This window comes from Nocardia sp. NRRL WC-3656, from assembly GCF_000720265.1.
Lineage (GTDB): Bacteria > Actinomycetota > Actinomycetes > Mycobacteriales > Mycobacteriaceae > Nocardia > Nocardia nova.
The window spans coordinates 112,782-226,559 of record NZ_JOJF01000010.1 but is presented as its reverse complement, the minus strand read 5'-3'; the positions used below and the strand labels follow the sequence as shown (position 1 = coordinate 226,559).

Below are 113,778 nucleotides of genomic sequence, written 5' to 3'. Positions count from 1 at the left end.
GCCGGCCGCCACCGTAGGTGGGGCAGATCAGCACATAGGGCGTGTCGACGCGCAGCGAATCGGCGGTGTGGAGCGGAATGCGAACGGCCGGCAAACCCAGCCGTTCGACGAAGCGGTGCGTGTTCTCCGACGCGCTCGAGAAGTAGACCAGAGCGGGCGTCGATTGGGTTCCTTCCCCGGACAACCCAGCCATCCCACTCCCCCTTACTCTGCTCGTCGGACGAACGGTGACCGGAGCGGATCAGGCCGCGGCGGTCACCAGGGACTTGATGCGGTCCGGACGGAAACCGGACCAGTGCTCGTCGCCGGCGACGACGACGGGGGCCTGCAGATATCCCAGCGCCATCACATAGTCGCGGGCCTCGGGGTTCTCGGAGATATCGACGACCTCGTACTCCACACCGGCCTTGTCGAGCGCGCGGTAGGTGGCGTTGCACTGGACACAAGCGGGCTTGGTGTAGACCGTGATACTCATGGGTGACCCTCTCTCCTTGCCTTATCCGATGCAGCCTTGAATCGGTACGCCATCTGCTGTGAGCATCCGTACTGAGCACGATCCATCTGGTACTGCGCAAACCCCTGGAAGTAGGGGCACCACCGGTGATCACAATGCTGTGATCGGCTCGGAATCCGTCTCCCCTTCCAGTGCCGTAGACACTACACCTAGTGGCCGACAGATTCATACAACACGACATGTTGCGAACCACAAAGATGAAATTCGACGGCCGTAAGTACCAGGACAGTCGATTCGCAACCCGACACGACAGTGGCGCAGATCACGATTTCATGTCGCAGCTCTCTCCCAGCAAACCCAATACCACCTCTGGTCACATCGGTCACAGGGATCTCAACAGGCCCGCTTCGGCACATCCGAAACGACCGAATGCCGCGCCCGTTCCGGGGAACGAACGCGGCATTCGGCGGCTACTTCGGCGTGTCGCAGCCGAGCCGGATCAGCCCTGGCGGGCCTTGAACCGCGACTCCTTCTTGTTGATCACATAGGTCTTGCCACGGCGTCGCACCAACTGAGCGCCCGGCTTGCCCTTCAGCGAACGCAGTGAATTCCGGACCTTCATGACGACCTCCTACTGGAAATGGTTTTCATATCCTATAGAGGTGCGCGGCGGGAGCGTTAGGACGCCGGTCACGTCGCCGCCCCTCTCTGCCTGGCCCCCGACGCCACCGAGGGGCCACACCATCGGGTGCGGCCCCTCGGAACGGCCCGAGCCGGTTACCGTCTCAGGCTCAGGCGTTGACCGATTCCCGCGCGGCGACCAGTTCGGTGACCGCGGCGGCGAGCTGGGTCAGAGCCTCGGCGTCGTCGCGCGGATGCGCCTCGCCGAAGCGCTGGCCGATGGTGCCGAAGTGCAGGTGCGCGCTCTCCACGACGGTGCCGCCGGCGACACCGACCGCCTTCACCGTGTCGCCGTGCGCCCACTTCGCGGCGTTCTGGCTGATCGAGGCGCTGATCACGGCGACCGGCTTGTCCTTGATCGAACCGGCGCCGTAGGGCCGCGAGGCCCAGTCGATCGCATTCTTCAGCACGGCCGGGATCGTTCCGTTGTATTCGGGGACGAACAGCACCAGGGCGTCGGCGGCGGTGACGGCGTCACGCAGCGCCTGCGCCGGTGCCGGCACCTGACCCGGTACGTCGATGTCCTCGTTGTAGAACGGAACATTTCCGAGACCGTCGTAGATATCGACCTCGACACCTTCCGGTGCGATCTGGGCGGCAGCCTCGGCCAGCTGCCGGTTGATCGAACCGGCGCGCAAGCTGCCGACGAGAGCCAGGATGCGAGTCTGTGACATGATCACTCCTTGTGCGGTGGGGCGGCGGTGGCTTCCGCTGTCACGACACGATAACCGGACTACGGTCCGCTTTCATTCCCGGGTCATGGGGTAAACGAACTGTGAACTGCGACACTCCCGATTCGACGCCGTCGAATTCGTCCCATTCGTCCGATCCGCGCGCCACGGATCCGGCCTTCGCCGCCGCGCCGCGTCCGGGCGTGCTGCCACTCGAGGCTGTGGCCGTCGACCTCCCGCCGACCGCGCTCACCACCGCGCTGCCGGTAGCCGAACACTCCGAGCGCAGCGATGCCGTACGCAACCGGCAGCTGCTGCTCGACGCCGCCGAGGAACTGGTCCGCGAATTCGGCGCCGACGGCGTCACGATGGACGCGGTCGCCAAGCGCGCGGGCGTCGGCAAGGGCACCGTATTCCGCCGGTTCGGCAACCGGGCCGGTCTCATGCTGGCGCTGCTCGACCAGTCCGAGCAGAAACTGCAGGCGGCGTTCATGTTCGGGCCGCCGCCGCTGGGCCCGGGCGCCCCGCCGCTGCAGCGGCTGATCGCCTACGGTCGCGCCCGTTTGGCCGGGATCGAGGTGGAGGGCGAAATGCGCCGCGCCGCCGACGAATCCGGCCGCTACGCCAGCGCGCCGTACAACATCTCGAAAACCCATGTGTCGCTGTTGCTTCGGCAGCTCGACATGAACGGCGATATCGCGCTGACGGCGGATACGCTGCTGGCGATCCTCGACGCCGGCCTGGTGCTGCATCAGCTGCGGGTCCTCGGTTATCGGCCCGAACAGATCGCCGACCACTGGGAAAACGTGGTGCGCGCACTGGTGGCACCCGCCCAGTAGAGTGGCCCGCATGGGGAACCTGCGCGAACAGATCATCGCCGAATTGGGTGTCGCGGCCGAGATCGAGCCGAAGGTCGAGGTGCGGCGCCGCGTCGAATTCCTGGCCGACTATCTGAGTTCCACGCCGGCAACGGGTTTCGTTCTCGGCATCAGCGGTGGTCAGGACAGTTCGCTCACCGGCAAACTGTGCCAGCTGGCCGTGGACGAGTTGCGCGCCCGGGGACAGGAGGCGACGTTCGTCGCGGTCCGGCTTCCCTACGGTGCACAGGCCGATGCCGACGACGCGCGGCGGGCGCTGGATTTCATCGGCCCGGACCATGTGGTCGAGGTCAATGTGAAGCCCGGCGCCGACGCGGTGGCGGCCGCGACCGCCGAGGGCGTGCGCGAACTGCTCGGACACGAGACCGAGCTGCGTGATTTCGTTCGCGGCAACATCAAAGCGCGCGAACGGATGATCATCCAGTACGCGATCGCGGGGCAGTTGAATCTCGTGGTCGTCGGCACCGACCATGCGGCGGAGGCGGTCACCGGATTCTTCACCAAGCACGGCGACGGCGGGGTCGACATCACTCCGCTGACCGGACTGACCAAGCGCCAGGGTGCGGCATTGCTGCAGGAATTGGGCGCTCCGCCGAGCCTGTGGGAGAAGGTGCCCACCGCCGACCTCGAAGACGATCGCCCGGCGCTGCCGGACGAGGAGGCGCTCGGCCTGAAGTATGCCCAGATCGACGATTATCTCGAGGGCAAGGACGTGGCGCCGGAGGTGGCCGAGCGCGTCGAAACGATCTACTGCAACACCCGGCACAAGCGGACGGTGCCGGTGTCGCCGCTCGACTCCTGGTGGAAGAACTGAGGGGCCGAGCCCACCGCTCGAGAAACGGGCGCTGATCAGCCGCCCGCGAACGGCGGTAGTACGTCGACGCGGACGGTGAGGGGGGTGCTGTCGTCGCGGGTGAGTTCCTCGCCCACCAGATAGGCGCAGACCTTGAGCATCGGATCGAGATCGGCGCCGTAGGCCGCCCGCAATGCCGTCCGCAGGTCACCGACCGTTGCCGTATCCGGCAGGTCCAGATTTTCGCTGGATTTGCCGACCGCGTCGGCGATCGCGGCGAAATATCTGACCTCAACCACCGATGGCTCCCATCGTGCGTTCCGGGGGGACGAAATCGGCGGCGTCGATGCCGTGCCCGGCCCATTTGTTCCACATCGCGCCGCGCCACAGCTGTGCCACTTCGTCGTCGCTCGCGCCGGCGCGCAGCAGGGAGCGCAGATCGAATTCCTGGTCGCTGAACAGGCAGGACCGGACCATGCCGTCGGCGGTCAGGCGGGTGCGGTCGCAGTCGCCGCAGAATTGGCGGGTGACCGAGGCGATGATGCCGACCGTGGCGGGACCGCCGTTCACCAGCCAGGTCTCCGCCGGGGCGGAGGGGTCGGCACGCCCGGTCTCGGTGAGGGTGAAGGCCGCGCCGAGAACGTCGAGAAGTTCGGCCGCGGTGACCATATTGGTGCGGGCCCATTCGTGGTCGGCGTCGAGCGGCATCTCCTCGATGAACCGCAGTTCGCATCCCTCGTTCAGGCACCACCGCAGCAGATCGACCGCACCGGAAAGGGTTTCGCGCATCAGCACGGCGTTCACCTTGACCGGGTAGAGACCGGCGGCATGGGCGGCGCGGATGCCGGTCAGCACCGAGCCGAGCCGGTCCCGGCGGGTGAGCCGCGCGAATCCGGCGGGGTCGACCGTATCGAGGGAGACGTTCACCCGGCCGAGCCCCGCGGCCGCCAGCCCGCGCGCGCGATGTTCCAGCCCGATGCCGTTGCTGGTCATCGCCAGCGGCGTGTCGGGAACGGCGGCATGGCATCCGGCGACGATCTGCTCGAGATCGCGCCGCATCAGCGGCTCGCCGCCGGTGAACCGCACCTCGCGGATGCCCAGGCGCCGCACCGCGAGTTCCACCAACCGCACGATCTCCGCGGCCGAGAGCAATTCGTCCGCGGGGATGGCCGGCAACCCCTCCTCCGGCATGCAATAGGTGCACCGCAACGAGCACTTCTCGGTGATCGACACTCGCAGATCCCGGGCCGTGCGCCCGAATTTGTCGACGAGCAGCTCCGTATCGGGCCGTCCGTCCAGCGAGGGCCGCCCGCCCCGGACGGCGGGAATCCCCATGAGAACGACGGTCACTCCTCCATTATGGGGGCCGCCCCCACCTCACGTCCCGCAAGTCACCACCTGTGAGGTAACCGAGCACCGCGCCCGAGACCCCGCCGCAGCGAAGCGGAGGCCAATAACACAGCTAGGCTGACGTCTATGAGTCAGCCTGCCAAGACTGTGGCTCGGTCCGTCGAGGATCATCGGGAGCGGATCGAACAGCTGCTGCGACCGCTGGCAGTGCGGCAGGTGGAGCAGTTGGCCTTGCACGGGGTGCGGGGCCGGATGCTGGCCGAGGATGTGCGGTCGCCGCTGGATCTGCCGGTGTTCCGCAATTCGGGGATGGACGGATACGCGGTACGGGCGGAGTCGGTCGCGGTGACGCCCGTGACGCTGCCGGTGGCCGGTGTGGTGGCCGCCGGTCAGGGTGGCCCGGAGCGGTTGCCGGACGGGGCGGCGGTCAAGGTGATGACGGGCGCGCCGATCCCGCCGGGCGCCGATTGTGTGGTGCCGGTGGAGGACACCCGCGCCGTCGACGGCGGCGTGTCGATCGAACGCGGCCGCAACGCAGGCGATTTCGTGCGCGAGGCGGGAACCGATATTCGGCGCGGTGAGCTGCTGGTGGCGGCCGGGTCGTTGTTGTCACCGCATCGGATCGCGGCGCTGGCGGCGGTGGGCATCAGCTCGGTGGCGGTGGCGCGGCGGATCCGGGCGGCGGTTCTGACGACGGGCGACGAGCTGGTATCGGCCGGTGTCGCGTTGCGCCCGGGGCAGATCTACAACTCGAACGGGATCGCGCTGGCTGCTGCGTTGGGCGCCAACGGGATCGATGTGGTGGATGTCTCGCACAGCCGCGACGATCCGGGCGAGTTCCGCCGCAAGTTGTCGATCGCGACGGCGGCCGCGGATGTGGTGTTCACTTCGGGTGGGGTGTCGCAGGGCGATTTCGAAGTGGTCAAGGAGGTGCTGGCCGAAGTCGGCGGCGAGTTCGGTTCGGTGGCCGTGCAGCCCGGTGGCCCGCAGGGCATCAGTGTGGTCGACGGGGTTCCGGTTTTGAGCTTCCCAGGTAATCCGGTGAGCACGATGGTGTCGTTCGAGGTGTTCGCCCGGCCGATCCTGCGGCAGCTGAGCGGGTTGGCTCCGGTGCCGAATTACGAGGTGGCGCTGCTGGATCCGGTGCGTTCCCCGGCGGGCCGGCGGCAGTTCCTGCGGGGCCGGCGCGAAGGTGCGGGGGTCCGCTCGGCGTCGGGACCCGGGTCGCATCTCGTGGCTGCGATGGCGCAGGCAGATGTTCTGATCGAAATTCCGGCCGACGTCACGACGGTGGCGGCCGGTTCGCTGGTGAGGGTGCGCGAACTGTGAACGAACTGTCCCATGCCGAATCCGGCGCCGTACCGAAAGACGACGCTGTACCGAAAGACGACGCCGGCACCTTGTCGCACGTCGATGCCGAAGGCCGGGCGCGCATGGTCGATGTGAGCGCCAAGGCCGAGACGACACGGGTGGCGGTCGCGGCCGGCCTGCTGCGGACCACGGCCGAGGTGGTCGCGCTGGTGCGCGCGGACGACCTGCCGAAGGCCGATGTGCTGTCGACGGCTCGCATCGCCGGTATCTCGGGGGCGAAGAAGACCTCGGAGCTGATTCCGCTGTGCCATCAGCTGGCGCTGTCCTCGGTGGATGTGCGCTTCGGTTTCGCCGAGGCCGCCATCACCATCGAGGCGCGAGCGAAGACGAAGGGCCCCACCGGCGTCGAGATGGAGGCGCTCACCGCGGTCGCGATCGCCGGCCTCACGCTGCACGACATGGTGAAGGCGGTGGATCCGGCGGCCGTCCTGGACGGTGTGCGCCTGTTGACGAAAGACGGTGGTAAGCGCGGCCATTGGGAGCGGCCCGATATCGCATCGTCCGACGATGTTGCGCTGTCGGCTGAGGCGCCCGCGACCGCACACTCCCCCACCGGCCGGCGCCGCAGCGATGCGGTACACCACGCGACGCACGCCGGCGAGGGCTCCCGGACCGCGGTCGTGGTCGTGGCCTCGACCGGCGTCGCGGCCGGTACCCGGGTCGACAAGACCGGTCCCGTGCTGGCGGACTGGCTTGCGGGACTGGGCTTTTCGGTGCGCGGACCGCTGGTCTACGCCGATGCCGATATCGCGGCCGGTCTGCGCGACGCGCTCGACGGCACGCCGGGACTCGTGATCACCACCGGCGGCACCGGCGCCTCGCCCTCCGATGCCACTCCGGAAGCGACGCTGGCGGTGCTGGATCGGGAATTGCCTGGCGTCGCCGAGTCGATCCGTCAGCGCGGTACAGCCGCGTTTCCGTTGGCGGCCTTGAGCCGTGGCGTCGCGGGCCTGTCCGGCACTACGGTGGTCGTGAATCTGCCCGGTTCGCCGGGCGGGGTCCGCGACGGAATCGCGGTCCTGGAACCGTTGCTGGATCATCTGCTGGCCCAGGTCGCCGGAGGAGGCCGCCATGAGTGAGTACACGCCGCTCACCCGCATCAGCGATCAGCCGCTGCAGCCCGAGGAGGTCGAGCGCGCGGTCACCGGCCCCGAATACGGCGCGGTCGTCGTCTTCACCGGTAAGGTTCGCAATCACGATGGCGGACAGGCGGTTTCGGCCCTGGAGTATTCGGCTCACCCCGAGGCGGAGAAGTTCTTGACCCGGGTGTGCGCCGAGGTCGGGAAATCCGCCGGCCTACCGGTCGCCGCGGTTCACCGGGTGGGCGAGCTGACGGTCGGCGATCTGGCGATCACGGTGGCCGTCGCCGCTCCGCACCGCCGCGAGGCCTTCGAGACCTGCGCGGAATTGGTGGACCGCATCAAGCACGAGGTCCCGATCTGGAAGCGCCAACTGTTCGCCGACGGCATGTCCGAGTGGGTCAACGCCTGCGGCTAGGCCACGACGTCAGCGTGGTTCGGGGCCGGGATTCGCCTCGGCCGCCGGTGTGGACTCGGTGAGATTCGCCTCGATGCGGCGCAGCGCCCGGAAGAGTGCGGCGCGTTCGGCCGCGCTGAACGAGGTCAGCGCCCGTTCGGTCAATCGCGCGCTCTCGGCTTCGATCTCGTGCTCCAGATCCCGCCCGCGTGCGGTCAGGTGCAGGCGGACCAGTCGGCGGTCGGTCGGATGCGGTTCACGCCGGACCAGCCCGGCCGCTTCCATCCGGGTGGTCGCCCGGGTGACGGTGGGCGTCGCCAGGCCGAGCCGTTTGGCCACCTGACCGGGCGTCAGACCGTCCTCCTGCCAGAGCTGACGCAGGATGAACTGCTGGCCTTCATACACGCCGTGCCGGGCGTAGGCGGCCGCCGCCGCCACCGCGAGGGCGTGTTTGGTGGACCAGAACGCGGTCTGGAAGTCGTCGTCGGTCATGGTGTGTTCAGCGTAGAGGTATTGTATTCGTTAGCCGACTCACGTTATAGTCATTGTCCGGCTAATAACTTTGAACGGGAGATCTACGTGAAAATCGGCATCGCACTCACCGACTTCTCCTGGCCCGTCCCGAACGGCGAAATCGGTTCGGCGGTCACGGAACTCGCGCAAACAGCCGACGCATCGGGTATCGACAGCCTCTGGGTGATGGACCACTTCTTCCAGATCGGCATCAGCGGACATCCGCCGGAGTCGCCGATGCTCGAGGCCTACGCCGCGCTGGGATTTCTCGCCGGAATCACCGACCGTATCCGGCTCGGCACGCTGGTCACGGCGGTGCCGTATCGCCATCCCGGCGTGCTGATCAAATCCGCGACCACCCTCGACGTCCTCAGCGGCGGCCGCCTGATCTTCGGCGTCGGCGCCGGCGCGCCCTTCGATCCGGAACCGATGGGCCCGAGCACCACATTCGAGGCCGAGGGCCTGGGAATTCCGTTCCCGCGACTGCCCCGGCGCTTCGAACAACTGGAGGAATTGCTGCAGATCGCACACCACATGTGGAGCGAGGACGAGACGCCCTATCGGGGAAAGCATTACGAGCTGGCGCGGCCGCTCAATTCACCGAACTCGATCCAGCGCCCGCATCCGCCGATCCTGATCGGCGGCAGTGGCGAACGCAAAACCCTGCCGCTGGTGGCCCGATATGCCGACGCCTGCAATCTGTTCGACCTTCCCGGCAGCGGCTACGCCGACAACCTCGCGCACAAACTCGCGGTGCTGCGACGCCGGTGCGACGAGATCGGCCGCGACTATTCCACGATCGAGAAGACCGTCACCACGGCCCTGGATATCGATTCGGGTCCCGGACCGGTGCTGGACCACTTGAAGACCCTCGCCGCCACGGGCATAGACCACGCGATTCTCGGACCGGACGGGCCGTGGACGCCGCCGCGCCTGCGACGGCTCATCGAAATGGCACCGGAGATTCACGTGCTCTGATCCGAGTCGTCCCTCGGCACGTACCGCCACACCGGCAGCAATGCCTGCTCGTCCAGCGGTTCGGGTCCGGTGTGAGCGGTGGCGTGCAGCCGGGCCGCCGCGGAGTCCGCGTCCAGACCGGATCCGATGAGCACCAGCCGGGTTTCGCGGGTCTCACCGCGCGACCATACGGCCGGCTCGAAGACCACATGCCGGCCGACCATGTGCAGCAGGAACTTCCGGTTCTCACCGCGCACGCCGAACACGGTGGCACCCTTGGCGCGGAACAGGCCCGACGGCGGATCCTCCAGGAATCCGACCAGGCGGCGTGGGTCGAGATCGGTTGCGGTGGTGAACGATACGCTGTCGTAGCCGTCGTGCAGATGGCGATGTCCGGGCGCGTCGTGGTCGTGATCGTCGAGCAGTTCGTCGAACGACAACTGCCGCGCGTCCGTCGATTCGCCGCGTTCGGGAACGTCGAACAGCAGCGGCGGATCGATGCGGCCGTGCGCGGTGGCATAGACCGGCACCCCCGCGGCGATTCCCTCGATCTCCGCGCGCAGGTCGTCCAGCCGCACGGCCGGCACCCGGTCGGCCTTGTTCAGCACGATCAGGTCGGCGAGGCGCAGATGCGTGGTCAGTTCGGGATGGCGGGCGCGGCTGTCGTCGAAATGCTCGGCGTCCACGACCTCGATCAATCCGCCGTAGCGAATGCGCGGATTGTCGCCTCCGATGACCATGCGGATCAGGTTGCGAGGTTCGGCGAGGCCGCTGGCCTCCACCACGATCACATCGATGCCGTGGCGCGGCTCGGCGAGCCGGGCGAACATCTCGTCGAGTTCGGTCACGTCCACCGCACAGCACACACAGCCGTTGCCCAGCGAGACCATGGCGTCCACCTGGCCCGCGACCAGCATGGCGTCGATATTCACCGCACCGAAATCGTTGACCACGACGCCGATCCGGGCCTCGCGTCGCCGCAGCAGATGGTTCAGCAGCGTGGTCTTACCGGCTCCCAGAAATCCCGCGACCACCAGAACAGGTATGCGCCGATCCATTCGGCCGAGCTTACCCAGGCCCGGACGAGGACGTGCCCGCCCCTTCGTGCGGAGGGGCGGGCACGAACGGGGCCGATTACTTACTCTGCCCCAGGAGGGTGGAGACCAGGGTGTAGGCCAGATTCACCAGTTCGGAATCGAGCGCATCGTTGCCCAAGCCGAGCGATTTCGCCAGCGGCAGCAGCAGCTGCATGGCGGTGGTGGCGAGATTACCGGCGCCGGAACCGGATTGCGGTTTCTGGGTGCCGCTGGTTCCGGGTGTGGTCGAGGTCTGCGGTGAGACCCCGGACGTGCCCGGATCGGTGTTCGAATAGGTTCCCGGCGCCGTGCGATAGGTGCCGGCCGGATTCGAGCCCGGTTGCGTCGTGGCCGGAGCCGACGGCGCGGTGGACGTCGGCGCGGACTGCGTGGTGGCGGGTGTCGAGTTCGGCCCGCCACGCAACGCGTCCGTTGCCGAATTCTGTTGCGGTGCTGCCGGATTCTGCGTCCCCGAGTTCTGGGTCCCCGAGTTCTGAGTCCCCGAGTTCTGGGCGCCGGAATTCGGTGTCGCCGATCCCTGCGGAGACGCACTCTCCGGCGCGGCATTCTGCGGCGCCGGACTTTGCGGGGTGGCACTCGGCGACGTGGTGCTCTGTGACGTACCGGTCTGCGGCGCGCTCGCGGGACTGTCGGCGGGCGACGCGGCCGGCGAGGCACCACCCGGAGCCACTCCGATCAGGTAACTCACCAGCCCGGTCGTGATCGCGATGGCATGCTCGAGCTGCCCCTCGGGCGATTCGAGCTTTTTCGCGTCGTCGACATTCGCGCCGTTGCCCATTTCGATGAAGACGTCGGGCACCTCGGTCAGCGCCGGGCCCGCGATATCGGACCGGGTTTGCAGACCGTCGACCGCGCCCGCGTAATCAGCGGGCGTGAACCCGGCCTTTTTGTACGCGTCGCGCATGGCATTCGTGGCGACCTGACCAGGACCCGATTGTGCTTCGTTCGCCTTGGCATCGGGAACCGGCAGCTGCGGCACGATCAGATGGAATCCGTGATCCTGTTCCGGTGCGCCGTCGGCGTGGATGCTGACGGCCACCGCGGCGCCGGAGCTGTTGGCCGCCGCGGCGCGTTCGTCGACACATCCGCCCCAGCCGGTGTCGTCCTGGCGGCTCATCACGACGTGCGCGCCGAGCGCCTCGAGCGACTGCCGGACCAGCTGTGCCACATTCCAGTTGATGGTGTGCTCGGGCACGCCGTTGCGGGTGGTCATCCCCGTGGTCTGGCACTCCTTGGTGCCACCACGGCCGTTGTTCACTTGACGATTGAGGTCTTCGTTGTGGTTGCTGCCCTGATGGCCCGGGTCCAGAAATACCGTCTTACCCACCAATTTGGTCGACATATCGGGATCTGCGGGCGCGGCCGGCGCGGCGAGAGCGGCGGCGGGCGCCAGCACACCGGCCGTGGTGACCGCGGCGACGGCGAGCCTGACTCCGGTCTTGATGATGTGTGGATGGTTCATGTTCGGACGGCGCACCCGGAGGCGGGCACACCCCTCCCTTCCCACTAGTAACATCAAACCCAGTGGTTCACTGTTGCAACGCCAGCATCACCTACGCAAGCTCAGTTACCGAACCGTTACCCACATTAGAGCCGAAGTGGCACGTCATTTCCGCAGACACGCCGGTCGTACGGCTGATTCGGCGGTAGCCGACCCGAGAAACGGACATCTCAGAGCTATCTCACCGCGGCCACACTCGCCGAATGCACGGAACAACCGGCAGGTTTGTGTCGCTGACCACATCGGGGCGAAATCCGAGGGAATGAACATCATTGCCCGAATGTCGCTGCGGCCGGGCGAATCCGCACGATCCGCCGATATCCAGGCACGCGGCCGAAAATGCCGAAATGCTGAACCCGGATGATTCGCCAGAGTAATTTAATTCTGAAATACCGCTGTGTTGCACGGGTCGCCGGCGCTGCAGTACGTTCCCATCTCGCACCTCGGCGGTCGAATCGCACGCCGGTGCCGTCCCCGTGGGCGCGAGGGGATCCCGCGGGGACGTTCAGCGACGGCATTTCGCGGCCGTCTGCCCACCGCCCACCGGGCGTTGTCGAATCTCCAGATATTTCTCCGATCCGGTCCGCGCCTATCGCAATTCTGATAGACCAAGGCCCCGGAAGATGCGGGGATCTTCTCCGGCCGCCCGATAGTCGACGGCCGTCTGCGAGATCGAGGAGGACCGCCGTGCGTGGACGCACGTTTGTGATCGCCGGGGCCGTCGCGTCCACGGTGACGATGCTCGGATCCGGCACCGCTGCCGCCGATCCGGCGACGAACATTCCCGGGGACGGGATGTACCGGGTCGGGGTCGATATCGCTCCCGGCATCTATCAGTCCGCGGGGCCGGCGGACCCGGCGCACGACTGTTCCTGGGAGCGCCTGTGGAAGATTCCCGAACCCGGTGATCCGCCGGACCCGAACGCCGCCATCGTCGCCAGCGACCGCACTCACACCACTCCGGTGCGGGTGCTGATCAAACCGTCCGATGTCGCGTTCGCCTCGGCCAACTGCGGCGGCTGGGTGATGATGCCGGCGCCGCCGCCGACCGGCTCCTACGGGCCGGGCGGGTTGTTCGGCAGCGAGTACTGAGCGAGGCCGGTCCGGCGCGGTGTATCCGCCGCGCCGGATCCGGCACCCGCCGCCTGTCGCGGCCGCGATGTTAGTGTCCCGCTGAGATCCGGTGGATCGAGCGGAGGGATGCGATGGCGCGGCCGAGTCCGGTGATGAGTCGTCGGTCGCTGGCCGACAGCCGCGAGATCATCTACTTCGACAGCGAGCCGGTGCCGCGCACCGCCGCCGACACCCGGGATCTGCCCCGGACCAGTACACATTCCCAGGCGCGTTTCGATCCGCTGCTCGGCGAGTGGGTGGTGATCGCCTCGCACCGCCAGAGCCGGACCTTCCTGCCCCCGGCGGATCTGTGCCCGCTGTGCCCGTCGCGGCCCGGCCATCCCACCGAGGTCCCCGAGGCCGACTATCAGGTGGTGGTGTTCGAGAATCGCTTTCCGTCGCTGTCGACCGGCCGCGCCGAACTTCCCGACCGCGTCGAAGGGTCGCCGGAGACGTTGCTGCGCAACGGTTTCGGCCGCTGCGAGGTCGTGTGCTTCACCAGCGACCACAACAGTTCGTTCGCCGGGCTCGATCCGGGCCGGGCGCGCCTGGTGGTGGACGCGTGGGCCCAGCGCAGCGCCGAACTCGGGGCGCTCGACGGCGTGGCCCAGGTGTTCTGCTTCGAGAATCACGGCGAGGAGATCGGCGTCACGCTGTCGCATCCGCACGGCCAGATCTACGCCTACCCCTTCCCCACCCCGCGCACCGCGACGATGGTGGCCAATGCGGCCCGGCATCGAAAAGCCCACGGCAGCAATTTGTTCGGTGATCTGCTGGGCGCCGAACGGGCCGCCGGCATCCGGGTGGTCGCGGCGAACGAGGAGTGGACCGCCTTCGTACCGCCGTTCGCCCGCTGGCCCTACGAAGTTCAGCTCTATCCGCACCGCCGGGTAGCCGATATCCCCGATCTCGACGATGCCCAGCGCGACGGTTTCGCGCATCTGTACCTGGATGTGCAGCAACGCTTCGCGCGCCGATTCGACACGCCCATGCCGTACGTCGCGGCATGGAATCAAGCGCCGAAATCCGGTGTGCCGGGCGATGACTGGTGGCTGCACCTGCAGCTGTTCTCGATCCGGCGGACGGCGCACAAGTTGAAGTATCTGGCCGGTTCGGAATCGGGGATGAACGTCTTCATCAGCGACACCACCCCCGAGACCGTGGCCGCCGAACTGCGGGAGGTGCGGTGAGCGCGGCACCCCGGCGCGGCGTATGGGTCGCGCCCGGCCGGGTCAACATCATCGGCGAGCACACCGACTACAACGACGGATACGCGCTGCCGATCGCGTTGCCCCAGGTCGTGACCTGCACCGCCGAAGCCACGACGGACGGCACGGTGCGGGTGAGTTCGAAACAGCACGCCGGGCAGGTGCGCGAATCGCTCGACGGGCTCGCCGATTCCGCCGTCACCGGCTGGGCCCGCTATCCGCTGGGCGTGGTGCACGAATATCGGCGCCGCGGGCACGAACTGTCCGGGGTGGTGCTGGAGATCGACGGGGCGGTACCGGTGGGAGCCGGGCTGTCGTCCTCTGCGGCGCTGGAATGCGCTGTGGCACTGGCGATTCGCGATCTGTTCGAAATCGATGCCGGCAGCGCCGAGCTGATCGACATCGGCCGGGCCGCGGAGAACTCCTATGTCGGCGCGGCGACGGGGACCCTGGACCAGTCCGCCTCGTTGCTCTGCACGGCGGGTCACGCCCTGTTCTTGGACTTCGCCACCGGGGAATTCGCGCAGGTTCCCTTCGATCTCGCCGCGGCCGGACTGCAATTGCTGGTAGCCGACACCGACACCCCGCACCGGCTGGCCGACGGCGGTTACGGCCGGCGCCGGCGCGAATGTGAGCAGGCCGCGCACGCTCTGGGCGTGCATTCCCTGCGGGCCGTCACCGATCCGGCGGAAACGCAGCGGCTGGCGGACCCGGTGCTGCGGCGGCGCGCCCGCCACGTCGTCACCGAGAACGCCCGGGTGCTGACCGTGGTGGAACTGCTGCGCGACGGGTGTGATCCGCGCGCGATCGGGCCGCTGCTCACCAGCGGACACGCCTCGTTGCGCGACGATTTCGAGGTCTCCACGCCGGAGCTGGATGCGGCGGTGGCGGCCGCGCTCGACGCCGGGGCCCACGGTGCGCGCATGGTGGGCGGCGGATTCGGCGGCAGCATCATCGCGGTGACCGATATCGAGCGGACCGATTCGATCGCGGCCGCGATCCGGCGGCGGTTTCGCGACGACGGTTTCTCCCCACCGCGATTCTTCGTGGCGGTGCCCGCCGCCGGAGCCCGCCGGATTTCCTGATCAGGCGGCCGGGCGGCACTAGGGTGGGTTGCCATGACCAGGCGCAGAATTCTCATCACCGGAGCGAGTGCGGGCCTGGGGGCCGAGATGGCTCGGCAGTTCGCGGCGCGCGGGCGCGATCTCGCGCTGTGCGCGCGCCGCATGGAGAACCTGCGGTCGCTGCGCGAGCAATTGCGGACGGCCCATCCCGATATCCGGGTTTCGCTGCGGACCCTCGATGTGGACGACTACGAGGCGGTCCCGCGCGTATTCGGGGAATTCCGCGACGAATTCGGCGGACTGGATCGCGTGATCGTCAACGCCGGCCTGGGCAAGGGCGCGGCGCTGGGCACCGGGCGTGCGGATGCGAATATCGCGACGGCCACAACGAATTTCGTGAGTGCGCTGGCCCAGGCCGAGGCCGCACTGGAGATCTTTCGCGACCAGAACGCCGGGCATCTGGTGCTGATCTCGTCGATGAGCGCGGTGCGCGGGCTGCCCGGTAAGAAGGCCGCTTATGCGGCGAGCAAGGCCGGATTGTCCGCGCTCGGTGAGGGTTTGGCGATCGAACTGCGCCGCAGCCCGATCGCCGTGACCACGGTGCAGCCGGGCTTCATCGCCACCGAGATGTCGGCGCGCGCCGACGACGCCCGGCTGGTCGCACCGCTCGAAGGCGGTGTGGCCGCGATGGTCGCCGCCATCGAGTCCGAGCCGGTGCGCGCCTGTGTGCCGCAATGGCCTTGGCGCGCACTGAACCTCGTGCTGCCACGGCTGCCGAGGGCGGTCATGGCACGGCTGGGCTGATCCGGCTCGGACGGCCCTACGCTCGGTGAGGTCTCTCACAATCGACCGCCCCGATCGATGTGAAGTTTCACCACGAATCCGGCACTCTGCAAGTTAGCGGACTCCCGGATCCACTTCGCGAATCGACAGAAGCATCGATGTAGCGGCGATATTCATCGATTGCCGAGTAGTTACTACTTGCTGCGACGCGCTGTCACAAATACATCGCATTCACCGCTACCCGATCGAAGCGTCGAGATGCGGATCAAGAATGCGCTAGTTACTCTCGGGTAGCATCACGTCACGAACAAATTCCGCAAGCATTCGTCATGCCAATTCAGGAGGCGGCGTGCCGCATTCTCGTTTCGAAGCGATCGGCGCATATCTACCCGAAAAAAGGGTCACCACGGAGGAATTGATATCGCGCCTCGCTGTACCGCCGGCCTTCGATCTCGAAAAGATCACAGGCGTGCGCGAACGCCGCGTTCACGACACCCGACCGGAATCCTACGAAGACTCGTTCGTCCTGGCCGGTAAGGCGCTGGACGAGTGTCTGTCCAGGTCACAGTACTCCGGGTCGGAGATCGAGGTGGTCATCTCCACCTCGATCACCCGCAGCAAGGACGCTGGCAAAATATATATGGAGCCGTCCTTCGCGTCGGCTCTGGCACAACGCATCGGTGCGCGGAACGCCATTACCTTCGACCTTTCCAATGCCTGCGCGGGAATGCTCAGCGGAACCTACATTCTCGATCGGATGATTCGATCCGGAATGGTGCGCAACGGCATCGTGGTGAGCGGTGAGGCGATTACTCCGATCGCCGATACCGCGGTGCGCGAAATTTCCGACAAATACGATCTGCAATTCGCGTCGCTCACCGTGGGCGATTCCGCGGCCGCGGTGGTGCTCGATCGTTCCGTCGACGAGGCCGACCGTATCGACTACATCGAGCTGGTCACGGCCTCGGAGTTCTCGCACCTGTGCCTGGGCATGCCCAGTGACAAGACCCCGGGCGTGGCGCTCTACACCGACAACCGCAAGATGCACAACGAGTCCCGTTTCCTGTTGTGGACCGACACCCAGCGCATGTTCTACGAGAAGCGCGGCACCACGTTCGCCGAGGAGAACTTCGACTTCGTCATCCACCACCAGTTCGGCGCGGCGGCGATCCCGTATATGAACGCCATCGCCGAACGGGAATTCGGCGCACCGATGCCGCCCGACCTCAATGTGCTGACCGAATACGGAAATACCTCCAGCACTTCACATTTCATCGTGCTGCACGACCATCTGAGCCGCGGTGAGATCCCGGCCGGCTCGAAACTGCTGATGGTTCCGGCCGCCTCCGGGGTGGTCGGCGGTTTCCTGTCCACCACGATTTCGTCTCTGAAGGTCTGAGGTACTGGTCATGGGCGTTGCCATCACATCCACCGGAATCAGTCGCGAGGGCGACACGTTCAGCATCGTCGAGCACAGTGGCCGCGCCGCGCGCCGCAGCCTCGAACGCGCCGGGGTGGCGCCGGAGCAGGTCGGGGTGCTGATCAACGCGGGAATCTTCCGCGACTCCAACACCGTGGAACCGGCGGTGTCGGCGCTGATCCAGAAGGAGGCGGGGATCGGACTGGACTACCGGTTCGGCGACCCGCGCTCGTTCTCCTTCGACCTGATGAACGGCGCCACCGGTGTGCTCAACGCGGTTCAGGTCGCGCAGTCGATTCTCGAGACCGCCGGATCGGGCCACGTCCTGATCGTCTCCGGGGACACCCATCCGTCGCTGGCCCGGTCGGCGGCCGACGACGAGTTCCCCTACGCCACCGCGGGTGCCGCGCTGCTGCTCGAGCACACCGACGAGCCGGTCGGCTTCGGCCGCGTGCACACCGTCGCGGGTTCGGGTTCTCCCGTGGTGCAGTCGTATGTCGACGTCACCACGATGGGCACGGCCGGACGCGGACTGATGACGGTGGAACGCGAACCCGGATTCGAGGATCGACTGCTGGAGATCGCCGCCGACGCCGGCCGCCGCGCCCTCGACGCCGACGGAATCGATCCCGCCGCAACCGTTCTCATCGCCTCCACGCCGAAGCCGAAGTTCCCGCGGCTGCTCGCGGACACCCTCGGTATCGGCGAGGTCCGCACCCCGGACCTGTCCGCCGGCGATCCACACACCGCGGCGTTGCCGCTGGCCTATCACCATGCGGTGGAGGAGGATTCGCTCGCCGGCTTCGACACCGTGCTGTTCGTCGCGGCGGGCGCGGGACCGTCCGCGGCGGCCGCGGTGTATCGCCTGCCGGTCGCCGCCGGTGCGGCGGCGTGAGCGGTACCTATTGGCGCGCGGTCGACCGGTTCCGCGTGGTCGCCGCCGCCGCACCCGACCGCACCGCGGTCTATTTCGCCGATGCCGACCATGCGGGCACCCCGCACTATCGGCGGCTGAGCTACGCCGATCTGGATCGCTGGTCCGACACTGTCGGTGAGCGGCTCACCGCCGCGGGCGTCGGCAGCGGAACCCGCACCATCGTGCTGGTGCTGCCGGGGCCGGAGCTCTACGCGATCATGCTGGGACTGTTGAAGATCGGCGCGGTGCCGGTGGTCATCGATCCGGGTATGGGGCTGCGCCGGATGCTGCGCTGCCTGCAGGCGGCCGACGCCGAGGCGTTCATCGGCATTCCGCAGGCGCATGCGGCGCGGGTGCTGTTCCGCCGCTACTTCCGCGGGGTGCGGGTCGCGGTCACGGTCGGACGGCGGTGGTTCTGGGGCGGAGCGACATTCGACAGCTGGGGTCGCCGCCCGTCCGGCACCGCGCCGGACCGCGCTCCGGCACCCGAGGGCGACCTGCTGATGATCGCGTTCACCACCGGGAGCACCGGACCGGCCAAGGCCGTGGAGATGACCCACGGCAATCTGTCGGCCATGGTCGAGCAGGTCCACGCCGCGCGCGGGCATGTGCCGCCGCAGACCTCGCTGATCACGTTGCCGCTGGTCGGCATTCTGGATCTGCTGCTCGGTTCGCAGTGCGTGCTGCCGCCGCTGATTCCCAGCCGGGTGGGTGCGACCGATCCGGCGCACGTGGCCGACGCGATCGGCCGGTTCGGCGTCCGCACCATGTTCGCCTCCCCCGCCGTGCTGATCCCGCTGCTGCGCCACCTCGAACAGACCGGCACCCGGCTGCCGACACTGCGCAGCATCTATTCCGGTGGCGCGCCGGTCCCGGACTGGTGTATCGCCGGCCTGCGCGCGGTGCTCGAGGAGGATGTGCTGGTCTACGCCGGATACGGGTCCACCGAGGCACTGCCGATGTCGACGATCGAATCGCGCGAGCTGCTGGACGGCCCGTCCGAACGCGCCCGCGCCGGTGCGGGCACCTGCATCGGCCGTCCGGCCGACCGGGTGCGGGCGCGAATCGTGGCGATCACCGACGACCCGGTGCCCACGTGGGCGGACGCCCGCGCCCGGGAGGATGAATTGGCGGCCACCCGCGGCATCGGCGAACTGGTGGTGGCGGGGCCGAATGTGAGCACTCGCTACTACTGGCCCGCCGCGGCCAACGCGACGGGCAAGATCGTCGACGGCGAGACCGTCTGGCATCGCACCGGTGACCTGGCGTGGATCGATGACCAGGAGCGAATCTGGTTCTGCGGGCGCAAATCCCAGCGGGTCCGCACCGCCGACGGTCCGATGTTCACGGTGCAGGTCGAGCAGATCTTCAACGCCGTCGCGGGTGTGGCGCGCACGGCACTGGTCGGGGTGGGGCCGGCGGAAGCACAGCGCCCCATGCTGTGCGTGGAACTGCGCCCGGACGCCGATCGCGACGACGTGGCCGCCGCGCTACGGGCGCGTGGCGCGGAATTCGAGCTGACCACCAGGATCTCGGAGTTCCTGTTTCATCCGGGATTTCCGGTCGATATCCGGCACAACGCCAAGATCGGGCGCGAACAGCTCGCGGTGTGGGCGGCTCGGCAGACCGCGAAGGCGTTGCGATGAAGGTGAAAGTTGTTGCGCTGCGCGCTGTTCCGATCGCGGGATGGTTGTTCCTGCTGGCCGGTCCGGCGGTCCGGAGCTCCGGCCGCCGCTGGCTGCGCGCGCTGTGGTGGATCGACGCGGTGCTCAGCATCGGCGTGCACGCCGCCCAGATTCCGGTCGCCGTGCGCGCCGCGCGGGGCAGCGGCCGGTCGCGCCTGTACACCGCCGTCATGACCCAGCTGTTCGGGCTCACCTGGTGGCGCACCGAAATTGTCCGCAGCACAGCATCTTTCGAGGAGAACGAACGGTGAAGGCACTCGTCACGGGCGCATCCGGATTTCTCGGCGGCGCGCTGGTCCGCCGCCTGGTCCGCGAGGGCGGCCACGAGGTGACCGTCCTCGCGCGGCGGACCAGCAACCTCGGCGATCTGCCCGAACTCGACGGTGTGCGGATCGCCTACGGCGACCTCACCGACGACGAATCCCTCGAACGTGCGTGCGCCGGAGTCGATGTGGTGTTCCACAGTGCCGCCCGCGTCGACGAACGCGGCACTCGCGCCCAGTTCCACACCGAGAACGTCCGCGCCACCGGAGTTCTGCTGCGCGCCGCCCGCGCCGCCGGAGCCACGCGTTTCGTATTCATCTCGAGCCCCAGCGCTCTGATGGATCGCGACGGGGGCGATCAGATCGACATCGACGAATCGGTGCCGTATCCGCGCCACTACCTGAACCTGTATTCCGAGACCAAGGCCGCCGCCGAGCGCACCGTCCTGACCGCCGACACCCCGGGTTTCACCACCTGCGCGCTACGGCCGCGCGCGATCTGGGGGGCCGGCGACCGCTCCGGCCCGATCGTGCGCCTGCTCGGCCGGACCGCACAGGGGCGCCTGCCCGATCTGTCGTCCGGCCGCTCGGTCCATGCCTCGCTGTGCCATGTGGACAACATCGTGCACGCCTGTCTGGGCGCCGCCGGCTCCGACCGGGTCGGCGGCAAGGCCTATTTCGTCGCCGATGCGGAGCGGACCGACGTCTGGGCCTTCCTGGCCGAGGTGGCGGGCGGCCTCGGCTACCCGGCTCCCAGCCGCCGGCCGGATCCGCGTGTGCTGGCGGCCGCCGTGTCGGTGATCGAAACGGTCTGGCGCATACCGGCGATCGCGCGGCGCTGGTCGCCACCGCTGTCGCGCTACGTGGTGGCGTTGCTGACCCGCACCGCCACCTACGACACCGGCGCGGCGGCACGAGATTTCGGTTACGCGCCGATCATCGACCGCGAACAGGGCCTGGCCCGGTTCCTGTCCTGGCTCGAATCCGAGGGCGGCATCGAGCAACTCACCCGCGAGCTGCGGTAACGCAGAGTCAGGAGCCGATCATGAGTACCGTCTTCCGGCGGCGGATCTCCCCGACCGAGCGCATGTACTTCCCGATGCGCGATATGGCCCCGCCGTTTCTGATGCAACTGGCGATCCCGGGAACCGGGACCCTGGACGCGGAGGCGCTGCGCCGGGCGGTCGCGGTCGCGGCCGCCGCCTGTCCGGGCGCCCGGCTGCGACGCGAGGGCAAGTACTGGGTGGACACCGGCGTGCCCCCGGCCGTGCGCGAGATTCCCGGACACGTCGTGAACTACGACCGGCTCGAGGCCGACCCGGTCCTCGCGTCGGCGATCGGCCCCACCCCGGAAACCACCTGTGAGGTGCTGCTGCTGAGCGGCGACCCGGTCACCGTGATCTTCCGGGTGTTCCACGGCGTCATGGACGGGATGGGCATGGTGCTGTGGACTCGCAACGTCCTCGCCGCGCTGCGCGGTGAACAGCCGGAAGAACTTCGCGACCCGGTCGCCGACCGGGAACTGGTGCGGCGGCTCGGCGCGCCGGGACGTCCCACCGCCATGATTCCCCGATTCCGCTCGGCGGTCGGCCACGGCCGTCAGGAGGTGGGCAGCCCCCGGCATCTGCTGCGGCACCGCAGTATCGGGGCCACCGGTCCCGGTGCGGTGGCGCGAGTGTCGGCGCTGCTGGCCGACGCCGCGGGCAGCACGCAGCGGATCATGGTGCCGGTCGATCTGCGCCGCCACGACGCGCAGCTGCGGTCGACGGCGAATCTGGCGTTGCCGCTGTTCCTCGACATCCGGCCCGGCCAGGATTGGCGACAGGTGCGCGAACACATGCGTGCGGGTCTGCGGGACCGCACCGAACTCAATCAGTTTGCCGCCGGCGCGATCGCCAACGCACCGCACGCCGTCGGCCGCACCATTCTGCGTACGACCAACGCGCTCGGCGCCCGCTTCGGGCGCAACCTCGCCTCGGCGACGGTCTCGCACATGGGCCGCTTCGATCTCGGCGAACTGGCGGTGACCGGCTGGTCGCCCACGTCGGTGCGGGTGCTGCCCCAGCACAGCGTCGCGATGCCGCTGCTGTTCGCGATGGTGGAGGCGGGCGGCCGTACCGAGCTGACGGTCTCCGCGCGCAACGGCCGCGACATCGAGGATCGGCTCGAAGCGCTGCTGGACCGCATCGCCTCCACACTGGAAAGCAAACTGCCGCAATCGGATTCGGTCCCCGCATGACGCGCTGGGCGCGGCTGGTCGGCACCCGCCCGAAACTGGTGCTGCTCGCGGCGATCGGTTTCGCGATCGTGTGCGGACTGTTCGGCGCCGACGTCCAGCAGCGGGTGAGCGCGGCCGGATTCGCCGATCCCGGAAGCGAATCCGCGCTCGTCGACCGGGTGGTCACGGCACATCTGGGCCGGCAGAACCCCGATGTGATCGCGATCTTCACCGCGCCCGACGGACAGGACCTCGCCGCACTGGGCCCGCGCGTCCAGCAGGCGGTCGACCACATCGATCCGGCGCTGCTGGCGCAGCCGGTGCAGACCTATTGGAACAATGCCCCACCGCGCCAGAATTTCCTGCGGTCGGCGGACGGACGGCAGGGGCTGGCCGTGGTATTCGCCGCCGGCGACGACAATCAGCGCATCGCCGCCTACCACGACGTCGCCGCGGCGCTGACCGTTCCCGGCGTCTCGGTGCGATTCACCGGCTACAGCGCCCTGGCCGACGAGATCGACCGGCAGTCCCGCCACGATCTGGTGCTCGCCGAATCCGTCTCGCTGCCGGTCACAGCGGTGATTCTGGTGCTGGTGTTCGGCGGGGTGGTCGCCGCCGGCCTGCCACTGCTGGTGGGTGTGCTGGCCGTCGTGGGCTCACTGGGCGCGATCGCGGTGATCGCGCATGTCACCGAGGTGAGTGTCTTCGCCGTGAACGTCGCCTCGCTGCTGGGACTCGGCCTGGCCATCGACTACGGGCTGTTCGTAGTCACCCGATTCCGCGAGGAACTCGCCGCGGGTGCCGCGGTTTCCGAGGCGGTGACCCGCACCCTGACCACCGCCGGTCGGACCGTGGGATTCTCAGCACTGCTGCTGGCCTGCGCCTTCGCCGGAACCTTCGTTTTTCCGCAGGCGGTACTGCGATCGCTGGGTTTCGGGGCCATCGCGGCGGTACTGCTGGCCGCGGGATTGTCGCTGACCGTCCTGCCCGCCGCGCTCGCCCTGCTCGGTCACCGCGTCGGCGCCTGGAGCTGGCGCCGCGACGCCTTCGACCGCGGTCGGCGCCGCGCCGAGCGATGGTGGGGCCGGGTGGTGGACGCGGTGGTGCGCCGGCCCGGCGTCGTGGCCGTCACCGTCGGCGGACTGCTGCTCGTGCTCGCCACGCCGCTCCTGGGTGTGCGGCTGGGCGATGTCGACCACACGGCCCTCCCGGCGGGCAATGCCGTGCGCGCCGGTGTCGACGAACTCGCCACGCGCTTCCCGGAGGCCGGTAGCGGCGCGACCGTCCTGCTGCGCGGTGACGGCGCCCCACCCGACTCCCGCCCCACCGCCGCCGCGATCCGGGCGCTCGGCGCGGTCCCGGGTGTGCACGACGTGCAGCGACTCGCCACGGTGGACGACGCGGTGGTGCTGCACGCGGCCCTGAACGACCCGGACCGCTCCCCCGCCGCCATCGAAACCGTCACGCGCATACGGAATCTCGAGCCGCCGGACGGCGTCGAGATCCAGGTCGGCGGCGATACCGCGGCCACCGTGGACAGCGTCGCGGCCATCACCTCCCGGATGCCGCTGATGATCGCGGTGATGGTGCTCGCCACGCTGATCCTGCTCGGTGCGGCGTTCCGCTCGGCGGTGCTGCCGGTGAAGGCGGTACTGCTGGCCTTCCTCAGCCTGGCCGCCACCTTCGGCATCCTGACCTGGATCTTCTGCCGGGGCCATCTCGCCGATCTGCTGCACGTGAGCGTGGGACCGCTCTCGGCGGGGATGATGGTGCTGATCATCGCCGTCGTCTTCGGGCTCTCGACCGACTACGAGGTCTTCCTGCTCTCGCGCATGGTCGAGGCCCGTCACGACGGTTGCGACACCGTGACCGCGGTCCGCATCGGCACGGTCCGCACCGCCCGCGTGATCACCGCCGCCGCAACGCTTCTGGTGTTCATCACCGGCGCCTTCACGCTGTCCCCGCTGACGCCGATGCGATTCCTCGGCCTCGGCATGATCCTGGCGCTGGTCATCGACGCCACGCTGGTGCGGATGCTGCTGGTGCCGGCGCTGGTGCGATTGATGGGCCCGCTGAACTGGTGGCCGATGCGGGCCGTCCGGGACCGTTACCCCGAAGGTAATGGACCTCGCGCGCGCGTCCGGGCAAGCTCGACATCATGATCGATACCGAAGGAACCCGGCTGTTCCACAGCACCATGCCGTTCACCGAGAAGCTCGGCGTCGAGGTGCTCGAGCACGGGCCGAAGCTGGTGCGCAGCCGGCTCGCCTGGGACGAGAGCCTGTGCACCCTCGGCGGCGTCCTGCACGGCGGAGTGCTGATGTCGCTGGCCGACGCCACCGGTGCGGTGTGCGCGTACCTGAATCTGCCGGAGGGCAAGCAGGGCACCACGACCGTGGAGTCGAAGACGAATTTCCTGCGGGCGATCCGGTCCGGCTACGCGGTGGCCTCGTCGACGCCGCTGCACGCGGGCCGCAGTTTCATCGTGGTGGAAACCGAAATCCACGACGACGCCGGCAAACTCGTCGGCAAGGTCACCCAGACCCAGGCGGTGTTGTGAGCGCGAGCGCGCTCATCCAGGGCCGGGTCCGGCGCTGATCGCCATCCGCCCCAGGTTGCGGCGGGTGGCGATCCGATCGACGACGGCATCCAGGTCGGTCCAGTCACGCACCTCCACGCGGGGACGTATCACCTTCTCGTCCAACAGCTTCCACAACCGCGCCCGATACTGCTCGATCAGTGCGGGTTCGGTTCGCGACAGCAGTCCCATCGAGAAGCCGGTGACCGTTTTGAGGTCACCCAGCAGCGTGGAGGTGTCGACCGCGCCACCACCGGCGCTGTAGGCGACCAGCGTGCCGTGCGGGCCCAGGCTGTCCACGCCGCGCTGCACCAGGTCACCGCCGACGCCGTCGAGCACGATGTCGACGGCACGGGGCCACGGATCGTCGTAGATCAGCACGTCATCGACGCCGCACTGCCGCACGAAATCGAATTTTCCGGTCGATCCGACGGCGGCGACCACCCGGGACGCTCCTGCGGCTCGTGCGAGCTGGAGCGCCAGATGTCCGGCTCCGGACGCGGCGGCGGTGATCAGAACCGAGGCGCCCGCAACGGTTTTCGCCGCGTGCACCACACCCATCGCGACCAGGCCGCCACGCACCACGGCCAGGGCGTCGGCCGCCGGCACATCGGCCGGTATCTCGGTCACCATCGCCGTTGCGGCACAGACGTATTCGGCGTACAACGAGGCGAACACCACCCCGCCCACCCGGGTTCCGATCCAGGATTCCGCGACGCCGGGGCCCACCGCGACCACCGTCCCGACCATCTCACCGCCCGGATTCGCCGCGGCATCGGCCCGCAGCATTCGCACCAGGCCGACACCTACACCGGTCAATTCGGTGCGAACCAGCACTTGTCCCGGTCCGGGCTCGGGACGTTCGACCTCGACGAGCCGGGAGCGGGCGAGGCGATCCGCCGCGGGAGAGAACTGAATTGCGCGCACCGACAGTGCCTTTCGTCCTGGAGCGGCAGATGGCCGCGGGCTGATGCTCGAAGTGACTCAACAGCTGTTACAGGGCAACATCCCTACCTCCTCGAATTCTTACTACCGACGTAAGATAGGCGACCGCGCCGCGGTAGGTCAAGGCGATTTTTATGTCGGTGGTAATATTTCCGGCCATGGCCAGTGCGACGCCCGGACTGCGGGAAACCAAGAAGCAGCAGACCCGCCAGGAGATTTCCGACACCGCGACCAGGCTGTTCATCGAGCGCGGATTCGAGGCGACCACCATCGCGGAGATCGCGGAGGCCGCGCGGGTGGCGAAGAAGACCGTCACCAACTACTTCCCGCGCAAGGAGGATCTGGCGCTGGACCATCACGAGCAGTTCGTCGGCGCCCTCGCCGCCGCGGTAACCGCCCGTGCCGCCGACGAATCGGCGCTCGACGCGCTACGCCGCCTGTTCCGTTGCGCGGCAGAAGATTACGCGGCCGACGTCGGATTCTCGGGACCGGAATTCAGCCGCATGCTCGCAGACAGCCCGACACTCACCGCGCGGGTGCGCGAACTGCACGAGTTGCGCGAACAGGCCCTGGCCGACGTGCTACCCGGAGACGACCTGCTGCGCCGGACGGCGGCCGCCCAATTGGCGGCGGCCTGCCGGCTGCTGTTCCAGCGCATTCAACAGCTGCAGCTGTCCGGCGCGCCGCGGCGCCGGATCGCGGACACCGTCACCGCCGAGGCCGAGCGCATCTTCGATCTGCTGGAACCGGCCTTCGGCGAGTACGGGCGTGCTCCGAGGGATGACTCCGAGTGAATGCCTCAGAGTGAGCGCAGGCGCGGCACCAGCTCCGCGGCGCGTTCGGCGTATTCGACCGGATTCCGGTCCGGCATGATGTCGAATTGCGTAATGCCCAGCGCCGCATAGCGTTCGGCGTCGGCGACGAAGGCGTCCGGATCGTCCACGACCGGGCCGATGTAGGTGGCGGTCTTGCGGATCGCGTCGTAATCGCGCCCCTCGGCCTTGCAGTGGACGCGCAGCACATCGAGTTTGCGCTTGGCGTCCTCGGGCGAGGAGGCGAACAGATTGCAGGCGTCGGCGTAGCGGGCGACCAGCAGCAGCGTCTTCTTCTCACCACCACCACCGATCAGGATCGGCGGCCGCGGACGGCTCAACGGCGCGGGTACGCACAGCGTTTCGTCGAGCTGATAATGCGCGCCCCGGTACGGGCCGTTGTCGTCGCTCCACATCTGCAGGCAGATCTGCAGCGTCTCCTCGAGCCGTTCGAAGCGCTCCCCCATCGGCACCAGCGGCACACCCAGCCCGCGCTGCTCCCGCTCGTACCAGGAGGCTCCGATGCCGAGCTGCGCCCGCCCGCCGGACAGCACATCGAGGGTGGTGACGATCTTGGCGAGCAGACCGGGATACCGGTACATCACACCGGTCACCAGCACGGCCAGGCGCATCCGCTCCGTCAGCGCGGCCACGTACCCCAGCGTCGTGTAGGCCTCGAGCATCGGCTCCTCGGCCACCCCGGTGTGTTCCATCTGGAAGTAGTGATCCATCACCGTGAATTCGGTGAAACCGGCCTCCTCGGCGATCCGCGCGGTCTCCGCGATGGCACCCGCGGTACGCGCCGGATCGGCGGGAGTCGAGAAGTTCCAGTAGTGCAGACTCAGTTCCATGACGCCTCGATTCTGCGCAGCGGTGGACAGGTGTCGATACCCGCACACAGCCTATCCATCACGCGGTCGCGACAATGCGGCCCAGCCGGGCGAGATCGGACCCGCACGACAGCGGAAACACCCGGATACGGCGCTCGCTCGCACACCGTAACTCGTTCGATACTGGTTAATTGCCCGCTATCGCATCCACTGGATTTATCCTGCCCACATGACAACCAGCAAAGAAGGAGTTTACGTGGGGCCATTGCACCAATTGGCCCGTGGCGCATGGCAATCATTGCTGGTCATCGGCCTGCTGTCGGTGATCGTCGGGATTATCGTGCTCGTCTGGCCCGGTCCGACGCTCGCCGTGGCCGGCATCCTGTTCGGCGTCTACCTGCTGATCTCGGGAATTCTGCAGTTGATCGCCGCCTTCGGCCCGCACGTCAGCACCGGCTACCGGGTGCTGACCCTCATCAGCGGCATCCTGTCGTTCATCCTCGCCTTCTTCGCCTTCCGCAGCATCGGCAACTCCCTGGTGTTGCTGGCTCTGTGGATCGGCATCAGCTGGCTGTTCCGCGGCATCGCCGCCATGGTCGCGGGAGCCGAAGCGCCGCAAGGGGTCCCGGGCCGCGGCTGGGCGATCTTCTTCGGCATTCTGCTGCTGATCGGCGGTATCGCACTGGTGGTCTGGCCCATCCACTCGATCACCGTGCTGGCACTGGTCGTCGGGTGGTGGCTGATCTTCATGGGCGTGATGGAGATGATCTACGCCATCGAGGTCCGCAGCGTGGCCAAGAAGACTCCCGCCGAGCTGTGATCGGCCGGCACGACCCCTTCGCCCCGGGCGCGAATCCGCCTGGGGCGATGTCGTGTCCGGGGCCGTGGATTCGGACCGGAATACCCGCATAGCGGCCGGTCACACACTCTTGCGCCAGTCCGGTGACTATAGGCACATGCGCCTGCGGACAGGGCCTTTCCCCTGCTACGGTCGGGTCCCCTACAGGTTGCCCGCAAGGAGATTCACCATGGGTATCATCACGATGATCATCATCGGCCTCATCGCCGGTGCGATCGCTCGCCTCCTGGTTCCCGGTAAGGAGAACTTCGGCTGGATTCTGACCATCGTGCTAGGCATCGTCGGCGGTTACGTCGGCGGGACCCTGGGCAGTCTGGTCTTCGCCCCGCACAAGTTCAGCGTTCACCCGCCCGTCCAGCACAGTTTCCTCGGCGCGATCGTCGGTGCCGTGATCATTCTGGTCATCTACAAAGCGATTCGCAGTCGCGCCTGAGCGCACGCACAACGGGCCCGGCTTCCTCGCGGAGCCGGGCCCGTTGCCGTCGCGGGTCAGGGCCGGCAGACCGCCGACTGTGCATGACCGCCGATCTGCGAAAACAGTCCGCGCGGGAACAGGATTCCGTACAGCGAGACATCGAGGGAGCACAGATACGCGGTGGCGTAGGTGCCGTCGCCGGAGAACTTGCCGACGTCGGACAGGATTCCGGGCAGATCTATCGCGGCCTGATCCAATTTCGCGCCGTTGTTGATCAGCACCGTCAGCGCGTCGCGGGTCGAGTTCTGCGCGGGAACCAGTTTCGGCTGCACCTGCTGGACCATCGCCACCAAACTCTCACTGGCGGTGGCGATCTGAGTGGTCGAGGCCAGCAGCGACTGCCCCTGGTCGTAGAGTCCGCTGATCAGCGCCCGGGTCTGGGTGATCAGGGTTTCCAGTTCGTCGCTGCGCCGGGCCAGACCCGACATCACTCCGGACAGGTTGGTGATGATGTCTTTCAGGATGGCGTCGCGACGCTCGAAGTCCGAGGCCAGTGCGGCGGCCTGGGTGATGAAGGTGGACAGTGATACGCCGTCGCCCTGCAGCGCCTGGATCAACGTCGTCGACAGGTCGTTCACCTGTTCCGGAAGCAGATTCTCGAACAGCGGCTGAAAGCCGTTGAGGAGCGCCGAGATATCGAAGGACGGTTCGGTGCGTTCCAGTGGAATCCGGCCACCGGCCGCGAGCAGGCGCGAATCCGGTGCGGTACCGGGCGCCAGCGCAAGATACCGCTGGCCGATGAGGTTCTGATAGCGGACCAGCGCCTTGGTGTCGGTGTAGAGGTGCTGATCGCGCTGCACCTCGAAGGTCACCTTCGCCAGGTGCTTGTTGGTCTGAGGATTGACGTCGAAGCCGATCTCGGTGACCTTGCCGACCCGTACACCGGCGATGCGCACGTCGTCGTTGGGCCGCAATCCGAGCACATCGCTGAAGATCGCCGAATAACGGTCGGTCGGGCCGTTCACGGTGCGCGCCAGGGTATTCCAGATGACCACCGTGACCAGAATCGAGACGATGGCGAATGCGCCGAACCCGAGTGCCTGCTTGCGGATACTCATCGGCATCCGGAACCACGGACGAGCAAAACCACGCCTCCTCGAACTTCCACACGAAACCCGAAACGCCGGCAATGATTGCGCTGACCGCAGGCACTGTAGTCGGAGGCGCCCGGTTGTGACCTACGCCACGCCGCTCGGAGACGACAACAGCCCGGCGCTCAGCGCGCCGGGCTGTTGTGCGGACGGTACGAGGGGACGTACCGGAGTATGGATCAGTCCACGATCGAGCCGTTGGACGCGCGCTGCTTCGCGGCGCGGGCCGCCTTGCGCTCGGCACGAATCTGCTCGAGCTCCTGCTCGAGGCTGTCCGCGATGCGGAACTGGCCGGTGTCGTAGGCGCTCAGCGGATCCGAGTCGTCGTCGGATGCCTCGGATTTCGGCGGCTTGCTCGCCTTGCCGTCGGCGACCGAATCGGACGCATCGGTATCGGATCGGCGACTCGACTTCTTCGGGGTAAAGATATCCGGCTCGACGATCGGATCGACCGTCTCCACGGTGCGCGCGGATTCGGTGGCGGGCGCGTCGGGTTTGGTATCGCTGACGCCCGGCAGCGCGGCCATCGGAGCCGGTCGGGTGTCGGGCGCGGCTTGCCGGATGAAGCTGACGAAGGTCGGCATGCTGCGGCGGATCTGTTCGGCCGGGTCGGGCAGGTCGCGGATCTGATCGGTGGCCTGGGTGATCGCCTGGCCGTAACGCTGGCTCGCCGCGTCGTGCACCAGCAGCGCTACACCGATCATGACCGGCGCCACTGCGTGCACGCCGACGTTGTACCAGTCGCCGCTGCGCAGGTACGGATAGGTGTTGAGGCCGACGGTCAGTGCCAGCAGGGCCAGTTCGGCGAGCGCCACCTGGCGGCGGCTCTCCAGGATTCCCCATTCGGCGACCTTGTTGGTGCCGATCATGATGATGACCAGGCAGACGCTGATCATGCCCTCGAGCAGGTAGCTGAACCAGTACAGCGGGTCGCTCGGGCCACCGGGGGCGATGTTGTGCTGCACGTTGACCGCCGACCACAGCATGCCGGCGATGACCACGCCCGCGAGAGCGCGCATCGACCAGGCACGGTGCCGATACAACGACGCCACTTTCGCGTGCGGGCTCGATTCTCGTCTCTGCGCCGCAATTGCCTTGCGGGCCATCAACAGATCTCGCATATCGGCCTTTGCGATCGCTTCGGAGGTCTGCCTGGCGCGGTCGGACGTCGATGCCGCCGCCTGTACATTTTTCCAGCGCTGCTCGCGTTCCTGCTCGCGGATCTTCTCCGCGAGATCGCGTTCGGCCTGCAGCTCGTGTTCGGAGAGGGCCTCGGTCAGCGCTGGATCGAACTGGTACGCAAGCCGCCCGCGGGCCTTCTCGACCCGTCGCGCGAGCTGCCTGACCTCATCTTCTCCGGGGTGTTCGACGGTCAACTAGACCACCGCCCGGTGAGATACGGTGGCCGGCAAGTGTTCACGAAGTGGGAACGGCACATGCCATTCATAGTCGATGAACCGCCATCTGCGAAACTGCGGATTAGCCCCAATGCCAGACTTATTCGGCGTGTCGCGCGCGGCACGCCGGTTCGGCGTGTCGCAATGGGTCTGCGAGGCACGAAGTTTCGCCCGCTTCCGGCTGTTCAGACGGAGCGGTGGGCTCGCGGCAACAGCGTCGGACTCGGGCAGCAGTCGCAGCGGGAGACTCGGAGCGAAGACGCCGCGGGACACTCGGGCACAGACGCCGCAGGCAGACTCGAGCCACAAACGCCACGGCAGACTCGAGCCACACTCCCAGCAACAGACCCGAGCCACGGCCCCAGCAACAAACACAGGCCGCCCAGCGGCAGACTCAGCTCCAGTCGAGCGGCAGGATCGAGCCGTGACAGCGGCAGGCGCACGGCACACACAGCACCAAACTCACACCCTGCCCCAAACGGCAGGCTCAGGATCCAGCCGCAGCAGCAGGCTCAACGGCCCAACCGCAGCGGCAGGTTCGCCCCCAGCCGCAGGGGCAAGCTCACCCGCAGTCCGAGCGGCTAGCTCACGCAGCACCGCAGCACCAAGCTCACGCCCCAGCCGCAGCGACCGGCTCAGGCTCCAGCCAGGCGGCGGGCTCGAGCCGTAACAGCAGCGACAGGCTCACACCACAGCGTCAACGGCAGATTCAGGCACCAGCCGCACCAGCAGGCTCACGCCGCGGCAGGCGGCGGGCTCAGGCCGCGGCGGCGCGGGCGAGCATCCGGCGCACCTCGTCCGGATCCTCCACGTCGACGACGATCCGGCTGAATTCGGTGCCGGTCAGCTCGATGCGCACGCCACGCCCGTCGAAGCGGGTATCCCAGAACTCCTTGCGGCCTTTGCCGCGGAAGACACCGGCCGCGATCACGCCCGGGAAGAAGGTTCCCGGGGCGCGCATCCACGGCGGCCGCAGATCCACCTCGGCGGGCGCGACGGCGGCGATGTGGGACAGATCGAAGCGCACCTGTTCGCACAGCGAGAGCAGCCGGTGGGTGCCACGGACATGGACCGTGACCGTCGTACCCGTGATCTCGATATCGACCATCGCACACCTCATCTCGCCGAGTGGTCCTCGGGATCCATGGTGCCGAGCGGTCCTGATCGGAATCTGTGCCGATCCTTTGAAATCTCTCAGATTTGCGAGTCCGATTACCTGCCGCGATCTGCGAGGATGCGCTGTTCCAGCCGCTGTGTCAACGACCGCACCCGCTCGTCGGCGCTCAGCTTGTGGTCGAGGGCCACGTTCACCACGCCCCGCAGCAGGGCGTACGGCTCCCATCCCGCGGGCGCCACGGTGCGCGCGGACCGGCGTTCGATGGCACCGGCGATCACCTCGGCGGCCCGCCGGGCGGTGATGCGCTGATCCAGCGGCCAGGGCAGCAGCGCGCCGAATTCGGCGCCCAGTTCGTCCTCGTCCAGAGTGTCGTGGGTCATCGCCGTCTCCACCACACCGAAATAGGCGATCCCGGCCGAGGCGCCCGTTCCGCCGAGCTCCACCCGCAGCGCGCGGCCCAGCTGTTCCACCCCGGCCTTGCTCACCATGTACGGCGAACCGCCCATTCCGGGGGCGAACGCGGCGCACGAGGAGACCACGACGACGTGGCCGTGCGCCGCGATGACGTCGTCGAGCGCGGGCTGGATGGTGTTGAAGGCGCCGGTGAGGTTGATGGCCAGCACCCGGTCGAATTCCTCGGGATCGAGCAGCCGCACGGTGGCCGGGCGCGGGACCACGCCGGCGTTGGCCACCACCACATCGATGCGCCCGAAGTTCTCCCGCACCTGTCCGACGGCCAGCCGCACCCCCTCCCGGTCGGCCACGTCGACGGTGATCGCGACCGCGCGGATGCCCAGTGCGGCCGCGCTCGCGCGCACGGCTTCGGCGTCGATATCGAACAGCGCGACGTAGGCGCCGCGGTCGTAGAGCAGCCGGGCCAGCTCGTAGCCGATGCCGGCGGCGCCGCCGGTGATGATCACGACCTTGTCGCGCACGTCGAGTCGCTCACCCCCGCCGAGCACCGGGGCCAGCAGCGTGCGCACCATATCGAACGGTCCTGTGATCATCGGATACTGCTCATCTCTGCGGTGGTCGGATCCGGTACGTGGCGCGACAGCAGGTAGGAGTCCGCGTCGAAAGTCGCCACGCGACGGCGGTATTCGAAACTCCAGTTCGGATACAGCCCGGCGTTCTCGCCCTTGTCGGTGGTGTAGTAACTGTCGCAGCCGCCGCCCAGCCACACGGTATCGCGACTGCGCTGCCGCATCTCGTCGAGGAACCGGTCCTGCGCCGAGGCACGGACCTCGACACGATCGACAGCATTGTCGCGCAGCGTTTTCAGCGCGTCGACGATATAGGCGATCTGCGATTCGATCATGAAGATCGCGGACTGGTTCCCCGCGGCGCCGAACGGGCCGAGGGTCAGGAACATATTGGGGAAACCCGCGATCGCCGCGCCCAGATAACTGCTGGGCCGGCGGCGGTAGTGGTCGGCCACGGTCAGCCCGCCGACGCCCTCGATCCGCTCGTAGAGCTTCGGTATCGCACCGAACCCGGTGCCCCAGACGATGGTGTCGACCGGATACTCCGCACCGTCGGAGGTGACGATCGATCCGGGACGGATCTCGGCGATCGACTCGGTCACCACCTCCACATTGTCGCGGGTGAGGGCCGGATAGTACGCATCGGAGAAAATCGCGCGCTTGCAGCCGATCATGTAGTCGGGGGTCAGTTTCCGCCGCAGGGCAGGATCGTGGACCTGGCGGCGCAGCTGCATCCGCGAGAGCGCCTGGAACGGATGGCGGAAGCGGCGGTCGACGAATCCGACCAGGCCGAAACTCTCGATACCCGCGTAGTAGGCGCCCCGGAGCGCGGTGCCCAGCAGCGGTAACCGGCGCAGCAGTGCGCGCTCCACGCCGAGGGTGGACCGATCCAGGCGGGAGACGATCCACGGGGCCGAGCGCTGGAACACCGTGAGCCGCCGCACCTTCGGCACGATTTCCGGAATGAACTGCACCGCGGAGGCCCCCGTGCCGATCACGGCGACCCGCTCGCCGGTCAGGTCGTGCTCGTGGTCCCAGTGCAGCGAGTGGAACTGGGCGCCGCGGAAGCTCTCGCGCCCCGGCATATCCGGAATCTTCGCCTCGCTGAACGGGCCGACCGCCGAGATCAGCACATCGGCGCTGAGCACTCCCCGGGCGGTGCGCACGAGCCACCGCCGCCGCCCTTCGTCCCACTGCGCGCGCTCCACGTCGGTGCCGAAGCGCATATGCCGCACCACATCGTGGCGTTCGGCGACGTCGCGCAGATAGCCGAGGATCTCGGGCTGGCGTCCGTACGTGCGCGACCAGTCGGGATTCGGCGCGAAAGAATAGGAGTACAGATGCGATGGCACATCGCAGGCGCACCCGGGATAGGTGTTGGCCTGCCAGGTGCCGCCCAGATCGTCGGCGCGGTCGAGAATAAGGAAGTCTTCGAACCCGGCCGCGCGCAACGACACCGCGAGGCCGATTCCGGCGACTCCGGCGCCGATCACCGCGATCGGCGTGTGTTCGGCGGGGGCGCTCTCGGATACTGCCATCGTCGAATTCCTTTCGGTGCGGGCCTCGTTGCCCGAAACAACCGGTCTCGTACTCACAGATCGAGTTCGAGGGAGTCGCCCGCCGCGCGGGAGACGCAGGTGAGCATCGTCGTCTCGCGCTCGGCGGGACTCAGCCGCCGATCTCGATGGTCGACAGCGCCCGCGTGCACGGTCACCGCGCAGGTACCGCAGAAACCCTGGCGGCACGAGTAGGCGACGTCGGGCAGGACCCGGCCGATGGCCGCCAGTGCCGATTCGTCGGCGGCCACATCCACGGTGTGACCGCTGCGCCGCAGCCGGATTCGGAACGGGCGGCCGTGCTGGACCGGCAGCGGCGAGAACCGTTCGGTGTGGACCGAAACGGTCGGCTCGTGGGCGGCGTCGGTGTTCAGCGCGGCGGCCATCAGTGGCGGCGGACCGCAAACGTAGATCGCGGTGCCGCGCGGCACGTCGGCCAGGATCAGATCGAGATCGGCGACACCGAATTCGTCGTCGGGACGGATCTCGAGCCGTCCGCCGCGGTGGGCCGACAGCTCGTCGAGGAACGGCATCGTGGCCCGGCTGCGGCCGAGATAGACCAGCCGCCAATCGATTCCGCGCCGTTCGGCGTCGGCCACCATCGGCAGCAGCGGCGTGATTCCGATACCGCCGGCCACGAAGACATAGTGCGGGGCATCGATATATCCGAAGGCGTTGCGCGGCCCGCGCACTCGCAACCGGTCCCCCACCGCCACGTCGCGATGGATCTCGTCGGATCCGCCGCCGCCGTCGGGCAGGTGGCGCACGGCGATGCGATAGGTTCCACGGTCGGCCGGGTCCCCGTTGAGCGAATACTGCCGCTGCCGCCCGGAGGGCAGAAGCACATCGATGTGCGCGCCCGGAACCCAGCTCGGCAGCCGTTCCCCGTAGGGAGCGACCAGCGTCAGCACGACCACGTCCGCGGCCCGCATCTCGCGCCGGGCCACGATCAGCTCACGCTCGAAACCGCTGCGCCGCACCGGATTCGGTCGAGACAACACCTCGATTGGCGGTTCCGTGGTGACGCCGCGCTTGTACAGGTCGAAGATCGCGCCGACCGCCCGCAGCGGTAGCGACGGCCGATACCCCGGCCGCTCGGCGGCCACCGGGTACGCCACTGCCGTCACCGCCGGCCCTCGCGCGCCGCCGGCGACTGCGCGAGATAGCGCAGCGCGTTGTCCATGCTCCCGAGCTGGGAGGGGTGGAATCCGGGCCGGAGGTACCGCGGAATCTCGGTCAGGAAGGTCGACATCCGCGGCACCACGCCGCGGGCGGAGGCGCTGAGGAATTGCAGCGGCCAGAACCGCCCCTTGCGCGGATCGGGATCCTTGCCGAACAGATAGCCGCCCGCGATCACGAACAGCACCATCAGCGACGAGCTGGCCAGCACGGCCGTGCGGGCCTTGCGCAGATATCCGCCGTCGACGTGCATATACGCGTCGTAGACCACGCTGCGGTGTTCGACCTCCTCCGCGCCGTGCCAGCGAATCAGGTCCAGCATCGCCGGATGCATGTTCTTGGCCTCGAGCACGTCGTTGGTCAGCAACCACTCGCCGATGACCGCGGTGTAGTGCTCCATCCCGGCGAACAGGCCCAGCCGCTCGCACAGCCACTCGTGTTTGGCGCGGCCGGTCAAGCCGTGATCACCGAGTAGGCGATCGACCAGCCAGGCCACCGTCTCCACCATCGGGGCCACGTCGAGCCCGAGCGCTTCCAGGTGGCGGCGCGCCTGCGCGTGCGAGCTGGCGTGCTGATTCTCCTGCCCGATGAAGCCCTGCACCTCTTCGCGCAGCCGCTCGTCGTCGATATGGGGCAGCGCTTCGGCCAGGGCCGCGGCCATCGCGCGTTCCCCCTCCGGGAGAACCAGGTGCATCACGTTGATGATGTGAGTGGCCATGACCTCGCCCGGAATGTAGTGCATGGGGACGGAGTCGAAATCGAATCGCACATCGCGAGCCCTGATCGCATGGGCTTGGTCGTCGTAGACCGAGGTGTTCATGTCGCGTCCTTGCGGGTGGTCGAAGCGATCCTCCGACGGTAATGTTGACATCACTAGATGTCAACAGCAGCCGATGTCAACAAAACGCCTTGTCGCCGCCCCCCGGTAGCATCACCGCCATGGCCGATTCGCCGCACACTCCGAAAACGGGCAGCCGCCCCTGGCGTGGACGCGAACCGGCGGACCGCATCGCCGCACGTCGCGAACGGCTGCTGCAGGCCGGTTACGAGCTCATGGCCGGCGTCGGCGCGGCCGAGACCTCGATGCGCGGAGTATGCCGACAGGCCGGGCTCACCGAACGTTATTTCTACGAGAGTTTCGCCCATCTCGACGATCTGATGACCACCGTCCTCGAGAACACCGTCGAACAGTGCCGGGATCGACTACTCGCCGCACTGGCCGAAGCACCCGAGGAGCGAGACCTGCTGTTCGGTCACGTGGTGCGCGCGTTCACCGATTTCCTCACCGAGGACCCCCGGCGCGGGCGCATCCTGTTCGTCGAATCGATCGCCACCCCGGCATTGACCCGGCGCGGCAGCGAGCTGGTCGCGGTGATCACCGGGCCGATCGCGGCGGTGATCGCCGCCGACGACACCGACACACCGGCTCCCGACGAGACCGACGCGACGCTCAACGCGATGGCCATCTTCGGCGCGCTCGCCTACTGCTACCGCCCGTATCTGATCGGCGATATCACCATCGACCGCGACCGCTTCGACAACCACGCCGCCGCGATCATCCGGCAGCTCAGCACCGTGCGCTCGGCGCCGGTCCTGCGCTGAGCACCCCTTTCCGACTTCCCCTCCCGCACGCCGCTGCGGCGCCGCTGGAACCGGTGCCGGACCTTGCCTCGTCCACCCTTCCGTAGTAGCGTCCAGACACGTGTCCATCAACGATGGATCCGGAATGCGGAAGGATTTCTCATGACGTTGGTCAAGCCGCGGCAGGTCTCCGGGGGCGAACACGAGCACGGCCACCTCGAAGAGTTCCGCACCGATCCGATCGCGCTGATGCAGCGGGTGCGCGCGGAGTGCGGCGATGTGGGTTCGTTCCGGCTGGCCGACAAGGACGTCATCCTGCTCTCCGGCGCCGAGGCGAACGAATTCTTCTTCCGCGCGGCCGACGAGGATCTCGACCAGGGCGCCGCCTACCCGTTCATGAAGCCGATCTTCGGCGACGGTGTGGTCTTCGACGCCAGCCCCGAACGCCGCAAGGAAATGCTGCACAACCAGGCCCTGCGCGGTGACTTCATGCGCGGACACGCCGAGACCATCGCGCACGAGGTGCACCGGATCCTCGAAGGCTGGGGCGACGAGGGCGAAATCGACCTGCTCGAGTTCTTCGCCGAGCTGACGATCTACACCTCCTCGGCCTGCCTGATCGGCAAGAAGTTCCGGGAGGAACTCGACGAGCGGTTCGCACACCTGTATCACGAACTCGAGCGCGGCACCGACGCGCTGTGTTACGTCGACCCTTACGCCCCCATCGAGAGCTTCCGCCGCCGCGACGAGGCGCGGGCGAAACTGGTCGAACTGGTCCAGGAGATCATGAACGGCCGCATCGCGAACCCGCCGCAGGGCAAAGAGGATCGCGACATGCTCGATGTGCTGGTCTCGATCCGCGACGAACAGGGCGAACTGCGGTTCTCCGCCAGCGAGATCACCGGCATCTTCATCTCGATGATGTTCGCCGGACACCACACCACCTCCGGTACCGCGGCGTGGACCACCATCGAGTTGCTGCGCAATCCCGAGGTGCTGGCCCGGGTCGTCGGCGAACTCGACGAGCTCTACGCCGACGGCCAGGACGTGAGTTTCCATGCGCTGCGCCAGATTCCGCAGCTCGAGGCCACGTTGAAGGAGACGCTGCGGCTGCATCCGCCGCTGATCATCCTGATGCGGGTGGCGCGCGGCGAATTCGAGGTGTGCGGGCACAGCATCGCGCCGGGCGATCTGGTCGCGACCACACCGGCGGTCTCCAACCGGATCGCGGAGGACTTCCCCGACCCCGACCGCTTCGATCCGGGCCGCTACGTCGATCCCAATCAGGCGGATCTGGTGAACCGCTGGACGTGGATCCCGTTCGGCGCCGGGCGGCACCGCTGCGTCGGCCAGGCGTTCGCGCTCATGCAGTTGAAGGCGATCTTCTCGATCCTGTTGCGGGACTGGGAATTCGAGATGGCGCAGCCCTCCGACAGCTACCGCAACGACCATTCCAAGATGGTGGTGCAGCTACAGCAGCCGTGCACGGTCCGGTACCGGCGCCGGCAGCGCGGGTGAGCCCCCGGCTGGCGGGCACGGTGGTCGCCGTCACCGGCGGCGCGCGGGGTATCGGCTATTCGATCGCCGAGCACCTGCGCGACGCGGGTGCGCGGGTGGTGCTCGGCGATATCGACGCGGCCGCCGTCGCCGCGGCCGGATCGCGGCTCGGCGCCGCGACGGCCCTGACGCTCGACGTGACCGATCCGGCCTCGTTCACGGACTTTCTCGCGGCGGTCGAGACCGAGGCCGGCCCCGTCGACGTCTTGATCAACAATGCCGGCATCATGCCCGTCGGCCGCTTCACCGACGAATCCGACGCCATCACCCGCCGCATCCTCGAGGTCAACGTGCTCGGGGTCATGAACGGCACCAAAGCCGCGCTGCCGCAGATGCTTTCGCGCGGTCGCGGCCATATCGTCAATATCGCGTCGCTGGCCGGGGAGAACCCCACGCCCGGTATGGCGACCTACTGTGCGAGTAAACAGGCCGTGCTCGGCTTCACCGAGGCCATGCGGCTGGAATGCCGCGGCAGCGGAGTGCACTTCTCGGCGGTGTTGCCGACCTTCACCCGCACCGAACTGATCGCGGGAACCAAGGCGCCGATGGGTCTGCTGGCCGAACCCGAGGATGTCGCACGAGCGGTGACGCGGCTGATCGCGCGTCCGCGGCGCCGGGTCACCGTGACCAGGCTTGCCGGGGTGGCGATGGCGTTCAACAAGCTCACTCCGCGCGCCTTCGGCGAATTCACCGCCCGCCGCATGGGCGTGCACCGAATATTCACCGACGAGGTCGATCGCGCCGCCCGCGCGGACTACGACCGGCGGGTCGGCAACACGCCGGAGGGCTGAAACCACAAATTCCGGCCGCTGCCGGATATTATCAGGAACGGCGTACGCCCTGGTCATCGCGCGGAAATCGGCGAATATTCCGGCGTGCGCCCTTCGACGTCTTTTGAGAGCCGCACCAACGGGTACCCAATCTGGGTCGGATTCAGTTGGAAGCGAGGTATCTCGAATGACACATGAACCGATCGCCCGTCGTGCCGAAACCGCCGCACGCCACGGTGCCAACAGTTATGACAACATCGAACCCTGGTTCGAGAAACTGGCCGCTCTGGACCATGCCGATCCACATCGGGAGTCGGTCCGAGCGGAAATCATCGAACTCTGCCTGCCGCTGGCCGAGCATATCGCTCGGAAATTCTCCGGCCGCGGCGAGACGTTCGACGATCTGCACCAAGTGGCGAGGCTCGGTCTCGTCCTGGCCGTCGATCGATTCGATCCGGTACGGGGAAATTCTTTTCTCTCCTTCGCCGTGCCTACCGTGATGGGCGAGGTTCGCCGTCACTTCCGCGATTACACCTGGTCGACCCGGGTACCGCGCGCCGTCAAGGAATTGTGGCTGCGCATCGGTCCGACGACCGAACATCTGGCTCACGAACTCGGGCGCATGCCCACGGCCCGCGAACTGTCCGAAGCTCTCGACGTCGACGGCCCGCAGGTGGTGCAGGCCATGATCGCCGGCAACGCCTATCAGCCGAACTCCATCGACGCGGTCGTCGACACCGACGACGGCGCGATCATGGACAAGCTCGGCGCCGAGGAACAGTGCTACCAACTGACCGAGGACGCGATGGCGGTCCGCCCGCTCATCGATGCGTTGCCCACCCGGGAACGCAGAATTCTGATCATGCGCTTCTTCGAATCCAAGACGCAGAATCAGATCGCCGAGATACTGCAGATCTCCCAGATGCACGTCTCCCGCATTCTGACCCGCACGCTGAAAAGTCTTCGGCAGCAGGCGCTCTGCGAGCCACAGCCGACATAGTGATCCATCTCACCGCCCGCACGACCGAAAGGTGTAGTCATGCCCAAGGAATGGTCTGCCAAAGAAGAACGCCAATACGAACATGTGAAGTCCTCGGCCCGGAAACGGGGTGCGAGTAAAGGTCGCGCAGAGGAAATCGGCGCACGCACGGTCAACAAGAATCGTGCGCAGGCGGGCAAAACCCGCACCGCGAGCCGCAGTTCCACCAACGATATGTCGCCACAGCGCCGCGGTGGCCAGCGGTCCGGCAAAGGTTCACAGGGACCGACCCGCGATCAGCTGTACAACGAAGCACGCCAACGCAATATCAAGGGCCGGTCGAAGATGACCAAGAAACAGCTCGCCAGCGCGCTGGGCAGATAATACCCGGCGCAACACATCTCCCGTTGCGAATCCGATTCTCACGCAACATCATATCGAACGAAGAAAGGGTGCCCGGTCACATCGGCCGGGCACCCTTTCGGTCGGTTCCGCTACTTACGTCGATCGTCAGGAGCCGCCCTTGTCCTGGAAGGCCTGTTGCCGTTTTTCCTCCACACCGGCTTCCGCACGGTGCTTCTCGGCTTCGGCTTCCTTCTGGGCGGCCTCGCGCTGCGATTCGGCGCGGCTCTGCTGAGCCTTGCCCTCCTCGCGCAGCTCGTCCTTTCCGAATACCTGACCGGCGGCCTCCTTGGCCTTACCCTTCGCGCCTTCCACGACGCCTTCGAGACCTTCGCGGCCTCCGCCCTTCTCGTGCTCCGACAAGGGATTCACCTCCAACACGTCGAAATCACTGACATCGGGCGCGATACCCGGCGACCCCGGCACGAAACGCCCGCCGACAGCTATTTCGAGCCGCTGTGGGCGCCCTCACCGCGTCTGGGCGCCGCGCCGGCGTTCCCGCCACGGATGGGCGAACCAGGTCAGGAGAAACAGCACCGCGAAGCACACACCGATGACGGTGGCGGCGACCGCACCGGCCACCGTGTCGAAGATCAGCACCGCGACCCCGGTGAGCGCGACGCCGAGCAGCGCCAGCCCGACCAGTGCGAAGGTGTGGGCGGTGCGCACCACGCTGCCCAGACGATGCTGCCGGAACAGGATGCGGTGGGCGGCGACCGGCGCGATCAGGAAGACCGTCGCCGCGATCGAGGCGGTCACGACCGCCAGGTACAGCCCGCGCATCGGGGTGGACACCGTGGTGAACCTGGCCTGGAACGGCAGCGTCAGCAGGAAGCCCGTCAGCAGCTGCACGCCCGTCTGCACCACCCGCAATTCCTGAATCAAACTGGTCAGATTGCGGTCCAGCTGTTCGGTTTCCGTCTCACCACGGACCTCGCGGTCCCATTCCCGATCGCGGTCTTCCCGGCCGCCGGCGGACTGCGCCTGCTCCATCCGACAACCCTATCCCGGGCGGATCGTCCCGAGAGATCAATAGTTTCGGCCATAATGGTGCCATGCACACCGTCGAGGCGCCCGAGGTCCGCACCTGGAATTTCCCCCGCGGGATCGCCAGCGTCGCGGTGATGATCGAATTCGCCACCGAGCACGGGGTCGACAGCGCGCGGCTGCTCGCCGGATCCGGTATCGCGCCGGCCACGCTCACCGACCCCGGCGCCCAGATTCCGGCCGAGGCCGAACTGGCGGTGGTGCGCAATCTGGTCGCCGAACTCGCCGACATCCCGGCGCTCGGCGTCGAGGTCGGGCGGCGGTACCGGCTGAGCACCTTCGGCATCTTCGGCTTCGCCTGCGTCACCAGTCCCACGCTGCGCGAGGCGATTTCGCTGGCCATGCGGTACTACCGGCTCGGATTCGCCTTCTGCACACCGATCGTCGAGTACCGGCGCGACGATGTGATCGCCTGGATCCATCACGAGCTCATCCCGCCGGATGTGCAGACCTTCCTGGTGGAGCGCGACATCGTCGCCATGCATCGGGTGATGGCCGATCTGCTCGGCCACGACTTCTCCTTCGCCCGCATGGAATTCGGCTACGACGAACCGCCCTACGCCGACCGGCTCGAGGCCGTGCTCGGCGCGCGGCCGCGCTTCGGGCGCGCGCACACCATGTTCACCGTCGCACCGGAGATCCTCGCCCAGCCGCTACCCCAGGCGAATCAGCAGACGTGGGCGGTCTGCATCGCTCAGTGCCGGGATCTGGTGCAGCGCCGCAGCGCGCGCACGGGTATCGCGGCCGAGGTCCGGGAACGACTGCTGCCCGGCAGCGGCGCGACCGGTATCACCACGCCGCCGCCGATCGAGGCGGTGGCCCGGGAGCTCAACATGAGTGTGCGGACGCTGCGCCGCCGCCTCACCGAGGCCGGGACCAGTTACCGGGCGCTGCTCGACGAGGTGCGCCGCGCGCTCGCGCAGGAAATGCTCTCGGGGACGCCGCTGACCATCGACGACATCGCCATCCGGCTCGGTTACGCGGAGGCGACGCCGTTCATCCACGCCTTCAAGCGCTGGACCGGAACGACTCCGGCCGCCTACCGGCGTGACCGGAACTATTGATTTTCTGGCCGTCGATCTCTGCGCCCACCCCCTGATCTGCCCATACGGTACGAGGGGACGATCGGGACCAGGAAAGGGCGCGGCGATGGGGTTCGACTACGACGTGGTAGTCATCGGGTCGGGATTCGGCGGCAGCGTGAGCGCGCTGCGCCTGACCGAGAAGGGCTACCGGGTCGGCGTCCTCGAGGCCGGCCGCCGCTTCGCCGACGACGAATTCGCGAAGAACTCCTGGCGGGCACGGCAATTCCTGTGGGCGCCGCGGCTGGGATGTTTCGGCATCCAGCGCCTGACCCTGTTGAAGGACACCTTCATCATGAGCGGCGCCGGTGTCGGCGGCGGCTCGCTGGTGTACGCGAACACCCTCTACGAACCGCCCGCGAAATTCTTCGCCGACTCGCAGTGGGCCCATATCACCGACTGGGGCGCCGAACTGGCACCGCACTACGACCAGGCCAAGCGCATGCTGGGCGTCACCACGAATCCGGCGACCACGGCCTCGGACCGGGTGCTGCGCGAGGTGGCCGAGGAACTGGGCGTCGGCGCCTCCTTCCGGCACACCCCGGTGGGAGTCCTGTTCGGCGGCAACGGCACTCGGGCCGGGCAGGCGGTACCCGACCCTTACTTCGGCGGTGTCGGCCCGTCCCGGCGCACCTGCACCCACTGCGGCGAATGTATGACCGGATGCCGCCACAACGCCAAGAACACGCTGGTGAAGAACTACCTGTATCTCGCCGAGAAGGCCGGGGCCACCGTGCATCCGCACACCACCGTGGTCGATGTGGTGCCGCTGCCGTCGGGCGGGTACCGCGTCGACACCGTCCGCACCGGGCGCTGGGTTCGCAAGGCGCGCCGCAGCTTCACCGCCGAACAGGTGATCTTCGCCGCGGCCGCGCTCGGTACGCAGCGGTTGCTGCACCGGCTGCGCGACCGTGGCTCGCTGCCGCACATCTCCGCGCGGCTCGGCTATCTATCGCGCACGAATTCCGAAGAGCTGCTGTCGATCCGGAGCCGGCGATCCGACACCGATTTCACCAAGGGGGTGGCCATCACCTCCTCGATCCATCCCGACGCCGACACCCATATCGAACCGGTGCGCTACGGCAAGGGCAGCAACGTGCTGTCGCTGATGACGACGGTGATGTACGACGAGGACGGCAGCACCTCGCCCGCCCGGCTGTGGTTGCGCGAGAACTGGCGGCGCCGCCGCGATCTGGCGAAGGTGCACAACCCGCGCCACTGGTCGGAGCGAATGATCGGCCTGCTGGTGATGCAGTCGGTGGACAATTCGCTCACCACCTACACCGAGCGCGGTCTGTTCGGCCGCCGGATGACCACCAAACAGGGTGAGGGACAACCGAATCCGACGTCGATCCCGGCCGGGCACGAGGTCGCCCGCCGCGTGGCCGACAAGATCGACGGCATCGCGACCGCCGGCATCACCAGCCTGTTCGGCATTCCGATGACCGGACATTTCATCGGCGGCTGCGTGATCGGCGATTCCCCGGAGACCGGTGTCGTGGATGCCTATCAGCGCATGTACGGCCATCCGGGCCTGCACATCGTCGACGGCTCGGCGATTTCGGCGAATCTCGGCGTCAATCCGTCGCTGACCATCACCGCACAGGCCGAACGAGCGCTGGCGCTGTGGCCCAACAAGGGTGAGCCGGATCAGCGGCCTGCGCTGGGTTCGCCCTATCGGCGGCTGGCCCCGGTCACCCCCAAGGCGCCCGTGGTTCCCGCCGACGCCCCGGGTGCGCTGCGGCTGCCGATCGTCGACATCACCTAGTCCGGGGCTAATCCGACCGATCCGTACTCGCCACTACCGCCTCCGACGGCAGTTCGGGCGCGAGCGGTCCCAGTCGCAGCGAGGATTCCAGCAGCATCGCGTGCACGAACGCCTGGGGCAGATTGCCGCGCAACTGCCGCTGGGTGACATCGAATTCCTCGGCGAACAGCGCAGGGGTGCCGCACGAGGAGCGGTTGCGTTCGAAGAAGCGCATCGCGGTCACCGGGCGGTCGAGCTGGGCGGCCGCCATCGCCATCGTGAAACCGCACAGCAGGAACGCGCCTTCGCTCACCTCGAGCGGGCGATCGTCGTGGCGGTAGCGGTAGACGCAGTAGTCGGTGGTCAGATCCCGCTGCACCGCGAAGAAGGTGGCGGCGTAGCGCGGATCGGAGACCGGGATCGCACCGCGGATCAACGGCAGGATCAGCGCGGCGTCCACACCGGGCTGATCGGGGGCGCGCTGCCAGCGGCCGGTCGGATGCACACCCGTGCGGGCCGCCTCGGCCACCAGCGTATCGGCCAGCGCACTGCAATAGGCGGTATCGGCGCCGGTGTCCGGGCAGGCCGCGACCGCGCGCAATCCGGCCGCGCAGATCAACCGGGAATGAGTCCACAGCCGATCCTCGATCTCCCAGATACCGGCGTCGGGGCGGTGGTAATTGGCCGCGATCGCGGAAACCGCGATATCGACCGCGCGGCGATGATCGCCGCCGAGCCGGCCGTGGCGCGCGGCCGCGGCGAACAGCAACAGCGTCTCGCCGAAGGTGTCGAGCTGGAACTGCCCGCGCACCCGGTTGCCGATCACCGGCCGGGCGCCCGGATATCCGGGGAGATCGATATCGCGCACCGGCGGCACGCTCTTCCCGTCGACGGTATAGGCCGGGGCCAGTGCGGGACCGTCGTCGAGCAGCCGGGCGGCGGTGAACCCGACCGCGTCGTCGAGCAGCGGATGCGGACCGGCGACGGCGATCGCCTGCCCGGCCAGGCATTGATCGCGGATCCAGACGTAGCGGTAGTCGTAGTTCTCGCCCTGGTCGGCGCGTTCGGGCAGGCTGGTGGTGGCGGCCGCGACCATTCCGCCGGTATCGGCGGTCATCCCGCGCAGCACCGCGAACGCGTGGGCGCTGTCGCGGGGCGCGGCGCTGGCGCCGAAATCCGGGCGGTCGCGCCGCCACGCGTTTTCCGTTGCCTCCCAACAGGTATCGGGGTCGGGCAGCTCGTCGGGCAGGCCCTGGTCGGACAGTTCCAGAATCAGATCGTGACAGCGCCCGGCCGGAATCTCGAGGTGATCGGTCCACCCGCGGTCGGGTCCTCTCGGATCGAGTTCCGCCTTCGGCGCGCCGGTCCAGCGCATCCGCAGCGCGCCCGCACGGGCGGTCCACACCCCGTCCTCGCAATGCGGCCGGCGGACCGATTCCGCGCCGAATCGCGCCATCGGCCGCAACACCACGTCGACCTCGGTGTCCTCCTGGACCGCCACGATCCGCCGCATCAGGATCGCGCGATGCCGGTCGCCGGGAAAGGCCAGCGCCTCCCGGCACTCGATCACCGCCGACCCGGACAGCCAGCGCGAGCGCCAGATCAGCGTGCCCTGCTCGTAGTAGCCGCCCCACACGAACCGGCTCGCGGGGGTGACGGCATACATTCCGGAACCACCGAGCAGGGACGCGAAGACCGCGTCGCCGTCCCAGCCGGGCAGGCACATCCACGAGATGTCACCGCGCGGCCCGACCAGGGCGCCGCGCTGGCCGTCGGCGATGAACGAGTACTCCCGCAGGACGTGGGGGGCGGCAGCGGAGTTCGCGATCATGGTCGGGAAATACCACGATCGCGGACGATTAACCGCCCGCTCGCTCCCCTCGGCCCGGGCGGCTCCCGGCCGAGGGGGCTCGCGTTCGTACGGACGGTCCGGTCAGGCCTTCCGCTGCGCGGACGACCGGGCCGGATTGCCCTGACCGGCCGCTTTCGGATCCTTCTCGTCCTGTTTCGCCCGGACGCCGGATTCCACCCGGTCGCCCAGATCCTTGTCCACATTGCGCCAGTATTCGAAGGCGCGCGCCAGGACCGGCTCGGACACACCGTTGAGGAGATGGCCGACGATGTTGTCCACCAACCGTTCTCGTGCCGCGTCGTCGAGCACCTGGCGGACCATTGTGCCCGCCTGGCCCCAATCGTCGTCGTCGCGGCGCAGCGTGTAGGCCTCGCGCACCATTTCGCCGTCGGTGTACCAGCCGGCGGTCGGACCGGCCCGGCCGGGTTCGGCGTGCGGTCCGCCCTTGGAATTCGGCACGTAGACCGGGTCGCCCGGATTGTGGTGCCGCATGTGGCCGTCCTTGGTGTAGGAGTGCGACGGCGACTTCGGCGCGTTGACCGGCAATTCCTTGTAGTTCGCGCCGATCCGGTAACGGTGGGCGTCCGGATACGAGAACCACCGGCCCAACAGCATCTTGTCCGGGCTCGGTCCCGTTCCCGGCACCGCGTTGCTCGGCTCGAAGGCGGCCTGTTCGATCTCGGTGTGATAGTCGGACGGGTTGCGGTTCAACGTCATCCGGCCGACCTCGTAGAGCGGATAATCGCCGTGTGGCCACACCTTGGTCAGATCGAACGGGTTGAACCGGTAGGTCTTGGCCGCCTCGAACGGCATGATCTGCATCTTCAGCGTCCAGCTCGGGTGGTCCCCGCGCTCGATCGCCTCCCACAGATCCCGGATGTGATAGTCGGTATCCATCGAGGCCATCTGGTCGCCCTCGTCCTGGGTGAAGAACTCCACACCCTGGTCGGTGATGAAGTGGTACTTGACCCAGTGCTTCTCGCCCTCGGCGTTGACCCACATGTAGGTGTGGCTGGAGTAGCCGTTCATGTGGCGCCAGGTGCGCGGGATACCGCGATCGCCCATCAGCCAGGTGACCTGGTGCGCCGACTCAGGCGACAGCGTCCAGAAATCCCACTGCATATCGTGGTCGCGTAAGTTGTTGTCCGCCCGGCGTTTCTGCGATCGGATGAAGTCCTGGAACTTCATCGGATCGCGGACGAAGAAGATCGGGGTGTTGTTGCCGACCAGGTCGAAATTGCCGTCCTCGGTATAGAACTTCAACGCGAATCCACGCGGATCACGCCAGGTGTCCGGGCTGCCCCGCTCACCGGCCACCGTGGAGAACCGGGCCAGCATCTCGGTCCTCGCCCCGGGCTGGAACACCTTCGCGCAGGTGTAGGCGCTCATATCCTGCGTGACCTCGAAGACGCCGAACGCGCCGCCGCCCTTGGCGTGCGGCTGACGTTCGGGTACGCGTTCGCGGTTGAACGCGGCCATCTTCTCGATCAGATACGCGTCGTTGAGCAGGATCGGGCCATCGGGGCCTATCGTCAGCGAGTCTTCGTCGCTGGCCACCGGAATTCCGGCGTCGTCGGTGGTGAAACCGCCGGCGCGAGTCTTCTCGACCATCTCTCTCCTCTTCCGGATCGGATCGGTGCGGCGGTCTCGCCTCCGCGGGCCCGCCGCGTTCACACGCTGATCAGTGCCCCTGTCGCTGGTGCGGCTCCCACTGGTCGCGCGCCTGCGTGCGCCTGCTCTCCAGCGCGATCCACGTCACGCCGCCGATGAGGCACACCGCGCACACCACGCCGGCCACGATCGCCCACCCGCCGAAGCCGTATCCGGCAGCGGTCAGCGCGAGCGCCAGCGCGACGAAGCTCAACGCACACAGGATGATGCCCGGAATGTTGTATGTGTCCTCGATTCCCTCACCGGCATGCTTGCGCGGTGCTCGCAACATCCGCCGCCGCTGCGCCTGCTCCTGCGATGTGCTTCCACGCGCCATCCGCGGGTCCGTCATCATGGCACCTCCGTTTCCCGGTTGCGGCCGCACAGGGCACACTCCTCCCTGCTTGCAGGCGTACTACCCGGGTTGGGCGGTTCGAATCAGGCAAATCCCACCGGCCGGGCCCCTTCACCCGATGGATTCGACGATCTTGACCACGACCAGCACGACGGCCACCAGCAGATATCCACGCAGGGCGAGCATGCCCGCGGTGCGCAGCGGGGTGAACGACGGACGCTCGAGGGTGTGCAGCGCCGGAGTGCGGAAGGTGTCGCGGTCCCCGGCGAGTTCGGCGCGTTCGGAGCCGCGATCCAGTTCCTGCACCTGACCGGGGTCGAGGTCGCCGAACCGGGCCGCGGTCGCCGCGGCGGAGCGGCGCCGGGTTCGCGCGTGGGCGAGCAGGGCGACCGCGCCCCCGGCCAGACCGGCGAGCACGCCCGCACCCAACCCGAACTCGAGGGTCCGGGTGCTCAGGGCCGGGAAGAACGTGGCGGCGGTGAGCGCGGCCGAGAGCAGCACCAGCGCCCAGACGATGATCGCGGCGCAGATGTTCTGCCGGAGCGTATTCACCCACGGGCCGAGTACGTCGCGGTCGTTGCACAGCAGCACCAGGAATACCGTCGCCGAGGGCAGCAGCACCCCGGCCAGCGCCTGCACACCCTGCGTGATCAGGCCCAGCACATGGTCGGGGCTGAACGAGATCGCGGCGGCGACGGCCAGCAGGGCCGCGTAACCGGCGTAGAAACCGGGCGCTTCGGACACCTTCCAATGCAGTGAATGCCGCCGCCCGAGCGTATCGCCGAGGGTGTAGGTGGTGGCCAGACCGACCGCGTTGGCGCCGATCAGCGAGGCGTCGAGCAGGACGATCGCGAAAAGCGCGCCGACCACCGGGCCCGCGTGGGCGCGCAGGCCCGCCGCGACCGCACCGGCGTCGGTGAAGCCGCCGACCGGACCGGTCCCCGACAGTCCGTAGGCGGCCGCGGCCATGATCGCGATCGCGCCGGCCATCACCACCACGATTCCCAGCCACAGATCGATGCGCTCGTAGCGGATCCAGCGCGGGGTGATGCGCTTGTCGACGATGTTGGACTGCTGAAAGAACAACTGCCACGGTGCGACGGTGGTGCCGACGATCGCCACGATGATCAGCAGCAGGGTCGACGAGAGCCCGCCCGGCAGCGACGGGATCAGCCCGTGCCCGGTGCCCGATACGCTCGGATGAACCAGCAATGCCATCGGGAACAGCACGATGTTCACCGCGATGAGCGTCATCATCAGGCTCTCCCACCGCCGGAACGACCCACCCGCGACCACGGCGAACAGCGCGACCGCCGCCAGCGGCACCGACACCGCCTTCGGCAATCCGAAATAGCTCAGAGCCATTGCCACGCCGATGAATTCGGTGACGATGGTCAGCGCGTTGACGACGAAGAGATCGCCGACGCTGAACGCGCCCCAGAACTTCCCGAATCGCGCGAAGATGAGCCGGGCATGGCCGACCCCGGCCACCGCACCGAGCCGCACCACCATTTCCTGGTTGACGTACAGCACCGGAATCAGCAGCACGAGCGTCCAGAGCAGAGCCATGCCGTAGTTCTGACCGGCCTGGGCGTAGGTGGCCACGCCGCCGGCGTCGTTGTCGCCGACCATAACGATCAGGCCGGGCCCGATCACCGCCGCCAGCATGCGCAATCGCTGCATCCGGCTGCGGCCGGCGAGGTCGTCGTGCTGCCGGATCACGCCCAGCGCGCCGACGATATCGCCGACGTGGGCGTGATCGGCGACAGCGCCGGGGGGTGCGGCCGGGGTTCGGGTGTCGTCGGAGTAGGTGGTCATCGCCGCGCTCGCTTCCTGAAACTCTGTGCTCACCAGTTGTTTTCGAGTTCCGGGCTAGTGGAGTGCGCCCGGGCGGCGTTCGAGGTGAGCGCCGAGCGCGGCGGTGTGCACGGGCGCCGAGGGACGGCAGGAACGCAGGTTGCGGCGCTCGAATTCGGTCAGGCGGCGGCCGGTGAGTCGACGGAAGACATTGCGGTACATGGGTTCTCCTCTGAGGTGAAACCCGGCTGCGGGCAGCCCGCGGCACCCCGGAACCCCACATCGGCGATGCCGATGCGGTGGATCGGGGGTGAGTTCAGGCGGACAGGCAGCGAGCCGGGGACGATACGGTTCGCGAACTCGGATACGGACTATCTCCGGATGGCATCGCCCCTCACCTCCTCGCTGCCGGGACGCACGCGCACGTCGTTGTTCTGGTGATCGGCACCACGCGAGAGGGAGACCCGCCCGAACGGCGGATACGCACCCCTCTCGTCAGAGCTTCGGCACTGTACGACGTATCCCCTTGCGGGAGAAGCCACTTCGGATCATCCCTTAATCCGGGAAGATCTGTCCTAACCCTGGGCGTCTCTCGACGTCGTCGGATCAGTGGCCTGTGTTCGTACAGGAGCCTCGCCTAGCGAGGTGCTGACTGCAAAAGAGTGAACCCGGAATTCGCGATTGTCAAATCGGTGGCCACCGGCGGGTTGCCAGGATCCGATCGGCGGTGTTTACTTCCTTCCCGGCGCCGCCGGCCGGTGCCGTTCTACGCGGGTCGTGTCCCGGAAGGAGGTGGTCGCTGTGCCCGACGACAGTCGTATACGTCGTTTTGCCAAGAATTCACTCGGCGACCATTCTCGTGTCGACGCGACCGTGCCGATGTCGCGGTAGCCGGCGCGCGCGAGTTCTCGCCCTCCATCGAAGGGTTGTCTCATGTCGACTTGGGAGATGCTGCTGCGCCTGGCCACCGGTGTCGGTCTCGGTGCGGTGATCGGTTTCGAACGGCAGTACCGGGCCCGGATGGCCGGATTGCGGACCAACGCCCTGGTCTCCGCGGGCGCGGCGTTGTTCGTGCTGCTGTCGGCGCACGGCTTTCACGGCGGCGCCGCCGATCCGACCCGGGTCGCGGCCCAAATCGTTTCCGGTATCGGCTTTCTCGGCGCGGGTGTGATCATCCGCGACGGATTGAACGTGCGGGGACTCAACACCGCCGCGACACTCTGGTGCGCGGCGGCGGTGGGCGCGCTCTCCGGCGCCGGAATGTACGGCACCGCGGCGGCGGGAACGGTCGCGGTGGTCATCGTCAACATCGCGTTGCGGGCGGCCGGGCGAGCGGTCGACCGCCAGCCGGAATCGGGTAACGAGCAGCCGGCGCACTACGCGTTCACCGCCGTCACCGACGACGCGCACGAAGCACATGTGCGCGCGCTGCTGGTCCAGGCGTTGACGCGCACGGACTTCCGGCTCATGTCGGTCGCCAGCGCCAACGCCGAGGATGCGGGCCGGGTGGAGGTGCGCGCGGATCTGGTCGGCGATCAGCGCGACGACCGGCAGATGGAATCGGCGGTCAGCCGGCTGAGTCCGGAACCGTCGCTGACCAGCGTCGGATGGCGCACGGTCGAACCGGTCGCGCCCGGGCTGTAGCTCTGACCTGCACCGATGCCTTCGGTCACTATGCTGACGCCGTGAGCAGTGTCGCCCCGATGATTCCCGTACCCGCCGATCCGGACACCGTGACCGCGGTGGGCCCCGAGGACGACCCCACCGCGGTGGGCCTGAGCCGCGGCGACGTCGAGGCGGTGTGGGAGTCGGTCCGCGCGTGGTACCGGATGGGAACCACTCCGGCGATCCAGATCTGCCTGCGCCGCCACGGCGCGATCGTGCTGAACCGGGCCATCGGCCACGGCTGGGGTAACGCCCCCGGCGACGGGCCCGACGTCGAACGCATACCGATCACCGTCGACTCTCCGTTCTGCGGTTTCTCCACCGCCAAAGGCGTCGCCGCGACGGTGACGGCGATGCTGATCGAACAGGGCGCCTTCGCGCCGGAAGACCGGGTGTGCGACTACATTCCGGAATTCGCCGCGCACGGCAAGGGCCGCATCACCATCGCCGATGTGCTCTCCCACGCCGCCGGGGTGCCGTTCATGCCGGCGGGCTACCGCGGCTTCGACGCCGTCGTCGACGAGGAGGTCGCGGTGCGGGCGCTGACCGAGTTGCGGCCGAGTTGGCCGCCCCGGCGATTTCGCGTCTATCACGCACTGACCAGTGGATTGATTCTGCGTCTGCTGGTCCAGCGCGCGACCGGCAAACGGATGCGCGACCATCTCGCCGAGCAGGTGCTGAATCCGCTCGGTTTCCGGTGGACGACGTTCGGGGTGAGCCCGGAGGACGTCGACCGGGTGGTGCCGAGTGTGCGCACCGGACCGCGACCCTCCCGGGCCTGGTCGCTGGTGGCCGGCAAGGCGCTCGGCGGTGGAATGAGCGCCTCGACCTCGGCGGATTCGGTGCGCGCGTTCCTCACCGCGGAGCTTCCCTCCGGCAATCTCGTGACCACCGCCGCGGAACTCTCGCGCTTCTACGAAATCCTCTGTCGCGGTGGCGAACTCGACGGTGTACGGATCCTGTCTCCCGACTCTCTGCACAGCGCGATCGCACCGGCTCCCCGGATCCCGGGCATCGCGGGCCGGGTCAGTCGCGCCGGCTTCGAGCTGGGCGGGCGGCGGTCGAAGTTCGGCGCCCACACCGAAAGGCATTTCGGCCGTAGCGGATTGACCACCCAGTACGGCTGGGCCGACCTCGACCGCGGACTGTCCGGCGCGATTCTGACCAGCGGTAAGTCGACCGTGGACACCGAGCGGCCCTGGCAGTTGTGCGCACAGATCTCGGCGGTCGTTCCCCGCTCGCCCGTCGCCCGGCCGTAGCGGCGGCATCCTCGCGGCTCCCGGCCGTCCGGCCGGTCCGGGTCTCAGCCCTGCGGCTCGGGAAGCCGAAGTCGTTTGAGCGACACCGCGTTCAGCGCGACGATGATACTGGAGCCCGACATGGTCAGTGCGGCGATCTCCGGGCGGAGGGTGAATCCGAAGGCCGGTTCGAGCACGCCGGCCGCGATCGGGAGTGCGACCGCGTTGTATCCCACCGCCCACGCCAGGTTCTGATGCATCTTGCGCAGCGTGCCGCGGCCGATCCGCAAGGCGGTGGGCACATCGAGCGGGTCCGATCGCATCAGTACGACATCCGCGGTGTCGATGGCCACGTCCGTGCCGGCCCCGATGGCGATGCCGAGGTCGGACCGTGCCAGCGCGGGCGCGTCGTTCACGCCGTCGCCCACCATCGCGACTTTCCTTCCGCCCGACTGTAATTGCGCGATGGTGTCGGCCTTGTCGCCCGGCAGCACCTCCGCGATGACGGTATCGATGCCCAGTTCGGCCGCGATGCGATCGGCCGTGGCGCGATTGTCGCCGGTCAGCATCACGACTTCCACGCCCAGATCGTGCATTTCGCGCACCGCCGCGGCGGCGGTTTCACGGGGTGCGTCGGCGATCCCGACCACCGCGACCGCCTTGTCGTCGACCGCCACCAGCACGGCGGTCTGCCCGCCATCCGCGATCCGGGCCCGAGCGTCGGCCAATTCGCCGAGTTCGATCCCCTCCCGATCCAGCAGTCGCCGGTTGCCGACCACGACACGCTGCCCGTCGACCGTGGCGACGGCGCCGTGTCCCGGCACGTTCTCGAACTTCTCGGCCCGCGCCGGCGCGGCGCCGCGCTCCTGCGCGTAGCGGACGATCGCCTGTGCCAGTGGGTGTTCCGATTCCCGTTCGACCGCGGCCAGCGCCGCGAGCAACCGGGGCGAGGGCTCCGCCGCCGCGGTCACGAATTCGGTGACGGCCGGTTCGCCCTTCGTCAGCGTGCCGGTCTTGTCCAGCACCACCACGTCGACGCGCGCCGCCGTCTCCAGGGCCAGCGCGTTCTTGAACAGCACGCCCCGGCGAGCGCCCAGTCCGGTGCCGACCATGACGGCCGTCGGTGTGGCCAGGCCCAGGGCGTCGGGGCAGGTGATCACCACGACGGTGATGGCGAACAACATGGCCGTGGCGAAGGTGGCTCCGGCGAGCAACCATCCCGCCAGCGTGGCCGCACCGCCGATCAGTGCGACCAGTACCAGCCAGAACGCCGCGCGGTCGGCCAGCTTCTGGCCCGGCGCCTTCGAATTCTGCGCCTGCTGAACCAGATTCACGATCTGCGCCAGCGCGGTGTCGGAACCGACCTTGTCCGCACGCACGCGCAGGGTGCCGTCGACGTTGATGCTCGCGCCGATCACCGGAGCACCCGGTTGTTTGTGCACCGGCAGACTCTCCCCGGTCACCATCGACTCGTCGACCTCGCTGTCGCCGTCTTCCACGACGCCGTCGACCGGGATCTTGGCGCCCGGCCGCACCAGCAGCAGATCACCGACGGCGACCTCGGCGGTGGGAATCTCCACCTCCTCGCCGTCACGCACCACGACTGCGCGCGGTGGCGCGAGGTCGAGCAGCGTGCGGATGGCGTCGGTGGCGCCGCCCCGGGCGCGCATCTCGAACCAGTGCCCGAGCAGCACGAAGGTGGCGAGCATGGTCGACGCCTCGTAGAAGACCTCGCCGCCGCCGGTCAGCGTGATCGCGAGCGAATACAGCCATCCCGCGCCGATGGCGACCGCGACCAGCACCATCATGTCGAGGGTCCGCGCCCGCAGCGCCTGCCACGCACCGGTGAAGAAGATCGTCGAGGAATAGCCGATCACCGGCAGACTCAGGATCAGCGCCCACACATCCTGGCGTAGCCCGAACGGCACCGGCAGGTCGATGCCGAACATGTCCGTCGCCATCGGCGACCACACCATGACCAGCACCGAGAACACCAGCGCGACCAGGAATCGGTTGCGCATGTCGGCGGCCATCGCGGCCATCGACATGTCGTGATGATCGTGCGTGCCGTGGTGATCGTGGGTGCCGTCGTGATCGTGCCTGGGCTCCGCGGGTTCGTGCCGGTGCGCGCCGTCGGGACGAGACGGACCGGACGGCTCGGCCAGCGGATCGCAGACGTGCCGGGGAACCGATCGGCCGGAGCAGTGGATTCCGCAGTCGCGCAACCACTCCCGCAAGTCGTGGACCGAGGTCCGGCCCGGGTCGAAGCTGACCGTCGCGGTCTGGGAGGCGGGATTGACCGTGGCCTCGAGCACGCCGGGGCGGCGTTGCAGGACCCGGGTGGCAACCTGCCGCCGGCTCGCCCAGTGCAGGCCGTTCAGATCCAGTACCACGGTTTCATGGCCGTTGCCGTCCATGTGCACGACTCCTCTCGACAGGCCGAGCGACTACCACGACCATATACCCACAGGGGGTATATGCCAAACGAGGCGCCTTCACCAGCCCTGGAAGGTCGCCGCTCGCCACCCACACGGACCGTCGTTAACATGGTCGGCTCGGGGGGCGACTATTCGGCGATGGATGTTTCGGGCGGCGGAGGTTCCGGTGAGGGTTTCGAACTCCCGCGGCGGGCGCGACACCGTCGATATCGCGCTGGTGGTGCCCGGTAGCGGACCGGCGGGCCTGTTCGGCCCCTCCTGTGAGGCGTGCGCCGCGCTGGCGGTGGAGGACATCAATCGCGCGGGCGGAATTCTCGAGCGGCCGGTGCGATTGCACACGGTCGATTCGGGCGCGCCGCTGCCACTGCTGGCCGAACGTATCGATCGCATGATCGGCACCGGCGCCGTCGACGGCGTGGTGGGCTGGCACCTGTCCAATGCCCGCCGGGTGCTGACGCCACGCACGGCAGGGCGGGTTCCGTACGTCTACACCACGTTCTACGAGGGCGGCGAGAATTCCGACGGCGTCTACATGGTGGGCGAGACGCCCGATCATCAGCTCTTTCCCGCGCTGCGCTGGCTGCGCGCGGAGCAGGGCATCCGCCGCTGGTGCATCGTCGGCAACGATTACGTATGGCCGCGCGAAACCGCCCGGGTCACCCGCGAGGCGGCGGCATTCGGCGATATCGACATCGTCGGCGAGGCATTCGTCCCGCTCGGCAGCCGCGCCTTCGGTCCCGCGCTCGACCTGATTCGCCACTCCTCGGCGCAGGGGGTGCTGCTGTTGCTGGTCGGCGCCGACTGCGCGGCGTTCAATCGCGCCTTCGCCCGCGCGAGTCTCGACGAGGACCGGTTGCGCCTGAGCATGATGATCGGCGAGGACGTCCTGTTCGCGGGTGGCCCGGACAGCACCCGCGGATTGTTCACCGCCTCAGGTTATTTCGAGAGTGTGGTATCGCCCGAGGCGATGGATTTCGGCAGCCGCTACACGGCTCGGTACGGCACCTTCGCACCCGCGCTGAACAATATCGGCGAATCCTGTTACGAGGGCCTGCTGCTGTTCGCCTCGCTGGCGGAGGCGGCGCGCAGCCTCGACGTGCGCGCCATCGAACGCCATGCCGCCCGGGTTCGCTACGGCGGCCCGCGCGGTGAGGTGAAGGTGCGCGGCGCCCACACCACCCAGCCGGTCTACCTCGCCGATGCCGACGGCGTCGACTTCGCGGTGGTGAGCGAATTGCGCCGCGCCTGAGCCGGATTCGGCTTCTCCGCGCTGTCGGCGGCGTGCCGGCCGAAGGGATCGCCCGGCCGCAGCCGCCCGATGAGCAGCGCGATGGCGGCGCACCCGATGCCGATTCCGGCCGCGACGAGTCCCGGCACCGCGGTGACCGCGGCCTCCGCACTGCGGAACCAGGTGTGCGAATATTCGATCCGGCCGAGGTCGCGACCCTGCAGAGCCACCCCCGCGGACGGCACGAACAGGATGACGATGCCGACGACCGCACTGGTCGCGCGCGGGCCGATGGCACATCCCAGCGCATATCCGGCGACCACCGCCAGTGCGATACAGCTCGGTACGGTTACCGCCGCGGTCGGGACGTCCACCAGCGACGAGCTCACCGCAGCGGCGATGGACAACGCGACGGATCCGGCGACAGCCTGCAACGGCAGGCGAATGCGCCATCCGGCGTAGAGGCCGGCGCCCGCGGCCACGACCACCAGCACGGTCGACCAGGCCGGCCGCGGAACGGTGAGCAGGGCCGACCCCGCCGAAGCGAAGGCCACCATGACCACCACCAGCATTCCGTCGCGTCCGGGAAGCAGCAGCGCCGCCACCGCGGTCGCGAGCAGCAGGAGCGCCCCGCCCACCAGAATCGATACCAGCGCGCCGCCGCGGGCCATCCAGACGGAGGTCCCCAGCGTCGCCGAGACGATCACGACCGCGGACACCACCGGTTTCAGCGGCACCACCGCACTGTCGTCGGGTTCCGGTCGCTGTTCTTGGCGAAAGAGCACGGCCGTGCAGAGCATCAGGACGAGTGCGACGACAATCATCCAGACCGGAGGCGCCCCGCGCATGATGCCCTCCCCCGCGACGGTGGAGGCGAAATCCGGCGCCTGGGTGAGGTCGGCGAACAGAATCGAAGCCAGCGCACCGAACAGATACCCCCCGGCAGGGGCTCGCCGATGCCACACCGCCGCGGCCAGACAGCCCAGGATCACTCCGGCGAGCATGGAGTCGACGTAGTTGAGCGTCGACAGGGTCCGAGTCTCCAGTTTCACCAGCAGGGTGTGGTTCACCAGCATCGCCGAGGTCGCACAGAAGACCGTGCACCAGGCCAGGCGGCTGCTGCCGATCGCCGCCGACACCGAGACCGCGATGACGGCGATCAGCGCGCCGGCGGTGAGGGCCAGCGGCATATTGAAGATCAGCAGGTCGACCTGCAGCGCCGATCCCGGCGACAGCCAGGATTGGCTGATCGGCATCATCATGGCCAGCCCGGCGATCGCGGCGCTGACGCATGCGGCCGAGGTTTCCACGGCCACTCGCAGCCATTGCGCGTCGGTGATTCCGGCCGACAACCGATGTACGTGCCCCCGGATATCCGGGGAACCGAAAGTCACAGCACTCATGCCGGACTCCGTCCCCAGCAGGTAACGCCTGGTCGTGACTTCCCCGCCGATTCGTTAGCCGAATGATTGCGGGACCGACATTACCGGAGCACGAAAGCCCTCTTTCGGCATCCGATCACCGTCGAAGAGGGAAAGTCGGCAATTCGATGATGATTTGCTAACGGTTCGGTTGCGGCGGGTATAGCTTTCGTATCAATTCCCGCCGCGACCGCGTGTCCGCCCCCGTTCACCGCAATCGCCGCCGGCACGCACGGGCGCGCCCGTTGCCGGATCGTGTCCGTGATCCCGGACTGATCGACTACGGGCGCAGCGGGGATTACCGGGCTATATCGTCGGCGGGCGCCTCCCCGCCCTCGGGTCCGGCCGAGGAACTCGCACTGCGAAACAGCGGACGATGCGCCACCCCGCCGGCAGGCGCCGGCGTCTCGATGGGTACCGGACTGTGGCTGAACAGATTCGGCTGCTCACTCATATCGGATGTCCTTCAGACTCTCACCATCGACGGCCCGTCCGGCCAGCGAATCGGCCGCACCGCTCGCGCGCACAGCGCACTGTGCGATTACCGACAGCACTTACAGTACACCCCCGATAACCGACCGCGGGCCCGACGAGCCGAGACCGGTCGTTCGCGTCGTAGCACGGAATCGGTTCGGCGGGCACACATTCCGCGACCGCGTGGGCGTCAGCCGCGGCCGTGCCGCAGTTCGTACTGCTCGCGTTCGGCCGCCGCACGCTGCCGTCCGGCGATGTCGGCCAGTTCGGGATCGAGCCCGTGCTTGAGCAGGCGGTGCCGCCGATACACGTACATCAGCGCGACGGTGAAGTAGACCAGCGGGACGTACAGCAGCGCCGCCATCGACAATCCGATCCACAGCGGGCCCGGGACCAGCAGGAACAGGCACAGTACGGGGATGATCGGCACCAGGAATCGCAGCAGGTAACGGCGGGCGGCGCCCGGGCCGGTCAGATCGCGAAGGACCCACTGCTGCATCGAGGGCGGCAGGGTGGCGCCGCAGATATAGCGCACGCGCTGAACCGGATTCGGCTTCTGCTCACTCATGGGTAGCTCCCTGGATATCGGCGAGCGCGGCTCGCCGGGCGGCCTCGTTGACGCGGGTCAGCACCTCGCGCAGTTCCTCCAGATCGGCCAGGCTCACGCCCAGCCGCCGCACGACCGCCGGGGGGATCAACTCGGCCTGGCGGCGCAGCGCCCACCCGGCTTCGGTCAGATCGATCAGCAGTGTGCGTTCGTCGCGCGGATCACGGTGGCGGGTGATGAGGCCCGCCGACTCGAGCCGCTTGAGCAGCGGAGACAGCGTGGCGGAATCGAGTTGGATCGCCTCGGCGATGGCCTTCACCGACATCGGAGCCTCGCCCCACAGCGCCAGCATCACCAGATACTGCGGATGGGTGAGCCCCAGTGGCTCCAGCAGCGGGCGATACACTGTCAGCACCGATCGGTTCGCGACGGCCAGGGCGAAACACACCTGCCGGTCCAGCCGCAGCGGATCGTCGACGTCGGTCGTCATGCCCACCTCCTCGTGTCGAGGCCAGATTAGCGGCTAATAGTTAGTGCACAAACTATTAGTGCGCAATCACACACTCGGCGACGCGAGCGAGACGCCCAGTAGTTATCGAAGAATCCTCGACAGCGAACAAGAGCCGAGCGATCTGCGCTTTCGCGTATCACTGGCGATTCAGCTATCTAGATGCAGTTACATCGTCGGCACCACTCGGCAAGACGCATCGATTTCCACAATTATGTTGACGACGATTCACATGAGGTGATGTACTGTTCGCGACGATCGACCGAGCTCGTGGTGCCCGTGGGCGTGATCGACCGGACCGTCCATCCGGGCTCGTTCCGTCGTGGTCCCCAGTTCCCGTCCGCATGGAGCGAGCCCGGATTTTCACAAGCGGAGGCGGAGAGGGCGGAGCCGAGTGGCCGGTCCGCCGCACCCGTCACGGTCGGCAATCACTGTGCCGCACCGGTTAATTCAGACGAGGACCTTCTGTTTGCGGATCCGACGCTGTACATCCCGCATCATCATCTTCGTCCCGGAGAACCGAATGAACTTGGGGATGAAGCGGTTCACGAATCCCACGAACAGGAACAGATGCTCGAATCGGCGCTGGTCGGCCGCGCTCCACTCCACGCCCATCTGTTCGCGGAAATGCGGAGGCAGGAAGCCGGCGGTCAGGAAGCGCAGCAGCCCGCCGAAGAGCAGTCGCATGTACCAGTGAATCATCCGAAGATGGAGCAGGTCACCGATATACGCCCGGAAGGCGTCGTCGACGATCACCTGACGGCATGCCTCGACCCAGTACTCGTCGAATTCGGCGCGCGTCTTCGGCCACATGTCGGGATGCACCTGCAGCGTGGTGCCGAAGGTGTCCGCGCCCTGGTAAAACGCCTCGAGTTCCTCCGGTGACATCTTGCCGTTGATCAGCTGATGGGAGTCCTCGAAGCCGATGTAGATGCAGGCCGCGACATACAGCTGCAGATTGCGGTCGAAGGCGTTGTACTTCACCTTCGAGCCGGGTTTGGACCGCACCTGCCGGTGCGCGACGTTCACCGCCTCGCGGAATTCCTTCTTCTCCTCGGGCGTGCCGAGAATCGCCACCGCCAGATACGAAGCCGTGGTGCGCAGTCGCTTCCACGGATGCACCATGAGCGCACCGGATTCCACGGTGCTCTCCATGACACCGGCCGCCACCGCGGGATGCGCGAACTGCATCGCGACGTTGGCCGCGGCGCCCGCGAACATCCAGAAATCCAGGGCGTCGGGCAGTTGCGCGGGGCGCTTGCGCGGTGAGCGATAGAAGTCCGGGATGTGAATGCGCGTCTGCTCCAGAGTCAGCGGTGGCGTCTGCGCGACGTCGGGCCGCACAGCTCGCTCGTCCTCCGCCCGGCCTCGCCCGACCGGCACGGATTCCTCCGGGACGTAGGAATCACTGTGCGGGTCGGTGTAATTCGGCTCCCAAGGCTGCGTTGCCGTTGTCATGCGAGTCCTCTCTCGGAACGTTTCGCCGGCGCGACCGGAGATGCGCCGGGCCCCGCGCTGCGGGGCGCGGGCGGTGCCGCCGGGATCAGCGGCACCATGCGACACGGGAGACCGAGGGGCCCGCCCGGCAGACCGGCTCGCCTCGGAGCCGACGCGACAACCACCGATGCGCGGTTACCGGCGCTCTCGCGGATTTCTCCCTCTGCCCCGACGACACCCCTCGTACCCTCCTCAGGGTCGGCCCGGCCTCCACTATGTTACCCGTAATTCTCCCTCGATCAACGGGCCCATAACGAAATATCTCGTACTTGAAGCCGCATTCCGTCATCTAAGTTGTCGTAGATTCAATAACCGCTACGCCTGTCGCGCGGCGAGCCGTCCGAACAACGTCATCTCCATCAATCCGATCACCTGGGCTCGAGGGCAGATCTGCTGGTCGTTGCCGAACAGCCGCCCCAGACCGACGACGAGCCCGAATCCGGCATGGACCAGGATGCGGGCCTGCGCCCGCGCCAGCTCGGGCCGCGCATCCACCAGCAGTTCCACCCATTCCGCCACCACCAGCCGCTGGATATTGCGCAGCACCGTGCGCTCGTAGGCGCCGACATTGCCGAATTCGGCGTAGTAGACGAACGTCAGCTCGCGCTCGGCGAACGATCCCTCGACATAGAGGTCGATCAACCTCGCCAGCGCCTCCTCGGAGGTCTGTGACGCCTCCACCGCGGGTGTGATCGCGGCGGCCATCCGGTCGGCCACTCGCCGGAATGCCGCCGCCAGCAAGGCGTCCTTACTGCGGTAGTACCGGTACACCGCCGAGGCCGCCGACAGCTCGGCCGCCGCCGCGATCTCCTCCACGCTCACATTCGGGTAGCCGCGCTCGTGGAACAGCTCGACCGCCTTGTTGAGCAGCACCTGATGTTTGAACGATTGCGGAATCTCGCTCGCTCGCACAGGTTCCGGCGCGTCGGCGGCCACCGGCAGGTCGGCGCGGATCAACGACCACGCGGCCGCGCTCAGCAGCACCGCGAGCGATTTCGCCGGCAGGTGCGCGTGGTGGTCGCCGATACTGCTCACCACACTGAAGATCGCGACGGCACGCACCAGGCCCGCGCGGCGGGACAACTCCGGGCGCAGCTCGCCGATCAGCGCGCGCAGCGCGGAGATCGCGCTCTCGAACCGTTCGTCGAAGGTCCGGCGATCGTCGCGATCGAGGTAGCGCGCCTCCCACCGGGCCAGCGCGGCCGTGGGGCGATTGGCGATGGTATCGGCCACGATGGCGTCGATGACGAGTCCGAGTCGCGTTTCGGCGCTGTGGCTCTGCGCCTCCGCGGGCAGCGTCACCGCGGTCACCGCGGCCGTGGACAAGCGCAGCAGCTCCTCGCGGAACAGCGCGTACTTGCTCGGATAGTGCCGGTACAGCGCGGCCGAGGAAATCCCCAGCCGGGCGGCGATGTCCTCCATGCTCACGCCGTGATAACCCAGCGATCCGAAGGCCGCCGCCGAGGCGGAGGCGATCTGCGCCCGGCGGTTCTTGGGCCGGCGGCGGATCACACGCTCGGGATTGTGCGTGGCCGGCGCCGTTGCCTTCGCACGCCCGTCCTGTGCGCGACTCACATTGTCCGCCAATTCTTTTCGCCGGGGAAACCGCTACGACTGCGGCGGTAGCGGAGTCAGCGGCGTACTGATCTTGTCGACCAGCCAGCGGTCGCCCTGCTTCTGCAGTCGCATGACCGTCGACAACTGGCCCGGTTCCGGTTTGCCCTGGGTGCCCAGGCTGGTGATGGTCTGGCCGATCACCACGATCGCCTCCGCGGAATTCTTGTCCCCGGAACGGATGGCGCACTGCACATCCGTCGACTTGGCGACGACCTCACCCTTGGCCAGGACGTCGCTGAGGTCCTTGCTGTTGGACTCGAACTGCTTCTTCCATTCACCGGAGGCGCCGGCCAGCACATCGCGGACGTACTGGTCGAGGTGCTTGAAATCGTAGGTCGAGACCACCGGGCCGTAGGCGCAGGCGGCCTGGCGGGCCTGCGCCTGCGCCTCCAGCACCTCCTCGTGATCCTTGTTCTGCAGATAGAAGTAGATACTGCTGCCGATCGCGGCGCCCAGGACCAGAGCCGCCGCCGCCCGCAGGCCGATCCGCACACCGCGTCCCCCGGCGGCCGGACGCAGTCGCGACAGCGGCGAAATCTTGGCTGCGGCCGTCATTTCACTGGGCCTCGACTCGGTGGTATCGGATGTCCCCGCCGCATCCGATCCGGCCGTATCGGACGCCGGGGCCGCCGTGGTCTCCGGTTCGTCGACGGTGTCGATCGTGGGTTCGCGCTCCTCGGCGCCTCCACTTTCCTTGTCGCTCATCGCGTTCGCTTCCTAGTTGTCGGGTATGGGGCCGGGCGGGACGGGCCGCGACAGTTCGTTGCCGGTGACGCCCGGCGGCGGCCCGGACCCGTTGTCGGGGACGTTCGGCCGCGGCGCGTTGGCCGAACCACGCACCTGCAGTGCGGGATCGGCCGTGAGGCAGTAGTTGTACAACCGCACCCGGGTGTCGGTCATGACCTTGGCCGGGGACACCGGAATCGTGTCGTAGTCGCAGGTGGGACGCGGCCAGAAGTCGGCGAGCGTGTGATAGGCGCCGTCGTGGGCGGGCACCCCGAGCGCTTGAATACCTTGGCGCAGTGCGGGAAACAGTGCCTCGATCGCCGGCTGCCGCAGTTTCGCCGCCTTGGTGATGGCGACGAAATTGGTGACCAGATCGGTCAGCGGATCCTGATTCTTCGCCACCACGTCGCCGAGCGTCGCCAGCTCGCCGGGCCCCTGGTCGAGGAATTTCCGGATCTCGTTGTCGGCGGCGGTGGCCTGCTGGAACAGCGCGCTGCCCGCCGCGGTCAGCGTGCTCAGATCGGGCTGCGCGTGCGAGGTGGTCTCCGCGATCACCTGCAGGTTCTCGAGCAGCTGCTGGGTCTGCGGCAGCAGATCGGACAGCCCCGCCATCGCACGACTGATCCCGGAGATCATGTTGCGCAATCGATCCGGGCCGCCGCCCAGCGCCTTGTCCAGCTCGTCGACGACCACGGTGAGCCGGTCCGGATTCATCCCGCCGATGAATCCGCTGAGATCGGTCAGCAGATTCTGCACCGGAATCGGCACGCTGGTGCGTGCGCGCTCCACGACGGCGCCGTCGGACAGATACGGCCCGGTGTCGGCGTCGGGCCGGAAGTCCAGATACTGCTCACCCGCCGCGGACAATCGGCCGACGTGCACCGCGCCCCCGACGGGAATCTTCGCGCTGTCGTCGATCTCGGCGATCGCGTCGATTCCGTCGCCGGAAACCCGCACATCGGCGACCTTGCCGACCCGGGTGCCGCGGAAGGTCACGTCGTTGCCCGGAAGAATGCCACCCGAGGTGGCGAGTTGCACGGTGACGGTGAAGGTGTGCGGAAAAGGGTTGAACCGCAGCACATATCGGGCCAGATACCCGGAGCCGATCACCAGCACCACGATCAGGCTGAGGTTGGCCAGGGCGATGCGCCGGCGCACCACCCAATTCCACAGCGGCGTATTCATCGCTCACCACCCTGCTGGGAAGGTTCGGCCGGCGTGCCGGGCGCTTCCGGCGGCGCCGCACCCGGCACCGGTTGCGGCGGACTGATGACCCGGCCGAACACTTTCTCGAATACCTGCGCCAAACTGCCGGCGAACGCCGGAACGTCACCGATTTCGGGCCACCGGCTGCCGTGCGGATCGCTGAGCGCACCGATGCTCAGATACGACACCACCGGCATGACGGCCAATCCCGAACCCCGCAGACTGGCCATCAGCGGCGGATAGATGTCGTTGAGCCCGTCGAGCGCCTCGGTGAGATTGCCGCCCATTTCCGTGAAGCCCGACATCAATTTCTGAATGCTGTCGAACAGGCTCAGGAACTGCGGGCTGGTGGTGTCGGTGAAATCGCCCAGCGCCGCCATGGTGGTCGACACCTTGGTGGTGAGATCCACGATGCGCTGATTGTTCTCGTTCACCAGTCCGAGCAGTTGCGGGAAGGTATCGGCGGCCGCGCCGAGTTCCTTCTTGCGCCTGGCCAATTCACCGGACAGCGTATTCAACCCCTGCAGGGTGGCGTCGATATCGCCGGTGCGCTGATTGAGCGCGGCGATCACGCTGGTCATCTCGCTCAGCAGATGCGCCAATTGCGGTCCCCGCCCAGCGAACATCGAATTCATCTGCGTGGTGATCTGGGCGGCCTGGTTGATACCGCCGCCGTTGACCAGCATGGCCACCGACATCATCAATTGCTCGACGGAGGCCGCGGTGCCGGTGTGGTCGGTGCCGATGGTGTCTCCGTCGCGCAGCGGCGGGCCCGCCTCCTGCGCGGACGGCAGGGTCATGGCCACCGACATGTCGCCCAGCGGCGTGGCCTGACGCAATTCCACCGTGGTCCCGCGCGGCAGCACGATGTCGGAGCGGATCTGCATCCGCACGTCGGCGATGAAATTCGTGGTCTCGATACCGGTGACGGTGCCGATATCGGTGCCGCCGATCCGCACGTGGGCGTGATCGGGCAGATTCAGCACATCGGTGAACGCGGCATGAACGGTATAGCCCGGACCGTCGATACCCGGCTTGGGCATCGGCACATTCTCGAGGGTCAGGCCGCATCCGCTGATACCGAGTGTGGTGGCGGTCACGACGGCGGTGAAAACGATGCCGCGGCGGGATGTTCTGCGCTGTGATCGTGTCATTTTCCGCTGATCCCCAGAAGTGCTGCGGTGAGTCCGAAATCGGGCCCCATATCGGCGATCCTCCCGGTCCGGCAGCCGTCGAGGCGCATCATCACCCGCTCACAGAAGGTCGAGAGCGCTTCACCGTCGAGCACCGATTTGTCGAGCAGGCCGTGCAGACGCAGCGCCTGATGTTCGTAACTGGTGGCGTTGGCGAGGTTTTCGAACATCAGCGGCGCGACATCCACGATTTCGGTGAGATTGCGGGCATTGGCACGCATCTGATCGCTGATCGCGACGAACCGGCTCAGGGCTCCGGCGAGCTGATCCTTGTTCTGCCCCACCACCGTGGCGGTATTGGCGACGAAATCGTTGAGCTGGGTGAGCACCGCCTGCAAGCCGGGCGCCTGATCGCCCATCAACTTCAGCAGTTCGGTGAGCCGGCCGCTGAAATCCCGCACGGTCTGATCGTTCTGGGCGATGACCTGAGTGATGTCGTTGAGTTTGACGATCGTGTTGGAGATCTGATCCTTGTTGGCGAAGGTCGTCTCGAACGCACCCGAGAGCGCGTCCAGCGTCTCGCGCAGTTTGTCGCCGTTGCCGTCGAGCAACGGGAACAACACCCGGCTGGCCATCGGCCCGGTGTCGCTGTCACCCTTCAGAGACGCACCCAGCTGGTCGAAGGTCTGCATGATGCGGTCGAGTTCCACCGGTGTCCTGGTGCGCGGCAAGGGAATATGCGCGCCGTCGGCCATGGTGGGCCCGGTTCCGTCGTAGGCCGGCGCCAGTTCGACATGGCGGTTGGTGATCAGCTGCGGATTCACCAGTGCGGCCATGGCGTCGGCGGGCAGCTTCACGCTCTTGTCGACCTTCATGACCACCTGCACGTAGGTGCCCTTGGCCTCCACCGATTCGACCGTGCCGACCGGCACACCCAGCACATCGACCTCGTTGCCGGCGTAGAGCCCGGCCACATTGTCGAAGTCGGCGCTGATGCGCATGTTGTCGCCGAGCGCCTCGTTGGCGGCGGTGCCGAGCGAACCCGGCAGCAGCGAACAGCCCGAGCCGGCGGAGGCGACCAGGCACACCGCGGCCAGTTGGGCCAGTGCGCGCAGTTTCATCACTTACACCCCTGAACGACCTGTGCGAAACAGATCCAGTTGTCGGGGAACAGCCCCCACGGCACATACACATCGCCGTACGGTCCGTTGCCCAATACGTTGTTGAACTGCCGCAAGGTCACCGGCATGATCTCGTAGAGCCGGTCGAGGTTGGCCTTGTTCTTCTCCAGCCCTTCGGACATGGTGTTCAGATCCCGGATCATCGGGCCGAACTGGTTGTTGTTCTCCAACCCCATGTCCTGCAACAACTTCGACAGTGAGGCGACATTGTCGAGCAAGCTCTTCAGCAGCTGCTGGCGCTTCTGCACCGCCTGGCCGATGGCCTCGCCGCGGGTCAGCAGCATCAGCACGCTGTTCTGATTGTCGGCGACCAGTTGCGAGACCTGATCCATCCCCTTCAGCAGGGTGTCGACCTCGTCGCGGCGGTCGTTGATCACCTTGGCCAGCGAGCCGATGCTGTCGAGCGCCTGCACCGCCAGCTGCGGCGAATCGCCCATCTGCTGATTCATGGTGTCGAGGGCCTGGCGCAACTTCTGCGGGTCGATCCGCTCGATCCGTTCGAACGACGCCTTGTACTGCGGGTCCTGGATCACCTTGCTCAGGTTGTAGGGCACGCTGGTGTGGTCGAGCTTGATCCGGTTGTCCGGCAGTCCTTTTCCGTTGCCCGGAACGAGATCGACATGCAACCGCCCCAGGATGGTCGACATCTTGATCGCCGCGCGCGCGTCCGGGCCCAGTCGCAGATCGCGGCGCACCTTCAGGTCCGCGACCACCTTGGCGCCGTCGAGGCGCACCGCCCGCACCGCGCCCACCTCGATCCCCGAGACGTCGACGGTCGCACCGGCGCGCAGCCCCGCGGCCTGTGCGAATTCGGCGTGAATCGTCTTGTCCCCCAACCGCGCCTGGGTCAGCGCGCTGGAGCCGAGCAGCAGGATCAGCACGGTCGCCGAGGCGATCAGGCCGAGCCGCAGATACCGGTTGCGCAGGAAGCCGAACACTTTCGGCAACCTCGGTCGCGAGAACCTCGCCATCATCGGCACACCTCCGAATGCGCGTTGCCACCGATCTGGGAGAACAGGCCCGGCGGCAGCAGCACGCCCCACAGCGAGACGTCGAGACCGCAGAAGTAGGCGTTGCCGTAGGCGCCGTAGCTGGAGAACTGGGCCACACGGTTCAGCACGTTCGGCAGTTGCACCGCCGCCCGGTCCAGCGCCGCGCCGTTGAGCAGCAGCAGCGCCACGCCGGTGGTGGCCTTGTTCTGCGCGGCCGCGATACCGGGTTTGACCTGGGCGACCAGCCCGACCAGCGCATCGGTCGAGGTGGCGACCTGGTCGACCGACGACTTCAACGCCTCACCCTGGGCGTAGAGCCCGTCCATCAGCGAACGGGTCTGGGTGATCAGGGTTTCCAGCTCGTTGCTGCGATGCGCGAGGCCCGCCATCACACTGCTGAGGTTGGAGACCACATCGCCGAGGATCTTGTCGCGCTGGCCGAAGGTTCCGGCCAGCTGCGCGGCCTGCGTGATCAAGGTGCTCAGCGAGACCTGGTTGCCCTGCAGCGCCTGAATCAGCGTCTCGGACAGCGAATTCACCTGATCGGGCTGCAGCACCGAGAACAGCGGTTCGAAGCCGGACAGCAAGGCCGACACATCGAACGACGGCTCGGTGTGCTCGAGCGGAATGCGCCCGCCCGCCGGCAACTGCCGGCCCGCGTCCTTACCCGGCGCCAGCGCGACGTAGCGCTGACCGATCAGGTTCTGGTACCGCACCATGGCCTTGGTCGTGGTGGTCAGATGTTGATTGCTCCGGATGCTGAACTCCACCCCGGCCTTGTAGTCGCCGACGAAGTCGATCTTGTCCACCCGGCCGACCCGCACTCCGGCCATCCGCACGTCGTCCCCGACGCGCAGTCCGAGCACATCGGAGAAGACGGCCGAATATCGAGTGGTCGAGCCCGGCACCGTGCGTTGCAGCGTGCCGTAGATGGTGGAGGTCAGCGCGATCGCGATCACCGCGAAGATTCCGAAACCGATGAGTGCCTTCGTCGATTTCACTGCGTCACACCGCCTTCCGGCATCTCGCCGACGGTCAGATAGCCACCGGCGAGCACCGGCCCGAGCAGCAGCAGCTGCGCCAGATTCGGCGGGCCCCCCACCACCGCGGCGACCGCGGCGGGTCCACGCAGTGCGGCGGGACGGGTGGCCGCCGGATCAGCGGGCGCGGCCTGGTAGGCGGCCGGTGCGGTGATGCCGGGGATCAGCGGCAGGCTCGGCAGACCGGGCAGCGCCGGAACGCCGGGCAGAACCGGCAGACCGGGGATCAGCGGCTGCTGTGCGGGCGCGGTCGGTGCCGCGGCCGCCGGCGTCGGCCGAGGCCCCGCCGCGTCGAGCCAGCGGGGCAGCTGCTGCGGTGGATAGTTCTGGGGCGGCGCCACATTCGGCACCGTCGCCCCACCGCAGCGCGGGCCGTACTCGTCACCATAGTGCGGGCAGTCCTGCGCGGTGTACTGCTGGAACGGTGTGAGCGAGGCGTCCATCGCCCACACCATCTGGTGTTTGGGGCCCCAGTGGAACGTGGTCTTCAAACGCTGCAACGCCGTATTGAGGTTGGCGGCGGTGAACGGAATGGCCTCGGGATCCTTGGCCAGACCGCCGAACAGATCGTCCAGACCGGCGACGAGGAATTTGCCCGAATCCGGATTGCGCGCGAACAGGTGGTTGACCGAATCGACGGCGCCGCCCGCATTCGTCAGCAGCGCGACGAGATTCGAGCGCCGCTCGGTGAGGGTGCGAGCCGTCGTCACCGAATCCGACAGCACTCCCACCAATTCCGGCGCCGACTGGCTCAGCGCGGTGGCGGCCCGGCCCAGATCACCCAGCAGGTCGCCGATATCGGGAATGTCGTGCACCTGGGTGAGCCAGGTGTCGAGCCGCTCCACGGTCGAACCCGGCACCCGCGCCGAGGGTTCCAGCGCCGCGGACAGCGTCGCCAGCACCCGGCCGAGCTTCTCCGGCTGGATATTGCTCAGCACATTGCGCAGCACGTTGAGCGTGGTCTGCAATTGGATGGTCGCGGCGCCGGTGTCCTGGGAAATGGTCGAGCCGGAATGCAGTTTCGCGGTGTCGGGCCCGTTGTCGACCAATTCGATCGCGGTCACGCCGAACAGGTTGTTGGGGATGACACGGGCGGTGACGTTGGCCGGAATCGCCTCGGCGACATGCGGTTTCAGCGCTATATCGGCACGCTGCCGCTCCCCTTTCGCCACCACCTCGACCGAATCGACGGTGCCGACGACCATGCCGCGGAATTTCACGTCGGCATGTTTGGGCAGGCCGTCTCCGGTACTGGTCAGCACGGCATGGACGGGCACCTTCTCGGTGAAGCGACCGGTGTAGCGCAGCGCCAGCAGATACAGCAGCGCGGCCACCACGAGCAGCATCGCGATACCGGCCAGCGTGAGCTGGCGAGCGGTCGCACCGCGGCCACTGGGATCGAGAATCACGAACGACACCTATCCTGAGATCCGGAATCCGGGGTCGATGCCCCAAATCGCCAGGGTGAGAAAGAGATTCGCGAACACCATTACGACGATCACCATCTTGATCGCCCGCCCCGCGGCCACCCCGACTCCCTCCGGCCCGCCGCTGGCGACATAGCCGTAGTAGCACTGGATGAAGGTCGCGAGCAGCGTGAAGATCACGACCTTCAGCAGCGAATAGAAGACGTCCGGCCCGATCAGGAACTGGAAGAAGTAGTGGTCGTAGGTCCCCGCGGTGGTGCCGCCGAGGAACAGCACCGTCAGTTTCGTGGTCAGGTAGGCGGCGGCCAGACCCACGCTGTAGAGCGGCACGATCGTCACCGTCGCGGCGATCATCCGGGTGCTGACCAGATAGGGCAGCGGCCGGATCGCGCACGATTCCAGCGCGTCGATCTCCTCGGAGATCCGCATCGAGCCCAGCTGCGCGGTGAACCGGCAGCCGGATTGGATCGCGAAGGCCAGGGTCGCCAGGATGGGCGCCAATTCCCGGGTGGTCGCGAATCCGGCGATGGCGCCGGTCAGCGGACTCATGGTCAGGAGGTTCAACGCCGTGAACGACTCCATTCCGACGATGATGCCGCCGAACGAGCACAGGATGAACACCACGCCGATGGTGCCGCCACCCACGATCAGCGACCCGTTTCCCCAACTCACATCCGCGGTCAGCCGGGCGAGTTCCTTCCGATAGTGCTTGACCACGAACGGAATCGCGGCCACCGCCTGGAAGAAGGTGATGGTCTGATGCCCGAGACGCTGGTTCGCGTGCACCGGTGCGAGCGCGGCGTTTCCGACGGCCCGCAGCGGCCGGGCTACGGGCGGGGTGTAGGAGCTGGCCATCTCACGCGACCTTCGTCGGGAGCAAGGTATTCGACAGCTGAGTCAGAATGATGTTGGTGGCGAACAACATCAACGCGGAGCTGACCACCGCGGAGTTCACCGAATTCGCGACTCCGGCCGGGCCGCCGCTGGTGTGCAGGCCCACATCGCAGGCGATGATCGCCGTCAGCGCGCCGAAGATCGCGGCCTTGGTCAAGGCGATCAACAGGTCGCTGGCCACCGCGAACGACGCGAACGATCCGATGAAGGATCCGGGGGTACCGGACTGCGCGTACACATTGAACATGTACGCCGTCGCGAATCCGACGAAAACGATGAAGCCGCACAGCAATACGCTCACCAGCACCGCCGCGGCCAGGCGGGGGGCGACCAGCCGGCGCACCGGATCGACACCCATCACCCGCATGGCGTCGATCTCCTCGCGGATCGTCCGGGAGCCGAGATCGGCGCAGATCGCCGAACCCACCGCACCGGCGATCATCAGCGCGGAGACCAGCGGCGCGCCCTGCCGGATGATTCCCAGTGCGGCAACGGAACCGATGAACGTCGTCGCGCCGACCTGGTTCACCAGGGCACCGACCTCGATGGACACCACGACGGCGATCGGAATGGCCACGAACACCGTCGGCGCGGCCGAGACGTTGGCCATGAAGGCGCACTGTTTGATGAATTCCTGGTACGGAAACCGGCGCTTGATCATCGCGACGAAGAGCTGAACGAAGGCCTCCCGCCCCAGCGCGACCTGCCGGCCGAGGGTCTCCAGCGAGCGTTGCGGATGCCGGCGCCAGAGGCCGCCGGCCGCATCGACAAGTCGCTGCAGCTCACCCTCGTCGGCGGTCCGCCAGGGCGGAGCCGGCGGGTCCGGCCGATCGGAGGCTCGGGTCGACGTCACAGCGGTCGTTCCTTTCTCACGCTCACCGCTTGTCGCAGACAGCGGCAACCAGGCCGCCGGGCGTTGAGCGTGTGAAGTGTTACACACCGATTCGGTGCGACACAAGATAGTAAGTTATCGACTGTTCTCGCATCGGAGAATCAGACCGGATGCGACTAAGTACGGTCCACACGGCGGAACCGATGCGGCAAGTTATGGAATATTCCGCGCTCGGACAGCCGTCGCCAGGATTATCCCGGGAGGTTCTCCAAGTAGTGCTGCAGCAGCACGAGCAACGCCCCCAGGAGTGCGATCCCGGCGCCCACGGCACACAGCACCGCAACCCACAGGCCGAATCGGAGAACGGGATTGACCTTGATTCGCCCACCGAGGATCTTGATTCCGATCACCACGATGTCGATGAGCCACACCAGCGCCATCATGACTAGGTCATGCAGACGTTCGAGAAGGTGAGCACAGGCCAGCACACGATCGATCCCAGGAACGAGATGATCACGTCGATGCCGTGCATCTGCTTCAGGTGCGAGGTGTGCGTCAGGGTCCAGATGACCCCGATGATGCCGTACGGCACGGCGAGGATGATGAGTGTCCCGAGGAATTCGGACACCTTCATCTCATAGCTCAGAAGCCGATCGAGTCGCTTCAGCATTGCGACACAAGTCCTTTCACCCATGGCCGGACATCCGGTGCCCGCACCTCCCGCACGCACCGGATGCGGGCACCCTTGCCCGCCGGCCGCGGCGCCCGGTCATCCGCGGGGCAGCGAATGCGTATGTTACTCGAAATTCACAGATTTGGAAGACGCAGCCCCGGTCCTGTCGGACGACGGATATTCGGTGCTCATACGGACTATGGTTTGCTCTGGGACTTGTCACAAAGCACGCAGAAGTTATGATGAATTCATGCCGAATGCAGCGCTCACGACTTAGCATGGAACGGTGTCGTCGACCGTAGAACGGTCTCCATGCGGCGTTGCCAGGACGGACTCGGCACGACCGTTGCATGAGCCCGGCGGTACCGCAGGGGGATCGCCGGTCTCGGCAGCGGATCCACCGGGACACGGCCGGCTCGATTGTCGGTTACCGGCACCGCCGCGTCCGCCGAATCGAAGGATCACCGTGCACAGCGAAATCCCCCAGCCGAGCGGCGTATCCGGACGGCGCAGCATCGCCGCTGTCCGATCGCGCGAAATTCTCAACTACTTCGGCAAATGCCAAGCCTGCGGCTACCCGGCGCAGGCCGTCCTGCGTACAACGCTCTACAGCGACGGCACCATCACCGACGCGGTCATCGCGACCTGCGCCTCGCCGTGCGGGTGGTCCGGCACGGCAGCGCCCACGGTGATGACGGTGCGCACCGAACTATGAGCTCGAAAGCGCTGAGCGCAAATGCATTTCGCTCGTCAGCGTGCCGGCGGTGCCACCCAGCGCAGGGCCGCGGCCGGGCAGAGTTTGATCGCCTCGGTGGCGAGCGCGGGGTCCGGTTCGGCGTCGCCGAGCACGGGGTAGCCCCAGTCGTCCAGGACGATCTGCTCCGGCAGGATGTGGGCGCAGATACCGTGGCCGGTGCACGCGATGCGATCGATCGCCAGCGCGCCGGACGTGGGCCGTGCGATGCCGAGGGCCCGAGCTGTCAGGGACACGATTCATCCTTGTCGTGCGATCGGGAAACGTTTGCTACCAAGACTTTCGACGAGTAACGAGCTACCGAAGACGTCCAAGGCGGAGGCCAGGAACCGGGCCACTCCGTCGGGAAAACGGCACGCACCTCGCCCCGGAACACGGGGGAGCCTGCGGAGGAGCCGCTCGGCGGTGTCGGCCGGAGCTCGCCGGTCCAGCAGGTCGATCAGATCGTCACGCAGGGCGGGCAATCCGAACATGCACGGGCCGCACTGGCCGGCCGATTCACCCGCCGCATAGGTCAGCGCGGACAGCACCACCTGCCATGGATCGCTGCCCGCGGCGACGACCCGAAATACGCCGACGCCGGTTCCGATTCCGGACGGCGCCAGAGCATTTCGCGACCACAGTGTATGACGCGCTTCGGCGGGCAGGAACCCACCGCTCAGACCGTTCACCCACAGGGCCTGCGGACCGACGGTGAGACCGCCTGCCCGATCGAGAATTTCGGACAGGGGCAGGCCCGCCTCCGCGCCGTGCACACCCGGATTGCGGACGCCGTCGGCAACTGTCACCAGCCGCGGGCCGGGCTCGTCGGGCGTGCCGTAGGAGCGGAACCAGCCCGGACCGTATTCGGCGATCTGCTGGATCCGCCATACGGTTTCGACGTTGAGCACCAGGGTCGGCGCCAGCCGCCGCCCACTCGGGTCCCGGCCGCCACCGGTGATGGGTTCGAACCGCATCACCGGTCGCGCCGGACCACCCTGCGCCAGCCGGACCAGCGCCGACTCCTCCGACGATACGTATCGCCGCGGTACCGCGAGCGTATCCACGCCGGCCGCGCGCAAGAGAGCGAGCGTCTCGGAGCCGCGATGCGCGGCCACCCGCACCCGCTGCGCCGTAATTCGCCGGGCGCCGTCGAGCACCTCGGGGAGATGATGCGCGACGACCCATGCGTCCTTGGCCGAATCCATCTCTCCGTCACAAGCATTGACGATCAACTCGGCCCGGTGGCGGGCCGCGAGTTCGAGTTTGGCGGCGGTGGGAAAGTTCGCGCCGCCGCGGCCGCGCAACCCCGCGGCCGCCAGCAGGTCCGCCAGCCCGGTCATGTCCACTCCTGAGAAGCGATGTCGGAGCGGCGATGCCGCTGTGCGTCGGGAACGGCCCACCGCCAGACGGCACCGACCGCCAGCGCCGCACCGCAGCCCAGGGCGACGGCGAGCAGCGCCGGATCCGCGGCCGAGGACATCGTCACTCCGTGTACAACCGCCAGCGGCGCCATCGCGTACGCGAGCAGGTGCACCGCACGCCACATCCGAGTCGGCAACCGGTGGCGCAGCAGCGATGTCGCGACGACCGCCAGGACGATGTCCACGGCGAGGGTTCCCAGCGCGACCCACTGCCGCTCGTAACCGGCCGTGAACGGCACCACCGTCGACAGCCATCCGAGATCGACATACGTATCGACCGTCGCGGTGACGATATGCGCGGCCAGGAAGACGATCAGACCCAGGGCGAGCGTGCGATGCAGTCCCATCGCCACGGCCGATACGGCGAGCCGGGGCCGCACCCGCGCGGCGGTGAACATCCCGAGCAACGCCACGACAGTCAGCAGTACGAGAGTGACCACGCCGGCGGCGCGCGAGACGTACCACAGCCACGGACTGGTCATGACACGTGCCGCCTCCGCGCCGCGGTCGGGGCGGGCCACCCCGGAGTCGTCACCACCTCGTGATCGACCGTCATCAGGCAGGCGGGCACGCTGCGATCGGCCAGCCAGCGCGGCGCCTGATCGTCGAGAACGATCGCGGCCGTCGACGCCGCATTGGCCTGCACCGCATCGGGTCCCGCGCAGGTGACCTGCGCCCACCGCGTCCGGGCGGAGCGTCCGGTGCGCGGATCGATGATGTGATGGCGGCGTACGCCGCCGCGCATCCACGTGCGCAGCCGCGTCGACGACGTCGCGAACGCCTGCCCGGTCGAAGTGACGACCTGCACCACGACGTCGTTCCAATCCTTCACCCCGATGGACCACCCGTGCGGCGGGACGGCGCCCGCGACGGCGATGTCGCCGCCCAGATTCACCAGATATCCACCCGGTCCGGTCGCGGCCAGCTCCGCGGCGATCGTGTCCGCCGCCCACGCCTTCGCACTCGCGCCCAGATCCAGTGCGGTTCCCGCGGGCAACGTCACCTCCCACCGCTGCTCGTCGAAGATCATGTGCCGCAACGGAATCGAGCTCGGATCGATTGCGACCGGGCCCGCGTCACCGCGGGCGCGCACCACATCCAGATCGTCGTCGTAACCGCAGGCGATCAGCGCGGCCCCGAGGGAGGCCGAGACCAACCCCGAGGTCAGGCGCTGGGTACGCATCGCCGCCCGCAGGCACGACCCGAGGGTCGTGCCGACCGGGATGCGCAGCTGCTCCGACCGGCCCCGGCGAGCCGCGTCGGCGCTGCGCGAATTAATCACGGCGAGTTCGGAATCCGCGCGAAAGCGCGAGGCGGCACGATCGAGTTCGTCCAGCCGCGCGCGGACCAGGCCGACCGCGCGTGCCAGCTCCCGGGCATCGGTGCAAACCACCACGACCGATGTTCCGATCGCCGGAAACGTCTCCGAGGCCGCCACCGCGCCTCGCCCGGTGCTCATGACCCGGCGGTGTGCTCGTGCGGATCGCTGTCGGAATGCTGCACCGGCGGCGTGGGCGTCCACTCCCCCGGCCGGCCGCTTTCCGGTTGCGGCGCAGGAGAAGTCGGCGCCGAGACCGGATCGGCCGTCCGCACGTCCACGGGCACTCGTTCCACGGTTCCCGCGGGTTTCGCCGCATGGCCGATGGTGCCGCCCTGCACCGCCAGTTCCACGGCGAGTCCACCGACGGCGACCGTCGCGGCGACGAATATTCCGGTTGCGCCGCGCCGGATACGCGAGAGATTCTGATTCGTTGTCATCTCTGTTCCACCTTCGCCTCTGGTATCGCTTGTCGCCCGCGAAGTCGGCGAATCACCTGTTGGTCTGCGGGATCTCGATGCTGAGCGGCATCCGCAGTTCGGCCATGTACCACAGCACGAACTGCCGCAGGAATTCGTCGAACAGCCAGGTCGCGTCCGCGGTCGGCGGGATCACGCCCATCACGCCCTCGCGCACGGCGACGAACGGGCCCCAACTGAACCTCAGCAGCGGATCCCACACCGGTTCCCGCGCGATCCGCAGATCGTCGGCGATCTTGTCGCCCAGGATGAATCGGGTGAACGCGCCCAGAATCGGCTTGCTGAGCAGCGTCAGATCGAGGTCGAAGCCCAGGTCCATGAGGTTGTGCGCGAGCTCGATCCCCTCCGGCGTCGCTTCGATGATCGGGTCCAGTTGCTGCTTGGCTTGAGCATCGGCCTGCTCCCACGTCGCGGGAATGTATTCGTCGCGAATGCCGAGGAAGTGGCCGGCCAGCTGCCAGGTATGCAGGTAGCCCTCCGATTCGACCTGCGGAATCTGCAGATTCCAGGCCCGGAAGGTCCGCATGATGGTCGTGGCGAGGCTGTGCCAGGTGACCATCTTGTCGTCCTGGCTGATCGGGATATGCTCCTTCGGCCAATGCGGCGACTGCGGCAGCAGATGCCGGACCGCGGCATGAATGATACGAGTCTTGACGCAGGTCACGATCATTTCGCCGCCCGGCTGGTAGGCGTTGACCGTGCCGATGTCGTAGCCGAATTTCGCGGTCTTGGCGATACGGTCCTTCAGATGCGAGCCGCCCCGCGAGTAGTACACCGCGCGCGCCTCGTGCGGAATGACGTTCGCCATCATGCCGCTGGCGAAGGCGTAGAGCACGCCCAGATAGGTTCCCCGTTTCTTGTTGAATTCGAAGCCGGCCGCCATCTTGGCCTCGTCCGCCCACGACGGCAGCTGCCGCGCGTACTCCATGAAGTCGCCCATATTCTTCGGCAACCCGTCGGGGATGGGCTGCTCGTTGCGCACCCAAGTGCGGAGCAGATTGTTGATCCGCGGGATGTCCTCGTGGTCCATGACGTCGGCGATCACCGGATCGGCCTCCGGATCCCACATCGTCAGCGGGTCCGTCCCGCCGCCGCTGCCGACCACGGAACCGCTCGGCGACCATGTCCACGGATCCGCGCGCGCCGTTCGCGCGCCGAGTGCGAGCGCCCCCGCCGCACCGAGTAATCCACCGCCTGCTCGCAGGGCGTCGCGCCTGCTGAGACCCAGTCCGTCCATGCTATCGTCCCTCTTCATTGAGAAGCAGATACAGAGATACAAACTCTGTATCTGAGTATCTTGATGAGACCACACCGTGGCCGCGATCACAAGAAGTTGTCAGGATTTTCGAAACGAAGCGCGTGAGAGGACACCGTGAAGTTGGGATCACCGCCCTCGAAGGGTTCAGGAAACGGCACGTCACCACTCGAACGCGCCTATACGGATGCGGTCGACCAGGTCGACGAGGGCGACGACATCCGCGCGCGCATCCTCGACGCGGCGGTCGAACAGTTCGGCGCCCTCGGCGTTCGCCGCTCGACGATGGATGACGTCGCCCGGCGGGCGAACGTTTCCCGCATCACCGTCTACCGTCGTTTCGCGACGAAGGACGCCCTGGTCGAGCAGGTGATCGTGCGCGAATATCGGCGCTGGTTCGACCGCTTCCTGGTCGACATCCGGCACGCCCGCACCGCCGCCGACCGGGTCGTCCTCGGTTTCGTCAGTTCATTGCGGGCGATCCGCGAGAACCCGATCATCGGCGGCCTGCTCGCCGCCGAACCCGACATGCTGCTCGGATCCATGATCGGCGATCAGGGCCACACCGTCGCCATGGTGCGCAGGTTCGTGGCCGACCAGCTCCGCCGCGAGCAACGCGCCGGCCAGGTGGCGCGGGAGGTCGACGTCGATCTGGTGGCCGAGTTGATGGTCCGGATCTCCGCCTCCTATCTGGCGCTTCCCAGCCAGGTCATCGATCTCGACGACGACGAGCAGGTGGCGGCCCTGGCCCGGCGGTATCTGGTTCCGATGCTTCAGCCGCCCGTCGCCCCTGGGGCGAAAACTTCCGCTACTGAGCGCTGATCCCCGCGGATCCCAGATCGAGCTGGTTGAGGAGATTCTGAATCAGGACATAAGGGTTCATCGTTGAAGCCTCCATCTGCGCAGTGAAATGACAGCTGCCGCGAGATGCAGGCCCGACGGGCGAGCTTCGCTCGTGGTAGCTCAGAATGTTAATTAACATACATAACCAAACCCTGGCGTGTCTACACTTTGAACACAGAATGGAGAGCAACTTATAGGGCCGCGCGCTGTGGGTGCAGTTCACGCGCGTGGCGCTGGTTTGCGTCGGCGCGTCCTATATCCGCATCCTCGCCGACGAACGGAGTCGAGGTTGCGGGTGGAGATCGCGGCTCCTGCGAGGACCAGTGCTCCGTAGACGACGTTCAGATACCAGCCGCGGTGAACGGCGTCATTCCGGCTGCCCGTTTCTCCGCCTGTTCCGGTGAGTATCGTCGCGGCGACAGCGACGCCCACGGTCTGCCCGAACTGACGGGTGACACCAGCGATGCCACCGACTACCCCCGCCTGTCCTGCCGGGAGACCTGCGGCGGCGATGTGCGTTATCGGAGCACTGACGGCTGCGATGCCAGTGCCGAGCGCCACGTACGCGGCGAGCAGCTGCGGAGTCGATGGGTTGGTGCTGTCGAATGTGAGCATCAGCGCGCCGGCGGTCAGCGCCGAACCACCGGCCAGCAAAGACGGGCGCGGGCCCAGCCGCGCGAGGATTCGACCGTTCACCGGCCCGACGACGAAAGCAGCAGCTGCCAATGGCAGCGTCAGCAACCCCGCGTGCAGCGGTCGATATCCTCGGATTTGCTCGAGATAGATGCTGTTCAGAAAGAGAAATGACCCCATCGAGGCGAACGCGGCCACGGCAATGAGGTTTGCTCCGGCAAACGGTGGACTACGAAACAGGCGCAGCTCGATCAGCGGCTCAGCACGCCGTGGCTCGTAGATCAACAAGCCTGCCAGTGCGGCGAGCGCGGTTGCCAGCGTGCCCACGATGGCCGGCGATGCCCAGCCCAGTTCACGTCCTTCGAGGATGCCGAACGTCATCGTGGCCAGCATCGAAGCCAGTAGTGCTTGGCCGATGAGATCGACTGCACGCGGCGTGGCAGCTTTGGATTCCTGAATGAAATATTTGGTCGCGATGTACATGGCGGCGCCGACGGGGAGATTGATCAGAAAGATCCATCGCCAGCCGAATGTGGACCCCGCCAGCGCTCCTCCGATGACCGGCCCGAGTGCCAGTGACAGCCCGTTGGCCCCGGACCAGACGCCGACAGCGCGAGCCCGATCGGCCCGATCCGGGAACGTCGAAACGAGAATCGCCAGCGCGATGGGATTGAGCATCGTCGCGCCGACTGCCTGGAACGCGCGGAACGTCACCAACCAGCCTCGCCCCGGCGCAAAAGCGCATAGTGCCGAAGCTATTGTGAATACGACTATTCCGATCCGGAATGTTCGTTTGCGGCCGACCCGATCCGATACGGATGCGGCCGCCATCATGAACGTTGCCAATATCAGTGTGTAAGCATCGATCACCCATGCCAAGCCGGTGGGTTCGATGCCGAATTCGCGACCGATGGCGGGCAACGCGACATTCACTGCGGTGGCATCGGCGCCGACGAGCAACATGCTCATGCAGCAAATCCACAGCACAACGGGCCGGCGGATCGTGGTGGGCGCTGCCGCGATCTCGGCCGCTGTGCTCTGCGTCGGTGTGGTCACACGAATGCCAGTCCTGCCGCGATTCGCCGGTTGAGGTCCCACTCGCGAGCGGCCAGCATCCGGGTCGACCAGTCGTCGGCGACGGACAGGAAGATCGGGTCGCCGGTGCGGCGGTATTCGTGCAGGCACGCCGCGGTGAGCTTGAAGGCGTGTTCGTCGCCGCTGGCGAGACAGTGATCCATTACCTCGTCGATTTCGGGCACCCGGTCGACCGGTGGTGCTGCTGCCGCCCCGCTGGTTCCGAAGGCGGCCCAGGTCGCCGCCGTGTAGTGCCAGCCGAATCGGTATGCGTCGGTGTGCGCGAATTCCGGAGTGCAGGGCAACAGGATCCGCACGGCCTCCGTGGTGGTGATGGTGTGGGCGAACACCAGCGGGAACCTCGAATTGTTGCGCCGGTACAGATCGGCTCCGGACCACGACAGGTCGTGGAGTTGTTCGAGTGGTTCGGTCGGCGCCGCCAGGCGATCCAGGGCGTGCGTGAATTCCGGAACCGCACTCAGCAGTCGAAGCACCTGCGGTGGCACTCCGGATCGCTGCTGTGTCTCGTTCAGGTGCGGCATGTGCTGTAATGCCGACTGCACGTTCATGTCACCCTCGAGCGATGCCGTGCTGGACAATTCGCAGTAGTACGCCGCCCAGTAGGCGAGTGCGCTGACCAACTCGTCCAGTCGCGGTTCGGTGGCCCTACTGGACATCGCGGACACGGCGTGCGCCACGCGGATCGGACCGTGACCGCCCACTGCCATGCCGCCGGGCCACAGGCGCGGCAACCATGTCGACAGCAAGTCGCGCCAGCTCATTCGGTCGAGTTCACGCCGGAAGAACAGTTGCCAGTCCGCGAACCGGTGCTTGGCGCCCAGAGCCGTTCGCCAGGTCTCCCCCGAGATCGGCGTCACTGCGGCCGGCGCCGCCGTCAGGCGCTCGGCGTACTCGGTCACCCAGGGGCCGACGGCCTCGGAGAAGCCGAGCTCGACGAGCGCCTGTACTGCCATCGGGCCATGATTGGGGTTGCCGGTGCCGGTCTCGGTGCCGAAGCCGCTCAGCCGTTCGAGCGCGGTGTCAAGGACCTCTGTCATCGGGATTCTCCTGTTCGAGCGTGTTTGCGCTCCCCATGGTGGGACGGTCGCCGTTAAGAAGTCCAATACATGGTTCGCAATAATAGATAAGCAATCTTTATGATTGGAGATCCTTATGTTGCAGCACTTGCGAACATTCATCGTGGTCGCCGAGGAGTGCCACTTCACTCGCGCTGCGGCGCGTCTGCATATCGCGCAGCCCGCGGTAAGTCAGCAGATCCGGGCCCTGGAGCGACAGGTGGGCCAGCAGTTGCTCGAACGCAATGCGCGATCCGTTCGGCTTACTCGGGCCGGTCAGGTGTTTCTACCGCATGCCCGGGCGGCCGTGCATGCGGCGGACAAAGGCTTTGCCGAGGTTGCCTCCAGTACCGGTACGCTGCGGGGCACGTTACGGGTCGGCCTCGTCGAATCGGCGGGACCGACGCACGCGCCCCGGTTGCTCACCGAGTTTCTTGCCCGCCATCCCGGCATCGATCTCCACGTCAGCCAGAACGGCTCCGAACAGATGACTGATCAAGTCCGCACGGCCGAACTGGATGTCGCCTTCATCGCCTTCCCGGACACCCGGTGCCCGGCCGGAGTGACCGCACACTGGCTACAGCCCGCCGAACCCCTCGTGGTCGCGGTCGCCTCCGACCACCCGCTGGCGGGCCGGGGCCGATTACGACTGCTCGACATCACCGACGAACCGCTGATCGCACTGCGTCAGGGAACCGGGAACAGATCCGTCATCGAACGGATCTACGCCGAACACGGCACTCGCCCACGAATCATCTGCGAGGCCCCGAACCTTGCCGTCGCCATGAGCTTCGTCGCGGAGAACCTCGGACTGTGTCTGGCCCCTCGGTCGACCGTCGCCACGGCCGCACCAGCCGTCACCACGGTCGAGTTGGCAGAGCCGGTCTTGCAGCGTCATCTCGCCCTGGTCTGGCGGTCCCCCGAGGCCGCAGGACTGCTCGCACGAGCGTTCGTGGACTTCACCGAATCCGAACCACGATGGTCCGGAACACGAGTGTGATCCACGGAATCCGTTGAGCCGCAAACAGGTCCCAGACACAGGCGACCGCGCCAGCTGCTTATCTGAACTGGCGCGCTCTCGGCGACCGCAGTCTCCCGGGAGACGTAGGTTACCTGCCCACGACTTACCCATACCCACGTCACTCAACCCGGGAATCGGTGTGGATTACGGCTACAGCGCGTTCCTGCGTGTCAGGCTGAGTTGAGCGTGGCCGCGTTGCTCTGCCATGAGAGCAGGGTCTCTTCCCACATGCTGTGTATTTGGTCGAGGCCAGGGAATCCGGCGTCCGTTCTGAAGCATGCGGTGGCGCTGTCTCCATCGACAAGGAGAAGCACGCTCAGCGGAATACCTCCGAGGGTTGTCGTGATCGGGTCGATCGCGGTGACGGGATCGCCGTGCAGCGCGAGGGGATGACGCAAAACGACATTCGATACCGAGGCCGGAGTACGTCGTGGAGTCGCGAGAATGGAAAACGTCGTGCGCATGAGCCATGCGGGGGTGCTGTCGAAGTTGCGGCGCATCGCTGCCCGGACAGTTGGTGACTTCAACGGTGCGGTGGCGTGGAAGGTGCTGGTCAGCCGTTGGTCGAAGGAGAGCGGAGCTCCCGGCAGCCTGAGGTAGGGGATGGCCGTCCTGTTGCCCGGCAGGGCGACCTCGTCCGGGCGACGGACGTTGGCCGACACCAGGAACGGTATGTCGGGCAGGTCGGCGCTCCCACGGATCTCGCTCTGCCAGCGGGTGAGCGCGTGCGCGAGCGCCGCCATATATACGTCATTGCGGGTGCAGCCGATAGCGCGAGCGATGGAGGTGAGCGTGCTGGTGGGCACGCGGCCCCACGCGAATCCGACCTGATATGTGGCCCGACACCCTGGCACGTCCCAGGTACCCAGGCCCCGAAGGCTCTGCAGATCCGTTGCGGCGCACTGCAACCGCGTGCGGGCGGACGCGCGAGCGGATTGGGCGAAACCGTGATATGCCGCCGACGATTCGCTCTCGGGGACACCGGGTGCGAACAGCAACTCCAGTGTGCGAAGCATTCCCGCGCCGTCCTGTACGCAGTGGTGCACCACATACAACAGGGCGTATCGATCCGGCGCGTAACCGCGCAGCAACCACATCCGCCAGTGCGGAGCGTCCTCCGGCAGTGGAATTTTCGCCAGCTCGACAACGACCTGCTCCAGATTTTCCTGGGCGGGCACAACGTGCTCGACAACATGGCTGGTCAGATCCACCTCGTCGACCACCGTCCAATGCCGGGCTCCCGGGGTCATCCATACCGCCAACGCCGGCAGAGCATCCAGCCGGGTAGCGATGTAGTCCTGGATGTCACCGAGGCGCGGCGGTGGTCCGTCGAAGTGCAGAACTGCGCCGATATTCAGCTCGATTTCGGCAGAGTCCAAACCGCGTAGCGTCCGATCCATTGCCGTAGTGGGCATGTCGAGGGTGCTCCGGAGTGCGCTCATCGTGCAGTGTCCTTCGATTGTGCGGCTTCGGCCGCATCGCCGCGTCAGCCGGAGCTTTCCATGAAAGCCAGTGAGCCCGCAAGACGCGGTAGTCGATATTTCCATGCGCGGTAGCTCGTTTCGTTGATACCGGATCCGTGGGCGTCGTCTTGGTGGTGTTGTCGCTGTTGCGCGGGCGGCGGGTGCCTGGACGGGGGCGAGCACGGCCAGGGTGATGCGCCGAAACCAGGCGATCATCGCCGCCGCTGACCTGGCATCGTCGAAACCTCTTGGCCGCAACGGTTTTGGCTACCCCGCGTCGGGGCAACGCTCTCGATCGCTGATAGGCTTCTCGAAGTAGCAGTAGTTGTTCGGCGGTCGACAGCCGGGACGCGCGGATCAGGTGTCCCCAGAACACGCGAATATCTGGAGTTCCATCCTTGGATACGACACAATCTCGACCGGACACCCCGACATGTCCGGTCGTCCACGGCTCGCCGATGGCTTCCGAAGGTCCGAGGGTGCCGCTGTACTCAGCGGAATTCGCCGCGGATCCGCACCGCGCTTACGACGAAATGCGAAGGCAGTACGGCTCTTTGGCTCCGGTTGAGCTCGCTCCGGGCGTGTCGGCCACGCTGGTGGTCGGGTATGCCACCGCGCTGCGGATCCTCAACGATCCCGAGCACTTCCCCGCCGATCCGCGAACGTGGCAGCAAAGCATCCCGGCCGACTGCCCGGTCCGGCCGCTCATGGAGTGGCGTCCCAACGGGACCCGAAACGACGGGGCGGTCCTGCGGCGCTATCGGCAGGCGATCACTGCGAGTATCGGTGCGGTAGATCTGTATGCTGTCAACGCCACCGTGGAGAAGATCGCCATCCCGCTGGTCAACACCTTTTGCCAGGCCGGTGCAGCCGATCTGATCAGCCAGTACGCGCTCCCGCTCGCATTCGCGGTCATCGATTCCCTGCTCGGCTGCCCGCCGGAAATCGGGCAGCGAGTCGCCTCAGGCATGGCCGCGATGCTCGAGGGGATCGATGCCCAGGACGGCAACAAGATGATCGCCGATGCGTTGCTGGAACTGGTGGCCCGCAAACGAACCCGTCCCGGCAACGACATCACCTCGCTGCTGCTGCAGCATCCGGCCGAACTCGATGAACTGGAGATGATCCACCAGCTGACGAGCTTCTACGGCGCCGGGATCGAATTGGAACAGAACCTGATCGGCAATACCCTGCTGCTGATTCTCTCCGACGAACGCTTCGGCGGAAGTGTCGTCGGCGGGACCCTGTCCACTCGCGACGCACTGGACGAAGTCTTGTTCGACAATCCGCCGCTGGCAAACCTCCTCACCACTTATCCCCGTCAGCCGATCCTCATCGACGACGTCTGGCTGCCCGCGCATCAGCCGGTCGTCATCAGCATGGCCGGCTGCAACAACGACCCCGCGATCCGGACCGAGAATCGCATAGGCAATCGCTCGCATCTGGCGTGGGGCATCGGCCCGCACGCCTGCCCCGCGCAGTCGCTGGCCTACTTGATCGCTCAGGGCGCGATCGATCAGCTTCTCGATGCGCTGCCCGAGATCCAGCTGGCCATACCGGCCGACGCACCGACCTAGCGGGCCGGTCCCTTTCACCGGGCCTTGGCGGCCCTGCCGGTCACCTTTCCCCCCTCTGCTCCGTTGGACGAATACTGAGAACCTCGCAATCTCTCACCCGCGTCGGAAGCGACGTCGGCGGCCGAGTCGGATAGGAACTCCGAGTAGGCAGGCCGGAATCCTTGGCGTGGATGGGTTTTCCTCGATGCGCACGGCCGACCATTCTGGCCTGATATCCGCAACTGCCGCCTGCAGAGCGAACCAACTCGGCTTTGCGCCGTCGTTTGCCCCGCTGACGGTCGAAGGGCGCGACTCGGATCAGGACGGTAGGCATTCGACAGGGTGAACCACGGCATGACGGCGACCGGAATACGCCGTGTCGGCCGACACGGTGTGGGGATGTGGTGCGCTGGTGCGGATCACGATCGACCTGCTTCCCGGGCGCCCGGTACCGCTGCCAGCTCCGCGTTCGCCACGGTGTCGTCGGTGGTGGAGAGGACGACCTGCAGTATGACGACGATGCCGTGCGCACTGCACACGTACATCGTGTTGAACAGCTCGAACCCGTAGGGGTCCAAGCGAATTCGATGACTGCCGAGCTGGAGGTGCCGAGTAGACGGTGACCATCCGGTGGGGTCGTAGACGACCCGCCGTACCGGTCCCAGGTGCGGCCGGAGGACGGTGAGCAGACCCGGAAGTTCGGCAGCCAGATCCTGCGTCCGAGGCCACCAGACCCCGTCGACATAGCCGGTGCCGTCGCCGCGCGGACGCAAACGCAAACGTGGTGTACAGAGCGGTAGGCGACGGGCCGGTGCGGGATGCACGCTCGTCGAAAGTGGCGTCATGAGACGCTCCTGTCACAGCCTCCGCGAGGGGCCGGAATTCGAATCGGAGACGACGCGACTGCGTCCGCGAGGTGGCTCCGGCACAGACGTACGCAATCCATGACGGCGCCCTCAACGACATCGGAACAGCTATGGTCGGCGGACTGCTGGGCGACAACGGTCCCGGCACCGGAGCTCCGTACCGGCGCTTGCTCGCGGGCACCACGATAGACCTCGACACCGAACGCGCCGCCGAGCTGTGACGACCGAAACCCCTTGCGGTGGATACCGGCCGATCGTGTGCCACGATTACCCGGATGGGTGATCATTTCGAACGAATCATCGACCTCGACGTAACCTCGGCCGACGCGAGCACGCTGGCCGGGCACATGGTGGACTGGATGGTGTCGCGGCGATGGCTGCTTCGGAAGACTTCGCGCGATGCGATGTACAGCCTTCAGGTCGACGAAGGCTACGTGCCCGGCCCCGATTGGCCGCGGATCACTCATGAATGGGGCGCCGACTGGATTCCCGGTCCCGTCGCCGTCATCGTCGGCCGCCACGACCATTATCCCGGCCAGGGCGGCATCGAACCGGCCTCCGCGGTATGCCCACGCTGCCGGGCCACCACCGTGATCATCGACTATCCGCAGCAATGGGAAGCCGATCCCACCGTATGGCAGCCGTTCCGGGACGCGATCGACGCGTGGAAACAAACAGGCACCGGCTCGGCTATCTGCTCCTCCTGCACAACATCGAGCCCCGTCACCACCTGGCAATGGGCAGACGACTTCGCCTTGGGCACCCTCGCCTTCGACTTCTGGGGTTGGCCGCCCCTCACCGAGGACTTCATCACCGAATTCGCCACCCGACTCGGGCACCGCATCGAACACCACACCGGTAAGTTCTGAACCGAGGCTCCGTCACGCCACCTGATCAGGGCGGAAGAATCTCGAGAGTGCTCAGGCGATCCGGGTTTGCTCGTAGCGGTAGGCGCCGGGGGTGATGCCTTGTTCGCGTCGGAATGCGCGTGTGAGGGTGATGGTCGAGCTGTAGCCGATGACCCGGGCGATCTGCGTGATCGGTCGGTCCGTCTCGCGGAGGAGCTTGGCGGCCTCGGCCAGGCGCACGGAGGTGAGGTAAGCCAGTGGAGGTTGCCCTATCGCGGTGGTGAAGCGTTGGGCGAATGCGGCTCGGGAGAGTCCGGCGACGGCGGCCAATTCGGCTACGGTCCAGGGGTGTTCGATGCGGGCGTGCATCGATCGCAGAGCCCGGGCGACGACAGGATCAGCATGAGCCGAGGATCCGTCTTGGGTATGGTGCCGGTGCCAGGTGCGCAAGACATAGGACAGTGCTGCCTCGACCAGGGCAGGCGTCAGATGGGGTGACTGCTCGGAGTCTTCGAGTTCCAGTCGCATGAACCGCAGCAGGCTCTCGAACTCGATGGGGCATGCCGCGCGCACCGGAATATGGGTGATGTTCGCCAGATCCTGCAGTAGCGGATGCGGCTGTCGAGGGCCTTGCAGGTATCCGCAGTACAGGCTTTCCGCCGTGGTGCCCGCCTGATCCGCGAGGCTGGGCGCGGTGACAGTGTGTGCGACCCGCGGTCCGAACAGGGCCATGTCTCCGGGACCCAGGACGAGCTCCGGGAACGACCGTTCCGAGCCTGGAGGCGGCACAATCCGGCAGGAACCGCTCAGCATGATGCGAAACGAAACTGATGCAATCCGACGCGTCGACTCGGGTGGCATCACGGTGGCGCCCCACCGCGTGTACTCGGCGAATGGTTCGCCGGCTCGAAGCGCCGCGGAGATGTCGGTGATCCTGTCCACGATGAGAGTTTAAGCCTCGCTCTCCAACCCGGCTCGTGTCTTGCGTCCAGCTCCGGGCAGGTTTTAGCTGGACTGTGCCCCTGCTCGGTCGTCGGTGGGCGCATCGATCCGCTGCTCGGTTTCCCGCCCGGCATGGGTGAATCGGCCGGCGGTGTCCACGCGGCCGCGATGGCGCGACCGACGACAGCGGCCGGCTGTTCCTTGGGCAGCGTGCACTCTCATCGCCCCGGCGAAGCGCAAGCCCGGAGCGGTCGATCAGGGAGCTGTCTCGTTTTGCTGGTCGAGACGATCGGTTCAGTGATCAAGCTTTTCGATCATTACGCGTGCCTGTGGTCGGTCCTAACCTCGTGACGAGGTTGAACGACTGAACAGGGAGAAATCGATGCAGATTCTGGTGACCGGTGGGACCGGGAAGGCCGGGCGGCGGATGGTCGACGCGTTGGCCGCCGAAGGGCTCGATGTGCGAGTCGGTAGCAGGCATCCGGGTGCGTCGACCGAGCATCGGACGCCGGTGCACTTCGATTGGTACGACAAGTCGACGTGGGAGGGGGCGCTCGGGGACGCCGAGGGACTGGTGGTGAAGGGGCTCGATCTGGATCAGTACGCCTTCGAGTCCGTTCGATTGCTCTTGGAAGCCGCGCCGCGTGTGCGACACGTGGTGTTCCTGTCCAATATGGGCGTGGAGTACACCCCGGACGATCATCCACGCCGGGCGATCGAATTGGTGGTGCAGAACTCCGGCAAGGCCTGGACAATTCTTCGCCCCAATTGGTACATGCAGAACTTCGACGAGGACGAGGCGGTCTTCGCGGCGGCTATTCGCGCGCGGGGTGAGGTACACGCTCCGGCGGGGGATGCCAAGGTGAGCTTTGTCGATACCCGCGACCTGGCGGCGGCCACGGCTGCGGTCTTCGCAACGACGGGGCACGAGGGCCGGGCGTATGCCATCAGCGGGCCGGAGGCGATCTCGTTCGGCGAGGTCGCGGCGGCGATCGGAGCGGCGAGCGGCACCACGGTTCGCCATATCGATGGGACGCCGGCCGAACATCGTGAGTACATGAGAGGTCCGGACCGGCCGGCGGCGTACGCGAATCACATCAACCATCTGTATGGCCCCGTCAGGGCTGGGGCGGCCGCACCGGTCAGTGGCGATGTGGAGCTGTTGACGGGGCGGCCTGCTCGGACGTTCCGGGCATACGCCGAGGAGACCTGGGCGGCGTCGGAGTCGGGGCTGCCGCGGCCGACTGTCGTCCACGAGAAACTGTATTCGACTCTGCAGTAATCATGAGCCCCGCCCTTGCCGTGGACGAGATGTGCCGCCATCCGAGCGCACTCGGGCCCATATCCAGCTGTTTGTCCGGAAATGGTGGCGGCCTGGAGGTGCCGTTCCGAAGCGGGCTTTCCCTTATTGTCTCGGCAGCACGTGCGAAAGCCGGGTCAGGTAACACTGCTCGTGGCCCGCTTCGAGATGTGAAGGGGCGGTTGGTAATTCGTCACGGCGTGGGTTTTCCGAAAGATCGGGCTCGCAAATGGAAGGGACGTGGCGGGTAGATGCAGTTGACGGCACCGCCACCTTCCTGTTCAACGAGATCGGGTGGAGAGCCTTCTGTAAAGGCGTGCTCGACAACGAGTTCGCCGCTGACGTCGCTTTTGCCACCTCCTGACTGTGGAGTCACAGAATCCGTGGCGGAATCTCCGAATGCGCGGTGGTGACGTGGCGTATTCGCCATGGTTCTGAGTCTCCGCGCTATTCGCCGGCAGTTGGCAGGGCTCGGCTGATGCGGTGCCCCTCCTCCCCCCGACTGCTTTGTCGGTTCGTCGACCTACCTCCTGACGACCATTGGATCATCAGGTGTAGCAACGGCGGTAAGAAGCCGCAGGCAGGCCGGAAACGCGCACAAGTTGCCAGAACGCTCCCCGCGCTCGCCGCGCGGGTTGTCCGACCTCGAAATACCTAGTGGCACATCGGATATCTGACACGCGAGCGGCCACATCATCTCCTCGATCAGGCGGGAACGAGCCGCAGCGGTAGCTGTTCGAAGCGATGGATGACGTTGTTCCGAGCCCATTCCGGCGCACCGGTGATGTCGATGCGGGCGACCCGCTCGACCAGCGCGGCGAGCATGGCCTGCGTTTCCAGCCGCGCGAGGCCTTGTCCCACGCAACCGTGGCGGCCGTGACCGAAGCCGAGTTGGGGCGTCGCGTCCCGGCGGATGTCGAAGGTGTCCGGGGCGTGCCACGCCCGCGGGTCTCGGTTGGCCGAAGAGTAGATCACCACCACTCGGGAGCCCGCCGGGATGGTGGATCCGGCGATGTCGGCATCATGAATTGCCTTGCGGGAGAAGGCACGTAGTGGCGATTCAAAGCGCACGACCTCGTTCACCGCATTCGGGATGCGGGCGGGCTCGTCCCGCAGCAGCTGCCACTGCTCGGGATGACGCGCGAACAGGTAGAGGGCGCTGGCGATGGCGCTGATCGTGGTGTCCAGCGAGGGGGCCAGGAAGTCGACCAGCAGGGCGGCGCATTCGGCGTGCGAGAGCGTGCCGTCGTCGGTGGCGTGCAGCACGTCCTCGCCGACGCTGCCCGGCATCAGGTCGCGGTCGCGGGCGAGCCGACGTGTGAAGCGCATCATTCCGATCGCGGACGGCGCGGTGCGCAGGGACTGCCGGTTGAGCGGGCCGAGTGAGTCGAATGTTGCTCCCGCCCAACGTAGTAGGTGTTCCCGGCCGTGCTGGGGCCAGCCGATCAGATCCGGCACCACCGACATCGGGAGCACGGCCGCCAGCTCGGCGCCGTCTATATGTTCCTGCGCAACCGCCTTCTCAACGGCCTCGACCGCCTGCCGGTCGACGTCCTCGCGCATCGTGCGCAGCGCCCGCGGCATCAGCCGCTTGGCGAGCAGCGCGCGACGGCGGCTGTGGCCCTCGCCGTCGCTGCCGAGGGTGGTGCCTTCGCCGAGCCTGTTGGCCACCGAATTCAGAGCGACGCCGGCGCCGGAAACGAAGGTCTCGGTGTCGAGCAGAGTCGCTTTGCATTCGGCGTACCGAGGCAACGCATAGGCGCGCTGCCGGGCCAGCCAGACCACCGGGCCCAGATCGCGCATACGGGCATAATGCGGATAGGGATCGAGAATACCTCGGCGCGAATAGATGTCGGGGCGGTAGACCGGGACGTGGGCTGGATTACGCATCACGGGTCCTCGTCGGGTTGATGGTGCCAACGGCGGGGGTGCATGGAGCAGCGGGCGAAACGAGGATGTGCGTCCGGGGCAATGCCGCGGACAGCGGTGCCGGATCCCGGCCGGTCTGTTGCACGGTGCCGTCGGGGCGGATCAGCGCGGCGGTGGCGCCACCTTGTCGCAGCCATCGATAGAGGTCGGCGCCGAGCCGCACGGTTTCCACCGCACCGCCGCGACCGTCTGCCGCCGGGCGGTCACCCGAGGTGGGTGCCGTCGTGGTGAGAATGGCGTAGCGGCCGGCGAGAACGTCATCGACGCGGCGGCCGTCGTCCAGCCGCTCGTTGGGCACCAGCCGACCGGCCGCGCCGAGACCGAACCGGCGGCGTCGTATCAGTGCCGAGCGGCGCAGCGGTGTGATTTCGTCGCTGTCGGTCATCGACCCCCTTTCGCGTTACTGACGATATCGTCACTCACGAAGGCACAGTCAGTCAAGAAGTTTTGAGCATTCCGTCAATACTGACCGATTTTTGTGTGTCATCGGTGGCGCCCGGCACCCGAACGCAGCATCCGGCGGCCTCGCATGACGCCCGATCGCGAGCACGAGTCGCTGACCGCTGGCCGGATCTCCTGCGCGAGTCCGGGTACGAGGCGATGAACGACGCTGGTTCCGGTCTGCGCCGGCCGACCGCAACGGAACGAAAACCACCATCCACGCGACCTGAGCACCGGGCCGGACAGCGACACGAGACCAGAGGATCCACCCACCGCAAACCAGTCGCGATCGCATTGGCTCTCAACCTGGTCGGCACACGAAGAATCATTGTTATCGTCTGGCCTCGCTCATCTTGGTCCGGACAACTGAACGGAAGGCAGGGTTGAACCTGAAGATCAGCCCCGAACCCAGTGCACCCAGTAGCTGTGAACGGAGCGCATCCCGAGACCGACAGCCCAAGCCCGATCCACCCCGAGGCAGGTTTGAGCAAACGCGCGCATCGACGGAACGAGGCCGAGGAACGACAGCACACCTAATCCGCACCTGTCGTACCGGAGACAGGCAGTCGACGCGAATCATCGCGAACGGGTATCGCGACTACAGAGCCGACAGCATTACCGGTCCCGAAGATGCTTTTCCTTACCCGTTCCCGGACAGCGACAACCCGGTGCTTGAATACTCGTCCGCAAAGCTCAGGAACTTGCGGACGCGGATGGATCGCCGCCGTACGTCTGGCTAGCTGCACACGCAAGGTACGAAGGTGTCCTGAGCACTCTCGCCGCCCCGCCCAAGTCCGACGAATAGATGGCGGCGTTCACCCGTACCTGGCCCGAAACAGTTACCGGACCGGAAACGTGGGGTTTCCGCGGGGTTGGGCCGAACAAAACAGGCCAGGACCGACGAATTACCGGTCCTGACCTGCATTTTCTGTGGAGCTAAGGGGACTCGAACCCCTGACCCCCACACTGCCAGGAGCGGGCCGAGACTCTGACCAGGACAAGCGATTTGGATATCGGCATGTGGTGCCGGTGCTCGTGATGGTCGACTGTCGTCGTCATTGTCGTCAAAACTGTCGTCGGCGGGGTGTAGCTCTCCCCCGCCGATTCGGCATGTCCTGACCACGGATGGCCCTGATTGTGGTCGGGATGCGTACCTGGGTGGGCTGGCTCCGCCTGCCCGTCATGGCCTGCCCTTCTCGCGTAGAGGCTCCAGGGTCAAGGGTGGGCGGATGCCCATCAGCGAAGCTGACGCGTAGCGCCCTTGAGGCTGGAGGGGCGCGGGAACATCCTGCAGGCCGACCACAATCAGGGCCACGCGGCCGAAGGACGCGCACATCCGATGGTCCACAGGACCGACCATGTGGAATCCTCGATCGATGTACTACACACCGGGATGGGGCATGCTGGCGACCAGCGTCGTCGGCGTTGTGGGTGTTGCGGGGACCCTGACGGCAGCGTGGATTACCCAGCGTTATACCAATGTTCGATTCGAGAAGGACCTGGCCCATCAAGCTTCTAGGTTCGAGCGCGAACGTCGCGACCGGCACTACCAGGATCAGCGCCAGGCCATCGCGGAAGTACTCGCTTTTGCGAACCGGATGAGTTTTAACAGCCATAGCATCGCATCCTGGGTACAGCAGCATCCGTGGGACGAGAGCAACGAGAATGTCGTACGCGCGGCCGATGAGATGATCGCCGACATCATTGGGTGGCCGGTTGTCGTTGCCGCGGCGCAGCTGATCATCGGTGACGCTCAGATCCTCAAATGCTTGGATGACATGGAGACCGCGTTCGCGAGCGTAGGAGACGCGATGGGCTCCGTCGACGACCTGGACAACCAAAGTGAGCAGTGGGCAGACGATCTTCGGGCGGCGGGAACGGTAGTGTTCGAACATTCGCGGACGCTGACCTCAGTCACCCGACAGCGCTTTTGGTCGGAATAGGAGCAACACGTCGAGACGTCCCTTATCTATAGATATAAGGCGAATTCGGCAGCGTCTGAACATAAACCCGTGGCGGTGACCCGATGCGGACGGAAGGACGTTGTCCGCACCGGGTGACCGGTGGTTCCCCGGATAGCCAGTGTCCGGGGCTACCGGCCGGGAGTCGGCGTCGTTGGCGACTCACTGCCCGACGGTCATCGGCGGGCGGCCGGAAGCTGGTGGGGGCCGAAGCCCCCGGGTCGCTCAGCCCAGCGTCCGCTCGGACCAGTCGAGCGCCTCGAAGAATTCGTCGGAACCGATCGGGTAGCGGTCGTAGCACTCGGAGCAGAGGTGGTGGTCGGGGGTGAGGTAGGTGGCCTCGTCGTAGTCGCCGCCCTTGATCCGCGGCTGGTTCGTGATAGTCCTCGGATAAGCCAGGACAGCGCGGCCGGGAAGGACACTGGCGGGCAACACGATCGGCGGAAAGACCTCCGACGCGAGATTCGCTGGGTCGGGGCCACCGGACGCACCCCCGACCACCGCCTCTGCGGAGGTGACGGACGATGCCTGCTCGGTTCCGACGAATTCTTCGAGGTGACCACAGCCGGTCGACTGGGCTGGGTGCCGGCGGATTCGGCCTCGGGCTGCGGGAGGCCATGTCGGGTACGGCAGACGTCGCGCCCACACTGCTCAGTCGATGCCAGAAGCGGCCAGATAGGAACGGGTGGCGTTCTACCACGTCGCCAGAGCGGCGCCGACGCGCCCGACGCGCCCGCTTGCCGCAGCTTGCGTAGGCGGGCGGTTGCGCGGCGCCGCGTGGCGGCGCCGCTCGGCGGCGCGAAGCGCCGCCCTTGATCCTATATAGCCAAATTCGGCAACAACCGCCTGACAGTGACGGCGCGGCGAGGCCAGGCCCGCACTGTACGACCTGCTTGCACGTGTCCAATCAGCCTGCGCACAGACACAGCCAGCCAGTTCGGATGGGGTTGCGCGGATGGAGCTCTCCGGAAACCGGTAGACGAGTGCTCTCAGGCCGCCTGGAGGAGGCCAAGGAGGTCGGTCTCGATCCTGGGGCCGACCGCGATCGTGTCCGCCGACGAGAGCGTGTGACGGTTGCCGGCGGAATCCGAGACCACTGCGCCGCTTTCGCGCGCGAGGAGAACGCCTGCGGCCACGTCCCAAGGCTTGTTCGACATGATGACGCATGCGTCGGTGCGACCGTCAGCAACCCACGCAAGGTCTAGCGCAGCTGAGCCGAACATGCGGATTCGCTCGACATTGGAAGCCAACGCAGCCGTCAGCGACAGTCGGTGCCGGTTCTTTTCTGCCGCGTTCTCCCCCACGGCGTAATCGCCAATGGAAACGATTGCCTGTCGAAGATTTGGAGTGCTGCTGGCGCTGACGGATTCACCATTTCTGAAGGAACCGAGACCGCGCACTGCGTGATATTCGAGATTCAGGAACGGGGCGATAATTACACCGACTGTTGGCTCACCTTCTTGCACGAGCGCAAGCGAAACCGCCGATAAGGGGACGCCATGAATGAAGTTGGATGTGCCGTCGATAGGATCGAGTACCCAAAACGCCGAACCTGCGGAGAAGCTCCGATTCTCCGATGACTCCTCTCCCAGAAAGTTCACCTCGGGAGTTTCGCGCTGTAGGTATTTCTGTACTTCGGACTGAATTCTGACATCAAGATCGGTGACATAGTCGCGATCACCTTTTGCTCGAACTCGTCCCGATGAGCCGGTGTCCAGAATATCGGCACCAAGCTCCGCCGCCTGACGTGCTGTTTCGAGAAGTTCGGACGCAGGCTGGATCATTTCAAGAGACCTCTTTCCCATTCGCCCAGAGCGACTCGAATACCTGACTGAACGTATCGAATATACCCGGCTGATCCGTTCGCCGCGAGACGAATGTAGGCGATTCAACCCCTCTCGCCGTGGGGAGATACGGTTGCGCAATACATTCCGTCTTGTTGACCACGGTGATGTTGAATCGAATCGGCTGGTCATATGTGCGGATGAGCATGAATTCGGAAGCATCTGCGCCGACTCGCGCTCGCAGCCTGGTCATTGAGCTGATATTGATTTCAGTGAGATTGCTCAGGAGTCCGGGATTATGACCCTCTTCCTTCTCCCGTTCGCGAATATAGTTTCCCGCCGGATCGAGGAAGAGGCAGCGAAATAAGCAGCGCGATTTCAGCAACTTTTCTATTTCGCGGTCGGAATACTGCTGGCACAGCAGATTCAACGAAAGACCGGCCATATCGATCGAGGTGGCATTTTTGAATATCTCTCGCGGTGGCATTGCTTCTACGAATTCCGCCCTGGTCGGAAACACAGCCTCCACGTCAGCAAACTGACGGCGTGGAGCAGCCTCCGGCCAGAGGAAGGATTCCGGCTCGTTCACAAGAGCCGCGATGGCGAAGCGGTGCTTGGGATACGGCATCCGCCCCTTGGTGATCCACCGCTCGACGGTCTTCGCGTCGACCTTTATCTCCGCGGCGACCGAGTGCGGGGTGAGCCCGCTACGCAGCAATGCCTCTCGGAGGCGTTCGTTTGGCATCAGCTCAACTCACTTCCGGACCAGATAGGGACAACTGGGGACGTCTAAAGACGTCCTGGAGAGTCCTGCCACGCGGTGATGATGTCCCACCCGTATCGGCGAATCTGATTGCACACGAACCGATTCCCGAACCGGGGACAGGAGCTCCGCATGGTCCATCAATCGGCAAGCTTCGCCTCAACGGCACGAAGCCGCTTGTCAAGGTCGGCTATCTGGCGCGCCAGGCTGGAGGTATCACCTTCCGCCGGCACCGTCTCGCTCACGAAGACACCCAGCGACGGGACAGAGATGGTCCACCCTTCATCACAGAGGGCACGAATGGCCTTGCTCGCAGTCATTGGGGCAACCCCGTACTGCTCGGCGAGCGTGCGGTTGGAGGGGATCTGCTCCTTGGGTTTCAGTTCGCCTGACTTGATCTTGGCCCGAATATCGTCGGCGACCTGCTGGTATGGCGGCTTCGGAGATGAGGAAGTCATACCTTTCACGATAAACGCTGCCGATCTATGCCGCCATAGGTAGGGGTAGACAGTAGCCGTACTAGGGTGTACTATTACGGTATAGCACAGATTCAAGGGGAGGTCACAATGCAGGCTCTGAAACAAGCGGCGAATGGCATTGGCGGCGACATGGTCATGCCGGATTCCTGGATGTCGCCGCAACGGGAAATCTTGATCCGCGCCCGCCACTCGATGGGCTTGGGCCGCCAGCAGTTCGCCGATCGGTTGAACGAGGTACTCGGAGAACCGAATCCGTTCGAGGCGCGCGTGGACTGGCGAGCCATCGACGTTTGGGAAAGCGTCATGAAGCCGCCTCAGCACATTGTGGATGCGGCGTTGCTGCTGCTTCGCGGTGTGCGCGTGGTGGCCCTGGACACGGCGGAGGTGGCGGCGTGAACACCCTTGCCCCGCTGGATGACTCGATGGAGACGGCCGACGAACCGGTGTTCGTGGTGGTCGGCGATCCGGCGAAGTGGCGTCGGATGTCCGAGCAGGAGGCCGCGACGAAGGCTCGTCTGATGGGCGAAGACGCTCCGGACGAATTGCGGGAGGCTGCCGGTCTGGCACCTCGCCCGCTGCGTTCGGCTCCGGCATGGGATTACCACGCTGCGGCTGCCCGGTACGCCGCGTCGGGAGGGATGTGCTACTGATGACCGCTTCTGCGTTGGAGACGACGCCGGAAAGCCCTGTCACCGATGGTGATGGGGCTACGCCCCGTGAGACGGCAGCGGATCGGCGTGCGCGGCTGAATCTGGTGGAACTGGCCCAGGCGTCGGCGGAGAAGTTCGACGTGTGCCGTCGTCCTCTGCCGATGATCGGTTTCGACCAGGCCACCGGGGAACCGAAATACGTTGGCGCGCCGTGCAAATCGACGTTGGAGTGCGTGTGCCCGGCCTGTGCGGCCAAGGCACGGGCGCTTCGTATCCAGCAGGCCCGCGAAGGCTGGCACATCGAGGAGGAACCTGTGATCGAGAAGAATCCACCGACCCAACGGCAAACAGAACTGCTCATCGAACGCGGGCGGCTGATCGACGACTACGCCGCCGCGAAGGAGTGCGACGCGACAGAGACGATGGACGCGCTGCGCGAGGTGTTCGAAGAGATCGACGCGGAGCTCCGGGAGTCGGGCATTCGCGGGAAGCTGCCCGGCCTGGACCCGGAACCGGAGAAGGAGACGCGGAAGCGGTCGACCAGGCGGCGGCAGGCTGCCCCGGACCTGCCCCGGAAGAAGGTCCAAAAGACCACGATCGGGCGGCAGTACGCGGGCAAGTACCGGCCCTCGATGTTCATCACCCTCACCCTGCCCTCCTACGGCAAGGTGTACGGCCCGGGTCATCCGGACGCGGGTGCACCGATCGACCCCGACAACTACGACTACCGGCAGGCCGCACGAGATGCGCTGCACTTCGCGGCGTTGTTCGATCGGTTCGTCCAGAACTACCGGCGCGTGACCGGTCGGGATGTGCAGTACTTCGCGACGGTGGAGCCGCAGAAGCGGGGAGCCCCGCACATCCACATCGCGGTCCGCGGTTCCGATTCGAGAGAGGTAATCCGGCAACTGGTGGCCGCGACGTATCACCAGGTGTGGTGGCCGCACTTCGACGAACCGGTCTACACCGATCGGTTGCCGTTCTGGGACTACTCCGCCGGCCGATTCGTCGACCCGGATCGGGTGGACCCGGAGACCGGTCAGCGGGTGCCGGTGCCTACGTGGGATGAGGCGCTGGACGTCATGGACTGCGTCGATGACCTCGAACCCGCGCATGTGGTCCGGTTCGGTGCCCAGATCGACGTCAAGGGCATCCTCGGCGGCACGGAGGAGGCCGGACGCCACATCGGATATCTGACCAAGTACCTGACCAAGTCCATCGGGGACGTGATCGAGGCCCAGTCTCAGCGTGTGGCCGACCACTACGACCGCCTACACGCCGAACTGGCGATCACTCCGTGCTCGCCCTCGTGCGGGCTGTGGTTCCGCTACGGCGTGATCCCGAAGGGCGCCACCGCGAAGACGGTCCCCGGCGTGTGCAAGGGCAAAGCCCATCGTCGTGACACTCTCGGTATGCGCGGACGCCGAGTCCTGGTGTCGCGCAAATGGACCGGCAAGGACCTGGCCGACCACAAGGCGGATCGGGTGGAGTTCGTTCGGCAACGGCTCGCTGAGGCTGGTATTTCCAAGCCTCAGCTTGACCGGATGATCATCCGGCCCGTGGAACCGGGTGATCCGAACGTCCCACCACGTGAGCATCTGATCATGTCCATGATCGCGCAGAAGACCTCACGCCAGGCCGAATACCTCCGCGCTCAAATCGCGCATTCAGAACGCATGGCGGCGGAGGCGGAAAGCCAAGTGCCACAGCAGGGTTCGACCAACGACACGGCGGCATAGGGGGATTCGGAGATGAGTGCTCGATTCATGACGGTGCAGGAAGCGGCGGACGTCCTGTGCGTGTCCAAGTGGATGGTCTACCGACTGCTGTGGGACGGCCAGGTGCAATCGGTGACGGTGGGGCGGTGTCGGCGCATCGTGCGGGCATCGTTCGAGGACTACGTGGCCGGTCTGATCGACAGTGCGGCGGCAGCGTGATGGCCGAGAAGAAGCCGCGCAAACGGAATCCGAACGGCTCCGGCACGATCAGCCACCGCAAGGACGGCCGCGTCGAGCTGAAGCTGTTCGTGGATACCCCGGACGGTCGGCGCAAGCGGATCAGCGTCTACGGCCGCACCTGGGAGGAAGCGGACGCCGAACGCACACGACTGAAAGAGTTGCAGCGCAAGGGAATCCCGGTCGACGTCACGACGATGACAGTTCGGCAATACATGGATTACTGGTTGCGCGAGATAGCCGAACCGAAGATCAGGCGCACCACCTACGCGACCTACGAAGGTGACGTGCGGCTGCACATCATCCCGGGCCTGGGCCGTCACAAGCTGAAGGCTCTCGACACTCGGCACGTGCGCACGTTCCTGAAGACGTTGCGCACCAAGTGCCAGTGCTGCGCCCAAGGGAAGGATGCCAACCGCGCGAAGCCTCGGTGCTGCGCGAAGTCTCCGGCCGAGTGCTGCGGGAACGTGCTGTCGCTCAGCTCGGTTCGTCACGTTCTGCGGGTGCTGCGGGCGGCGCTACAGGATGCCGTCGAGGACGAATTGATCAGCCGGAACGTGGCCCGGTCTGTGGAGCTCCGGAGCTCCGGGGACTTCAAGGTGCGCGCGTTCTCTCGCGCTGAGGCTCAGGCGTTCCTGCGGGCCAGTGAACAGCATCGCCTCCGGGCACTGTGGGCGGTTGCCCTGGCGATGGGCCTTCGACGCGGCGAAGCACTGGGCCTGCGGTGGGACGATATCGACCTGACCGCCGGACGGCTGACCATCCGCAAATCGCTGCACCGGGTAGACGGCGAACTCCGCCTGGAGGACGTCAAGACAGAGGCATCGAACGCGCCACTCCCCCTGCCCCGGCCGCTCGTGGCGATCCTGCGGACGCATCGCAAGGCCCAGATGGAGGAGCGATTCGCGGCCGGTAGCGCCTGGCAGGAGAACGGTTTGGTGTTCACGACCAAGCTCGGCCGGCCGATCGAACCGCGGAACGCCAACCGGATGTTCCACAACCTGTGCGCCAAGGCGGGAGTTCCGCAAATCCGGGTGCATGACCTCCGCCATTCCTGCGCGACCCTGTTGTTCACGCAGGGAGTGGAGGCGGCGACCGTGCAGCGGATCCTGCGGCACTCCTCGATCACGGTCACGACCGGGATCTATCTGGAGGTGATCGAGTCGGTGAAGCGCGATGCACTGGATTCGATGGGATCGCTGTTCGAACAGCCCGAAGACGGCAACGCGGTATGAGTTGTCGTCAGAAGTGTCGTCAGAACGGACAAAAGGCCCAGCAAATGCCGGGCCTTCTACCTGGTGGAGCTAAGGGGACTCGAACCCCTGACCCCCACACTGCCAGTGTGGTGCGCTACCAGCTGCGCCATAGCCCCAGGTTTTCGCACCTCGGAGGTGTTCCCCGCGTGCTTGAAAGAAGTTACACCACCTGGACTCGGCGTACCAAATCGCCTGCATACAGGGGTGGTGGAACACACGTTCGAACGATAGACTCGAACACATGTTCGATGGCAGAGAGCTTCAGGCGATGAGCGACGAGGGGCTGGTCGATGCGCTGCGACGGGCACATGGGGCGGCGGCATTCGCACAGGCGGCGGAGGTGCGGGCGGTGCGCGAGTTGTATCGGCGGCATCGCGCCGGCAACGCCGCGCCCGGACCGGGCGGGGTGCGGGCGGGAGAGTTCGCCGCCGCGGAGGTCTCGATGGCGGTACAGATATCCGAGCAGGTCGCTGCCGCGCTGATCGATATCGGGCTGGCGCTGGACACCTTGCCGCATACCCGGGATGCGTTCGGATCGGGCCGCATCGATCTGTCGCGGGTGCAGGTGATCGTCGACAACGTCCGCGGACTGTCCAGCGATCTACTCGCCGATGTGGAAGTTCCGCTGGTCGAGGCCGCGGCACGAACCACACCGGCCCGGCTGCGGCAGACCGCACGTCGCTGGTTGAGCCGGCTGGACGGCCCCGGTGAGCAGCGCCGGCGGGAACAGCGCGAGGACTGCCGCGATATCCGCCTGACCGCGGTCCAGGACGGCGCGGCGGTCGTGGCGGGGCTCCTGCCCGCGGACGGGGCCCAAACGGTCGCGATGCGACTGCGGGACATGGCATACGAGGTCTGCCCCGAGGACCCGCGCACCATGCCGCAACGCCGCGCCGACGCACTCGTCGCCCTCGCCGAGGGCGCGGAGCGACTCGACTGCGCCTGCGGACGAGGAAAGCGCTGCACCGCAACAGGTTCCGAGCGATCCGCATCGGATTCCCGACGCAGGTCCGGGCGAGCCCGGACTCGCCGCCCGCTGATCCAGGTCGGTGTCAGCGCGGAAGCCCTGGGCGGGGAGAGCGAGGAGCCCGCCTATCTGGCGGGCTACGGGCCGATCGACGCGGAACTTGCGCGGCGGATCGTAGAACGGGGTGAATCGGTCACCATCGCCGAATCCACCCTCCGAATCGACGGACTGTGCGCATTCCCGGGCTGCGTAATGCCCGCGGTGGCAACCGATGTGCCCGTGCCGGAGGGGAGCACAGGCACTAGCGATGTGGATCGGTCCGGCGATACAGTCCACGGCTCGAGACATCGGCGTGGCGCCCCCGGACGGTTCACGTTATGTCCCCATCATTCCCGCTTGGCGCTGCTCACCGTGCAGCACAAGACTCGCTGGGAGGTGCGGCGGCTCGACGCGGATCGGCTGCGGTGGACGAGCCCGACCGGGGATGTGCACACCACGGTCGACGAGATAGGCCGTTATCTGTTTCCGCACCGGGATTCCGAAACGCCCGTCGTCGGTCCGGGTCCGGTCACCACATCCGTTGCGGCAGCGCCGGTTTCGACGCTCGACCCGGGCTACCCGATCGGAGAGCACGCTCTGGTGCATCGACGACTCGCGGAGGGCACTCCGGAGGACTGTCTCCTGTCCGGTGAAAGTTACCACCGCTGAACAACTTTCGTTCCACTACTACTACTGCCCACCCAGTGATCGGAGGACACCGCGAACACCATGACTTGCCAGGATCGTCCACCCGCGCCGACCGTTATTGACGCCGGTGTGGAACGGGAACGGATCGCCGCGCTCGAGAAGTTGCGGCTCCGGCTGGAATCCGAACTCGACCGGACGGCCGCGGGCGCCGGATATGCCGCCATGGCGGGACAATTGCGTGACACCGTGAACGCGATCGCGGACGCCCGCAATCGCATCTACGAGGTGCTGCTCGGCGACGACGAAATCTGTTGAACGCCGGCTCTACGACTCCGGCCCGGGCGGTTGGGGATACCGTCCGGGCCGGGACCTCGACCAGCGCGACATCGCCGCGCGACTGCGATCAGCTCACGAGCTTGGTGACCCAATCCGAATTTTCCACATCGACATTCTTGCCGCCGTCGAGCACGGTGGGTGTCTGCACCTGACCGACCGCATCCTTCAATGCCGCCAGCGACGACTGGGCGTGGTTGCGCGCGGAATCCACCCGGTCGCCCTTGGCGATACAGGACTGCACCTCCGCCGACGCACCGGAATCCTTGGCGATCGCGGCCAATTCATCGTTGGTCAGATTGCCGCCGTCCTCACTGGGCTGCTTCGTGGTGAACAGCGCCATGTGGAACTTCGAAAACACCGGTCCGTCACCGGCATCGGCCACACACTCGCTCGCGGCCACCGCGCGGGTCGAATAGTCCTTACTGCTGGACTTGGGATCCAGGAAGTTCACGAACCGATAGCGCACCGCGAGCTTTCCCTGGTCGATCGCTTTGGCGATCTGCTGTCCGTAGTAATGCTCGAGCGCCCCGCAGGACGGGCACATCGGATCCTCGAACATATCGATGGTCTTCGCGGCCGAGGTCTTACCGAGCACGATCGCGCCGTCGGAATCCAGTAGTGCCTGGACCGCCGGATCGTGCGCGGCGCCGTAACCGTCCTCCTGCACCGTCAGACCATGGTCGCTGTTCCAGCGCACGACGAGCACCACGATCACCGCGACCACGACCAGAGCCACCGCACCCAGTGCGTAGGTGGCGCGGTTCGACATCGGTCGCGGGGTGTATTTCGAATCCGAGGAATTCACGGCGTCCACTCTGCCAAAACCGGTCCGTCGCCGGAATCCGGCCGTCCGATTTCCCGGCGACCGGATTTCACCCGCCTACGCCCGCGGTTCCTCCGCCTCGCCCGCGGGCACGCCGACCAGCCCGTAGAGGACCAGGTTCTCGAGCGACCGGGCGAAACCCTCCGTATCGTCGATATCCCGGATACACATGGCGAACAGTGCGGCACCGGCGATCATGTCCAGCACCGTGTCGGAGTCGATTCCGCCGCGCACGGCCCCGGAATCGAGATACCGCGCGAGTTCGCGCCGGGTCGGCGTGTCCAGTCGTGCCGAAAGTTTCTGGTACAGACCGGAATCCGCTCGCATCTCGGTCATCAACCCGGGCATCGCCTCGCGCGCGGGCCGGGCCCCGAAGAGGTGAATCGTGCCCCGGATAACCGTGCGGATCTCCTCGATCAGATCGCTCGCCTCGTCCTCGCCGCCCACATCCGGAAAGACCGCTCGCGCGATCAGATGCGCCTTCGACGGCCAGCGCCGGTAGATGGCGGGCCGGCTCACCCCGGCCCGGGTGGCGATCGCATCGATCGAGACGGCGGCATAGCCGCGTTCCACCAGCAGCTCGCGGGCGGCCTCGAGGACCGCTCGATCCACCTCCGGATCGCGATGCGGACCGAGTCGATGGCGAGCGTTCACGACACAACCGTCCTTGTCAGCGCGAGCATCAGTCGTTACAGTCTGTCACATCTGAGTCGTTACATTCTGTAACTGCTGAATCCGAGGAGAAGTCGTGTCCACTACCGGCCAGCCGATCGCCACCGCGGATACCTACCGGCCACTCCCCCTGCTCGAGGGCAAGGTCGTCGTGCTGTCGGGTGTCGGCCCGGGCCTGGGCCGCGCGCTGGGCGCCGAGGCCGCCCGGATGGGCGCGGATCTGGTGCTGGTCAGCCGCACCGAACGCCGGCTGGAAAAGATGGCCGAGGTGGTGCGGTCCCACGGCCGCAAGGCACTGGTGGTGCCTACCGACATCACCGACGAGGAGCAGCGGCGCGCGCTGGTGGACCGCGCCCTCGCCGAATTCGGCCGGGTGGACTGCCTGATCAACAACGCCTTCGCGATCCCGCCGATGGAACCGATCACCGGCATCGAACTGGACGCCTTGCGGACCGCGAACGAGACCAATGTCTTCGCGCCACTGCGGCTTTCGACGCTGTTCGCCGATGCGCTGGCCGCGACACGCGGCTCGATCATCATGCTCAATTCCTGTGTGAGCTTCGATTCCGAGCCGATCTACGCCGGCTACAAGCTATCGAAAGGCACACTCGCTCATTTGGCCTCGTCGCTGGCGACCGAATTGGGCCCACGCGGCATCCGGGTCAACAGTGTCGCGCCCTCCTACATCTACGAGGACGTGAACAAGGCCTACTTCGACTGGCTCGCCGCCCAGGACGGCGTCACCCACGAGGAGATCTACCGGCGCAAGGCCGAGCCGACCGACCTCAAACGCCTCGCCTCCCCCGAAGAGGTGGCCCGCGCCGCCCTGTTCCTGGCCACCGACCTCGCCTCCGCCGTGACGGGCCAGATTCTCACCGTCGACTGCGGCGAATACCACAACTGAAATACTCACGGCTGCAAGGAGTTCCGGTGACCGACGCGAAGAAGCGAATCGTCCTCTGGGGTACCGGTGTGGTGGGCTCCATGGTGCTCGCCGAGATCATCCGCCATCCGCTCTTCGAACTCGTGGGCGTCGGCGTCAGCAACCCGGACAAGGTCGGGCGCGACGCCGGACTGCTGTGCGGGGGTGGTGAAACCGGTATCCGCGCCACGGATTCGGTGGAGGAACTGATCGCGCTGCGCCCGGATGCGGTGGTGCATTACGGGCCGACCGCACAGTTCGCCGACGAGAACATCCGGGTCATCGGATCGTTCCTGCGGGCGGGAATCGACGTGTGCTCCACCGCGATGACGCCGTGGGTGTGGCCGGATATGGCGCAGACCCCCGCCGCCTGGCGCGATCCGATCACCGAGGCCTGCGCGGCGGGGGGCGCGTCCTGCTTCACCACCGGTATCGATCCCGGCTTCGCCAACGACCTGTTCCCGATGACTCTGCTGGGCCTGTGTGGCGAGGTGGAGTCGGTACGCGCCTCGGAGCTGCTCGACTACACCGCCTACGAAGGCGATTACGAGGTCGAGATGGGCATCGGGCGGCCGCCGGAATTCCAGGCCATGCTGGAGATCCCCGATCTGCTGATCATGGCCTGGGGCGCCACCGTGCCGATGATCGCGACCGCCGTGGGCATCGAACTCGACGCCGTCACCACCACCTGGGAGAAATGGGTGACGCCCGTGGATCGCCCGTCCGCGAAGGGCGTCGTCGCGGCCGGCAACGTCGCCGCCATCCGGTTCACCATCAACGGCGTCTACCACGGCCGCGAGGTCATCACCCTCGAACACGTCAACCGTATCGGCACCGACGCGGCTCCCGACTGGCCCGCCGGTACGAAGGACGATGTGTATCGGGTCGACATCATCGGCTCGCCGTCCATTTCTCAGGAGACGTCCTTCCGGTTCACCGACGGATCCGGGCGCACGCCCGCCGTGGCGGGATGTCTCGCCACCGGAATGCGGGCCCTGAATGCCGTCCCCGCGGTCAACGCCCTGCCACCCGGATGGGTGACGCCGCTCGACCTGCCCCTCGTTCCGGGCTTCGGCACGATCCGCTGATCTAACGAAAGACGTTCTTCCTCAGCGCTTTTCACAGAGAAGAGCCGAATTCACGCCGGAGGCCGCGTGGCCGCCGGTGCGAGTTCGGCGCCGATACAACACAATTCTCACTTCGTCGGCTGGCCCTTCGGGACGAACGGCTCGTTGACGGTGGTGAAGTACTGGACCACCGAGGCGACGGCCACCGGGGCCGCGACCAGCAAGGCGCCGGCGAAGGCCCTTGGCGATCCAGGTGTCGAGGACCCGGTTCACCGGCCCCAGGTAATCGTGGTCCGGGCCGTCCGCGGTGTCGGCGGAAGGGGCACAGGTGTCGGCGTAACCGGTGGTGCCGTGCGCCCAGCTGAGCACCGGCCAGCCGTCCTTCGGCGGCGCTCCCGCGGGCACCGCGACAGTGCCCGACACCACGATCGGCTGCCCGTGCGCATCGTCGGAGATAGGACCGCGCGGCCGAGTGACGGAAATCAGTCGACGGCCGCGGTGACCGGATGCCGCCGCAGCGGCTCTCGCACCACCGTCCATCCGGCCGCGGCCACCACCAGCAGCGCACCGGTCACCGCGAGCGCGAATCCGAACGATGCCCGCTGTGCCAGCCACCCGATAGCGATCGGTCCCACCACGGTGCCCAGATCGGCGGCCATCTGAAATCCGGCCAGCACCGGGCCGCCGCGCGCCCGCGGGCCGATCACATCGGCGACGGCGGCCTGCTGCGCGGGTGTGTACATTCCCGAGCCCAGACCGGCCACGAACGAGGCCCCCAGCAGCCACACCAGATTCGGCGCGAGCCCCAGCGCGATCGTGCCCGTCGCGCACACGAGGGTGCCGGCGATCAGGAAGGGTCGGCGCCCCCACCGATCCGACATCCGGCCGGAGGCGAACAGCACCGCGGCGTTTCCCGCGGCGAAAACCGTCAACGCCACCCCGGCGACTCCCGGCGATTCGCCGAGCACCTCCACCACCAGCAGCGGAACCAGCGCCATCCGCACGCCGAACACCGCCGCGCCGTTGGCGAAATTGGACCACAGCACCGCGCGGTACACCGGATCCGCCAGTGCGCGGCCGAAACTCACCACCGGCATCGGCTCCGCGCCCACCGGTTCGGCCAGCTGCGATCCGCGCAGCTTCCAGAACACCACCGCACTCGCCGCCAGCAGGGCTACCGCGTAGATCGCGAACGGGGCGCGCAATCCCAGCCCGCTCAGCGCACCGCCGAGCAGCGGACCGGCCAGCGAGCCGATCAGGAAACTGGTGGACCACAACCCCGAGACCCGCCCGCGTTCGCCGGGCGGCGACAACCGGATGACCAGCCCCAGCGAGGACACCGTGAACATGGTGGATCCGATTCCACCCAGCGAACGCAGCACGATCAGCTGCCAATAGGTCTGCGCCAGCGCGCACGCGCCGGTGGACAGGGCCACGATCAGCAGACCCGTCAGATACAGCGCGCGCTCACCGAATCGCTGGACCAGCCGCCCGCTCACCGGCGCGAACAGCAGGCGCATCAGCGCGAAACTGCTCACGATCGCCGAGGCGGCCGCGACGCCGACGCCGAAGCTGCGCGCGAACTGCGGCAATGCCGGTGCGACCAGCCCGAATCCGAGGGCGATGATGAATGCCGCGCCGATCAGCACCCAGGTCTCGGCGGGCAGCCGGGAACCGGCACCGTAACTATCGCTCACCACATTTCCGCGAATCAGTCGACCGCGGGCTCCTCGATGCCGAGTGCCCGTCCGACCACTTCCTCCGCCGCCGCCTGCACCTGAGCCAGGTGTTCGGGGCCCTCGAAGGATTCGGCGTAGATCTTGTACTTGTCCTCGGTGCCCGACGGGCGAGCCGCGAACCACGCGTTCTCGGTGGTCACCTTCACCCCGCCCAGCGCCGCGCCGTTGCCCCGGGCGCGGGTCTGCACCGACAGCACCGATTCCCCCGCGATTTCGGTGGTGGCGATGTCGTCCGGCGTCAGCGCGGCCAGCCGCCGCTTCTGCTCGGCATTCACGACGGCATCGATGCGCGCGTAAGCCGGTGTGCCGTAACGCTTTTCGAGTTCGGCGTAGCGCGCCGACGGACTCTGGCCGGTGACCGCGGTGATCTCGGCGGCCAGCAGTGCCAGCAGGATGCCGTCCTTGTCCGTGGTCCACACCGTGCCGTCGTGGCGCAGGAACGAGGCTCCGGCGCTCTCCTCGCCACCGAAAGCCAGGGAACCACTGAACAATCCGGGGACGAACCACTTGAAGCCGACCGGAACCTCGTGGGTCTGCCGGCCCAGCACGCCCACCACCCGATCGATCATCGAGGAGGTCACCGCGGTCTTGCCGATCTTGGTCAGCGCGTCCCACCCCATCCGGTTCGCGACCAGATATTCGATCGCCACCGCCAGGAAGTGGTTCGGATTCATCAATCCCGCATCGGGTGTCACGATGCCGTGCCGGTCGGCGTCGGCGTCGTTGCCGGTGGAGATGTCGTAGTCGTCGCGGATCGCCACCAGCGAGGCCATCGCATAGCGCGAGGACGGATCCATCCGGATCTTCCCGTCGCTGTCGAGGGTCATGAACCGCCAGGTCGGGTCGACGAACGGATTGACCACCTCGAGTTCGAGGTCGTAGCGCTGACCGATCTCCTCCCAGTAGTCGACGCTCGCCCCGCCCATCGGATCCGCGCCCAGCCGGATACCGGCGCCGCGCACGGCGTCCAGATTCAACACGTTCGGCAGATCGGCGATGTACTGATCGAGGTAGTCGTAGCGCTGCACACCGGTGGCCAGCGCGTGCTGCAGCGTGGTGCGTTTGATCCCGGCCAGCCCGCCGCGGAGCAGTTCGTTGGCGCGGTCGGCGATGGCGTCGGTCGCGACGGTGTCGGCCGGGCCGCCGTGCGGCGGGTTGTATTTGAAACCGCCGTCGCGGGGCGGATTGTGCGAGGGCGTGACCACGATGCCGTCGGCCTGATGGCGGGTGCCGCCCCGATTGTGGCGCAGCACAGCGTGACTGAGCGCCGGAGTGGGCGTGTAGCGCCCGCGGCTGTCGATCACGGCGGTCACGTCGTTGGCGGCCAGCACCTCCAGCGCGGTGGTCCACGCCGGTTCCGAGAGCGCGTGGGTGTCGCGAGCCAGATATACCGGGCCGGTGATGCCGCGGGTGGCGCGATACTCGACGATCGCCTGTGTGATGGCGAGGATATGCGCCTCGTTGAACGCACAATCGAGACTCGAACCGCGGTGTCCGGAGGTACCGAATGCCACCTGCTGCGCGGGTTCGGCAGGATCGGGGATGCGGCTGTAGTACGCCGTCACCAGATGCGGCAGATCCTCGAGATCGCCGGCCCGCGCCGGTCGGCCGGCTCGATCGTGGGCCATGCTCGGGCCTCCCTTCCTCGGCACCTGCGCCCGGCTCGTCATCACAATCACGGCGACACCCCGCCCGACTGCCACACCTGGACCGCGGACAGGGTCACGGTCCCGGATTCGAAGAGTTCGGCGTTGGCCACCACGAAATCGCGCAGCAGCTGCGAATCGTCGATGATCATCACCATCACGGGCAGGTTCTCGGCGAGATCCAGCATGCGGGTGGTGTGGATGCGCGAGGAGACACCGTAGCCCTCCATACCGCGCCAGACACTGGCCCCGGCCAGGCCGCTGTCGCGAGCCCGCCGCACGATCTCGTGATAGCGGGGCCGATGCTTGTAGTGGTCGTCCTCACCCAGCAGCACCGTCAAGCGGGCCGCGGACCGCCAGCGTGGATCCGGCTGCCACGCATCGGCTTCGGTGACGATCTGCATCGCGGACTCGTCCGGTGCTTCACTCATCGCCAACCCCCTGTCGTCGTGCCGTACCAGTTGTCCGTTCTGCCGCGCCGCGCGCTGTCACCACCGTCCGCCCGTCCATCCGAGCGGCGGACCCGCCACACCCGATCCGTGCAGTCTAGAACGTCGTCCGATCGGGCGGAGCAGCGGTCGCATATGCCACAGAGAGCTGTCCAGACTAACGGATTCGCTTGCGACGAGCAAAAACTCGTGCGCAGGACGCTCGCCCCCTCCGGCGTGTCCATCACCGTGGCGCCGGTCCGCGAACCCACCTGGTGCACCTCCCTGCCCGACAGAATGTGTGGAGCCATGCTAACTGTCAGCGACCGAGCCGCGGCCCGCATCCGGGTCGCGCGGGCTCGCCGCACCGGCTGTGCGGCCCCGACCGGCCGCGGTCCGGGCGACGGATTCGCCCTGCCCTGTTCGGCTCCTGCCCGCCGGCCTGCGGGCCGCACAGGGCTCGATGCCACCCACCCCGAACCGCTTCACCAGCACCGCCCTGTCGCTAGCCATCGGTTTGCTCGCGGCGCCACGGAGAGTAACAACCGAATTCGCACCGGTCCCTGCCCGGATGGACGCCGGCGCATCGCGGTCCCGTCCACGACGGCAGCCGCCGAACGACGTTCGGGCGCGTCCCTCGTATCGCCGCCGGCCGAACCTGGAACTCAGGCCACGAGGGCGGTGCGGCTCGTCGACGCGCCGCCGGCCCGGCCCACTTCGGTCGCGCCCACCACCACCGGCGGCCGGGGCGAGCAGCGCGGCGGCGGCGGATACGAACCACGCGAAAACCACGACATCGCGGTATTCCGTGCCGCTGTCGGCTTCGCGTTCGGCGAACCGTTCACGGGGTTCGCACCTGACGCCTCGCCCGCGCCCCGCGCTGCCACCCGCACCACCACCGGCACCCGCACCACCACCACCGGCATCGGCATCGGCATCGGCATCGGCATCGGCATCGGCATCGACCGATACATGACAATGCCCCGGACTCCACGAGTCCGGGGCACCGTCCCTATTCGATTGTCCCGCAGCGTCCTACGCGGCCGCAGGTGCCGAACTCAGTGCGCCAGCACCGGCTCGCCCTCGGCCGGGGCCGGTGCGGTGCTGGGCATCAGCACCGCCGCGAGGACCGCGCCGACCACGAAAATCGCTGTCGCCCACCAGAAGCTGGTGGTGTAGCTCTTGATCAGCGATTCGGCGACCGCGAGCTGGCTGGGCTGGCGGCCCGACAGGTAGTTCGCCGCCGCCGAGGACGCGATGGTGCTCAGCAACGCGGTACCGATCGAACCACCGACCTGCTGGCTGGTGTTCACCATCGCCGATGCCACACCGGCATCCTCGTGGTGCACACCGGCGGTCGAGCCCTGGAAGGCGGTCGACATGGCGCCACCGAGACCCAGGCCCAGCAGAATCAGCGCCGGGAGGATGTGCGAGGCGTAGCCGGTGTCCAGTCCGATGCGGGTCAGCCACGCCATCCCGGCGGCCGCGACCAGGAAGCCGGCGGCCACGGTGATCTTCGGTCCGATCTTGGGCAGCAGCAGCGAGGGCACGGTGGTCGAGGAGGCGATCATCGCCGCGATCATCGGCAGGAACGCGACGCCGGTCATGATCGGCGAGTACTTCAGCGTCAGCTGCATGTAGTAGGTCAGGAACAGGAAGATCGCGAACATCCCGATACCCATGACGAAGACCGTCATGTAGGAACCGGCCCGGGTGCGGTCGAGCAGGATCCGCAGCGGCAGCAGCGGATGCTCGACCCGGGTCTGGAGCCACGCGAACACACCCAGCAGCACCGTGCCGCCGATGAGGAAGGCCAGGGTGAGCCCGTTGGACCAGCCGTGCGATTCCGCGTGCGAGAAGCCGTAGACGATGCCGAACAGGGCGGCACTGACCGTGACCGTGCCCGGGATGTCGAGCTTGGGCCGGTGCTCGGCGGTGTGCTTGGCCAGCAGCAGCACGGCGCCGACCAGCGCGACGGCGGCGAAGATCAGGTTGACGTACATCACCCAGCGCCACGAGGCCCATTCGGTGAGCGCGCCACCGAGCAGCAGGCCGAGCGCGCCACCGGTACCGGCGACGGCGCCGAAGATGCCGAAGGCCTTGGCCCGCTCCGACGGTTCGGTGAAGGTCACCGTCAGCAGCGACAGCGCGGCGGGCGCGAGCAGTGCGCCGAACACGCCCTGGGCGACGCGAGCCACGACGAGCATTTCGAATCCGTTGGCCGCGCCACCGACCGCGGAGGCGACCGCGAAGCCGACCAATCCGATGATGAAGGTCGTACGCCTGCCGAACAGGTCGCTCAGCCGGCCACCCAGCAGCAGCAGGCTGCCGAAGGCGAGGGCATAACCGGTGACCACCCACTGGCGGTCGGCATTGGAGAAGCCGAGGTCCAACTGCGCCTCGGGAAGTGCGATATTCACCACGGTCGCGTCCAGCACGACCATCAGCTGGGCGACGCCGAGTACGGCGAGCACCCACCAGCGCATTGCGTGCGAGCCACGGCGGCCCGCGGAGCCGGAGGACTGCCTCGACGGCAGGTCCGACCGGCTCTTTTCGAGATCGATCGCGGAAGTCATGGGTCCCCTTGTCCGACGACGGTTGTGATGGAGTTGAAGTGGAGGAGTCATCTCCGCTTACATGGAAAGCTATCAC

Annotated in this window: 113 protein-coding genes, 1 tRNA gene, 1 pseudogene and 1 riboswitch (1 of these 116 cut by a window edge); of the genes and pseudogenes, 47 read left to right on the top strand and 68 right to left on the bottom strand. The window is 67.0% G+C overall.

The features are described from left to right. The 4 genes from nrdI to IG65_RS0115705 form a co-directional block, all read right to left on the bottom strand. Nucleotides 1-193, bottom strand: partial view of a class Ib ribonucleoside-diphosphate reductase assembly flavoprotein NrdI gene (gene nrdI / locus IG65_RS0115720; RefSeq protein WP_051756104.1) — the beginning only. The gene continues 311 nt to the left of window position 1, outside the view; the window shows 193 of its 504 coding nt (coding positions 1-193); it begins with the start codon at nt 191-193; the stop codon falls past the left edge of the window. Nucleotides 194-241: 48 nt separating this feature from the next. Beyond that, complete coding sequence (locus IG65_RS0115715) at nt 242-475, bottom strand: redoxin NrdH (protein ID WP_030515663.1); 234 nt, start codon at nt 473-475, stop codon at nt 242-244. Nucleotides 476-953: 478 nt separating this feature from the next. Beyond that, a complete protein-coding gene (ykgO, locus tag IG65_RS0115710) occupies nt 954-1,076 on the bottom strand; it encodes a type B 50S ribosomal protein L36 (RefSeq protein WP_030515662.1) in 123 nt (40 codons plus the stop codon). 169 nt (nt 1,077-1,245) lie between these two features. Beyond that, nucleotides 1,246-1,809, bottom strand: a complete 564-nt coding sequence (locus IG65_RS0115705) for an NAD(P)H-dependent oxidoreductase (RefSeq protein ID WP_030515661.1) — start codon at nt 1,807-1,809, stop codon at nt 1,246-1,248. A gap of 218 nt (nt 1,810-2,027) precedes the next feature. Between IG65_RS0115705 and IG65_RS0115700 the strand changes: the two genes are divergently transcribed. Together IG65_RS0115700 and nadE are read left to right on the top strand one after the other, a co-directional pair. Then, entirely contained in the window at nt 2,028-2,645 is a 618-nt protein-coding gene (locus tag IG65_RS0115700) for a TetR/AcrR family transcriptional regulator (RefSeq protein WP_227462829.1), read from the top strand. Nucleotides 2,646-2,655: 10 nt separating this feature from the next. Further along, the gene (nadE, locus tag IG65_RS0115695; protein WP_030515659.1) at nt 2,656-3,498 is read left to right on the top strand and encodes an ammonia-dependent NAD(+) synthetase; all 843 of its coding nucleotides are present in this window, start codon (nt 2,656-2,658) and stop codon (nt 3,496-3,498) included. Nucleotides 3,499-3,533: 35 nt separating this feature from the next. On the opposite strand, the gene IG65_RS0115690 is transcribed toward nadE, so the two are convergent. Both IG65_RS0115690 and moaA read right to left on the bottom strand, forming a co-directional pair. After that, nucleotides 3,534-3,776, bottom strand: a complete 243-nt coding sequence (locus IG65_RS0115690; RefSeq protein ID WP_030515658.1) for a MoaD/ThiS family protein — start codon at nt 3,774-3,776, stop codon at nt 3,534-3,536. Continuing rightward, entirely contained in the window at nt 3,769-4,827 is a 1,059-nt protein-coding gene (gene moaA, locus IG65_RS0115685; RefSeq protein ID WP_030515657.1) for a GTP 3',8-cyclase MoaA, read from the bottom strand. Before moaA ends, IG65_RS0115690 begins: the two co-directional genes overlap by 8 nt. Before the next feature lie 126 nt (nt 4,828-4,953). On the opposite strand from moaA, the gene glp reads away from it, so the two are divergent. The 3 genes from glp to IG65_RS0115670 all read left to right on the top strand — a co-directional run bounded on the left by glp (nt 4,954) and on the right by IG65_RS0115670 (nt 7,695). Continuing rightward, nucleotides 4,954-6,156: a gephyrin-like molybdotransferase Glp gene (glp, locus tag IG65_RS0115680; protein ID WP_030515656.1), complete on the top strand. Its 1,203-nt coding sequence runs from the start codon at nt 4,954-4,956 to the stop codon at nt 6,154-6,156. 104 nt (nt 6,157-6,260) lie between these two features. Next, a complete protein-coding gene (gene moaCB, locus IG65_RS0115675; protein WP_051756196.1) occupies nt 6,261-7,277 on the top strand; it encodes a bifunctional molybdenum cofactor biosynthesis protein MoaC/MoaB in 1,017 nt (338 codons plus the stop codon). After that, on the top strand, nt 7,270-7,695 hold the full coding sequence (locus tag IG65_RS0115670; RefSeq protein WP_030515654.1) for a molybdenum cofactor biosynthesis protein MoaE: 426 nt from the start codon (nt 7,270-7,272) through the stop codon (nt 7,693-7,695). Before moaCB ends, IG65_RS0115670 begins: the two co-directional genes overlap by 8 nt. Nucleotides 7,696-7,704: 9 nt before the next feature. Here IG65_RS0115670 and IG65_RS0115665 read toward each other — a convergent pair whose 3' ends face one another. Continuing rightward, nucleotides 7,705-8,166, bottom strand: coding sequence for a MarR family winged helix-turn-helix transcriptional regulator (locus IG65_RS0115665; protein ID WP_030515653.1), 462 nt, complete (start codon nt 8,164-8,166; stop codon nt 7,705-7,707). 3 nt (nt 8,167-8,169) lie between these two features. Between IG65_RS0115665 and IG65_RS0115660 the strand changes: the two genes are divergently transcribed. Continuing rightward, complete coding sequence (locus tag IG65_RS0115660) at nt 8,170-9,165, top strand: LLM class F420-dependent oxidoreductase (protein ID WP_231509224.1); 996 nt, start codon at nt 8,170-8,172, stop codon at nt 9,163-9,165. Here IG65_RS0115660 and IG65_RS0115655 read toward each other — a convergent pair. After that, nucleotides 9,153-10,202 (bottom strand): GTP-binding protein, encoded by a 1,050-nt coding sequence (locus IG65_RS0115655; RefSeq protein ID WP_030515651.1) that lies wholly within the window; start codon nt 10,200-10,202, stop codon nt 9,153-9,155. The genes IG65_RS0115660 and IG65_RS0115655 overlap by 13 nt on opposite strands. Nucleotides 10,203-10,278: 76 nt before the next feature. Further along, complete coding sequence (locus IG65_RS0115650) at nt 10,279-11,703, bottom strand: N-acetylmuramoyl-L-alanine amidase (RefSeq protein WP_030515650.1); 1,425 nt, start codon at nt 11,701-11,703, stop codon at nt 10,279-10,281. Nucleotides 11,704-12,429: 726 nt separating this feature from the next. Here IG65_RS0115650 and IG65_RS0115645 point away from each other — a divergent pair. The 12 genes from IG65_RS0115645 (at nt 12,430) to IG65_RS0115590 (ending at nt 24,972) form a co-directional block, all read left to right on the top strand. Continuing rightward, a complete protein-coding gene (locus IG65_RS0115645) occupies nt 12,430-12,834 on the top strand; it encodes a hypothetical protein (protein ID WP_030515649.1) in 405 nt (134 codons plus the stop codon). A 149-nt stretch (nt 12,835-12,983) separates the two neighbouring features. Beyond that, a complete protein-coding gene (gene galT / locus IG65_RS0115640; RefSeq protein ID WP_030515648.1) occupies nt 12,984-14,045 on the top strand; it encodes a galactose-1-phosphate uridylyltransferase in 1,062 nt (353 codons plus the stop codon). Continuing rightward, complete coding sequence (gene galK / locus IG65_RS0115635) at nt 14,042-15,148, top strand: galactokinase (protein ID WP_081879505.1); 1,107 nt, start codon at nt 14,042-14,044, stop codon at nt 15,146-15,148. Before galT ends, galK begins: the two co-directional genes overlap by 4 nt. 33 nt (nt 15,149-15,181) lie before the next feature. Continuing rightward, complete coding sequence (locus tag IG65_RS0115630; protein WP_030515646.1) at nt 15,182-15,931, top strand: SDR family oxidoreductase; 750 nt, start codon at nt 15,182-15,184, stop codon at nt 15,929-15,931. A 328-nt stretch (nt 15,932-16,259) separates the two neighbouring features. After that, complete coding sequence (locus IG65_RS0115625; protein WP_030515645.1) at nt 16,260-17,309, top strand: 3-oxoacyl-ACP synthase III family protein; 1,050 nt, start codon at nt 16,260-16,262, stop codon at nt 17,307-17,309. Nucleotides 17,310-17,319: 10 nt separating this feature from the next. Next, a complete protein-coding gene (locus IG65_RS0115620) occupies nt 17,320-18,225 on the top strand; it encodes a hypothetical protein (RefSeq protein WP_030515644.1) in 906 nt (301 codons plus the stop codon). Further along, nucleotides 18,222-19,892 (top strand): fatty acid CoA ligase family protein, encoded by a 1,671-nt coding sequence (locus IG65_RS0115615; protein ID WP_036524582.1) that lies wholly within the window; start codon nt 18,222-18,224, stop codon nt 19,890-19,892. The genes IG65_RS0115620 and IG65_RS0115615 overlap by 4 nt, the downstream gene beginning before the upstream one ends. After that, entirely contained in the window at nt 19,889-20,182 is a 294-nt protein-coding gene (locus IG65_RS38510; RefSeq protein ID WP_051756103.1) for a hypothetical protein, read from the top strand. The genes IG65_RS0115615 and IG65_RS38510 overlap by 4 nt, the downstream gene beginning before the upstream one ends. Beyond that, nucleotides 20,179-21,219: an NAD(P)-dependent oxidoreductase gene (locus IG65_RS0115605; RefSeq protein WP_030515641.1), complete on the top strand. Its 1,041-nt coding sequence runs from the start codon at nt 20,179-20,181 to the stop codon at nt 21,217-21,219. The genes IG65_RS38510 and IG65_RS0115605 overlap by 4 nt, the downstream gene beginning before the upstream one ends. A gap of 20 nt (nt 21,220-21,239) precedes the next feature. Further along, the gene (locus IG65_RS0115600; protein ID WP_030515640.1) at nt 21,240-22,433 is read left to right on the top strand and encodes a hypothetical protein; all 1,194 of its coding nucleotides are present in this window, start codon (nt 21,240-21,242) and stop codon (nt 22,431-22,433) included. Then, nucleotides 22,430-24,574 carry an MMPL family transporter gene (locus IG65_RS0115595; RefSeq protein WP_051756102.1) on the top strand — a complete coding sequence of 715 codons (2,145 nt, stop codon included), beginning with the start codon at nt 22,430-22,432 and terminating at the stop codon, nt 24,572-24,574. Before IG65_RS0115600 ends, IG65_RS0115595 begins: the two co-directional genes overlap by 4 nt. After that, a complete protein-coding gene (locus IG65_RS0115590) occupies nt 24,571-24,972 on the top strand; it encodes a PaaI family thioesterase (RefSeq protein WP_030515638.1) in 402 nt (133 codons plus the stop codon). The genes IG65_RS0115595 and IG65_RS0115590 overlap by 4 nt, the downstream gene beginning before the upstream one ends. Nucleotides 24,973-24,984: 12 nt before the next feature. Here IG65_RS0115590 and IG65_RS0115585 read toward each other — a convergent pair whose 3' ends face one another. Then, the gene (locus IG65_RS0115585) at nt 24,985-25,917 is read right to left on the bottom strand and encodes a zinc-binding dehydrogenase (RefSeq protein ID WP_156055639.1); all 933 of its coding nucleotides are present in this window, start codon (nt 25,915-25,917) and stop codon (nt 24,985-24,987) included. Between the two features lie 176 nt (nt 25,918-26,093). Here IG65_RS0115585 and IG65_RS0115580 point away from each other — a divergent pair, with 176 nt between their 5' ends. Next, nucleotides 26,094-26,729 carry a TetR/AcrR family transcriptional regulator gene (locus tag IG65_RS0115580; protein ID WP_030515636.1) on the top strand — a complete coding sequence of 212 codons (636 nt, stop codon included), beginning with the start codon at nt 26,094-26,096 and terminating at the stop codon, nt 26,727-26,729. A 5-nt stretch (nt 26,730-26,734) separates the two neighbouring features. Here the strand turns inward: IG65_RS0115580 and IG65_RS0115575 are convergent, their stop codons facing one another. Next, complete coding sequence (locus IG65_RS0115575; RefSeq protein ID WP_030515635.1) at nt 26,735-27,598, bottom strand: LLM class F420-dependent oxidoreductase; 864 nt, start codon at nt 27,596-27,598, stop codon at nt 26,735-26,737. Nucleotides 27,599-27,806: 208 nt separating this feature from the next. On the opposite strand from IG65_RS0115575, the gene IG65_RS0115570 reads away from it, so the two are divergent. Together IG65_RS0115570 and IG65_RS0115565 are read left to right on the top strand one after the other, a co-directional pair. Continuing rightward, nucleotides 27,807-28,397, top strand: a complete 591-nt coding sequence (locus IG65_RS0115570) for an HdeD family acid-resistance protein (RefSeq protein WP_030515634.1) — start codon at nt 27,807-27,809, stop codon at nt 28,395-28,397. 208 nt (nt 28,398-28,605) lie between these two features. Continuing rightward, the gene (locus tag IG65_RS0115565; protein ID WP_030515633.1) at nt 28,606-28,869 is read left to right on the top strand and encodes a GlsB/YeaQ/YmgE family stress response membrane protein; all 264 of its coding nucleotides are present in this window, start codon (nt 28,606-28,608) and stop codon (nt 28,867-28,869) included. A gap of 56 nt (nt 28,870-28,925) precedes the next feature. Here IG65_RS0115565 and IG65_RS0115560 read toward each other — a convergent pair whose 3' ends face one another. The 7 genes from IG65_RS0115560 to IG65_RS0115530 form a co-directional block, all read right to left on the bottom strand. Beyond that, nucleotides 28,926-29,969, bottom strand: coding sequence for an MCE family protein (locus IG65_RS0115560; RefSeq protein ID WP_030515632.1), 1,044 nt, complete (start codon nt 29,967-29,969; stop codon nt 28,926-28,928). Between the two features lie 212 nt (nt 29,970-30,181). After that, complete coding sequence (locus IG65_RS0115555) at nt 30,182-31,378, bottom strand: hypothetical protein (RefSeq protein WP_030515631.1); 1,197 nt, start codon at nt 31,376-31,378, stop codon at nt 30,182-30,184. Between the two features lie 778 nt (nt 31,379-32,156). Then, nucleotides 32,157-32,507, bottom strand: coding sequence for a hypothetical protein (locus IG65_RS0115550; protein ID WP_030515630.1), 351 nt, complete (start codon nt 32,505-32,507; stop codon nt 32,157-32,159). A gap of 104 nt (nt 32,508-32,611) precedes the next feature. Further along, on the bottom strand, nt 32,612-33,523 hold the full coding sequence (locus IG65_RS0115545) for a short-chain dehydrogenase/reductase (protein ID WP_036524578.1): 912 nt from the start codon (nt 33,521-33,523) through the stop codon (nt 32,612-32,614). Beyond that, a complete protein-coding gene (locus IG65_RS0115540; protein WP_036524575.1) occupies nt 33,520-35,037 on the bottom strand; it encodes an NAD(P)/FAD-dependent oxidoreductase in 1,518 nt (505 codons plus the stop codon). Before IG65_RS0115540 ends, IG65_RS0115545 begins: the two co-directional genes overlap by 4 nt. Before the next feature lie 53 nt (nt 35,038-35,090). Next, entirely contained in the window at nt 35,091-36,182 is a 1,092-nt protein-coding gene (locus IG65_RS0115535; protein WP_369801545.1) for a 2Fe-2S iron-sulfur cluster-binding protein, read from the bottom strand. Beyond that, nucleotides 36,179-37,054: a metal-dependent hydrolase gene (locus tag IG65_RS0115530; RefSeq protein ID WP_030515626.1), complete on the bottom strand. Its 876-nt coding sequence runs from the start codon at nt 37,052-37,054 to the stop codon at nt 36,179-36,181. Before IG65_RS0115530 ends, IG65_RS0115535 begins: the two co-directional genes overlap by 4 nt. Before the next feature lie 119 nt (nt 37,055-37,173). Here IG65_RS0115530 and IG65_RS0115525 point away from each other — a divergent pair, with 119 nt between their 5' ends. From IG65_RS0115525 to IG65_RS0115505, 5 genes are all read left to right on the top strand, one after another. Continuing rightward, nucleotides 37,174-37,836 (top strand): TetR/AcrR family transcriptional regulator, encoded by a 663-nt coding sequence (locus tag IG65_RS0115525; RefSeq protein ID WP_030515625.1) that lies wholly within the window; start codon nt 37,174-37,176, stop codon nt 37,834-37,836. Between the two features lie 141 nt (nt 37,837-37,977). After that, a complete protein-coding gene (locus tag IG65_RS0115520; RefSeq protein WP_030515624.1) occupies nt 37,978-39,333 on the top strand; it encodes a cytochrome P450 in 1,356 nt (451 codons plus the stop codon). Continuing rightward, nucleotides 39,330-40,163 (top strand): SDR family oxidoreductase, encoded by an 834-nt coding sequence (locus IG65_RS0115515; RefSeq protein ID WP_030515623.1) that lies wholly within the window; start codon nt 39,330-39,332, stop codon nt 40,161-40,163. The genes IG65_RS0115520 and IG65_RS0115515 overlap by 4 nt, the downstream gene beginning before the upstream one ends. 166 nt (nt 40,164-40,329) lie before the next feature. Then, a complete protein-coding gene (locus IG65_RS0115510; RefSeq protein ID WP_030515622.1) occupies nt 40,330-41,142 on the top strand; it encodes an RNA polymerase sigma factor SigF in 813 nt (270 codons plus the stop codon). A gap of 39 nt (nt 41,143-41,181) precedes the next feature. Continuing rightward, a complete protein-coding gene (locus IG65_RS0115505) occupies nt 41,182-41,505 on the top strand; it encodes a hypothetical protein (RefSeq protein WP_030515621.1) in 324 nt (107 codons plus the stop codon). A gap of 126 nt (nt 41,506-41,631) precedes the next feature. Here the strand turns inward: IG65_RS0115505 and IG65_RS0115500 are convergent, their stop codons facing one another. After that, nucleotides 41,632-41,886, bottom strand: coding sequence for a hypothetical protein (locus IG65_RS0115500; protein WP_030515620.1), 255 nt, complete (start codon nt 41,884-41,886; stop codon nt 41,632-41,634). 105 nt (nt 41,887-41,991) lie between these two features. After that, nucleotides 41,992-42,516: a DUF6328 family protein gene (locus IG65_RS0115495; RefSeq protein ID WP_030515619.1), complete on the bottom strand. Its 525-nt coding sequence runs from the start codon at nt 42,514-42,516 to the stop codon at nt 41,992-41,994. 62 nt (nt 42,517-42,578) lie between these two features. Between IG65_RS0115495 and IG65_RS0115490 the strand changes: the two genes are divergently transcribed. Beyond that, a complete protein-coding gene (locus IG65_RS0115490) occupies nt 42,579-43,634 on the top strand; it encodes an AraC family transcriptional regulator (RefSeq protein WP_030515618.1) in 1,056 nt (351 codons plus the stop codon). An 85-nt stretch (nt 43,635-43,719) separates the two neighbouring features. Next, entirely contained in the window at nt 43,720-45,420 is a 1,701-nt protein-coding gene (locus IG65_RS0115485; RefSeq protein WP_030515617.1) for an FAD-dependent oxidoreductase, read from the top strand. A 7-nt stretch (nt 45,421-45,427) separates the two neighbouring features. Here the strand turns inward: IG65_RS0115485 and IG65_RS0115480 are convergent, their stop codons facing one another. From IG65_RS0115480 to IG65_RS37785, 5 genes are all read right to left on the bottom strand, one after another. Beyond that, nucleotides 45,428-47,230, bottom strand: a complete 1,803-nt coding sequence (locus IG65_RS0115480; protein ID WP_051756099.1) for a glycoside hydrolase family 15 protein — start codon at nt 47,228-47,230, stop codon at nt 45,428-45,430. Between the two features lie 102 nt (nt 47,231-47,332). Next, nucleotides 47,333-48,862 carry a catalase gene (locus IG65_RS0115475; protein WP_030515615.1) on the bottom strand — a complete coding sequence of 510 codons (1,530 nt, stop codon included), beginning with the start codon at nt 48,860-48,862 and terminating at the stop codon, nt 47,333-47,335. A 70-nt stretch (nt 48,863-48,932) separates the two neighbouring features. Then, nucleotides 48,933-49,256 carry a hypothetical protein gene (locus IG65_RS0115470; protein ID WP_231509223.1) on the bottom strand — a complete coding sequence of 108 codons (324 nt, stop codon included), beginning with the start codon at nt 49,254-49,256 and terminating at the stop codon, nt 48,933-48,935. A 111-nt stretch (nt 49,257-49,367) separates the two neighbouring features. Next, entirely contained in the window at nt 49,368-51,074 is a 1,707-nt protein-coding gene (locus IG65_RS0115465; RefSeq protein WP_030515613.1) for an NRAMP family divalent metal transporter, read from the bottom strand. A gap of 54 nt (nt 51,075-51,128) precedes the next feature. Further along, complete coding sequence (locus IG65_RS37785) at nt 51,129-51,275, bottom strand: hypothetical protein (protein ID WP_156055638.1); 147 nt, start codon at nt 51,273-51,275, stop codon at nt 51,129-51,131. Between the two features lie 258 nt (nt 51,276-51,533). Next, nucleotides 51,534-51,705: riboswitch (M-box (ykoK) riboswitch) on the bottom strand. A gap of 281 nt (nt 51,706-51,986) precedes the next feature. Between IG65_RS37785 and IG65_RS0115450 the strand changes: the two genes are divergently transcribed. Together IG65_RS0115450 and IG65_RS0115445 are read left to right on the top strand one after the other, a co-directional pair. Continuing rightward, nucleotides 51,987-52,697 carry an MgtC/SapB family protein gene (locus IG65_RS0115450; protein ID WP_030515612.1) on the top strand — a complete coding sequence of 237 codons (711 nt, stop codon included), beginning with the start codon at nt 51,987-51,989 and terminating at the stop codon, nt 52,695-52,697. Between the two features lie 41 nt (nt 52,698-52,738). After that, on the top strand, nt 52,739-53,977 hold the full coding sequence (locus IG65_RS0115445) for a beta-lactamase family protein (RefSeq protein WP_231509222.1): 1,239 nt from the start codon (nt 52,739-52,741) through the stop codon (nt 53,975-53,977). A gap of 44 nt (nt 53,978-54,021) precedes the next feature. Here the strand turns inward: IG65_RS0115445 and IG65_RS0115440 are convergent, their stop codons facing one another. Further along, nucleotides 54,022-56,373 (bottom strand): cation-translocating P-type ATPase, encoded by a 2,352-nt coding sequence (locus IG65_RS0115440; protein ID WP_030515610.1) that lies wholly within the window; start codon nt 56,371-56,373, stop codon nt 54,022-54,024. Nucleotides 56,374-56,560: 187 nt separating this feature from the next. On the opposite strand from IG65_RS0115440, the gene IG65_RS0115435 reads away from it, so the two are divergent. Then, entirely contained in the window at nt 56,561-57,643 is a 1,083-nt protein-coding gene (locus IG65_RS0115435; RefSeq protein WP_231509221.1) for a substrate-binding domain-containing protein, read from the top strand. On the opposite strand, the gene IG65_RS0115430 is transcribed toward IG65_RS0115435, so the two are convergent. The 17 genes from IG65_RS0115430 to IG65_RS0115350 form a co-directional block, all read right to left on the bottom strand. Then, nucleotides 57,583-59,025, bottom strand: a complete 1,443-nt coding sequence (locus IG65_RS0115430; RefSeq protein ID WP_156055637.1) for a hypothetical protein — start codon at nt 59,023-59,025, stop codon at nt 57,583-57,585. The two genes, IG65_RS0115435 and IG65_RS0115430, sit on opposite strands and share 61 nt — an antisense overlap. 316 nt (nt 59,026-59,341) lie before the next feature. Then, entirely contained in the window at nt 59,342-59,497 is a 156-nt protein-coding gene (locus IG65_RS37780) for a hypothetical protein (RefSeq protein WP_156055636.1), read from the bottom strand. A 210-nt stretch (nt 59,498-59,707) separates the two neighbouring features. Beyond that, a complete protein-coding gene (locus IG65_RS0115420) occupies nt 59,708-60,085 on the bottom strand; it encodes a DUF5313 family protein (RefSeq protein ID WP_030515607.1) in 378 nt (125 codons plus the stop codon). After that, nucleotides 60,078-60,554: a MarR family winged helix-turn-helix transcriptional regulator gene (locus IG65_RS0115415; RefSeq protein WP_030515606.1), complete on the bottom strand. Its 477-nt coding sequence runs from the start codon at nt 60,552-60,554 to the stop codon at nt 60,078-60,080. Before IG65_RS0115415 ends, IG65_RS0115420 begins: the two co-directional genes overlap by 8 nt. A gap of 468 nt (nt 60,555-61,022) precedes the next feature. Next, the gene (locus IG65_RS0115410) at nt 61,023-62,030 is read right to left on the bottom strand and encodes an oxygenase MpaB family protein (protein ID WP_081879503.1); all 1,008 of its coding nucleotides are present in this window, start codon (nt 62,028-62,030) and stop codon (nt 61,023-61,025) included. A gap of 354 nt (nt 62,031-62,384) precedes the next feature. Next, nucleotides 62,385-63,644 (bottom strand): TetR/AcrR family transcriptional regulator, encoded by a 1,260-nt coding sequence (locus IG65_RS0115405; protein ID WP_030515604.1) that lies wholly within the window; start codon nt 63,642-63,644, stop codon nt 62,385-62,387. Nucleotides 63,645-63,677: 33 nt separating this feature from the next. Then, nucleotides 63,678-64,391: a hypothetical protein gene (locus tag IG65_RS0115400; protein ID WP_231509220.1), complete on the bottom strand. Its 714-nt coding sequence runs from the start codon at nt 64,389-64,391 to the stop codon at nt 63,678-63,680. Between the two features lie 12 nt (nt 64,392-64,403). Beyond that, the gene (locus tag IG65_RS0115395; protein ID WP_030515602.1) at nt 64,404-65,597 is read right to left on the bottom strand and encodes an MCE family protein; all 1,194 of its coding nucleotides are present in this window, start codon (nt 65,595-65,597) and stop codon (nt 64,404-64,406) included. Beyond that, nucleotides 65,594-66,772, bottom strand: a complete 1,179-nt coding sequence (locus tag IG65_RS0115390) for an MCE family protein (protein WP_036524570.1) — start codon at nt 66,770-66,772, stop codon at nt 65,594-65,596. Before IG65_RS0115390 ends, IG65_RS0115395 begins: the two co-directional genes overlap by 4 nt. Beyond that, on the bottom strand, nt 66,769-67,872 hold the full coding sequence (locus IG65_RS0115385) for an MCE family protein (protein WP_030515600.1): 1,104 nt from the start codon (nt 67,870-67,872) through the stop codon (nt 66,769-66,771). Before IG65_RS0115385 ends, IG65_RS0115390 begins: the two co-directional genes overlap by 4 nt. After that, the gene (locus IG65_RS0115380) at nt 67,872-68,906 is read right to left on the bottom strand and encodes an MCE family protein (protein WP_030515599.1); all 1,035 of its coding nucleotides are present in this window, start codon (nt 68,904-68,906) and stop codon (nt 67,872-67,874) included. Before IG65_RS0115380 ends, IG65_RS0115385 begins: the two co-directional genes overlap by 1 nt. Continuing rightward, the gene (locus IG65_RS0115375) at nt 68,903-69,925 is read right to left on the bottom strand and encodes an MlaD family protein (protein ID WP_030515598.1); all 1,023 of its coding nucleotides are present in this window, start codon (nt 69,923-69,925) and stop codon (nt 68,903-68,905) included. Before IG65_RS0115375 ends, IG65_RS0115380 begins: the two co-directional genes overlap by 4 nt. Then, entirely contained in the window at nt 69,922-71,373 is a 1,452-nt protein-coding gene (locus tag IG65_RS0115370) for an MlaD family protein (protein ID WP_030515597.1), read from the bottom strand. Before IG65_RS0115370 ends, IG65_RS0115375 begins: the two co-directional genes overlap by 4 nt. 9 nt (nt 71,374-71,382) lie before the next feature. After that, nucleotides 71,383-72,246 carry an ABC transporter permease gene (locus IG65_RS0115365; protein ID WP_030515596.1) on the bottom strand — a complete coding sequence of 288 codons (864 nt, stop codon included), beginning with the start codon at nt 72,244-72,246 and terminating at the stop codon, nt 71,383-71,385. Between the two features lies 1 nt (nt 72,247). Continuing rightward, a complete protein-coding gene (locus IG65_RS0115360) occupies nt 72,248-73,066 on the bottom strand; it encodes an ABC transporter permease (RefSeq protein ID WP_036524691.1) in 819 nt (272 codons plus the stop codon). A 302-nt stretch (nt 73,067-73,368) separates the two neighbouring features. Next, complete coding sequence (locus IG65_RS0115355) at nt 73,369-73,560, bottom strand: hypothetical protein (RefSeq protein WP_030515594.1); 192 nt, start codon at nt 73,558-73,560, stop codon at nt 73,369-73,371. A gap of 2 nt (nt 73,561-73,562) precedes the next feature. After that, nucleotides 73,563-73,787 (bottom strand): hypothetical protein, encoded by a 225-nt coding sequence (locus IG65_RS0115350; protein WP_030515593.1) that lies wholly within the window; start codon nt 73,785-73,787, stop codon nt 73,563-73,565. 469 nt (nt 73,788-74,256) lie between these two features. On the opposite strand from IG65_RS0115350, the gene IG65_RS0115345 reads away from it, so the two are divergent. Beyond that, nucleotides 74,257-74,505 carry a hypothetical protein gene (locus IG65_RS0115345; protein WP_030515592.1) on the top strand — a complete coding sequence of 83 codons (249 nt, stop codon included), beginning with the start codon at nt 74,257-74,259 and terminating at the stop codon, nt 74,503-74,505. A gap of 35 nt (nt 74,506-74,540) precedes the next feature. On the opposite strand, the gene IG65_RS0115340 is transcribed toward IG65_RS0115345, so the two are convergent. From IG65_RS0115340 to IG65_RS0115315, 6 genes are read right to left on the bottom strand one after another with little or no spacing between them, the layout of a single operon-like run. Next, complete coding sequence (locus IG65_RS0115340) at nt 74,541-74,780, bottom strand: ferredoxin (RefSeq protein ID WP_030515591.1); 240 nt, start codon at nt 74,778-74,780, stop codon at nt 74,541-74,543. A gap of 3 nt (nt 74,781-74,783) precedes the next feature. Next, nucleotides 74,784-75,866 (bottom strand): NADH-ubiquinone oxidoreductase-F iron-sulfur binding region domain-containing protein, encoded by a 1,083-nt coding sequence (locus IG65_RS0115335; protein ID WP_030515590.1) that lies wholly within the window; start codon nt 75,864-75,866, stop codon nt 74,784-74,786. Then, nucleotides 75,863-76,429 (bottom strand): ferric reductase-like transmembrane domain-containing protein, encoded by a 567-nt coding sequence (locus IG65_RS0115330; protein ID WP_030515589.1) that lies wholly within the window; start codon nt 76,427-76,429, stop codon nt 75,863-75,865. The genes IG65_RS0115335 and IG65_RS0115330 overlap by 4 nt, the downstream gene beginning before the upstream one ends. Continuing rightward, nucleotides 76,426-77,406, bottom strand: coding sequence for an FAD:protein FMN transferase (locus IG65_RS0115325; protein WP_030515588.1), 981 nt, complete (start codon nt 77,404-77,406; stop codon nt 76,426-76,428). Before IG65_RS0115325 ends, IG65_RS0115330 begins: the two co-directional genes overlap by 4 nt. Further along, the gene (locus tag IG65_RS0115320; RefSeq protein WP_030515587.1) at nt 77,403-77,705 is read right to left on the bottom strand and encodes a hypothetical protein; all 303 of its coding nucleotides are present in this window, start codon (nt 77,703-77,705) and stop codon (nt 77,403-77,405) included. Before IG65_RS0115320 ends, IG65_RS0115325 begins: the two co-directional genes overlap by 4 nt. 52 nt (nt 77,706-77,757) lie before the next feature. Then, nucleotides 77,758-78,981, bottom strand: coding sequence for an oxygenase MpaB family protein (locus IG65_RS0115315; RefSeq protein WP_030515586.1), 1,224 nt, complete (start codon nt 78,979-78,981; stop codon nt 77,758-77,760). Between the two features lie 135 nt (nt 78,982-79,116). Here IG65_RS0115315 and IG65_RS0115310 point away from each other — a divergent pair, with 135 nt between their 5' ends. Beyond that, nucleotides 79,117-79,821, top strand: a complete 705-nt coding sequence (locus IG65_RS0115310) for a TetR/AcrR family transcriptional regulator (RefSeq protein ID WP_030515585.1) — start codon at nt 79,117-79,119, stop codon at nt 79,819-79,821. A 240-nt stretch (nt 79,822-80,061) separates the two neighbouring features. On the opposite strand, the gene IG65_RS0115305 is transcribed toward IG65_RS0115310, so the two are convergent. Both IG65_RS0115305 and IG65_RS0115300 read right to left on the bottom strand, forming a co-directional pair. Further along, nucleotides 80,062-81,531, bottom strand: a complete 1,470-nt coding sequence (locus IG65_RS0115305) for an MFS transporter (RefSeq protein WP_051756098.1) — start codon at nt 81,529-81,531, stop codon at nt 80,062-80,064. After that, complete coding sequence (locus tag IG65_RS0115300; protein WP_030515583.1) at nt 81,528-82,607, bottom strand: questin oxidase family protein; 1,080 nt, start codon at nt 82,605-82,607, stop codon at nt 81,528-81,530. Before IG65_RS0115300 ends, IG65_RS0115305 begins: the two co-directional genes overlap by 4 nt. A 127-nt stretch (nt 82,608-82,734) precedes the next feature. Here IG65_RS0115300 and IG65_RS37775 point away from each other — a divergent pair, with 127 nt between their 5' ends. Beyond that, nucleotides 82,735-83,625 carry a LysR family transcriptional regulator gene (locus IG65_RS37775; protein ID WP_197039847.1) on the top strand — a complete coding sequence of 297 codons (891 nt, stop codon included), beginning with the start codon at nt 82,735-82,737 and terminating at the stop codon, nt 83,623-83,625. Between the two features lie 191 nt (nt 83,626-83,816). Here the strand turns inward: IG65_RS37775 and IG65_RS0115290 are convergent, their stop codons facing one another. Further along, a complete protein-coding gene (locus tag IG65_RS0115290; RefSeq protein WP_197039846.1) occupies nt 83,817-85,088 on the bottom strand; it encodes a wax ester/triacylglycerol synthase domain-containing protein in 1,272 nt (423 codons plus the stop codon). Nucleotides 85,089-85,567: 479 nt separating this feature from the next. Between IG65_RS0115290 and IG65_RS34760 the strand changes: the two are divergent. Continuing rightward, nucleotides 85,568-86,764 (top strand): annotated as a pseudogene (locus IG65_RS34760) (cytochrome P450). 320 nt (nt 86,765-87,084) lie between these two features. Here the strand turns inward: IG65_RS34760 and IG65_RS0115280 are convergent. After that, on the bottom strand, nt 87,085-87,510 hold the full coding sequence (locus IG65_RS0115280; protein WP_156055634.1) for a DUF5994 family protein: 426 nt from the start codon (nt 87,508-87,510) through the stop codon (nt 87,085-87,087). Between the two features lie 296 nt (nt 87,511-87,806). Between IG65_RS0115280 and IG65_RS0115270 the strand changes: the two genes are divergently transcribed. After that, nucleotides 87,807-88,400, top strand: a complete 594-nt coding sequence (locus IG65_RS0115270; protein ID WP_030515579.1) for a hypothetical protein — start codon at nt 87,807-87,809, stop codon at nt 88,398-88,400. A gap of 51 nt (nt 88,401-88,451) precedes the next feature. Here IG65_RS0115270 and IG65_RS0115265 read toward each other — a convergent pair whose 3' ends face one another. Continuing rightward, nucleotides 88,452-89,240 carry an AraC family transcriptional regulator gene (locus tag IG65_RS0115265; protein WP_255359461.1) on the bottom strand — a complete coding sequence of 263 codons (789 nt, stop codon included), beginning with the start codon at nt 89,238-89,240 and terminating at the stop codon, nt 88,452-88,454. 463 nt (nt 89,241-89,703) lie between these two features. Between IG65_RS0115265 and IG65_RS34755 the strand changes: the two genes are divergently transcribed. Beyond that, nucleotides 89,704-90,603 (top strand): NAD(P)H-binding protein, encoded by a 900-nt coding sequence (locus IG65_RS34755; RefSeq protein ID WP_051756081.1) that lies wholly within the window; start codon nt 89,704-89,706, stop codon nt 90,601-90,603. Between the two features lie 723 nt (nt 90,604-91,326). Here the strand turns inward: IG65_RS34755 and IG65_RS0115245 are convergent. Further along, nucleotides 91,327-92,511, bottom strand: coding sequence for a cytochrome P450 (locus tag IG65_RS0115245; protein ID WP_030515576.1), 1,185 nt, complete (start codon nt 92,509-92,511; stop codon nt 91,327-91,329). After that, a complete protein-coding gene (locus IG65_RS0115240; protein WP_030515575.1) occupies nt 92,504-92,935 on the bottom strand; it encodes a hypothetical protein in 432 nt (143 codons plus the stop codon). The genes IG65_RS0115245 and IG65_RS0115240 overlap by 8 nt, the downstream gene beginning before the upstream one ends. 1,432 nt (nt 92,936-94,367) lie before the next feature. Between IG65_RS0115240 and IG65_RS0115230 the strand changes: the two genes are divergently transcribed. Beyond that, complete coding sequence (locus tag IG65_RS0115230) at nt 94,368-94,934, top strand: hypothetical protein (RefSeq protein ID WP_156055633.1); 567 nt, start codon at nt 94,368-94,370, stop codon at nt 94,932-94,934. Between the two features lie 243 nt (nt 94,935-95,177). On the opposite strand, the gene IG65_RS0115225 is transcribed toward IG65_RS0115230, so the two are convergent. The 4 genes from IG65_RS0115225 to IG65_RS0115210 all read right to left on the bottom strand — a co-directional run bounded on the left by IG65_RS0115225 (nt 95,178) and on the right by IG65_RS0115210 (nt 97,957). Further along, nucleotides 95,178-95,387, bottom strand: coding sequence for a hypothetical protein (locus IG65_RS0115225; protein WP_156055632.1), 210 nt, complete (start codon nt 95,385-95,387; stop codon nt 95,178-95,180). Nucleotides 95,388-95,941: 554 nt separating this feature from the next. Continuing rightward, nucleotides 95,942-96,733, bottom strand: a complete 792-nt coding sequence (locus IG65_RS0115220) for an inositol monophosphatase family protein (protein WP_051756188.1) — start codon at nt 96,731-96,733, stop codon at nt 95,942-95,944. Nucleotides 96,734-96,737: 4 nt separating this feature from the next. Then, on the bottom strand, nt 96,738-97,481 hold the full coding sequence (locus tag IG65_RS35920; RefSeq protein ID WP_051756078.1) for a DUF5919 domain-containing protein: 744 nt from the start codon (nt 97,479-97,481) through the stop codon (nt 96,738-96,740). A 158-nt stretch (nt 97,482-97,639) separates the two neighbouring features. Next, nucleotides 97,640-97,957 carry a GntR family transcriptional regulator gene (locus tag IG65_RS0115210; protein WP_030515569.1) on the bottom strand — a complete coding sequence of 106 codons (318 nt, stop codon included), beginning with the start codon at nt 97,955-97,957 and terminating at the stop codon, nt 97,640-97,642. Between the two features lie 108 nt (nt 97,958-98,065). On the opposite strand from IG65_RS0115210, the gene IG65_RS0115205 reads away from it, so the two are divergent. The 5 genes from IG65_RS0115205 to IG65_RS0115185 are packed head-to-tail and all read left to right on the top strand — an operon-like array spanning nt 98,066 to nt 101,818. Further along, nucleotides 98,066-98,374, top strand: a complete 309-nt coding sequence (locus IG65_RS0115205; protein ID WP_030515568.1) for a hypothetical protein — start codon at nt 98,066-98,068, stop codon at nt 98,372-98,374. Next, nucleotides 98,371-98,628 carry a hypothetical protein gene (locus IG65_RS0115200; protein ID WP_030515567.1) on the top strand — a complete coding sequence of 86 codons (258 nt, stop codon included), beginning with the start codon at nt 98,371-98,373 and terminating at the stop codon, nt 98,626-98,628. Before IG65_RS0115205 ends, IG65_RS0115200 begins: the two co-directional genes overlap by 4 nt. Continuing rightward, nucleotides 98,628-100,367: a helitron helicase-like domain-containing protein gene (locus tag IG65_RS0115195; RefSeq protein ID WP_231509217.1), complete on the top strand. Its 1,740-nt coding sequence runs from the start codon at nt 98,628-98,630 to the stop codon at nt 100,365-100,367. Before IG65_RS0115200 ends, IG65_RS0115195 begins: the two co-directional genes overlap by 1 nt. A gap of 12 nt (nt 100,368-100,379) precedes the next feature. Then, nucleotides 100,380-100,565 carry an excisionase family DNA-binding protein gene (locus tag IG65_RS36900; protein WP_081879498.1) on the top strand — a complete coding sequence of 62 codons (186 nt, stop codon included), beginning with the start codon at nt 100,380-100,382 and terminating at the stop codon, nt 100,563-100,565. Then, a complete protein-coding gene (locus tag IG65_RS0115185) occupies nt 100,565-101,818 on the top strand; it encodes a site-specific integrase (protein WP_030515565.1) in 1,254 nt (417 codons plus the stop codon). Before IG65_RS36900 ends, IG65_RS0115185 begins: the two co-directional genes overlap by 1 nt. A gap of 61 nt (nt 101,819-101,879) precedes the next feature. Here the strand turns inward: IG65_RS0115185 and IG65_RS0115180 are convergent. Next, nucleotides 101,880-101,955 (bottom strand) — tRNA-Ala (locus IG65_RS0115180). 125 nt (nt 101,956-102,080) lie between these two features. Between IG65_RS0115180 and IG65_RS0115175 the strand changes: the two genes are divergently transcribed. Both IG65_RS0115175 and IG65_RS0115170 read left to right on the top strand, forming a co-directional pair. Continuing rightward, a complete protein-coding gene (locus tag IG65_RS0115175; protein WP_081879497.1) occupies nt 102,081-103,514 on the top strand; it encodes a DUF222 domain-containing protein in 1,434 nt (477 codons plus the stop codon). Nucleotides 103,515-103,622: 108 nt separating this feature from the next. Then, the gene (locus tag IG65_RS0115170; protein ID WP_030515563.1) at nt 103,623-103,808 is read left to right on the top strand and encodes a hypothetical protein; all 186 of its coding nucleotides are present in this window, start codon (nt 103,623-103,625) and stop codon (nt 103,806-103,808) included. An 88-nt stretch (nt 103,809-103,896) separates the two neighbouring features. On the opposite strand, the gene IG65_RS0115165 is transcribed toward IG65_RS0115170, so the two are convergent. Together IG65_RS0115165 and IG65_RS0115160 are read right to left on the bottom strand one after the other, a co-directional pair. Then, a complete protein-coding gene (locus IG65_RS0115165; protein ID WP_030515562.1) occupies nt 103,897-104,634 on the bottom strand; it encodes a thioredoxin domain-containing protein in 738 nt (245 codons plus the stop codon). Nucleotides 104,635-104,709: 75 nt separating this feature from the next. Next, nucleotides 104,710-105,306 (bottom strand): TetR/AcrR family transcriptional regulator, encoded by a 597-nt coding sequence (locus tag IG65_RS0115160; protein WP_036524562.1) that lies wholly within the window; start codon nt 105,304-105,306, stop codon nt 104,710-104,712. Between the two features lie 94 nt (nt 105,307-105,400). On the opposite strand from IG65_RS0115160, the gene IG65_RS0115155 reads away from it, so the two are divergent. Both IG65_RS0115155 and IG65_RS0115150 read left to right on the top strand, forming a co-directional pair. After that, entirely contained in the window at nt 105,401-106,228 is an 828-nt protein-coding gene (locus IG65_RS0115155; RefSeq protein WP_231509216.1) for an SDR family oxidoreductase, read from the top strand. Nucleotides 106,229-106,308: 80 nt separating this feature from the next. Further along, nucleotides 106,309-107,334 (top strand): dihydrodipicolinate reductase, encoded by a 1,026-nt coding sequence (locus tag IG65_RS0115150; protein ID WP_051756181.1) that lies wholly within the window; start codon nt 106,309-106,311, stop codon nt 107,332-107,334. 461 nt (nt 107,335-107,795) lie between these two features. Here IG65_RS0115150 and IG65_RS0115140 read toward each other — a convergent pair whose 3' ends face one another. The 5 genes from IG65_RS0115140 to IG65_RS0115120 form a co-directional block, all read right to left on the bottom strand. Then, a complete protein-coding gene (locus IG65_RS0115140) occupies nt 107,796-109,010 on the bottom strand; it encodes an MFS transporter (RefSeq protein WP_197039845.1) in 1,215 nt (404 codons plus the stop codon). Nucleotides 109,011-109,024: 14 nt separating this feature from the next. Next, a complete protein-coding gene (pgm, locus tag IG65_RS0115135; RefSeq protein WP_030515557.1) occupies nt 109,025-110,680 on the bottom strand; it encodes a phosphoglucomutase (alpha-D-glucose-1,6-bisphosphate-dependent) in 1,656 nt (551 codons plus the stop codon). A gap of 47 nt (nt 110,681-110,727) precedes the next feature. After that, nucleotides 110,728-111,129, bottom strand: a complete 402-nt coding sequence (locus IG65_RS0115130; RefSeq protein WP_081879496.1) for a DUF190 domain-containing protein — start codon at nt 111,127-111,129, stop codon at nt 110,728-110,730. Nucleotides 111,130-111,791: 662 nt separating this feature from the next. After that, nucleotides 111,792-112,088, bottom strand: coding sequence for a hypothetical protein (locus tag IG65_RS0115125; protein ID WP_156055631.1), 297 nt, complete (start codon nt 112,086-112,088; stop codon nt 111,792-111,794). 96 nt (nt 112,089-112,184) lie between these two features. Next, on the bottom strand, nt 112,185-113,702 hold the full coding sequence (locus IG65_RS0115120; RefSeq protein ID WP_030515554.1) for an MFS transporter: 1,518 nt from the start codon (nt 113,700-113,702) through the stop codon (nt 112,185-112,187). Nucleotides 113,703-113,778 lie beyond the last annotated feature (76 nt).

Excerpts from the sequence above, each read along its gene's own strand:
- IG65_RS0115715 (WP_030515663.1), bottom strand. The coding sequence starts at position 475 with ATGAGTATCACGGTCTACACCAAGCCCGCTTGTGTCCAGTGCAACGCC.
- ykgO (WP_030515662.1), bottom strand. The coding sequence starts at position 1,076 with ATGAAGGTCCGGAATTCACTGCGTTCGCTGAAGGGCAAGCCGGGCGCT.
- IG65_RS0115705 (WP_030515661.1), bottom strand. The coding sequence starts at position 1,809 with ATGTCACAGACTCGCATCCTGGCTCTCGTCGGCAGCTTGCGCGCCGGT.
- nadE (WP_030515659.1), top strand. The coding sequence starts at position 2,656 with ATGGGGAACCTGCGCGAACAGATCATCGCCGAATTGGGTGTCGCGGCC.
- glp (WP_030515656.1), top strand. The coding sequence starts at position 4,954 with ATGAGTCAGCCTGCCAAGACTGTGGCTCGGTCCGTCGAGGATCATCGG.
- moaCB (WP_051756196.1), top strand. The coding sequence starts at position 6,261 with ATGGTCGATGTGAGCGCCAAGGCCGAGACGACACGGGTGGCGGTCGCG.
- IG65_RS0115670 (WP_030515654.1), top strand. The coding sequence starts at position 7,270 with ATGAGTGAGTACACGCCGCTCACCCGCATCAGCGATCAGCCGCTGCAG.
- IG65_RS0115665 (WP_030515653.1), bottom strand. The coding sequence starts at position 8,166 with ATGACCGACGACGACTTCCAGACCGCGTTCTGGTCCACCAAACACGCC.
- IG65_RS0115655 (WP_030515651.1), bottom strand. The coding sequence starts at position 10,202 with ATGGATCGGCGCATACCTGTTCTGGTGGTCGCGGGATTTCTGGGAGCC.
- IG65_RS0115650 (WP_030515650.1), bottom strand. The coding sequence starts at position 11,703 with ATGAACCATCCACACATCATCAAGACCGGAGTCAGGCTCGCCGTCGCC.
- IG65_RS0115630 (WP_030515646.1), top strand. The coding sequence starts at position 15,182 with ATGACCAGGCGCAGAATTCTCATCACCGGAGCGAGTGCGGGCCTGGGG.
- IG65_RS0115620 (WP_030515644.1), top strand. The coding sequence starts at position 17,320 with ATGGGCGTTGCCATCACATCCACCGGAATCAGTCGCGAGGGCGACACG.
- IG65_RS38510 (WP_051756103.1), top strand. The coding sequence starts at position 19,889 with ATGAAGGTGAAAGTTGTTGCGCTGCGCGCTGTTCCGATCGCGGGATGG.
- IG65_RS0115600 (WP_030515640.1), top strand. The coding sequence starts at position 21,240 with ATGAGTACCGTCTTCCGGCGGCGGATCTCCCCGACCGAGCGCATGTAC.
- IG65_RS0115595 (WP_051756102.1), top strand. The coding sequence starts at position 22,430 with ATGACGCGCTGGGCGCGGCTGGTCGGCACCCGCCCGAAACTGGTGCTG.
- IG65_RS0115590 (WP_030515638.1), top strand. The coding sequence starts at position 24,571 with ATGATCGATACCGAAGGAACCCGGCTGTTCCACAGCACCATGCCGTTC.
- IG65_RS0115580 (WP_030515636.1), top strand. The coding sequence starts at position 26,094 with ATGGCCAGTGCGACGCCCGGACTGCGGGAAACCAAGAAGCAGCAGACC.
- IG65_RS0115575 (WP_030515635.1), bottom strand. The coding sequence starts at position 27,598 with ATGGAACTGAGTCTGCACTACTGGAACTTCTCGACTCCCGCCGATCCG.
- IG65_RS0115570 (WP_030515634.1), top strand. The coding sequence starts at position 27,807 with ATGACAACCAGCAAAGAAGGAGTTTACGTGGGGCCATTGCACCAATTG.
- IG65_RS0115565 (WP_030515633.1), top strand. The coding sequence starts at position 28,606 with ATGGGTATCATCACGATGATCATCATCGGCCTCATCGCCGGTGCGATC.
- IG65_RS0115560 (WP_030515632.1), bottom strand. The coding sequence starts at position 29,969 with ATGAGTATCCGCAAGCAGGCACTCGGGTTCGGCGCATTCGCCATCGTC.
- IG65_RS0115550 (WP_030515630.1), bottom strand. The coding sequence starts at position 32,507 with ATGGTCGATATCGAGATCACGGGTACGACGGTCACGGTCCATGTCCGT.
- IG65_RS0115545 (WP_036524578.1), bottom strand. The coding sequence starts at position 33,523 with ATGATCACAGGACCGTTCGATATGGTGCGCACGCTGCTGGCCCCGGTG.
- IG65_RS0115540 (WP_036524575.1), bottom strand. The coding sequence starts at position 35,037 with ATGGCAGTATCCGAGAGCGCCCCCGCCGAACACACGCCGATCGCGGTG.
- IG65_RS0115530 (WP_030515626.1), bottom strand. The coding sequence starts at position 37,054 with ATGAACACCTCGGTCTACGACGACCAAGCCCATGCGATCAGGGCTCGC.
- IG65_RS0115525 (WP_030515625.1), top strand. The coding sequence starts at position 37,174 with ATGGCCGATTCGCCGCACACTCCGAAAACGGGCAGCCGCCCCTGGCGT.
- IG65_RS0115520 (WP_030515624.1), top strand. The coding sequence starts at position 37,978 with ATGACGTTGGTCAAGCCGCGGCAGGTCTCCGGGGGCGAACACGAGCAC.
- IG65_RS0115510 (WP_030515622.1), top strand. The coding sequence starts at position 40,330 with ATGACACATGAACCGATCGCCCGTCGTGCCGAAACCGCCGCACGCCAC.
- IG65_RS0115505 (WP_030515621.1), top strand. The coding sequence starts at position 41,182 with ATGCCCAAGGAATGGTCTGCCAAAGAAGAACGCCAATACGAACATGTG.
- IG65_RS0115495 (WP_030515619.1), bottom strand. The coding sequence starts at position 42,516 with ATGGAGCAGGCGCAGTCCGCCGGCGGCCGGGAAGACCGCGATCGGGAA.
- IG65_RS0115490 (WP_030515618.1), top strand. The coding sequence starts at position 42,579 with ATGCACACCGTCGAGGCGCCCGAGGTCCGCACCTGGAATTTCCCCCGC.
- IG65_RS0115485 (WP_030515617.1), top strand. The coding sequence starts at position 43,720 with ATGGGGTTCGACTACGACGTGGTAGTCATCGGGTCGGGATTCGGCGGC.
- IG65_RS0115480 (WP_051756099.1), bottom strand. The coding sequence starts at position 47,230 with ATGATCGCGAACTCCGCTGCCGCCCCCCACGTCCTGCGGGAGTACTCG.
- IG65_RS0115475 (WP_030515615.1), bottom strand. The coding sequence starts at position 48,862 with ATGGTCGAGAAGACTCGCGCCGGCGGTTTCACCACCGACGACGCCGGA.
- IG65_RS0115470 (WP_231509223.1), bottom strand. The coding sequence starts at position 49,256 with ATGATGACGGACCCGCGGATGGCGCGTGGAAGCACATCGCAGGAGCAG.
- IG65_RS0115465 (WP_030515613.1), bottom strand. The coding sequence starts at position 51,074 with ATGACCACCTACTCCGACGACACCCGAACCCCGGCCGCACCCCCCGGC.
- IG65_RS37785 (WP_156055638.1), bottom strand. The coding sequence starts at position 51,275 with ATGTACCGCAATGTCTTCCGTCGACTCACCGGCCGCCGCCTGACCGAA.
- IG65_RS0115450 (WP_030515612.1), top strand. The coding sequence starts at position 51,987 with ATGTCGACTTGGGAGATGCTGCTGCGCCTGGCCACCGGTGTCGGTCTC.
- IG65_RS0115440 (WP_030515610.1), bottom strand. The coding sequence starts at position 56,373 with ATGGACGGCAACGGCCATGAAACCGTGGTACTGGATCTGAACGGCCTG.
- IG65_RS0115430 (WP_156055637.1), bottom strand. The coding sequence starts at position 59,025 with ATGAGTGCTGTGACTTTCGGTTCCCCGGATATCCGGGGGCACGTACAT.
- IG65_RS37780 (WP_156055636.1), bottom strand. The coding sequence starts at position 59,497 with ATGAGTGAGCAGCCGAATCTGTTCAGCCACAGTCCGGTACCCATCGAG.
- IG65_RS0115420 (WP_030515607.1), bottom strand. The coding sequence starts at position 60,085 with ATGAGTGAGCAGAAGCCGAATCCGGTTCAGCGCGTGCGCTATATCTGC.
- IG65_RS0115415 (WP_030515606.1), bottom strand. The coding sequence starts at position 60,554 with ATGACGACCGACGTCGACGATCCGCTGCGGCTGGACCGGCAGGTGTGT.
- IG65_RS0115410 (WP_081879503.1), bottom strand. The coding sequence starts at position 62,030 with ATGACAACGGCAACGCAGCCTTGGGAGCCGAATTACACCGACCCGCAC.
- IG65_RS0115400 (WP_231509220.1), bottom strand. The coding sequence starts at position 64,391 with ATGAGCGACAAGGAAAGTGGAGGCGCCGAGGAGCGCGAACCCACGATC.
- IG65_RS0115395 (WP_030515602.1), bottom strand. The coding sequence starts at position 65,597 with ATGAATACGCCGCTGTGGAATTGGGTGGTGCGCCGGCGCATCGCCCTG.
- IG65_RS0115390 (WP_036524570.1), bottom strand. The coding sequence starts at position 66,772 with ATGACACGATCACAGCGCAGAACATCCCGCCGCGGCATCGTTTTCACC.
- IG65_RS0115385 (WP_030515600.1), bottom strand. The coding sequence starts at position 67,872 with ATGAAACTGCGCGCACTGGCCCAACTGGCCGCGGTGTGCCTGGTCGCC.
- IG65_RS0115380 (WP_030515599.1), bottom strand. The coding sequence starts at position 68,906 with ATGATGGCGAGGTTCTCGCGACCGAGGTTGCCGAAAGTGTTCGGCTTC.
- IG65_RS0115365 (WP_030515596.1), bottom strand. The coding sequence starts at position 72,246 with ATGGCCAGCTCCTACACCCCGCCCGTAGCCCGGCCGCTGCGGGCCGTC.
- IG65_RS0115355 (WP_030515594.1), bottom strand. The coding sequence starts at position 73,560 with ATGATGGCGCTGGTGTGGCTCATCGACATCGTGGTGATCGGAATCAAG.
- IG65_RS0115350 (WP_030515593.1), bottom strand. The coding sequence starts at position 73,787 with ATGCTGAAGCGACTCGATCGGCTTCTGAGCTATGAGATGAAGGTGTCC.
- IG65_RS0115335 (WP_030515590.1), bottom strand. The coding sequence starts at position 75,866 with ATGACCGGGCTGGCGGACCTGCTGGCGGCCGCGGGGTTGCGCGGCCGC.
- IG65_RS0115330 (WP_030515589.1), bottom strand. The coding sequence starts at position 76,429 with ATGACCAGTCCGTGGCTGTGGTACGTCTCGCGCGCCGCCGGCGTGGTC.
- IG65_RS0115325 (WP_030515588.1), bottom strand. The coding sequence starts at position 77,406 with ATGAGCACCGGGCGAGGCGCGGTGGCGGCCTCGGAGACGTTTCCGGCG.
- IG65_RS0115320 (WP_030515587.1), bottom strand. The coding sequence starts at position 77,705 with ATGACAACGAATCAGAATCTCTCGCGTATCCGGCGCGGCGCAACCGGA.
- IG65_RS0115315 (WP_030515586.1), bottom strand. The coding sequence starts at position 78,981 with ATGGACGGACTGGGTCTCAGCAGGCGCGACGCCCTGCGAGCAGGCGGT.
- IG65_RS0115300 (WP_030515583.1), bottom strand. The coding sequence starts at position 82,607 with ATGACAGAGGTCCTTGACACCGCGCTCGAACGGCTGAGCGGCTTCGGC.
- IG65_RS0115290 (WP_197039846.1), bottom strand. The coding sequence starts at position 85,088 with ATGAGCGCACTCCGGAGCACCCTCGACATGCCCACTACGGCAATGGAT.
- IG65_RS0115280 (WP_156055634.1), bottom strand. The coding sequence starts at position 87,510 with ATGACGCCACTTTCGACGAGCGTGCATCCCGCACCGGCCCGTCGCCTA.
- IG65_RS0115270 (WP_030515579.1), top strand. The coding sequence starts at position 87,807 with ATGGGTGATCATTTCGAACGAATCATCGACCTCGACGTAACCTCGGCC.
- IG65_RS0115265 (WP_255359461.1), bottom strand. The coding sequence starts at position 89,240 with ATGCCACCCGAGTCGACGCGTCGGATTGCATCAGTTTCGTTTCGCATC.
- IG65_RS34755 (WP_051756081.1), top strand. The coding sequence starts at position 89,704 with ATGCAGATTCTGGTGACCGGTGGGACCGGGAAGGCCGGGCGGCGGATG.
- IG65_RS0115245 (WP_030515576.1), bottom strand. The coding sequence starts at position 92,511 with ATGCGTAATCCAGCCCACGTCCCGGTCTACCGCCCCGACATCTATTCG.
- IG65_RS0115240 (WP_030515575.1), bottom strand. The coding sequence starts at position 92,935 with ATGACCGACAGCGACGAAATCACACCGCTGCGCCGCTCGGCACTGATA.
- IG65_RS0115230 (WP_156055633.1), top strand. The coding sequence starts at position 94,368 with ATGTACTACACACCGGGATGGGGCATGCTGGCGACCAGCGTCGTCGGC.
- IG65_RS35920 (WP_051756078.1), bottom strand. The coding sequence starts at position 97,481 with ATGCCAAACGAACGCCTCCGAGAGGCATTGCTGCGTAGCGGGCTCACC.
- IG65_RS0115210 (WP_030515569.1), bottom strand. The coding sequence starts at position 97,957 with ATGACTTCCTCATCTCCGAAGCCGCCATACCAGCAGGTCGCCGACGAT.
- IG65_RS0115205 (WP_030515568.1), top strand. The coding sequence starts at position 98,066 with ATGCAGGCTCTGAAACAAGCGGCGAATGGCATTGGCGGCGACATGGTC.
- IG65_RS0115195 (WP_231509217.1), top strand. The coding sequence starts at position 98,628 with ATGACCGCTTCTGCGTTGGAGACGACGCCGGAAAGCCCTGTCACCGAT.
- IG65_RS36900 (WP_081879498.1), top strand. The coding sequence starts at position 100,380 with ATGAGTGCTCGATTCATGACGGTGCAGGAAGCGGCGGACGTCCTGTGC.
- IG65_RS0115185 (WP_030515565.1), top strand. The coding sequence starts at position 100,565 with ATGGCCGAGAAGAAGCCGCGCAAACGGAATCCGAACGGCTCCGGCACG.
- IG65_RS0115175 (WP_081879497.1), top strand. The coding sequence starts at position 102,081 with ATGTTCGATGGCAGAGAGCTTCAGGCGATGAGCGACGAGGGGCTGGTC.
- IG65_RS0115150 (WP_051756181.1), top strand. The coding sequence starts at position 106,309 with ATGGTGCTCGCCGAGATCATCCGCCATCCGCTCTTCGAACTCGTGGGC.
- pgm (WP_030515557.1), bottom strand. The coding sequence starts at position 110,680 with ATGGCCCACGATCGAGCCGGCCGACCGGCGCGGGCCGGCGATCTCGAG.
- IG65_RS0115130 (WP_081879496.1), bottom strand. The coding sequence starts at position 111,129 with ATGAGTGAAGCACCGGACGAGTCCGCGATGCAGATCGTCACCGAAGCC.
- IG65_RS0115125 (WP_156055631.1), bottom strand. The coding sequence starts at position 112,088 with ATGCCGATGCCGATGCCGATGCCGATGCCGATGCCGATGCCGGTGGTG.
- IG65_RS0115120 (WP_030515554.1), bottom strand. The coding sequence starts at position 113,702 with ATGACTTCCGCGATCGATCTCGAAAAGAGCCGGTCGGACCTGCCGTCG.